Raw genomic sequence first — 101,761 nt, forward strand, 5'->3', positions numbered from 1 at the left:
CACTTCACACTATCGTCCGATGGACTGGAAAAAACGCCAAAAATCGGATCCATACGTCAAGCGCGCCCGTGAGGCGGGCTATCGGGCGCGGGCGGCGTTCAAGCTGGCTGAGCTCGACGACAAGGATCGTTTGCTCAAACCGGGGCAGTTCGTGGTCGATCTGGGCGCGGCGCCGGGGAGCTGGTGCCAGGTTGCTCTCGAGAAGGTCGGCCGCAAAGGGCGGGTCATTGCGCTCGATATTCTGCCCATGGAGCCGATCGATGGCGTGACCTTTATCCAGGGCGATTTTCGCGAGGATGAGCCGCTGGCCGAGCTCGAAGCCGCCATGCAAGGCCGCCGGGCCGACCTTGTGCTCTCGGATATGGCCCCCAATATCTCGGGTATCGGTCCGTCCGATCAGGCCCGCAGCATGCACCTGGCCGAACTGGCCGCCGCGTTTGCCGCTGATTGGCTGGCGGCTGACGGCGTGTTCGTGGTCAAGGTGTTTCAGGGCGAGGGCTTTGATGCCCTGTTGGCGCAGCTGCGCGGCACGTATACCACCGTGCATGTGCGCAAGCCGGCGGCGTCACGCGCCGAGAGTCGGGAGGTTTACCTGGTGGCGAGAAACCGTCGGCCCTGAACACGGCGACGATTGCGTTGTCGTAGAATCTGATCTGTAATCAAGGCACCCATAGCCGGAGTTGAACGTTTTGAGTGATTTTGCCAAGAACCTGGTGATGTGGATCATCATCGCCGTCGTGCTGATGAGCGTGTTCAGCCACTACTCGCAGCCTGATGCGCAGCCACGTGATATGAATTATTCGACGTTTCTGGAAAGCGTCGAGAGCGGTGCAGTAACCAGCGTGGTGATCCAGGAGGAGGGCTTCGGCGGCAAGACCATCACCGGCAAGACCCGCAATGGCGAGGAATTCCGGGTGACCGCACCGCGCGACGACGGGCTCATCAAGGATCTGCTCGACAACGACGTTGAGATTTTTAGCGAGCCGCCCGAAAAGCGCTCCATCATCGTCGACATTCTCATCAGCCTGCTGCCGGTGCTGGTGCTGGTCGGCTTGTGGGTTTATTTTATGCGCCAGATGCAGGGCGGCGCGGGCGGCCGCGGCGGCGCCATGAGCTTCGGCAAGTCGCGCGCCAAGCTGCAGGGCGAAGACCAGGTCAAGGTCAACTTCGGCGATGTCGCCGGCTGCGAGGAGGCCAAGGACGAAGTCGTCGAGGTGGTCGATTTTCTCCGCGATCCGGCCAAATTCCAGCGCCTGGGCGGCAACATTCCCAAGGGCATCCTGATGGTCGGCCCGCCGGGTACCGGCAAGACTTTGCTGGCGCGCGCCATTGCCGGCGAGGCCAAGGTGCCGTTCTTCTCCATTTCCGGCTCGGATTTTGTCGAGATGTTCGTCGGCGTGGGTGCCTCGCGCGTTCGCGACATGTTCGAAACCGCCAAGAAGCACTCGCCGTGCATCATCTTCATTGACGAGCTCGACGCCGTTGGCCGTCAGCGTGGCGCCGGCCTGGGCGGCGGTCACGACGAGCGCGAACAGACGCTCAACCAGCTGCTGGTGGAAATGGACGGCTTCGAGGGCAACGAAGGCATCATCATGATCGCGGCCACCAACCGTCCGGACGTGCTCGACCAGGCGTTGCTCAGGCCGGGCCGTTTCGACCGCCAGGTGGTTGTGCCCCTGCCCGATATCAAGGGGCGCGAGCAGATCCTGAAAGTGCACATGCGCAAGCTGCCGCTGGGCGACGATGTCGCCGCGCGCGTGATTGCGCGCGGCACGCCGGGCTTCTCCGGCGCCGATCTGGCCAATCTGGCCAATGAGGCGGCTCTGTTTGCCGCCCGCGAAGACAGCAAGTCGGTAGAGCAGCGGCATTTCGAGCTGGCCAAGGACAAGATCATGATGGGCGCCGAGCGCAAGTCGATGGTCATGTCCGAAGAAGACAAGCGCCTGACGGCCTACCACGAGGCCGGCCACGCGATTGTCGGCCGCATCGTGCCCGACCACGACCCGGTCTACAAGGTCAGCATCATTCCGCGCGGGCGAGCGCTGGGCGTGACCATGTTCCTGCCCGAAGAGGACAAATACAGCCAGAACAAGACCCAGCTCGAATCGCAGCTGGCCAGCCTGTTCGGCGGCCGCATCGCCGAGGAGCTGATCTACGGCAAGGACAAGGTCACCACCGGCGCGTCCAACGACATCGAGCGCGCAACCGCGATCGCACGCAACATGGTTTCCAAGTGGGGGCTATCCGACGAGCTCGGGCCGCTTTCATACGACGAGAGCGAGGATGAAGTCTTTCTCGGACGCTCGGTGACCCAGCACAAGAGCATCTCGGATGAAACCCACCGCAAGATCGACAAGGAAGTGCGCCGTATCGTCGACGTGGCTTACGAACAGGCCACCGGGATCCTGCGAGAGCACGACAAGCAGCTGCACTTGATGGCGGATGCCCTGATGCGCTACGAAACCATCGATTCGAAGCAGATCGACCAGATCATGGATGGCCACGAGCCCGATCCGCCTAAAGGCTGGAACGACAGCGAGCCGCCGTCGGGCGGCGATGGCGATGACAAGGGCGAGGAGCCGTCGGGCGAGCCGGCGCTTGGATGAGCCTGTTGGCTGGTTGGCTCGTTCGCGAGTTCGCTGGTTCGGCATCTGACGTTGTTGCGGGGCGGCTCCGCCGCGAATTGCGCTGCCAGCCGGAGCGCTTATCGCGGTCTGGAGGCCGCTCCAACAAATAATTGCCGGCAAGGTTTTGTGGGAGCGATCTCCAGATCGCGATCCAGCGCGTCGTCTCTGCACGCCCTTGCGTGGCTTGTCCGCCCCGCCAGCCCATCGGCTGCCGAACCGGCTAACCAGCCAACCAGGTAACGAGCCAACGCATCTACGCGTCACGCTGCTCCTGCGCCAACAACGCCCGCTTCCGCTCCATCCCCCACCGATACCCCCCAAGCCCGCCATCGGCGGCCACCACGCGATGGCAGGGCACGACCACCGACACCGGATTGGCGCCGCACGCCTGGGCCACGGCTCGGGCGCCGCCGGGCAGGCCGACGCGCTGCGCCAGTTCACCGTAGGTCGTCGTGCGCCCCGGCGGAATATCCTGCAGCGCATCCCAGACCCTTTTCTGAAAGACCGTGCCGTACAGATCCAGCGGCAGAGAAGGGGGCCGCTCTGCCGCCTGATCGATCAGGCTCACGACACGATCGAGCGTTGACTGGAAACGGCCGCTGCCTGCTCGCAGCTCGGCACGGGGAAAGCGTCGCCGCAGGTCCGCCAGCAGGTCGTCCTCGTGGTCTCCCAGCAGCACCGCGCACAGCCCGCGTTCAGTGGCTGCCACCAGCACCCGGCCCAGGCGGCAGTCGGCAATGCCGTGATGAATGAGCAGGCCCTGGCCGCCCCGGGCCAGGCGCGATGGCGACATGCCCAGGCCATCGCGTGCAGCCTGATGGGCACGGCTGGAGGATCCGAACCCGGCCTCGTGCGCCGCCTCGGTGACGCTTCGGCCGCTGCGCAGCAGCTCGGCGAAGCGGTCAATGCGTGCATGCCGCAGGAATCGGCCGGGGCTGATCCCAATGCAGCGACGGAACACGCGCTGGAAATGGCCCGCGCTGTAGCCGGCCAGCTCGGCCAGGCCGTTCACGTCGATGTCGAACTCGTTCTCGGCGGCGGCCTTCAGGGCCGCAGCGAGCCTTTCCATCTGGTGGTCAGTCTGGTTCATGGCAGAAAGCATATCGCCACCGCACCCCGAGCGCATTCCGATTTCTGACCTGAAATCACCGGGCGCGCGCGAGCTTCGACGCGATAGAATGCCGCCGGGAACCTTCCAATGCCTGCGAGGCCATGACCGATACGCTCGAACAACGCTTGCAACAAGCGCACGCGACCGGACAGACCCTGGTCATGGGCGTGGTCAACGTCACGCCGGACTCCTTTTCCGACGGCGGCCGCTATCTCGATTCCGGGCGCGCGGTTGAACATGCGCTGGCGCTGGCCGCCGCCGGAGCCGATCTGCTGGATGTGGGCGGAGAATCCACGCGGCCCGGATCTGATCCCGTCACCGAGTGCGCAGAGCTTGAACGCGTGCTGCCGGTCATCGAAGGCATTGTTGCGGCCACCAACGTGCCGGTTTCGATCGATACGGCCAAGCCCGCGGTGATGCGGCGTGCGGTTGCCGCGGGCGCCTCGATGGTCAACGATATCAACGGCTTGCGGGGTGAAGGTGTGGCCGAAGCCATCGCCGATCTGGGGGTGCCGGTGTGCATCATGCACATGCTCGGCAAGCCGCGCACGATGCAGGACAACCCGCGCTACGATGCGGTGGTCGACGATATCCGTGACTTTCTCCACGCGCGGGTACGGATTGCCAAAAGCGCCGGCATCGATCCGGCCCGGATCGTGCTCGATCCCGGGTTCGGGTTCGGCAAGACGCTGGATCACAACCTCGAGCTGCTGGCGCGGCTCGACGAGCTGGTCGCGATCGGCTTTCCGATTCTGGTCGGCATGTCGCGCAAGTCCATGCTCGGGACCTTGACCGGCCGCGAGTGCGCCGCCGATCGCGTGGCTGCCTCGGTGGCCGCCCATCTGCTGGCCGCCCAGAAGGGTGCAGCCATCATCCGGGCCCACGACGTTGCCGAGACGGTTGACGCACTGAAGGTATTGCAGGCGGTCAGGAATGCGCCGGTAACCATTGAAAACAAAGGGTTTTAATAATGGCAGCAATGAAGTACTTCGGAACCGACGGCATCCGCGGTCATGTCGGCGAGCCGCCGATCACGGCCGATTTCATGCTCAAGCTGGGCTGGGCAGCCGGTCGCGTGCTCATCGAGACCTTCGGCGAGGAAGCGACCGTGGTCATCGGCAAGGACACGCGCATCTCCGGCTATCTTTTCGAGTCCTCGCTGGAGGCCGGCCTGTCGGCCGCCGGGGTCGATATTCTGCTGCTGGGCCCGATGCCGACGCCGGCCATTGCGCATCTGACGCGCAGCATGCACGCGGCCGCTGGCATCGTGATTTCGGCTTCGCACAACCCGTTCGAAGACAACGGCATCAAGTTCTTCTCGCGCGATGGCCAGAAACTGGATGACGATTTGCAGCGCGCCATTGAAGCGCGCCTCGATGAGCCGTTCGTGCAGGTCAAGCCAGAAGACCTGGGCAAGGCCCGGCGCATTGACGACGCCGTGGGTCGCTACGTCGAATACTGCAAGGGCACCGTGACCTGGGGTACCCGCCTGGAAGCGCTCAAGATCGTTGTCGATTCGGCCAATGGCGCGACTTACCGCATCGCCCCGGCCGTGTTCCGTGAGCTGGGCGCGGAAGTCGTCAGTATTTTCGACCGCCCTGACGGGGTCAATATCAACCGCGAATGCGGCTCGACCTGGCCCGACAACCTCGCGCGCATGGTGACCGCCGAGCGCGCCGACCTGGGCGTGGCCTTTGACGGCGACGGTGACCGCGTGGTGATGGTCGATCATCGCGGCGAACTGGTCGATGGCGATCAGATTCTCTACGTTCTGGCCGAGGCGCGGCATGCCGACGGCGGGCTTCGGGGCGGGGTGGTTGGCACCGTGATGAGCAACTTCGGCCTTGAGCAGGCGCTTGTTGAGCGCGGCGTCAATTTTGTGCGCAGCGCCGTTGGTGACCGCCATGTCCACAAGGCGCTGATCGAGCGCGGCTGGGTGCTTGGCGGCGAGTCTTCCGGGCATATTCTCTGCCTTGATCGCGCCAGCACCGGCTGCGGCATCGTCAGCGCGCTGCAGGTGCTCGAGGTTGTCGCGCGCAGCGGTCGCAGCCTGGCTGATTTGACTGCCGGCATGGTCAAATGCCCTCAGGTCATGATCAACGTTCCCAGCGGCGGCAAGGGGCGCGCGGTGCTCAACGACAACGCGACCATTGATGCCGCCGTGCGCCGCGTTGAAGAAGCGCTTGGGGGGCAGGGCCGCGTGATCCTGCGTCCGTCCGGCACCGAGCCCGTGGTTCGAGTGACGGTCGAGGGCTTTGACTCAAAACAGGTGCAGCAGTTGGCCGAAGACCTGGCTGGCACCGTCGAGCAGGCGCTGGCAGCGTGAACTCCCGGGAAGTGCTGGCGTAGTGCGCTAAATTCGGGCCAGTCGAACCTGGCCCCGGGCGGCGTTGCGCATATGCTCGGCAAAGGCCTGGCGGCTGGCGGCCGGCACGCTCACGATCAGGGTGACGCCGTCGGCGGCGTAGTCTTCATCCAGCTTGTCGCCTTCGAATTCCGACAGCGCATGATGGGCGGCATCGACGAACTCGAAAGGCAGGCTCAGACGCAGCCGTACCCTGGGGATGATGGGCGCGCTCTCGGCGGTGCGCAGCGCCTCGCTGGCCGTGCCGCCGTAGGCGCGGGCAAGCCCGCCGGTACCGAGCTTGATGCCGCCGAAAAAGCGCGTCACGACCACCACCGTGCGGTCATAGCCCTGGCTTTCGATGGCCTGCAGAATGGGCCTTCCGGCGGTACCACCGGGTTCGCCGGCATCGTCGAAGCGGTAACTGTCGCCGATCAGCCAGGCCCAGCAGTTGTGGTTGGCGGCCGGGTCGCTGATGCGCTCGATGAAGCTCAGCGCAGCCGCTTCGTCGTCGACCGGTGCGGCCTGGGCGATAAAGCGGCTTTTCTTGATTTCGGCTTCGTGCGTTACCGGTTTGATCAGGCGATAGTTCATTTCAGGCGCGCGTCCCGGGGCGTTGACGCCACCTCGGCATCCACTTCAAATGAGCTCATCAAGAGGTTGATTTTCTTTCCCTTTTCAAACAGGCATCGTTCGGTTAGCGCCTGGCCCTGCGAATCCCGGACCACCGCGTAGCCGCGCTCGAGCACCGCCAGGGGGCTGACGTTGTTGAGCGACCGGACCACGGCTGCCAGCTGTTGTTCTCGCCGTTCGGTGGCGTGATCGGCAGCGCGCTTAAGACGAGTGTGAGCTGCGGCCAGCTGCTGCTCGAGTCGCTGTAGCTGGCGGTCGGGGTGGCGCGCGAAAAGACGGCTTTCCAGCCCCTGGAGCCACCGGCTGTGGCTATCGAGCTGGCGCTTGATGGCCAGAGTACTGCGCCGGGCCAGATCCGTTTGGCGCCGCGTCAGCTCGTCGAGGCGGCGCCTGGGATGCTGCTGGTGCAGGCGCTTGTCGGCGTGGTCCAGGCGTTGCATCTGGCGCTGCAGTGTCTGCTCGACCGCCCGCGTCAGGCGCAATCGACTGCGACCCAGCTGGACCAGCAGCTCCGGGCCATCCGGGGTGGCGGCCACGGCGGCAGCCGTTGGCGTCGCCGCGCGCTGGTCGGCGACAAAGTCGGCAATGGTGAAGTCGGTTTCATGACCGACGCCGCTGATGACGGGCGTGTGGCAGGCGGCAATCGCGCGCGCCAGGTTTTCGTCATTGAAGGCCCATAAATCCTCCAGCGAGCCGCCGCCGCGCGCCAGCAGGATGATCTGTCCAAAGGCGTGCCGGTCAGCGGCCTGCAGCGCGCGGATGAGTTCGGCGGGCGCGCTGTCGCCCTGAACCTGGCTGGGGTAGATCCGGAGCGCCGCGCTTGGCCAGCGGCGCGCCAGCGTTTGCACGATGTCGCGCACCGCCGCGCCCGAGGGCGAGGTGACCACGCTGATCCGCTCGGGCCAGCGCGGCAGGGGCTGCTTGCGCGCTGCCTCGAAAAGACCTTCGGCCTCGAGCTTTTTCTTCAGCGCCTCGAAGGCCCGGGCCAGCGCGCCGGCGCCGGCTTCGAGCATACCGTCGGCGATCAGCTGATAGTCGCCTCGGGGTTCGTACAGACTCAGCCGCCCGCGCACCAGTGCCTGCATGCCGTTTTCCGGGCGAAAGCCGACGCCGCCTGCGTTGCCTCTGAACAGCGCGCAGCGAATCTGGGCGCGCTGGTCCTTGAGCGTGAAATAGACGTGGCCGGAGGGCGGACGCGCCAGATTGGAGATCTCGCCCGACAGCCACAGCCGCGGAAAGCCGGCTTCGATATGAAACCGGACCTCGCGGTTGAGCTCGGCGGGCCGATAGACGCGGGTTTCGGGACCTGGGGCAGCAAGTGACATGGCATCCGATTATACCGCCCGCGCCGGGCTCTCTCGGCCTGCCCGCGGCGGATACGAATGCCGTTGACGCGCACTTGACGAAACGCTGGCGGAGTCGGAGACTTGCTGCAGTTTCCCTTGTCCCTACACGGTTGATCCTGCCATGCCACGTTTGTCATTGTTTGTTTTACTGCTGTTGCTGTCGCTGGCTGCGGCGGCAGCAGAGCCCGGCGCTGTCGTCAACGCCCGCATCCATACCTTGAGCGGAGAGACCGCCGCAGCCATGGCCTGGGACGACGAGGGCCGCATCGTCTTTCTGGGCGATGCCGAGGGGCTGCAAAGCCACCATCCCGAGCTGCCGGCGACGGATGTCGGCGGACGAACGATTCTTCCGGGCCTGATTGATGCCCACGGCCACGTCATGGGTCTGGGGCTGGCGCGTTTGCAGGCTGACCTGGTGGGCGCCGACAGCATCGAGGTGGTGCTCGATCGCCTGCGCGAGCACGCTCAGCGCCTGCCCGACGATGCCTGGTTGACCGGCCGCGGCTGGGATCAGACCCTGTGGCCCGGGCAGCGCTTCCCCACCGCAGCCGACCTGGATGCAGCCTTTCCGAAGCGCCCCGTGTGGCTGGTAAGGGTGGACGGCCACGCCGGTTGGGCCAACTCGGCGGCGCTGAATGCGGCAAAGCGCGATCTTTCGGGCGATTGGCAGCCGCAGGGCGGTGATATCCGTCGCGATGACGATGGCGCGCCCGAGGGCGTGCTCATTGATACGGCGATGCGTTTCATCAGCGAGGCGGTGCCGACACCAGGGCCGGAGGCGCGTGAACGCGCGCTCGACCTGGCGCTGGCCGAGATGAGCCGGCTTGGCCTGACCGGCGCCCACGACATGGGCGCCAGCCTGGAAGATTTTCGCCTGTTTCGCGAGCGCGACCGCGCCGGGACGTTGTCGGTTCGCATCACTGCCTTCGCCGACGGCGATGACGCCATGCTGGACCACTTGTGCCGAGAAGGTGCCCATTCCGGCGATCGGCTCAAGGCGCGCTCGGTCAAGCTCTACGCTGACGGTGCCCTGGGCAGCCGCGGCGCAGCGCTGCTGAGCGACTACAGCGACGATCCCGGCAACCGCGGCCTGCTGTTCGAATCCGACGCCGACCTCCAGGCGCTGGTCGACCGCGCCATGGGCTGCGGTCTGCAGCTCGGCATTCACGCCATTGGCGATGCCGCCAATCGTCAGGTCATCGACGCCCTGGCCGCCGGCCAGGAGGCTCATCCCGACAATCCCGGCCGGCAGCGCATCGAGCACGTTCAGATCATCCATCCCGACGATATTCCGCGCCTGGCCGAGCACGGCATCATCGCCAGCATGCAGCCGACCCACGCCACCTCGGACATGCGCTGGGCCGGCGAGCGTCTGGGAGAAAGCCGCTTGCAGGGGGCCTATGCCTGGGCATCGATGCTCGAGCACGGCATTCACCTGGCGCTGGGCTCCGACTTTCCGGTCGAGCCGGTCAATCCCTGGCTGGGAATCCATGCGGCCGTGACCCGCCAGCGCGACGGCCAGCCGCCGGGCGGCTGGCGTGCGCAGGAGGCGCTGAGTCTCGAGCAGGCCTTGCGCGGCTTTACTGTCGATGCGGCTCGTGCCGGCTTTGCCGAGCAGCGGGTCGGCAGCCTGGTGGTGGGCAAACAGGCTGATTTCATCGTCATCGACGCCGATCCCTTCGAGATCGAGCCTTCGGAACTGGCCGACATCAAGGTGCTGCGTACGGTGGTTGGCGGCGAGACCGTCTACCGGGCTCAAGCTGGAACGACCGAGTAAGAAGTCGAGTCTCGAATCAGAATGATGCCCGAGGTCCAGCGATGAACCCGTTCGACGGCAACACGGAATCCCACCGCCTTATCCTGCGTCCCTCGCGCAAGGAAGACTACGACGATATCGCCGAGATCATGGAGCGTGTCTACCCGGGCATGGACGGTGCCTGGGAGCGCGAGCAGTTCGAGTCGCAGGTCACGCGCTTCCCGGAAGGCCAGATCTGCATCGAGGACAACGGCAAGGTGGTGGCCGCCGCCATTTCGCTGATCGTCAAATACAGCCGCTGGGGTCAGGATCACCGCTACTGGGATATCGTCGGCAACGGCTACCTGACCACGCATGATGCGCGTGGTGACGTGCTCTACGGCGTGGATGTCTTCGTCCACCCCGACTACCGCGATCTCCGCCTGGGGCGTCGTCTCTACGATGCCCGCAAGGAATTGTGTGAAAACCTCAATCTGCGCGGCATCGTTGTTGGCGGTCGCATCCCCGGCTATCGCCACCACGCCGATCGGATGACGCCGCAGCAATATGTGGCCGGCGTGCGCGCCCGCGAACTGGCTGATCCGATTCTGACCTTTCAGCTGGCCAACGACTTTCAGGTGCGCCGCATCGTGCGCGACTATCTCCCGGATGATCGGGATTCCGCCGGCCACGCTGTCCTTCTCGAGTGGGTCAATGTGTACCACGAGGAGGGCGAGCAGAAGATGATCGGCGGCCGCCCCTCCGATGTTCGCGTCGGCGCCGTGCAGTGGCAGATGCGGCAAACCGATTCACTCGCGGATCTCTATAGCCAGATCGAGTACTTCGTCGATGCCGTATCCGGCTATCAGGCCGACGTCGTGCTGTTTCCCGAATTCTTCAACGGCCCGTTGATGGCAGCCTGGAATGATCAGGGCCCGGCCGGAGCGGTGCGTCAGCTTGCGGGCTACACCGAGGCCATCCGTGAGCGCATGCAGCAGTTGGCCGTCTCATACAACATCAACATCATCGCCGGCTCGATGCCCGAATATGATGGCCAGCGGCTGCGTAACGTCTGCTATCTGCTCCGGCGCGACGGCACCTGGGACCGCCAGTACAAGGTCCATGTCACCCCCGACGAGGTCAGCTACTGGGGCCTCAAGGGCGGCGACCGGGTTCGGGTTTTCGATACCGACTGCGGCCGGATCGGAATCCTGATCTGCTACGACGTGGAATTCCCGGAGCTGCCGCGCCTGCTGGCCGATGGCGGCATGAATATCCTGTTCGTGCCCTACTGGGTCGACACCCGCAACGCCTATCTGAGAGTGCGCCGTTGCGCCCAGGCGCGCGCTATCGAAAACGAATGCTACGTCGTCATCACCGGCTCGGTCGGCAACCTGCCGCGGGTGGAGAACATGGACATGCAGTATTCGCAGGCTGCGGTGTTCACGCCCTCGGATTTTGCCTTTCCGCACGATGCCATCGCTCATGAGGCCACGCCCAACACCGAGACCATGCTGATCGCGGATCTTGATCTGGACAACCTGCGCGAGATCCGCTCCCACGGATCGGTGCGCAATCTGGCCGACCGCCGCCATGATCTCTATGAGCTGCGCTGGAAGGACAGCAAAAGATGAAGGGCCGACCACCGGCCAGTTGTTACCATGGTGTCCAATTTCATTTCCAAAACTGCAGGAGTAGCTGAATGGACAGTATGACCTGGGGCATTATCGGTGCCATCGTGGGGCTCATCGTCGGATCCGGCGTTGTCTGGCTCGTCATGGCGCGAAGAACCCATACCCCCACGGTTGGCCAGCTCAAGGCCGAAAACGACCGTTTCAGGGAGGAGGTCAACGAGCACTTCGTCCAGACTGCCGGGCTCATCAACGAACTGACCGACAGCTACAAGAAGGTTTTCGATCACCTGAGCGACGGCGCTGATCGCCTGGTTGACAAGCAGGCCGTGCGCGACCGCATGCCCCAGGTCGGTCAGCAGGAAGTTCGCCTGCGCCACATCGGTGCCCCGAGCGCATCCACGCCCGACCCGGGCGGGCCCGAGCCGTTTGGCAGTGAGCCTGAAAAAAGCGCGGAGGCCCGAGCCGAAAGTGAGCCGGCCGCTGACCACGAACGGCACGATGCCCGAACGTCAGACAGCGAGCCGACCGACGCCGCCGGCGACTCCGAGAGTGCTGCCGCGGAAGATGACCGCAGCAGCCACAAATCGGCCTAGGCGATCAGAACCGCCGGCTGTAGACCAGCGACCAGCTGTTGATGCCTTCATTGGGGTCTTTCAGTCCGGCATTGGAGTAGTGAATCACCCGCAGCCTCAGGGCATCGCGCGGCGTCATCTGCAGGCCCAGCGCAAAACGGTCCTCGAAGTGAGCCCGCGAGCCCAGGTGCTGGTCGCCCACGCGCTTGTCGGTGAAATATGCCGCGCCGATGCCGGCCTCCACGAACGGCTGCCAGCCGGCGGAGTTGAAACGATAGGTCAATACCGGTGAAAACGACAGTGAATGCTCATTCTGTCGGAAGTATCCGGCCTCCCACCAGGTGTAGGCGACGTTCCAGTAGCCGCCGAAATAGCCGGTTTCGCTTTCGAACCAGCGCTGCGGCCAGTCGAATGCAAGGCTGGCGTTAACCGTTTTTTCGCCGCCGTTGGTTATCCCGGGCGCCACCATCACTTCGGCGGCCTGGAGCGGGAAAAGCGGCGTCAGCGCCAGGGCAGAGGCTAGAGCGAGGCGCGATATTGACCGGGTCATACTGGAAAGCAAGGTTCAACTCCATGAAGGTGGGGAAAGGATCCGGAACAAGGTTAACGCATCCTCAGCTCACGGTGCGGATTCGGATAGACTGGCGTTGATCGGTCCCGCTGGCGTTTCAATGGAAAATTCCGCTCTGCAATTCTTTGTCACCGCGCCGCGCGGGTTTTCGGATCTGCTGGCCTGGGAGCTCACATCGCTTGGTCTGAGCCAGGTCAGGCCGCAGCGCGGCGGCGTGCTGTTTCACGGTGTGCTCGGGGATGCCTACCGCAGCTGCTTGTGGTCGCGCGTCGGCAACCGCGTGTTGCTGCCCATCGGGCAGTTCGAAGCAGAAGATGATGCGGCCCTCTACCGCGGCGTCGGCCGGATCGACTGGTCGGCGCATCTGGGCGTGGACAGCACGCTGGCGGTGGACTTTACCGGCATCAAGCCCGCGATTTCACACAGCCGGTTTGCCGCCCAGCGCGTTAAGGACGCCGTCGTCGACCAGCTTCGTCAGCGCGACGGCGCGCGGCCGTCGGTCGACATCCGCCAGCCCGATGTTCGCATCAACGTGCACATGCAGCGCACCACCGTGAGCGTGGCCATCGATCTGTCGGGCGAGAGCCTGCACCGGCGCGGTTATCGCGAGACGGGCGTGGCCGCGCCGCTGAAGGAGAATCTCGCCGCGGCCATGCTTTATCGCGGCGACTGGCCGGCGATTGCCGCCGCCGGCGGCGGCTTTGTCGACCCGATGTGCGGCTCGGGCACGCTGGCCATCGAGGCCGCCTGGATGGCCGCTGATACCGCTCCCGGTCTGCTGCGCACACGCTTTGGCTTTCAGCGCTGGCGCGGCCATGACGATGCACTCTGGAAAGGGCTGGTCGACGAAGCACTCGAGCGACAGGAGGCCGGCGAGGGAAAGCTGCCGCCGATCGTGGCTTTCGATCACGACCGCTCGGCCGTGCGCCTGGCTTTGAGCAACGTCGAGCGCGCCGGCCTGAGTGGTCGCGTTCACGTCGAGCGGCGCGAGCTTTCAGCGGCCTCGGCGCCGGCCGGCGTCAATCGTGGCCTGATTGCCACCAATCCGCCCTATGGCGAGCGGATCGGCGATGAACACGAGCTGCTGCCGCTGTATCTGCGGCTGGGCGAGGTGCTGCGCAGCCAATTTCCCGGCTGGCACGCGCTCGTGCTCAACGGCGCCGGTTGCCAGATCGGGCTGCGGCCCGACAAGAGTTGGCAGATGTTCAATGGCCCGCTGGAATGCCGGCTCGAGCGCTTCGAGCTCGCAGCGGCAAGCGAAGGCGAAGGGCCGCGGGCAGCGCCGGCACAGGATCTGGTCAATCGCCTGCACAAGAACCGGCGGCAGCTGAAACGCTGGCTCGATCGCGAGGGCGTGACCTGCTACCGGCTCTACGATGCCGATATCCCCGAGTATGCGCTGGCAATCGACCTCTACGGCAGTGAGTCGGGCGACTGGCTGCATGTTCAGGAGTATCAGGCACCGGGCAGCGTTGATCCGGGCAAGGCTCTGTCTCGTCTGCGCGCGGCGCTGACGGCCATTCCGGCAGCCGTGGGGGTGCCGCCCGAACGCATGGTATTCAAGGTTCGTCGCCGCCAGCGCGGGGCTGAGCAGTACCAGCGCTTGAGCGAGCAGGCGCGCACGCTGGTGGTGCGCGAGGGTGCCTGCCGGCTGGAAGTCAACCTGACCGACTATCTGGATACCGGCCTGTTCCTAGATCACCGTCCGGTGCGGCACTGGCTGGGCCAGCGCGCCGCCAACAAGCGCGTGCTCAACTTGTTCTGCTACACCGGTGCGGCTACGGTTCATGCCGCGGTGGGAGGCGCCAGGGCCAGCGTCAGCGTGGATCTGTCAAAAACCTATCTGGCCTGGCTGCGCCGCAATCTCGCGCTCAACGGCTGCGACCACCCGCGCCACCGCACGCTGCACGCCGATGCGCGCCAGTGGCTGGCCGCCTGCAGCGAGAAATTCGATCTGATCTTTCTCGACCCGCCGAGCTTTTCCAACTCCAAGCGCATGGACGGCAACCTCGACATTCAGCGCGATCACGCCGGGCTGATCGATCAGGCCATGCGCTGTCTTGCGGGCGACGGGACGCTGGTGTTTTCCAACAACCTGGGGAACTTCAAGCTGGACAAGGCCTTGTGTGAGCGCTGGTCAGTGGAAGACCGCACCGGCTGGTCCATCCCGCGGGATTTCGAGCGCAATCGCCGCATTCATCGCTGCTGGTTCATCCGCCACGGTTGATGATTGATGGTGATGCGCCCGGCGGCTGCGCGCTCAGCGTCCGTCCGGCTCGGAGGCAGGCGACGCTTGCGGGGAAAAGTGGAGCAACAGGCCATTGTCGTCGGGGGTGGAACGGTGTTCGCGCGAGAACAGCCGGAAACGCCCCTCCGGCGATACGCTGCCAAGCAGCAGCCAGTCCTCACCGGGCTCGCCCATTCGCTTCTCGAACTGCTCGAGCGACATGTTCTTCCCCAGCCGCGTGGTCTGAATGCGCCAGCCCTCGGTCATCCGCTTGCTGAGCGTGTAGGCATCCATTGGTGGCTTGAACGCGAAGTAGCCGCGCTGCTGTAGCGTCAACCGACGCTTTTCGTTGTTGGATTCACGCGGCGGCGGCAGCTGGAAGGTGCGGTGGTGGCCGAAGCGCGCGCCCAGGGCTTTGCACACCAGCGCGTTGTAATAACCGTTGTCGGTTGCACACAGCAGATAGCTCAGGTGCTCGATTTCAAGCTCGTGTTCGGCGTGCTCCGACAGCAGCTCGCCGTAGTAGACGGGAATGCCATCCATGCGCGCGCGTTTGAGCCGATGCCACGACCCGTCGGCGATCATGACCTTGATATCGTGCGCCATCAGCGTGTTTGCCAGCGCCCGGCTCCAGTCGCTGGCGCCGGCAATCAGCAGGCCGTTGGCCGCCTGGGCGGCCAGATTCAGGCGCCGCCCGAGTACGCCCAGCGTGGCACCGTGGACCACGACGGTCACCAGAATCACCAGAAAGACCAGCGGCATGAGCTGCTCACCCTGTGGGTGGCCGGCGGCAACCAGCGCCGGGCCGAACAGGGCTGCGGTGGCGGCGGCCACGATGCCGCGCGGCGCGATCCAGGCCAGCAGCAGCTTGTCCTGCCAGCGCATCGGCGCGCCCAGGGTGGCCAGGGCCACGCTTGCCGGACGCACGATGAAAAGCATCACGGCCACGAACAGCAGCGAAGACAGCCCGATCGATTCAAGCTGAGAGACGTGGAGTTGAGCCGGAATGACGATGAACAGCACCGACAGCAGCACCACGGTGAGGTTTTCCTTGAAGTGGCGCAGCGGCTCGCGCTCGACCAGGCGCATGTTGCCCAGCACCAGCCCCATGAGCGTGACCGTCAGCAGGCCGGCTTCATGCTGCACCTGATTGCTCAGCCAGAAGGCGACGAGCACCAGCACCATCAGCATCGGCGGCTTGAGGTGAGCCGGAACCACGCCGCGACGATAGAACCAGCCGGTCAACCAGCCACCGGCGCCGCCGAGCACAAGGGCAACGCCGATGGCTTTGCCCAGGCCCCAGAAGATCTCGCTCAGGTCCGCCGGTGAAATGGTGAAGTACTGGACCGCCAGCACTGCCAGCAGCACGCCGACCGGATCATTGACGATGCCTTCCCACTTCAGCAGTGATGCGGTCTCCTTGTTCAGCCGCGCCTGGCGCAGCAGCGGCGAGACCACCGTCGGCCCGGTGACTACCAGGATAGCGCCGATGACCACGGCCACCGGCCAGTCCAGGCCGGCGACATGGAAAGCCGCCAGGGTTCCCAGGCCCCAGGCCAGCAGCGGCCCGAGCGTCGTCAGCCGGGCGATGCCGTGGCCGACTCGCTTGAGCTCGCCAAGCTTGAGATCCATGCCGCCTTCGAACAGGATGATGGCCACCCCGAAGCCGATCAGTTCGTTGACCTCGCCCGGCGCCAGGGCCAGATCGACCACGCCGCCGATCGGCCCCAGCAGCAGGCCGGCAGCGATCAGGATGACGATTGCCGGCACACGCAGTTGCCAGGCCAGCCATTGACTGGCCAGCCCGGCGGCGAGAATGATGAGCATCAGCGTGGCGATATGCATCGCGAGAGTCTACCGCGGAGAGTGGCGGTCGGGTAGCCTGTTCAGATACGCACGCGCAAGCCCGGCACCACGGTGCGATCGGCCGGGATCTGGTAGTACTCGGTCGGGTCCATGGCGTTGCGGGCCATGAAGGCAAACAGCCGCTCGCGCCAGGCGGCCTGGCCAGCGCGAAAGCGCGATCGCCGCCGGTTTGAAGCCCGAGTGTAGCGCCATCGCCGGTGCGCCCGACTTCGACAGGGTACACTGCGCTGACGGGCCAACGTGCGCATCGCTGCGCGGGCAGGGCGTCATGAGTTCTTCGGACTACCAAAGCAAGCGCGATTTCTCGGCCACGCCGGAGCCGAAGGGCGGCCAGCGCAAGGGCGGCAACGAGCCGATCTTCGTCATCCAGGAGCACGCTGCCAGCAGTCATCATTTCGATTTCCGCATCGAGGTCGACGGCGCCCTGAAATCATGGGCCGTACCCAAGGGGCCTTCGACCGATCCGCGCGCCAAGCGCCTGGCCATTCCCACCGAAGACCATCCGCTCGACTATGCCGATTTCGAGGGTGTGATCCCCGCAGGCCACTACGGCGCCGGGCGCGTGATCGTGTGGGATCGCGGTCGCTACGAGAACATTACCGAAAAGAACGGCAGCACAAAGTCGCTGGCCCGGGCGCTTGGCGACGGGCATGCCCTGATCCGGCTCCACGGTGAGAAGATCAGCGGCGGGTATGCGCTGCAGCGCTTTCGCGGCGCCGACAGCGACGACGGCGAGCAGTGGCTGCTGATCAAGATGGACGACGAGCACGCCGATGCGCGCCGCAACCCGGTCTCGAGCGAGCCGAAGTCGGTTCTGAGCGGGCGCACTATCGACGAGCTCGACGACGAGGCGTCCGACGATGACTGAGCTGTTCGCCCGCCTGAACGCCGCCGAGGCCGACCGGCTTGAAGACGAGGCGCTGCCGGATTCGCTCTCGCCCATGCTCGCGCGCCTGACCGACCGGCGTTTCTCCGATCCGGACTGGATTTTCGAGCGCAAGTTCGACGGCGAGCGCGCGCTGGCCTTCTTCGACGGCAGCCGGACGCAGTTGAAAACTCGCAACGGCAAGCACATCAGCCGCACCTATCCGGAACTGATCGAGGCGCTGAGCGAGGTGGCCGACAAACCCTTTGTTGTCGACGGCGAAATCGTCGCCTTCGACGGGGCGGTCACCAGCTTCTCTCGGCTGCAGGGGCGCATGCAGATCGACGACGAACAGGCGGCGCGAAATTCGGATATTCCGGTTTTCTATTACGTCTTCGACCTGCTGCATTTCGACGGCAAGAACACGCGCCGGCTGGACACTCGCGCCCGCAAGCGTTTGCTGCGCCATGCCCTTCGGTTCCGCTCGCCCGTCCGCTTCACGCCGCACCGCAATGAGTGCGGCCAGGCCCTGTTTCAGGAGGCTTGCCGCAAGGGCTGGGAGGGCATCATCGCCAAGGATGCGGGGGCGGTGTATGCCAGTTCCCGCTCGGGCAAGTGGCTCAAGTTCAAGTGCACCGCCGGCCAGGAGCTGGTCATCGGCGGCTATACCGAGCCCTCAGGGCAGCGCAGCGGCTTCGGCGCGCTGCTGGTCGGCCACTACCGCGACGGCAGGCTGCGCTATGCCGGCAGGGTCGGCACCGGCTTCGACGAAAAAACCCTGCAACAACTGACCAAAAAGCTCGAGGCGCGAGCGCGCAAGACCTGCCCCTTCGACGATGGCCAGGCCATCGACGAGCGCGGCGTGCACTGGGTCCGGCCCGATCTGGTCGGCGAATTCGCCTTTACCGAATGGACAGCCAGCGGCAAGCTGCGCCACCCCAGCTTTCTGGGCCTGCGCGACGACAAGGCGGCCGAAGAGGTGGTCAGAGAGCAGCCGGAGGGCAGCCAGTGAGCACGGACAAGACCATCTGCGTCGACCGCATCGAAATCGAGCTCTCGCGGCTCGACAAGCTGTTCTTCCCCGCGGACTCGATCACCAAGGGCGAGGTCATCGACTACTACCGCCGCATCGGCGAATACGCGCTGCCCCATGCCAAAGACCGACCGCTGTCGATCGAGCGTTTTCCCGACGGCATCGACGAGGACGGGTTTTATCAGAAGCAGGCGGCCGACTACTTTCCCGACTGGATCAAGACCGCCACCTTGAGCAAGAAAGACGGCGGCAGCGTCGATCATGTCGTGGTTGAAAACACCGCCACGCTTGTCTATCTGGCCGATCAGGGCATGATCACCCCGCACGTCGCCCTGTCGCGTATCGACCGTATCAGCCGACCCGATCACATCATCTTCGACCTCGACCCCTCCGATGAGGATTTCGGCAAGGTTCAGTTCGCCGCTCGCGCGGTGCGCGACCTGTGCCGGGCGCTGGAGCTGCAAAGCTTCGTAAAGACCAGCGGCTCGCGCGGCCTGCACGTCCATATTCCCTGCCGGCGCGACCTGGGCTTCGACCGGGCCCGCAATATCGCCCGCTCGATGGCCGAACATCTGGCCCGGCGCCATTGCGATGAGCTCACTGTCGAACAGCGCAAGAACAAGCGCGGCCGGCGCGTCTACCTCGACATCTACCGCAACGCCGAGGGCCAGACCACGGTCATGCCTTACGCCCTGCGCGCCCGCCCCGGCGCCCCGGTGGCCGCCCCGCTGGACTGGAATGAGGCCCTGGCTGCCGATTTCAGCCCGCAAGAATACAAGCTGAAAAACATCTTCCGTCGCCTGGCGCATAAAACCGACCCCTGGGGTACGTATCCGGAAATCAGGCAGTCACTCGAGTCCGTTCCCCGGCGCTTGAAGGGGCTGCGCAGCGACAGGCAGAGCGCAGAAGACTGAAAGAGGAGAAGGCCTGAGCGCCCGGACACAAAAAAGCCGGCGCGCGGGCCGGCTTTTCGTCGGGGGATCTTGGTGGAGGCGGCGGGAGTCGAACCCGCGTCCGCGAACCATCTGATCCTGGTTCTACATGCTTAGCCCGCTCGATTTTTTCTCGTCGTTACGCCGCCCGAGGGGCAGGGCATACGCAACGACCAGTCCCGGTTTGGTTTAACTTCAATGCCCCGAGACGCGACATGAAGCGATCCTGCTGAATGATCCCGAATCGAAAGCGCAGGCTCAAACGGTCGGGAGCAGGCTGGTTTTTAGGCAGCCAGTGCGTAGTTGTCGTCGTTGGCAACTAACTTTGGTTCAGCCGGTTTTACGAGGGTAGCTGAGACCTCGGCATGCCCCAGGGTACGTCCGATCCACGTCGAAGCCGGAACGCCCCCGAAGTTGTATACATAGACTAGCAGTTCGGGCAGAAGTTCCGCAAGCGGTTTCCCTTCAGGCGGCGCGGTGCTTGTCGCTGAGCGCCGGTGCCGACGCGCGGTCACGGGTTTCGACGCGATTGCGGCCCCTGCGCTTGGCGCGGTAGAGCGCGCGGTCGGCAGCGTCCATCCAGGTGTGCAGGTCGTGATCACCCGGGTCGGCTTCGGCCAGGCCGATGCTGACGGTGACGCGGTCGCTGTCTGCGGTGACGGGATCTGCGGCAGCGAGCTGGTGACGAATGCCGTCGGCCACGACAGCGGCGTGCTGGCGGCCGGCGGCAAGCACCAGGCCGAGTTCGTCGCCGCCGATGCGCCCGGCCAGATCGTCGGCGCCAGCGTGGGCGCTCAGGACTCGGCCGACGCGGCGCAGCGCCTCGTCACCTGCGGCGTGGCCGTGGCGGTCGTTGACCGCCTTGAAGTGGTCGATGTCAACCAGAAGCAGGCTGGCGGGCCGGCCTTCGGCGTGGTGGGCGGTGAGCAGGCGGCGGGCGTGCGCCAGCCAGTGGTCACGGCTGGCCAGCCCGGTCAGCGGGTCGCGCCGGTTGAGCGCGTCGAGCTGGCGATTCTGGCGCTGAACCTTGCGCACCAGGCGATAGGTGGTCAGGCTCACGGCAATGGTGTGGATGACCAGCAGCGGCATGCACGCGATGATCACGAATACGCTGGTCTCGGGCCGAAAGGCAAAGCCGGTGAGCGCGGCGCCGGTCAGTACGCCGGCGAGCAGGCCGGGCAGCGACCACAGCCACAGGCGTCGAATGCCCGTGCTGATCTTGTCGACGGTTGCCAGGGTGAGCAGCAGCACCGCCGGCAGCAGGTTGAAGTGCATCAGGCCCACCCACAAGCCGGCCTGGGCGGAGTCGAGTATCAGATTGCGCAGCTCGGCACGATACGGTGAGCGGCTTTTCCGGGCGACCAGCAGGGCGAGCTGTGGCCACAGCGCGCAGGTAAAAGCGAGCATGGCCCAGCTCGGCCATGCGGCGGCGTTTTCGTAAAGCACCGCGGCAATGGCCGGGGCGCCCAGGCCCATGCCCAGCATGCGCAGGCGATGGATGCGCTGCGGCATCAGGTCGAGGTCGCTCAGGCGGGCAATGGGTCGGTCCGACTCGTCGTCATTCATCAGCTCTCGCCTGTTCTTGTGCTGACCGATACCGCCGTCAGTTCTGCTTGAGAATCCGGCCTTTCCGACGCTGCCAGTCCTTTTCCTTTTCGGCGCGCCGCTTGTCGTGCTGCTTCTTGCCGGTGGCCACGGCGACCTCGACTTTCACTTTACCCTGTTTCCAGTACATGGCGGTAGGGACTACCGTCTGCCCCTTGCGATCGACCAGGCCGATCAGGCGGTCGATTTCGCGCCGGTGCAGCAGCAGGCGGCGGGTGCGCATCGGGTCGGGGTTGATATGGGTCGACACCGACGGCAGTGGCGTGATCAGGCACCCGAACAGGAAAGCCTCGCCGTTTTTGAGCAGCACGTAGCTGTCGCCGAACTGCAGCTTGCCTTCGCGCAGGGCCTTGACTTCCCAGCCTTCCAGGGCAATTCCGGCCTCCAGCCGCTCGTCGAGCTTGTATTCAAAGCGCGCGCGCTTGTTGAGGGCAATGGTGGAAGAAGGCTGTTTTTTGGCCACGGTATTTATATCGAGCTGTTTGGGCGAAGGCAGAATGATAACTTGGAGTCACCCGCTCCATTCGGCAACCTCCCAACCGTTAAACTTCGCACTCCGGACTCCACACTTCACACTTTACAAGTCTTCCCCGATGCCCGAGATCAACCGCTCCGCCCTGGTTTCATACACGCCTGCACAGATGTACGCCCTGGTCCGCGACGTCGAGCGGTATCCGGAGTTTCTTGACTGGGTGAGATCGGCCCAGGTGCATCGGGAAGACGAGCACAGCCAGCTGGCGACGCTGGAAGTGCAGCTGGCCGGGCTGGTGCGGCGTTTCACGACGCGCAACACGCTGGTGCCTGATCGGAAGCTGACCATGGTGCTCGACAGCGGGCCATTCGATAATCTCAGCGGCAGCTGGGAGTTCGCTCCGGCGGGGTCGGGCTGTCGTGTGAGCCTGGATTTGCGCTTCAAAGTGGTCGGCGGGCTGTTTCTGCGCCCGTTTCAGCGCAACTTTTCGCGCATGGCCGACCGCATGGTCAATGATTTCACGCGCCGCGCCGAGCAGATTCATGGCCGCTGATCGCATTGCTGTCGAGGTGGCGGCAGCCTTGCCCGAGCGGCAGCTGATTGTTGCCCTGGAAGTGCCCGCAGGCACGACCCTGGCCGAAGCAGTCGAGCAGGCGGATCTGCCGGCCCGTTTGCCCGGGCTGGTCGTGGATCGTCAGCGCCTGGGGATCTTTGGCAAGCGGCGCGATCCGGATACGGTTCTTGCACCCGGCGACCGCGTCGAGATCTATCGGCCGCTCACCGCCGACCCGAAGGAGATTCGCCGGCAGCTGGCTGAGCTGGCGCGTGGCGGGCGCAACATCTGACCACAACCCGAAGGGTTCGAGCGGGTTCAGCTGCCCGGCCCGCCGCGTTTTTCCTTGCGCACTGACTCGAGATCCTGAATCGGCGTTTCTTCCGGATCCTGCAGTTCATCGAGGGCTTCGCTGGCCAGGCGCTCTTCGTCCAGGTAGTTGCCTTCGATGGAGCTGAGCGTGTTGTCCTCGAAGTAGAGCGTGAGTACGCGCTTGTCGGGGCGGCTGCCGCGCTGGGAGTAGGTATTCATGTAGTCCCAGCGGTCGGCATGAAACGGGCTGTTGACCGAAGGCGTGCCCAGCAGCACCTGTACCTGGCGCTTGGTCATGCCGGTCTTCAGCTCGGAAACCTCTTCACGCTTGAGCACGTTGCCCTGTTGTATGTCCTGCTTGTAGATGCAAGCGCTCAGCAACAGGCAGGCCAGCACGATGAGCGTGCGGGTGATGATGGTTTTTCTGGTGTGGGTCGGCATGGCGGCAATGATACAATACTCGTTCTCATTACAGGGCTATTCTGACGGGTTTTACCGATGGCAGGACACAGCAAGGAACTCAGGGACGCCGGTCTCAAGGTCACCCAGCCGCGCCGCCAGATTCTGCGCTTGCTCGAGACGACCACGCAAAAACACATGACCGCCGACGATATCTATCGGGCGCTGGTCGACCAGGGCGAGGAGATCGGGCTGGCGACGGTCTATCGCGTGCTGGCCCAGTTCGAGACGGCCCATCTGGTGCGCAAGCATATATTCGAGGACGGCACCGGTCGTGCCCAACAAGCTTGCTACGAACTCGATGATGGCGACCATCATGACCACATGGTCTGTCTGGAAACCGGAGAAGTGATCGAGTTTTTCGACGAAACGATCGAACAGCGCCAGGAATCTCTCGCCGCGGACCACGGCTACGAAATTGTCGACCATTCGATGGTGCTTTACGTCAGGCCTAAGAAATGAAGCGTTGAGTGTGAAGTGTGAAGTGTGAAGTGTTGCGAAATTCAAGGGGAATGAATGCTTCGCCGCTGCTAACTGCTTGTTTTCACTTAACACTTCACACTTCACACTTTCTTCTTCTTGTTCTTTGTTTTCAGTAATTCTTGTGCGTGTGCCAGGCTGGTTTCCGAATCGGCGCTGCCGAGCATGCGCGCGATTTCGCGCTCGCGGGCCGCTCCGGCAAGCACGCTCACGTCGACCAGGGTGCTGTCGCTGCCCTTGTCTTTATGCACGCGTAGCTGGTGGTCGGCGCAGGCGGCCACCTGCGCCAGGTGGGTAACGCACATCGCCTGACCCACGGCGGCGGCCTGGCGAAGGAAGCGGCCCACCGCATGCGCGGTTTCGCCCCCGACGCCGGCATCCACCTCGTCGAAGATGCGTGTTTTTGCACCCTGCGGGCGATCATCTGCAATCATCAGGGCCAGGGCCACGCGCGAAAGCTCGCCACCCGAGGCCACGCGTGAGAGCGGCTGCAGGGGCTGGCCAGGGTTGGCGCTGAACTCGATGGCTATCCGATCCATGCCGTGGCTGACCGGTTCGGTCTGAGCGTTGGGCTCGACCACAAAATCGAGCCGGGCCGTGTCCATGCCCAGCTCGGCCAGCCGCGACTCCACCCGTGCTGACAGCGCTTTGGCGGCCTGCTGGCGTGCCTTGCTGAGCGCTTGAGCCGCGGCGCGCCATTCGGCGGCGTGCTCTTCCACCGACGCGGTCAGCTCCTGCAGCCGGTGCTGGTGGTTGTCCAGAGAAGCCAGCCGGTCGTTCAGCTGCGCGCTCAACGCCGGCAGTCGGTCAGGTTCAACGCGGTGTTTGCGCGCCAGGTCCAGCGTCTTTTCCAGGCGCTGGTTGATGTCGGTCAGGCGCTCGGGGTCTCCCTGGTCGCGGCTTCCCAGGCGCTCGAGGGTGGCGTGGGCCTCGTCGACGTTGATGCGCGCCTCCTCCAGCATGCCGGCCACCTCCGCGACCTCGGGCTCGAGCTCGCGCACGGCATCGAGGGCCTGCAGGGCATGATGCAGAAGACTGCGGGCGCCGAGTCCGTCATCGCTATCGAGCGCGTTGCCGGCCTGGCCCACGGCCAGGCGGATGTCGTCGCTTCGGGCGAGCCGCTCCTGCTCCTGTTCCAGTGCCTCGAATTCGCCGTCCTGCAGCGCCAGGTCGGACAGCTCGCGCGCCTGAAAGCGCAGCAGCTCGAGCTGATCGGCGTCGCCCAGATCGGCCTGCAGCGCCTCGAGTGCCTGGCGCGCCGTCTGCCACCGTTGTGTGGCCGTGACCACCTTTTCGAGCTGTTTGCTCTCCACCTGGCGGTCGAGCAGCTGGCGCTGCACCGGCGGTTTTCCCAGCTGCTGGTGTTCATGCTGACCGTGGATTTCGACCAGCAGGCTACCCAGCTCGGCGAGCTGGCCCACGGTGGCTGAGCGACCGTTGATCCAGGCCCGCGAGCCACTCGGCGCCGTCAGCACCCGCCGCAAAATCAGTTCATCGCCTTCTTCCAGAGCCTGATCGGCCAGCCAGGCTCGCGCCGGATCGTCGGGTTGCAGGCTGAATATCGCCTCGAGCTCGGCCTGGTCATGACCTTCGGCAATCAGGCCGGCATCGGCGCGGTCGCCGAGCAACAGGCCAAGGGCGTCTACCAGAATCGACTTGCCGGCACCGGTTTCGCCGGTGACGACGGTAAAGCCGGGTTCGATGTCGATCTCGACTTCGCGAACAATGGCAAATTGGCGAATCGCAAGGTGACGAAGCATGCGCTTTCCGGTTGGGCCAGGAGGCCCAACAAGCTAGCACCAAGAACCCGGCTGGGCAATGGCGGTTGTGTTGACAGTAGCCGGCCCCCATTATTGCGCGCAGATGTCAACTCGATTACCACCGAGGCGAAGCGATATGGGTGAAAACAACGATACCGAGCGGCCGGAAACCGAAACCGCCGAAGCGCAGGACACGGAAAAAGAGGCCGTGGTCGAGGAACTCGAGGACGGCGCGCAGGCTGATGGCGCCGGGGAACTCGAGGGCGAGATCACGAAGCTTCGCGATGCGCTGATGCGCACGCGCGCCGACATGGACAACATGCAAAAGCGCGCCGAGCGCGAGATGGACAAGGCGCGTCGCTATCAGCACGAGGCCATCATGCGTGATCTGCTCCCCGTGATCGACGGGCTTGATCAGGGGCTCGAAAGCGCGGAGCAGGGTGATGCCGCATACGAGGGGCTCGAGCTGACACGCAAGCTGCTGCTCAAGGCCCTGGCCGATCATGGTCTGGAGACGCTCAATCCCGAAGGCGAGCGCTTCGACCCGCAGTGGCATGAGGCCATGAGCATACAGCCCAGTGACGAGGCCGAGCCCGATACCGTCCTGATGGTGCTGCAGAAGGGCTATCGCCTCAATGATCGGGTGCTGCGGCCGGCGCGCGTGATCGTGGCCAGCGAAAGCTGAGGCGGTTGGACAGCCGCGGTGATTGAAATGACGAGCGCCGGGCCCCACTAAACGGCTAGAGCATTGACGAATCGATTTTTCGAGTCGATTGAACTTTCAAACGAATTGAACGGGAACAAGACACCATGAGCAAGATTATCGGCATTGACCTGGGAACGACCAATTCCTGCGTTGCCGTCATGGAAGGCGGCAAGGCGCGGGTGATCGAAAACGCCGAAGGCGATCGTACGACGCCCTCGGTTGTTGCCTTTACCAAGGACGACGAAGTACTGGTCGGCCAGCCGGCCAAGCGCCAGGCGGTAACCAACCCCGAGCGCACGCTTTATGCAGTCAAGCGCCTGATCGGCCGCAAGTTCAAGGAGGACGTGGTCCAGAAGGACATCAAGCTCGTCCCCTACAAGATTGTGGAAGCCGACAACGGCGACGCCTGGGTTCAGGTAGGTGACAAGCAGATGGCGCCGCCGGAGATTTCGGCGCGTACGCTGATGAAGATGAAGAAAACGGCCGAAGACTATCTCGGTGAAGAGGTCACCGAGGCGGTGATTACCGTACCGGCCTATTTCAATGACTCGCAGCGTCAGGCGACCAAGGACGCCGGCCAGATTGCCGGCCTCGAGGTCAAGCGCATCATCAACGAGCCGACCGCTGCATCGCTGGCCTATGGCCTGGACAAGGAAGGCAGCGACCGCAAGGTGGCTGTCTACGACCTCGGCGGCGGTACGTTCGATATTTCCATCATCGAGATTGCCGACGTCGACGGCGAAAAGCAGTTCGAGGTGCTGGCCACCAACGGTGACACCTTCCTCGGTGGCGAGGACTTCGACCTGCGTCTGATCGATTATCTGGCCGGCGAGTTCAAGAAAGAGCAGGGCATTGACCTGCACAACGACCCGCTGGCGCTGCAGCGTCTGCGTGAAGGTGCCGAGCGCGCCAAGATCGAGTTGTCCTCGACCGAACAGACCGAGGTCAATCTGCCGTATATCACCGCGGATCAATCCGGGCCGAAGCACCTCAATATCAAGGTCACGCGCTCGAAGCTCGAGTCGCTGGTCGAAGAGCTGGTCAAGCGCTCCATCGAGCCCTGCCGTACTGCGCTCAACGACGCCGGCCTGAAGGTCGATGAAGTCGACGAGGTGATTCTGGTCGGTGGCCAGACCCGCATGCCCGCGGTGCAGAAGGCGGTTGCAGACTTCTTCGGCAAGGAGTCGCGCAAGGACGTGAACCCCGACGAGGCCGTGGCCGTGGGCGCTGCCGTTCAGGGTGGCGTGCTTTCCGGCGACGTCAAGGACGTGCTGCTGCTCGACGTCACGCCGCTGTCTCTGGGCATCGAGACCCTGGGCGGTGTGTTCACCAAGCTGATCGAGAAAAACACCACCATTCCGACCCGGGCCTCGCAGGTGTTCTCCACCGCTGAGGACAACCAGTCGGCGGTCACCGTGCACGTTCTGCAGGGCGAGCGTGAGCAGGCCGCGGCCAACAAGTCGCTGGCGCGCTTTGACCTGGCCGGCATTCCGGCCGCCCCGCGCGGCATGCCGCAGATCGAGGTCACTTTCGACATCGACGCCAACGGCATCCTGCACGTCTCTGCCAAGGATCAGGCCACCGGCAAGGAGCAGCGCGTCGAAGTCAAGGCCGGCTCCGGTCTGTCCGACGACGAAATCGAGGCCATGGTGCGCGACGCCGAAGCCCATCGCGAAGAGGACAAGAAGTTCCAGGAGCTGGTGTCGGTGCGCAACAATGCCGATGCCGTCGCTCACTCGACGCGAAGCAGCCTGGAAGAGCACGGCGACAACATCGATGCGGCCACCAAAAAGCAGATCGAGGACGCTCTGTCCAAGGTCGACGAGGCTCTGAAGGGCGATGACAAGGACGCCATCGAGTCCGCCGTCAACGAACTGCAGCAGGCCGGCGCCGAGCTCTACAAGGCCGCAGCCGAAAAGGCCCAGGCCCAGGAAGGCGGCGGCGAGTCGGCCGGGGAACAGGGCGCTGACGCTTCCGCGGATGAAGAAGAAGTGGTCGACGCCGAGTTCACTGAAGTCGATGACGACGACAAGAAGTAGGTCTTGAAGTGTGAAGTGTGAAGTGTGAAGTGTGAAGTGTGAAGGGCTGGCTTCACCGCCATCCCGGTTTTGATTGGTTTTACTTCACACTTCACACTGAACACTTCACACTTAGCATTTAACACTGTGTTTTTTTATGTTTACGCTGAGTATCCATGTCCGCTGATTATTACGACATCCTCAACGTCTCGCGAGACGCCACCCCCGACGAGATCCGCAAGGCCTATCGGCGCAAGGCGCGCAAGTATCATCCGGACCGCAATCCGGATAATCCCGAAGCCGAAGACCGGTTCAAGGAGGTGCGTGAGGCGCATGATGTGCTCAAGGACGAGCAGAAGCGGGCGGCCTATGACCGTTTTGGCCACGCCGGCGTCAACGGCGGCATGGGTGGCGGCGGGCCGCAGGGCGGCTTCGGTGATATCAACGACATTTTCGGCGACATTTTCGGCGATATCTTCGGCGGTGGCCGCCGGCGTCAGAGCCAGTCGCGCCGCGGGCAGGATCTGCGCTACACCATGGAGCTGGATCTTGAAGAAGCCGTCGCCGGCGTCGAAAAGGAAGTCAGCCTGCCCACGCTGGGCGAGTGCGGCACCTGCAGTGGCAGCGGTTCGAAAGGCGGCCAGCTGCACGTGTGCTCGACCTGCGGTGGCCAGGGCCAGGTGCGCATGCAGCAGGGCTTTTTCTCGGTTCAGCAGGCCTGTCCGGCATGCAGCGGCAGCGGGCGCACCATCAAGGACCCCTGCGACGATTGCGACGGCAGCGGCCAGGTGCGCGAAACCCGGACGCTGCAGATTCGCATTCCCGCCGGCGTGGATACCGGCGACCGCATTCGCCTGAGTGGCGAAGGCGGTGCCGGCACTCAGGGCGGCGGCGCCGGCGATCTCTACGTCGACGTGCAGGTTCGACCGCACCCGCTGTTTCAACGCGATGGCGACGACCTGTTCTGCGAAGTGCCGATTACCATCACGACCGCCGCGCTGGGCGGGCAGATGAAGGTGCCGACGCTCGACGGCTCGGTCATGCTCAAGATTCCTTCCGAGACACAATCGGGCAAGGTCTTTCGTTTGCGCGGCAAGGGCGTGCAGTCGGTTCGTTCGCGCTCGACCGGCGACCTGCTGTGCCGCGTTGACGTGGAGACGCCCGTCAACCTCAGCCGGGCACAGAAGGATCTGCTCAAGCAACTGCAGGAAAGCCTGAGCGATCAGCCCGAGCAGAGCCCCCAGTCTTCGGGCTGGACTGATCGCGTCAAGAGCTTCTTCGATCGCATGGGCTTTTGATTGGCCGGCGTCTTCTGCACGCCGGCAGAATCGGGTAGGCTTGGCCCATGAGCCTGAAAATTCTTCTAAGTGGCGCCAGCGGGGCCGTGGGGCAAACCATTGCGGCAGTCATTGCTGACGACCAGCAAGGCGTTCTCGCCGGAGAAGCCACCCGCCAGGCCTTTTTCGAGCCAGACGTCGAGGCCGACGTCATCATCGACTTTTCACACCCGGAGCTGCTGGCGCAGGTCATCCCCTTTGCGCTGCAACACCGCATTCCGCTGGTCACCGGCACCACGGCGCTGGGGCCCGAGTTGCAGCATCGCCTCGAGCAGGCCGCGCAAACCATTCCCGTCTGCCAGGCCGCCAATTTCAGCCTGGGCGTGAATCTGCTCGTTGAGCTGGCGCAGCGGGCAGCGGCCGCGCTGGGCAATGATTTCGATATCGAGATTCTCGAAGCCCATCACCGACGCAAGATTGACGCCCCGTCCGGCACCGCGATCTGGCTCGGCGAGCAGGTGGCCGCCGCAAGAGGCCAGACCCTGGACGCCGACGTCGTCCACGATCGCAGCACGCGCCGTCAGGCACGCGCGCCCGGCGAGATCGGCATGCACGCCATCCGTGGCGGTGATGTCGCCGGCGAGCACACCGTCTACTACCTGGCCGAGGGCGAGCGCCTGGAGCTGAGCCATCGCGCCAGCGATCGCCGCGTATTTGCCCGCGGCGCCTTGCTCGCCGCGCGCCGAATCGTGGATCAATCGGCCGGCATGATCGCGTTTTCGGAGCTTGTGCTGTAATCGGCTCAAATTGGGTTTGACAGCCCCTGAATCCTGCACTAGAATGCTCGGCTTGTTGTGGGGCCATAGCTCAGCTGGGAGAGCGCTACAATGGCATTGTAGAGGTCGGCGGTTCGATCCCGCCTGGCTCCACCAAACAGGTTTCTGAAAGCTTCGCCAGCGACGTTTTCAGTCCCCATCGTCTAGAGGCCTAGGACACTGCCCTTTCACGGCAGCGACCGGGGTTCGAATCCCCGTGGGGACGCCAACATGAAAAAGGCCCGCCATCGAGCGGGCCTTTTTCTTTCCGGCTCTTACTCGTGGCGCAGCGCGTCGATCGGGTTGAGGTGGGCGGCCTTGCGGGCCGGGACGAAGCCGAAGACCACGCCGATGCTCATGGCAAAGGCGAAGCCCAGGATCATCACGCCCGGCGAGGCCACGAACGGCATGTTGAATTGACTGGTCATCAGCAGGGTGCCGGCCAGCCCCAGAAGCACGCCAATCAGGCCGCCAAAGGTGGCCAGCACGATCGATTCGACCAGAAACTGCGTGAGCACGTCGCGGGCGCGTGCGCCGATGGCCAGGCGAATGCCGATTTCACGGGTGCGTTCGGTGACTGACACCAGCATGATGTTCATGATGCCGATGCCGCCCACCAGCAGGCTGACCGCGGCAATGCCGCCGAGCAGCAGGATCATGATGCCGGCCGTCTGTTCGAGCGCGTCCATGATCTCCTGGGTGTCGCGGACGTGAAAATCGTCTTCCTTGCCGATGCCGACACGGCGGCGCTGACGCATGAGCGATTCAATGTCGCTGCGAACGCGGGCGCTGGTACCGTCTTCAAGCGCGGAGATGTAGATGACGGGAATGTCCAGGCTGCCCGCCAGGCGTCTCTGAACGGCCCGGATGGGCATCAGGATCAGGTTGTCGCGATCCTGTCCCATGGAGGCCCCCTTTTCCTCGAGAATGCCGATGACCCGGCAGGCGGTCCGACCGATTCTCAGCGTCGAGCCCAACGGCTCTTCGCTGGCGTACATGTCGTCGACGACGGTCTGACCGAGAATGCACACGGCTGCGCCCGCGGCCAGCTCCTCGGGTTTGAAAGTGCGCCCGCGCGTGACCGGGTGATTGCGCACGCTGAAGTATTCGTTGGTGGTGCCTTCGATATTGACGTTCTGATTGGCATTGCCGTAGATCACGGTCACGCTGCGCGAGACCGCCGGCGCGACGCGAATGCCGGGGATTTCACGCCGCATTGCCTCGACATCGGCCATCTCGAACGGCTCGGCCGTGCCGCGCACGCCGCCGGAGCCGCGCTGTGAGGTGCCGGGCATCACGAACAGCAGGTTGGAGCCGATGCTGGCTACCTGGGCGGTCACCGCACGCGTTGCCGACTGGCCCAGATGAACCATGGCGATGATGCTGGCCACGCCGATGATGATGCCCAGCATGGTCAGAAACGAGCGCATCTTGTTGCGCGCAATGGCCTGAACGGCCATCAGCAGAGTGTCGAGCGGATTCATTCCAGCACCTCGGCCGGTGGCCCGTCGTCGCGGATTCTGCCGTCAACGAAATACAGGACGCGGTCGGCATAGGCGGCAATGTCGGGCTCATGGGTGACCATGATGATGGTGACATCGCGCTCGGTTCGCAGCCGCACCAGCTGATCCATGATTTCACCGGCGGTGCGGGTGTCGAGGTTGCCGGTCGGCTCGTCGGCCAGCAGCACCGGCGGCCGGGTCACCAGCGCGCGGGCAATGGCCACGCGCTGCTGCTGGCCGCCGGAAAGCTGGTTTGGCGTGGCCGCTGCGCGATCTCCCAGGCCGACCACGCTCAACGCCTCGACGGCAAGCTGGCGGCGGCGGGCGCGCGCAACGCCCTCGTAGATGAGCGGCAGCTCGACGTTAGCCGCGGCGCCGGTTCGGGCCAGAAGATTGAAGCTCTGAAAGACAAACCCCATGAACTTTCGCCGCAGCAGCGCCAGCTCGTCGCGGCTGAGCTTGGCAATATCCACGCCGCGAAACAGGTACTGCCCGGCGGTCGGCACGTCCAGACAGCCGAGGATGTTGAGAAAAGTCGATTTGCCCGAGCCGCTGGGGCCCATGACGGCAACGAACTCACCGGCACGGATGTCAAGATCAACGCCGTCGAGCGCGCGCACCTCGGTCGGCCCCTGCCCATAGATCTTGTAGATGCGCCGCATCCGGAAGACCGCGGCGGCATCGCCTGGGGAGTGAGCGTTGCTGTGATTCACGGCCTGATTCACGCTCACTCGCGCGGCTGACGACTGCCAACCAGAACCTCGTCTCCGGGTGATACCGCCTGGTTGAGGATCTCGGTGTAACGACCGTCGGTGTAGCCGGTGGCGACCTTCACGCGTTCCGGTTGACCATTCTCCAGCACCCAGACCGAACTGCCCGCCTCGGTATCCGCGTCGGATCGCCCGCCAGGCCCGGAGAAGACCACACGCGGCCCGCCCGGCGGCTTGAAGCGCAGCGCCTTGTTGGGTACACGCACTACCTGTTCGCGCGTGTCGGTGGTGATGGTCGCGGTTGCGGTCATGCCCGGCAGCAGATCCTCGTCCGGGTTGTCCACGCCCAGCACGGTGGTGTAGGTGACAACATTGCTTTCGATGGTGGGGTAGAGATAGACGCGCAGCACCTCGGCGGCAAACTCCCGGCCGGGCCAGGCGTCAACGGTAAAGGTCGCCGGCTGCCCCGGCTCGACCAGGCCGACATCGGCTTCGTCCAGAGACACGTGCAGCTCCATTTCGCGCAGATCCTCGGCCAGAATGAACAGCTCGGGCGCCTGAAAACTGGCCGCCACGGTGTTGCCGGGTTCAACGCTGCGCTTGAGAACCACGCCGTTGATGGGCGAGGTGATGACCGCCTTGTCCAGGCGCGTACGGCTGGCTGATACCGCGGCCTGAGCTTCGCTGACCGACGCCTGCGCGTGGCTGACCCGGGCGGTTGCGCGCTTGACGGCGGCGCGGGCGGTATCGAGCTCGGCCTGCGAGGTCATGTTGCGCTCCATCAGGTTTTTCAGGCGGCGCTCGTCGATGGTGGTCTCCTCCAGCGTGGCTTCGGCCTCGGCCACCGAGGCCTGGGCCAGCGCCAGGCGGGCCTCGGCCTGGGCCAGATTGACCTCGAGCTCTTCGGTATCGAAGCGCGCGAGAACGTCGCCGACGGCGACGGGGTCGTTTTCGATGACCGTCACCTCGCTGATCAGGCCGGAAATCTCGGCGCCCACGGTGACCTCGCTGCGCGGCTCGAGGTTGCCGGTGGCCGTGGCGATAAGCACCATGTCGCCGCGGTCGACGGCGCGGGTTTCCCATTCGATGGTGGTGCTCTGTGGCCATAGCCACCAGACCACGAGCGCCAGCAGCACGGTGCCGCCGGCAATCCAGGCCAGGCGCCCGAAGCGACCGCGGCGGCGCTGCGAACGAATGGCGGTATGCACCTCGTCGGCCATCTCATCAAGGCTGGCGTTGTCGGGTTGATTCATTTGCGGCTGCTCCGGAGACTTGCGGGTTCGGATCGTGCGGTCACGGCGGTGTCGAGTATAGCGAGCAGACGGGTCATGATGCCGCCGAGGCTGACGGCGGCGCGCCCGGACGATGGGGCGGGGCCGGCGTCAACAGCGACACCACAACATACAGCAGCAGCGACGCCAGCGCGCCGATGACGATGATGGGAAATCCGCCGATGAGCGGCAGCCCGGAGAGCTTCAGCCAGCCGAGCTCGCCGGCCACGCCCACGCAGGAGCCGCCGACAATCGCGGCGATCGCGCCGGCGGCATTGCCACGCCGCCAGTACAGCCCCAGCACCACCGGAATGAACACGCCGGCTGCATAAAGGGTGTAGGACATCAACAGCAGGTCGATGATGGCCTCGAAAGCCAGCGCCATCCACAGCGCCAGCACCCCGATGACGACCGTGACCATGCGCGATAGCCGCAGCAGCTTGCGGCTGTCCATTTCGGCGTCGGGGTTGATCAGCTTGCTGTAGAAGTCGTTGGTGACGTGCGCGGTGCCGGCCACCAGCAGCGAGTCGGCGGTGGACATGATGGCGCCGATGATGGCGGCAATCACGATGGCCGCAGCGGCATCGGGCAGAACTTCGACGATCAGCTTCGGAATGGCCTGGGCCGGCTCGATTTCATTGCCGAACAGGGCATGGGCGGCCATGCCCGTAATGACCGGAAAGACGGCAAAAGCCACCAGCAGCACTCCGGCCAGAATGGCCGCGCGGCGGGCGGTGTTTTCGTTGCGGGCAGCGAACAGGCGCTGATAGAAATCCTGGCCGATGAGGGTATACATCATCGTGGGAATGATGGCGGTCAGCACCAGGCCCAGGCCTGCGCCCAGCGGGTTGAAGTACTCCGGGGTGGAGACGGCGAGCTCGAGCCCGTCGATGCCGTCGCGAATGCCGGCAAACCCGCCGGTCTCGCCCAGCGCCATGAAGGCAGCGATCGGCACACCGATGAAAATGATGGCCAGCTGCACGGCATCGGTCAGCGTTACGCCCCACAGGCCCGACAGAGCGGTGTAGACAATGAACAGGGCCGTGGCTGCAATGGCCGCCCGAGTGGGATCGAGGCCGATGATCGACAGCGCCCCCTGGGCCGCCCAGACCTGCGCGCCGATGATGCCGATGATGGCCACCAGCGACAGCAGCGCGCCCAGAAAGCGCACCAGCTTGCTGTCGTAGCGCAGGTCCAGGTAGTCGGGCACGGTGAACATGGCGAGTTCACGCATTCGCCGCGCGGCGACCAGCCCCAGCACCACCAGCGACAGACCGACGCCGGCAGCGTAGGCAATGCCGGTCAAGCCGTATTCGAAACCCCACTCGCCGGAACCCATGACGAAACCGCCGCCAAAGTGAGTGGCGCACAGGGTGGCGGTGGCCAGTACCAGGCCAAGCCGACGCCCGGCCAGAAGAAAGTCGGTGGTGTCGTCGATGAAACGGGTGGCGTAGAGGCCCACCCCGAAGATCACGATGAAATAAATCGCGAGAATGATCGCTTGCAGGGTCGGCATCAGTGTCGTTCCGAGGATATCGAGGGCGCAAGTTGCCCCGGCCGGGTGGCCGGGGCAACCGGTCAAATCGCTCGATACACTACCAAGAGCGCGCCCCGGAGTCACGCAGCAGACCGCTGGACCAGGCCAGCAGCAGCAACAGCATCACCAGCGCAATCGATGCCCACAAGCCCAGTGCCGGCACGGGCACGGGCGGCGGCGACGGCGGCCCGGTCAGGGTTTCGTCCTGTACCTGAACGCTCTGGCGCGACTGGGCGGTGCCGGAGCCGAAGCTCGGGCCGCCGGGCGAGGGGGCGACGACGGTCGCCACGTTGTCGACCGAAACGGGCGTGGCCGGCATCACCGCCTGGTAGCTGAACTCCAGAGCCGTATTGGGCCCCATGGTGCCAATCACGGCGTTCAGGCCCGAGGCGTTGCTGGTGATCGGCGGACACAGGGTCGTGCCCTGGGGGTTGGGAATGAAGCTTGAGCTCGAAATATCGGTGCAGCTTGCGTTGCTGTAGCCGCCCGGGTTGTCGGCCAGCAGCGCGGCGGGCAGTGGATCATCGAGCACGGCGCCATCGGCGGGAGCCGAGCCGATGTTGACCACGGTGACGGTCCAGGTGACCAGGTCACCGGGCTGGGCAATCTGCGGCGAAACTCGCTTTTGCAGACTCAAATCCGGGCTGTCCGGCGGGCAGATATAGGCCGAGTCTTCGGCTGGAACCCAGCCGTTGGGATCGCTGAAGCCGTTGAAGCTGGCGCGATTGTTGACGCAGCCGAAGTTGCCGGTCGGGTTGGCCAGCTGCGCGGTGATCTCGAAGGCGACCGAGCCGCCCGGCGGGAAGGTGTTGTTGCCGACCGAACCCCATTCGTGGTCGATATGGAGCGGGTCGGCCAGCGGCAAGCTCGGGCCCGAGGCCGGCGTTCGCGTGCCGGGGATGACGGGCGTGGGTGGACACTGCGCGCCGCCGGAGAGCACGGTGCAGTCGACCTGGGTGATGGTCGCATCGACGCCCCAGGCGAAGGTCTGGTCGATCAGCCGCGGAATATCCAGGGTCTCGGTTGCCGAGGCGTTGGTCAGCGTGATGCGCCAGCTGATTTCGCCGCTGGAGGGGATGCTGCTGGCGGTTGCCGGCGGCAGGATTTCCTTTTCGATCTCCAGCTCGCCGGGCACGCACGGCGGCATGCCGATGTACTGGTTGACCATCGACCAGGGCGTCGTCGCGTTGGCACCGGTCACGCTGAGGAAATTGGCCTGGGCCCGGTTTCTGGTCTGCTCGGGATCGTGACAGCGGTTGAGATGAGTCGGCATCGTGAACGGAATGATGTAGGTCAGCTCGCCGCCTGGCGCCAGCGCGACTTCGCTGTCGCCGCCGTGCGCGTTCGGGTCATAGCCGAGCCGGAGCCACCAGTTGTAGCCGGCGGTGGCCAGCGGCGTGCTGGCGAGCTCGTGACAGGTCTCGCTGGCCGGGCTGGCGGTGCAGGTAATACCCCAGTCCGCGAGCGTCGGGCCGGTGTAGGTAAAACCGCTGGGCGGTGTCGCCGCCAGGCCGGCCAGGTTGAAGTTCTGGTCGTTGATGTCGCCGACCATTACCGGGCTGAAGGTATCGGGATTGGTGACCACCAGCTTGTAGTACACGTCGGTGCCGTCGGCAATGTAACTGCCGGGCGTTTGCCCGATCAGCGGGGTGCCGGCCTGGGCATCAGCGGCGCTCGCAAATGGCCCGCTCTTGACGATTTCCAGTCGGGTCGATGGTCCGCCGCCCGGGCAGCTTGTCAGGCCACCGACCTCGGCGACGGTCTGCAGGCCGTTGTTGCCGAAAAACGGATTGCTTCCGGGGGTGAATGGCGGCGGCTCCGGCGGCGTCGTCGGGCTGTAGATCGGATCGTGAAGCGCCGGCGAGGGCGAGGCCTGGCCGCTGAGGTTGATCAGCGCGGTGGTATCGCCCCAGCAGGTGGTGCGCACGATGTCGACCGGCAGCGAGATCGTGATCGACGCGCCCGGCGGCAGCGAGTCGATGCTCGAGGCGAAGCGGAAATGGCTGCTGTTGCTCGAGACGACGCCGTTGGCCAGCTCGGCGGTGGTGGGGCACAAGCCGCTCGGCGATGAACTGCAGGCGAGCGGGCCCTGCGTTTCGGCAAAGGCGTGGCTGTGATGTTCGAACTCGACCGGAACGTTGGTGGCGGTACCGGCCGACGGGCCGGTGCTGAGGTTGCTGACGGTGATCTCATGCGTCCAGCTCGCTTCGCCGCTGGAATCCAGCGTGATGTTTGCCGGGTTGGCTGAGGTCGAGAACTCGATATCGGCGACCTCGCAGTTGCCGGCCACTTCGGTGGTTGCCGTGGCGGTGTTGTCGGCCGGCCCCGGCGGCACCAGGTCGGTGTTCTGCAGGCCGTTGACCTTCACCTCGAAAACCAGATCGCGCACGCCCGAGTCGGGAACGTCGACGCACACCGGCTCGCCGACCTTGACCCGAGCACGAAAGCGCATCACGCCGCCGCCCGGCGGGCCGTCGTCGGTTCCCGGCAGATTATCGAGAAAGGCACCGCCGGCAAAGCCGGTCACCGGGTTCTGGTTGGTGGGGCTGGTTGGAACCGGGATCGGAATCAGCCCGGTCGACGGGCAGGTCTGCCAGGGCGCCGAAGAGGGTGGGAAGAGTGCGCCGGGCGGCCAGGCGCCGAGCGCGGTCGACACGCAGTCGATCGCCAGCAGCTCGGTGCCCGGCAGCGTCGATCCCTGCGAGCCGTGCGGGTTGTTGCTGGCGGTCAGCGGCAGCATGGTGCCCGCCTGGCCGGTGATGATGGCCGCCAGGTCAAGCTGGTCGGAAGGCTGCAGGCCGAAGCTGTGAACCTCGAACTCGTACTCGACCACCGAGCCGGGGGTGGCCGTGGCGGGTGCGTCGGTGATCTCGATCCGGTACTGCACATCCGGCGGGTAGAGGAAGATATTGGTCGAGCTGGTGTTGGTTGCGTCGATCGTTTCGTTTTCAGCCGAGCTGACGTCGGCGTTGATCTGGAAATTGCCCGCAGGCACGCCGAAGCAGACCGGCTCACCGGCGTTGCGGGGTTTTGGGCAGCGCACCTGCGTGTCGAAGTCGATTCTCGCCTGGCTCTGGCTGGGTATCGACGGCAGGGTCACGCTGAAGGTGTCGCCGCTGCGAACAAAGGCCGGCGAAGGCGCCGTACCCGAACCGGGCGGGCACACCGCCGGTCCGTTCGGGTTGGGCCCCGGCAGGGCCTGACAGGTGGCGCTGAGCTCGAACGGCGCGTCGGCGATCGGATGCTCGACGACCAGCTCGACGGCAGTGGCCGGATCCGGGCCGTTGTTGGAGATCGTTACCGAAAACGACTGCAGCTCGAAGGCCATGTAAGCTGGTTGATGGGCGACGATGTTGACCACCAGGTCAACGTCCTGGGCGCGTACGGCCTGGACGGTCATGATTTGCAGTATCAGGGCGGCGAGCAGCGCGCCGGCCATACGGCACGGCATGGTCAAAGGCGTGGTTGAGCGCACGTTCTCTCCCTCGTGAGTTGTTATTTGCTGGCGCGGCCGTTGTGGCCACTGGCACGTTGCGGCCAGCCTACCGCAGCCCGGTGGCAATACCGCGCCGCCTGGATCGACGGCCGCAACTCGGCGATCAACGGCGCTTGATCAGGCGTGGCGAGCATCGCCGCACGGCTGCTGCTTGCCGGAGGCCAACAGCTGTAACAGCTCAGCACCTCAGGCGGTGCTGGCTGGTCTACAATACGCTGGCACTGATTGTGCGCCCGGCAAGACGAGGTTCCAGTTCATCTCGGCGCCATCAGCTCGATTTCATCTCCCTGACATGTGCACACGCCCGGCCACTGCGGCCCGGGCCGAGAAGGTATTGTTTGCATGAACGCGCTCTACACCCTCCGCCGTGACTGGCTCTCCAATATCCGTGGTGACGTGCTCGCCGGCCTGGTTGTGGCTCTGGCCCTGATTCCGGAAGCCATCGCCTTTTCGCTCATTGCCGGCGTCGATCCCCGCGTCGGTCTGTATGCCTCGTTCTGCATTGCCGTGGTCATATCGTTTACCGGTGGGCGTCCGGGCATGATCTCCGCTGCCACCGGAGCCATGGCGCTGTTGATGGTCACGCTGGTGCGCGAGCACGGGCTGGAGTACCTGCTTGCGGCGACGGTTCTCACCGGCCTGCTTCAGATCCTGGCCGGCTACCTCAAGCTGGCTAATCTGATGCGCTTCGTCTCGACCTCGGTCGTGACCGGCTTTGTCAACGCACTGGCCATCCTGATCTTTCTTGCCCAGCTCCCCGAGCTGATCGATGTGCCGGTTGCCGTGTATCCGATGGTGGCGATCGCGCTGTTGATCATCTATGGGCTGCCGCGACTGACGCGCGCCGTGCCCTCGCCCCTGGTCGCCATCGTGCTGCTGACCGCAGCCTCGATCGCGCTGGGCATTCAAGTGCCGACCGTCGGCGACAAGGGCGAGCTGCCCGACTCGCTGCCGACGTTTCTGCTGCCCGACGTGCCCTGGACGCTGGAGACCCTGCTGATCATTCTGCCGATTTCGACGACCATGATGGTTGTGGGGCTGCTCGAATCCTTTCTGACGGCGCAGATTGTCGACGACCTGACCGACACGCCAAGCGACAAGCATCGCGAAGCCCGGGGGCAGGGCATGGCCAATATCGTCTCCGGCTTTTTCGGCGGCATGGCCGGTTGCGCCATGATCGGGCAGTCGGTCATCAACGTGAAGTCCGGCGGGCGGGGGCGGCTTTCCGCTCTGGTGGCCGGGGTCGTTCTGTTGATCATGGTCGTCTTTCTGGACGACTATGTCGGCATGATTCCCATGGCGGCGCTGGTCGCGGTGATGATCATGGTGTCTTTCGGCACCTTCAGCTGGCAATCGATCAGCAACCTCAGGCACCATCCCAGAACATCGAGCCTGGTGATGATCGGAACCGTTGCCGTGACCGTGATCACGCACGATCTGGCCAAGGGCGTGTTGACCGGCGTGCTGCTTTCGGCTCTGGGCTTTGCCAGAAAAGTGTCGCAGGTGCTGGTCGTGGAGCGACACCTGGAAGACGAGGGCCGGACCCGCCGCTATACCGTCACCGGGCAGGTTTTCTTTGCCTCGTCGGACAAGTTTCTGGACGCCTTTGACTTTCGTGAGGTGGTGGAACACATTCGCATCGACGTCTCCGCCGCCCACTTCTGGGACCTGAGCGCCGTGGGCGCGCTCGATCGCGTCATACTCAAGTTCCGTCGCGAAGGCGTGGAGGTCGAAGTCGTCGGCATGGATGAGGCCAGTCGCACCCTGGTTGACCGCCTGGGCGTGCACGACAAACCGAATGCCGAGAAGCTGCTGGGCCACTGAGGAGACCGCTGATGAGCAAGATCACCTACACCATTCCCGCCGACGGCCGCGTCATGGCCTGCCTCGATCCCTCGATTTATGCTGATTCGGTTGTCGATCACGCGGCCTGGGCTTCCCGGCGCATGGACTCCGCGCTGACGTGCCTGCACGTGATCAATCGTGAGCCAAGCCACGCCGCTCAGGCCGACTACAGCGGCAACATCGGCATCGATACGCAATCGGCCCTGCTTGAAGAGTTGGCCGAGCTCGACGCCCGGCGCTCGCGTCTGGCCATGCAGCAGGGGCGCGTCCTGCTGGAGCGCATGACCGGGCGTGCCGCCGCGGCCGGCGCCGTCGACCCGCAAGCGCTTCAGCGTCACGGCACGCTGGCGGAAACGCTGGTCGAGCTCGAAGACGGCGTTCGCCTGTTCGTGATCGGCAAGCGCGGTGAGTCGGTGGATTTCCACAAGGGACACCTTGGCGCCAACCTCGAGCGCGCCGTTCGCGCGGTGCACCGCCCGCTGCTGGTCAGCTCACGCCAGTTCCGGCAGATCGAGTCTTTCGCGATTGCTTTCGACGGCAGCCCCACTACGCAAAAATGCGTTGCCATGGTTTGCCAGAGCCCGCTGCTGCGCGGCCTCGGCTGTTATCTGGTCGTGGCCGGCAGCGAAGAAGGCAAGCTCGGCAAAAGCCTGGACTGGGCCCGGCAGACGCTCGAGGAAGCGGGTTTCGAGCCGCAGACCGTGGTCCGAACGGGCCATGCCGAGGACGTGATCATCGAGCAGGCTGAGCAGCTGGATATTGATCTGCTGGTGATGGGGGCTTATGGCCACTCGCGTATCCGACGCTTGATTGTCGGCAGCACCACCACCAGCGTGCTGCGCCGCTGCACCATTCCCGTATTGCTTCTGCGCTAGCGCTGCATCGCCTTGACCGCGCCAGGTCTGCCCGGCTAGGCTGGTTGACGAGGGGCCGGGCAGCCGCGCCGGGGCGCTCCCGCCGGCTGCGATTGGAATGCAACCCAGCGTAAGAGAGGGAGCCCAGTCGTGTCAGCGAAACAAGAAGTGGCCGCACTGCTCGAGGCCGCTGACGTGAGCATCGACGGTGATCGTCCCCGGGATATTCAGGTGCATGACGATCGCCTGTACCAGCGCGTTCTGGCCGAAGGCTCGCTGGGAGCGGGCGAGGCCTACATGGACGGCTGGTGGGACGCCAATCAGCTTGACGATTTCTTCACCCGCATTCAGCGCGCCCGGCTCGATCGCAAGGTTCGCAGACCATCGACGCTCTTTCAGGCGCTGCTCAGCCGCCTGAGCAACCCGCAAAGCCGCCGTCGCTCCCGCCAGGTGGCCGAACAGCACTACGATTTGTCCAACCGGCTCTACGAGGCCATGCTGGGCCCGACCATGCAGTACACCTGCGCCTATTACGGCCAACGAGGTGAAATCGAAACCCTGGACGAGGCCCAGGCCGCCAAGCTGGCGCTGGTGGCCGCCAAGCTCCACCTTGAACCGGGCATGCGCATCCTCGAGCTCGGCGGCGGCTTCGGCGAGCTGGCCCGTTATCTGGCCGCCGAGCACGGCTGCGAGGTCGTCAGTTTCAACATCAGCCGCCAGCAGGTCGACTACGCGCGCGCCATCTGCGAAGGCCTGCCGGTCGATATCCGGCTCGAGGACTACCGCGAGGCGATCAACGAGTCCGAAGATTTCGACCGCGTAGTCAGCGTTGGCCTGCTCGAACACGTTGGCCCGAAGAACTATCACGGCTTCTTCGAGCTGATCCACGCGCGGCTCAAGGCCGGCGGACTGGCGCTGGTGCACTGCATCGGCGGCAATGAAAGCCGCACGGCTGCCGATCCGTGGATCAGCAAGTACATCTTCCCCGGCGGTGTTATCCCGTCAGAGGCACAACTCGCCCGGGCCAAAGAAGGCCTGCTGGTGCTCGAGGACTGGCACAACTTCGGCCCGGACTACGACCGCACGCTGATGGCCTGGGAGGCCAATTTTCTCGAGGCCTGGCCAGGACTGGCCGAGCACGACGGCCTCGACGAGCGCTTCTACCGCATGTGGCGCTACTACCTGAACATGTCGGCCAGCGCCTTTCGCGCCCGCGGTCTGAACCTGTGGCAGATGGTGTTCAGCCACGGAGACGTGCCGCGTTATGTGTCGGTGCGCCAGCCATGAGCGAAGCAGCCTGGCAGGCACATCGAAGTCGCGTGGGGGCGCTGTCGGCGTCATTGACCGACTCGCACGGCCCGGTACGACTGCGCAAGCGCACCAGCAACCTGTTTCGTCCGCGCGAGGAAGGCAATCGCACCGAGCTTGACGTGACATCGCTCGATCACGTCATTGCCATCGACGCTGAAGCCGGCGTTGCCGATGTCGAGGGCATGATCACCTACGCCGGCCTGGTCGATGCAACGCTGCCGCACGGCCTGGCGCCCGCCATCGTGCCGCAGCTCAAGAGCATTACCGTCGGCGGCGCGATGACCGGACTGGGCATCGAATCCATGGCCTTTCGCCATGGCCTGGTTCATCACACCGTCCGCGAGATGGACGTGCTCGTCGCCGACGGCCGCGTGCTGACCTGCTCGCCGGATGAGCGCCCCGAGCTGTTCTTCGGCTTTCCCAACTCCTTCGGCAGCCTGGGGTATGCCACCCGGCTGCGGGTGGAGCTGGTCCCGGTCAAGCAATACCTGCGCCTGGAGCACACTCGCTTCAGCGATTCGCAGGCGCTGTTTGCCGCCATCGGAGAAGAATGCGCGCAGCCGAGTTGCGACTACCTCGATGCGGTGTACTTCGCGCCCGACGAGTTCGTGCTCGTGCGCGCAAGCTTTGCCGAGTCGCCGCCGGCCGGTACCGCGCCGAGCGACTACACCTGGATGCAGCAGTACTGGAAGAGCCTGCGCCACAAGCGCGAAGATTACCTGAGCATCCACGACTATCTGTGGCGCTGGGATACCGACTGGTTCTGGTGCAGCAAGAACGTCGGCATGAACTTCAAGCCGCTGCGCTTCGTGCTGGGGCGCAGGCGCCTGTCGAGCATCACCTACCAGAAGATCATGCGCGCCAGCCGGCGCTGGCCGCTGAGCCTGCTGCAATACGTCCGTCCGCGCACCGAGTCGGTCATCCAGGATATCGACATCCCGATCGACAACGCCGCCGCCTTCCTCGAGGATTTCGAATCCGCCATCGGCATCCGCCCGGTCTGGATCTGCCCCTTCATCGTGCCCGACGGCCGCTTTTCCCTGTTCGAACTACGCACCGACACGCCCTACATCAACTTCGGCTTCTGGGACATGATTCCCTCGAACGAACCCGACGGCCACTACAACGCCCTGGTCGAAAAGCTGGTGGCGAAACACGGCGGCAAGAAGAGCCTGTATTCGCGCAGCACTTACGATGAAGCGACCTTCTGGCAGGAATACGACCGCGAGACCTACGAGGCCCTCAAGCGCGAGTGCGATCCGGACGGACGCTTTCCGGGGCTTTATGAGAAGACGGTCGAAGAACGGTAGGGCCGCTCAGGCGACCGTGTCATGTCGATCCGGATTTTTTCGTAGGAAAGGGCAGGTACACATATTTGGGAGCCCTCCATGTCCTTGTCACGAGCGTTTCACGTTGCGAGCTCCGGGCTGATTCCATGCCTTCTCTGCGTAACCGGCGCACTCTACGCTGCGCCGCCCGAGTTCGCTTTTGGTACCGAGGCCGCGCAGCGGATTACCGTGGATCCCCGCTACCAGCGTCTACGGCAGTCGGGCGAAGAACTGCAGGCTCCACCGATCTACGTTGGCAGTGGCGGGAGTTGCGACCTCAGCGACCTGCAGGCTGCGATCGATATCGCGCCCGACGGCGGCGAGATTCGCCTTCAGAAAGAGACATTCACGGGCAGTTTCGAGGTGTTTGACAAGAGTCTGACCCTGATCGGTGGTTTCGAGAACTGCACCGCCACCGAACCCACCGCCAAATCGACGCTCGATGGTACCGACAACGGCGGCAACGTCGTGCTGAATATCTACGAGAGTGGAAACACAAGCGGTTCCTGGCTGGTGGGTCTCGAACGGCTGAACATCACCAACGGCAATGAATCTAGCCCTTCCGAGCGCGGTGGCGGCATCCATGTCGAAGGCAACTTCTGGGTCTCGCTTACCGATCTGAACGTAAGCGGCAACACCGCGGAAACCGACGGAGGTGGAATTCAGATAACCGGTGATGCGGATACGACGCTCTTCGTCTTCGAAACCCTGATCCAGGGCAACAGCGCTGGCGACGGCGGCGGCATCGCTTGTGTGGCACCCCAGGATCAATTGGCGGTGATCATCGATTCCGCTCTGATTTTCGACAATTCCGCGTCTCGCGGCGGCGGAATCTTTGCCAGAAACTGTCTGGTTGTCACCCACGCCGGCGGCATTCTCCAGGGAATCGTGGCTAACCAGGCCTCGGTATCCGGTGGGGGGATTGCCGGATTGTACGGCAGTGAAATCGTGCTCAACGGCGCTTCCCCGGGGTTTCTGGTGGAAGGCAACCCCGGGGCTTCGGCCGTTGTCGCCAATAATTCTGCAGAAAGGGAAGGCGGGGGCGTGTGGGTCGTCCACGATTCGCCGTTCGAATCGCTCGATGGTCGGATTGTCGGCAACTCGGCTAATAGCGGTGGCGGTGTCGGCGTCAGCGCGAACAGCAGTTTCACCATGAAGCGCACCGATGGCAACACTTGCCGTGCGTTTCTCGCAGGAGATGCCCTGGCGCCGTGTTCCAGTCTGTCGAACAATTCCGCCGACCTGGTCGGGGGTGCCTTGCGGATCTGGGGCACCCCTACCGTGACGGCGACCGTCAATCAAACCTTCATGTCGGGAAATACCGCCGGGCTGAATGGCTCACTGGCCGAGATCACTCATGGGCAGTTGTTCATGGAAGGCAACGTGATCAGCTCGCATAACGGCGACACCCAGCTGATTCGTCAATTCGGCGGCACCCGCCTTGAGATTGCCTGGTCAAGTTTTGCCAACAACACGCCCTCGAGCGGCAGCCCGCCCGTGATCGAGGTCCTTGGGAGCTCAAGCAACGGGGCAATCACCGACCTGTTCGGTAATATCTTCTGGAACCCCGGTCGCGATGTCTACATGCTCGACACCTCGGTGGGGAGCATGGTCAACCTGAGCGCAGACTGCATGATCGTTAACGAAACCGAGAGCCTGCCCGCGGCCGCAGATATCATCAAGCAAAATCCTCGGTTTGTCGATTCTGCTGGCGGCGACCATCATCTGCAAGGACATTCCCCGGCCATCGATCTGTGCGACGGCACGCACGCACCGGCAAATCCCGACATGGACGGACAGCAACGTGGCGTGGAAGCAACGAGCGCGGCGACGCCCTTCGATGCGGGTGCTGACGAGTGGTTCCCACCGCAAATCTTTCAGGATCGTTTCGAAGTGAATTGACCAACGACCACGCCCGCGGTGCTGCCGTGGGTGTCTTCTGCCATTTGCTTCGCTATCGTACGAGCTCGTGATCAGTGTTCATGGACGCATCACTCGATCCACCGCGCGGTAGTGCGCCACGCTTGAATCGAGGGCAGGGCGGGTGCGAGCGGGTTGTGCTTCGATCATCGGGAGTCCTTCGGAATCGTGGTCATTTCGATACGCATAGACGACCGAAGCGCCTGAAACCTGACTGAGCCATCAAGTTCCCGCTGCAGCCGGCTGTTCAAGCAAGAGGTGGTTCAGGCCCCGCCGGCTGGCTCAGCTTCCTGCACGCGGGAGGTATCCAGCGGGTTGATGATCCTGATGCCTTCGATGATCTGCCCGGCATTGAGGTCCTCGGAATACAAGACGGAGGCACCACCGCTGCTGGCAGCGTGAATGATCAGCGCATCCCAGTAGGAAATCCGGTGTCGCTGGGCGATCTCCGATGCGATCAGCACGCTTTCGGGGCCGGGCGTGCATACCTGCCAGCTCAGATAAGGTTCGATCAGCGAGCGCGCCGTGGCCGGGTCGAGCGGCGTGGGGATCTTTCTCGTGACGTTGACGTAAAACTCGTTGAGCACCTGGGTGCTCAACATGCCCGATCCGGACTCCCAAAGATCGGCGATTAGCTTCCGGGCGCGCCAGTGGCGGTCGCCGGCATCGACATCGTGTGCGTAGATCAGGATATTGGTGTCGACGAAGCTAGCGTTCATGCAGCGCGTCCCGGTCGATGCCTTCTCCGCCAAGGTGGAATCCGCGTTCGAGCGCCGCCAGCGCTTGCTCGCGCGCGCGCCGCCGGCTCCGGTTGTCACGGACCAGTCGCTCCAGTTCCGCGGCCAGCAGCTTGCTGACCGACGTGCCCTGTTCGGCAGCCAGTACCCGAGCTCCGCGCAGCAGATCGGCATCCATCGAGAGCGTGATATTTTGTTTCATCAGGTTCATCGTTTCACGTGCATCACGTATTTTACGTGCGCTTCGTTCGCTCGGCAAGTGAAGGTGGTGGGCGAGAAAGAATCGCTCTGCGGATGATCTGCGGCACAGGAGGGGGTGACAGGGTCTCTCGGCTTTCAGCGCGGTGGGCCGCGTCCACGAAACTGTCGCCCGACGCTCCTGTCAGAATCAGTATCGGGCACTGAAGTGAGAGGCATTCGCTTCCGTGCCCGTAGAAGGGGAGCTCACCCGTCTCACGATGAGACAAAGGAGATGAATCATGTTAAGCAAGTCATTGAGATTGATGCTTTTCACGGCGATGGCTCTGGCCGCTGTCGCGGTGCAGGCCAAGACCATTGAAATCGAGGGCCTCGACTCGCTCAAGTTCGACACCGAGACGATCACCGTCAAGCCGGGCGAAGAGGTGACGATCAAGCTGGTCAACAATACCGAGCTGCCGGCCAACGCAATGTCGCACAACTGGGTGTTGCTGGTTGCCGCTGCCGACGCCGAGGCCTATGACCAGGCGGCCACCCAGGCCGGCGCCGACAATGACTACATGCCCGCCGACATGGATGATCAGGTGATCGCTGCCACCGGCATGGTGGCCGGCGGCGAGTCCGAGACGGTGACCTTCACAGCCCCCGAGGAGCCGGGTGATTATGAGTATATCTGCACCTTCCCCGGCCACTTTGCTGCGGGCATGAAGGGCGTGCTCAAGGTCGAGAAGAGCTGACCCGAGGACATGAAGCAGACTGCGGATGCAGCCACGAATGGCTGGCTATCTGGCTGAATTTGTCCAATACAGTCAGCAGGTTGGCTGCGTCTGCTATGCTAGGTGTTGAAGTGAAAGAGGAGTTTCAGAAGCCTCCGTCAGCCACCCGTGCATTCTCAAGGAGCGCAGCATGTCAAAGAACAGTTTCCAATCCCGCGACCAGCTTGTCGTCGACGACACCACCTACACCATCTACCGGCTCGATGCGGTCGAGGGAAGCGCACGCCTGCCTTTCAGCCTGAAGGTTCTGCTCGAGAATCTGCTGCGCAACGAAGACGGAGAGGGAATTACCGCCGACCAGATCAACGCGCTGGCCCAGTGGCAGCCCGAGGTCGAGTCGGATCAGGAGGTGCAGTTCACGCCGGCGCGGGTGCTGATGCAGGACTTCACCGGCGTGCCTTCGGTCGTCGATCTGGTTGCCATGCGCAACGCCATGGCCGACCTGGGCGGTGACCCCCGGCGCATCAACCCGCAGATTCCATCCGATCTGGTCATCGACCATTCGGTTATCGTCGATGCCTTCGGCCAGCCCGACGCGTTCTTCATCAACGCCAAGTTCGAGTTCGAACGCAACGCCGAGCGCTACCAGCTGCTGCGCTGGGCCGGGCAGGCCTTCAATGATTTCAAGGTGGTGCCGCCCGATACCGGCATCTGCCATCAGGTCAATCTGGAATACCTCGCGCGTACCGTTTTCACGCGTGAAACCGACGACGGCCTGCTGGCCTATCCCGACACTCTTGTGGGCACGGACTCGCATACCCCGATGATCAACGGCCTGGGTGTTCTGGGCTGGGGCGTGGGCGGCATCGAGGCCGAGGCCGCCATTCTGGGCCAGCCCATCAGCATGCTCACGCCGCAGGTGGTCGGCTTCAAGCTCACCGGCGAGCTTCCCGCCGGCGCCACCGCCACCGACCTGGTGCTGACCGTCGCCGAGCTGCTCAGGAAAACGGGCGTGGTCGGCAAATTCGTCGAATTCTTCGGCCCCGGCGTGGCCAACGTGCCGCTGGCCAACCGCGCCACCCTGGGCAACATGAGCCCGGAATACGGCTCGACCTGCGCCATCTTCCCGATCGACGATGAAACCCTGTCCTACCTGCGCCTGACCGGCCGGGACGAGCACAAGGTCAAGCTTGTCGAGGCCTATGCGAAGGAGCAGGGCCTGTGGCACGACCCCGATCACGAACCCGACTACTCGCAAGTCGTCGAACTCGATCTGAGCACGGTCGAGCCGTCGCTGGCCGGGCCCAAGCGCCCCCAGGACCGGGTGCCGCTGCGCATCGCGCCCAAGGCGGTCTCCGCCCTGCTGGCCGGCGAGTCACAGGAAAAGGCGGTCCGCGGCAGCCTGGATGCTTCTTCGGCCGCCTCGTTCCCGGCCAGCGACCCATTCACCGCCCACGAAAACCATCCCGGTGACGCGCCGCACACGCCGCCGGATGAAAATGCCGACTGGGAGTCGACGCCGGTGGAAGTCACGCTCGACGATGGCCGCAGTTTCGAGCTCGATCACGGCTCGGTCGTGATTGCCGCCATCACCTCATGCACCAACACCTCCAACCCCGCGGTGATGATCGGCGCAGCGCTGCTGGCAAGAAATGCCGTCGAGAAGGGTCTGGCAAGCAAGCCCTGGGTCAAGACTTCGCTGGCGCCCGGCTCGCGCGTGGTGTCCGATTACATCGAGCGCGCTGGCCTGACGCCGTATCTTGAAAAGCTCGGCTTCCATCTGGTCGGCTACGGCTGCACTACCTGCATCGGCAACTCCGGGCCGCTGGCGCCGGAAATCAGTCAGGCGATCAAGGACAAGGATCTGACGGTCTGCTCGGTGCTTTCGGGCAACCGCAACTTCGAAGGCCGCATTCATGCCGAAACGAAGATGAACTTCCTCGGCTCGCCGCCGCTGGTCGTGGCCTACGCGCTGGCCGGCAGCATGCACATCAATCTGACCCGCGACCCGCTGGGCACCGACGGCGACGGCAATCCGGTCTACCTGAAAGACATCTGGCCCTCGCCAAATGAGATCGAGGCCACCATCAGCGAAAACCTGCGCGCCGACATGTTCACCGAGGGCTACTCGGACCTGTACGCCGGCGACGAGCGCTGGCAGGGCATGGACATTTCCGAGGGCGATACCTTCGAGTGGCAGCCCGAATCGACCTACGTGCGCAAGCCGCCGTTTTTCGACGGCATGACGCGCGAGCCCGAGCCGCTGACCGACATTACCGGTGCGCGCGTGCTCGCCCTGCTGGGTGACTCGGTGACCACCGACCACATCAGCCCGGCCGGCGCCATCGCGGCCGACTCGCCGGCCGGCGAGTATCTGATGGATGAGGGCATCGAGCCCAAGGACTTCAACTCCTACGGCGCGCGCCGCGGCAACCACGAAGTGATGATTCGCGGCACCTTCGCCAACGTACGCCTGAAAAACCACCTGGCGCCGGGGACCGAAGGCGGCTTTACCCGCGACTTCACCCAGGACGGAGCACCGGTCACGACCATCTACGATGCCGCCGTCAACTACATCGCCAACGACACCCCGCTGGTACTGCTGGCCGGCAAGGAATACGGCTCGGGCTCCTCGCGCGACTGGGCCGCCAAGGGCACGGCGCTGCTGGGCGTGCGCGCGGTCATTGCCGAGTCCTACGAGCGCATCCACCGCTCCAACCTGATCGGCATGGGCGTGCTGCCGCTCGAGTTCGTCGATGGCGACAGCGCCGAGTCGCTGGGGCTGAGTGGCGAGGAGACTTTCGACATCACCGGCATCGAAGGCAGCGACAAGCTGCCCGAGCGCGTCAAGGTAGAGGCTCGCAATGGCGAGGGCGATACCCGGAGCTTCGAGGCGAAAATTCGCATCGATACACCAGCCGAAGTCGCCTATTACCGCCACGGCGGCATCCTGCCCTACATGCTGCGCGAGCTGCTGTAGGAGGTAAAGCCCGAGGAGAGCCAACATGGACCATCGCGTCGAAATCCTGATGACCGAGTTCGTCACCCACGACGTCAAGCGCTTTATCGTTACCCGGCCCGACGGGCTCGACTACGAGCCCGGGCAGGGCGTGGAACTGGCTGTCGACGAAGACGACTGGCGCGAAAAGGGGCGACCGTTCACGCCAACCAATCTGCATGATGCCGGCGCGCTCGAGTTCACCATCAAGGGGTATCCCGAGCATGAAGGCGTTACCCGGAAGCTGCACTCGCTTGGGGCCGGCGACAAGCTGATGATGTCGGATTCCTTCGGCGTGCTGACCTATCAGGGCCCGGGCTGGTTCATCGCCGGCGGCGCCGGCATCACGCCGATGATGGCCATGCTCAGGCAGCTGGCTGCCGACGATCAGCTCGACGGCCACGGCCTGATCTTTGCCAACCGCAGCCCTGATGACATCATCAACGAGAAGGAATTCCGCCACTACCTCGGCGACAGATGCATCTTTCTTTGCGATGACGCCAAAGGCATGCCGTATCCGGAAGGCCGGATCGATCGCGATTTTCTGGCCGAACATATCGACGACTTCGATCAGCGCTTCTACACCTGCGGCCCGCCGAAATTCGACCAGGCCGTCAAGGACGCGCTTGCCGAGCTCGGCGCCGAACCCGATCGGCTGGTATTCGAGAAATAATGCCGTCACCGCTGCAGGGCAGTTCGATCGGCGGTAGGGTGAGAATTGAACTCAAACCAATCCTTCAAGGAGGCGTGGCATGGGTATCTGTGCAAGCTGCGGCAATGAGTACGACGACACGTTCACCGTCGAGAAAGACGGCGAGCGCTTCGAATTCGATTCCTTCGAGTGCGCCATTCACACGCTGGCACCCGAGTGTGCCCATTGTGGTTGTCGGGTCATCGGGCACGGCGTACAGAAAAAGCAGACGGTCTACTGCTGCGCACACTGCGCCGACAAGGCCGGCGAGAGCGGACTGGTCGATCGCGCCTGACTGACTGCGCCGTCCGGCAAGCCGCCTTTTTCAGATCGATTCCCAAAGGGCTGGGCCGGCTCGGCTCGGCCCGACCCGAGGGCCTGCGCGCCCGAAGGGATGATCCGTGCTTCCGGTTGCAGTCTTGACGCCTGCGTGCACCGCTATCGGCTATATTCGAGCACGCCGGATCGGCAACAACTCGATGAGCTCGAAATCCGCCATCGCAAGGCAACCGGAGGATGAAACACCCATGCACGACACCAGAATACGGCTGATCGATACCGACTTTCCCGCGATCCGCCGCCGGCCGCTGCAAACGCTGCAGATGAATCTCGGCTATCTGTGCAACCTGGCCTGCACTCACTGCCACGTTGCCGCCGGCCCGAAGCGAACCGAGCTGATGGCGCGCGACACCATCGATACGGCGCTGGAGTTCATGCGCGCCCACGCCATCCAGACGCTCGATGTCACCGGGGGCTCGCCGGAAATGAACCCGCATTTTCGCGATCTGGTGCAAGCAACGCGGGACATGGGCATCCACGTCATCGATCGCTGCAATCCAACCATCCTCAACGAGCCCGGCTACGAATGGGTTGCCGGGTTTCTGGCATCGCAGCAGGTCGAGGTGATTGCGTCACTGCCCTGTTACACCGAGCAAACCGTTGACCGCCAGCGCGGCAAGACGGTGTTTCAAAGCAGCATCACCGCTTTGCAGGCGCTCAATGCGCTCGGCTACGGCCGCCACGGCAGCGGATTGACCCTCAACCTGGTCTACAACCCCGATGGCCCGCAGCTGCCCCCGCCGCAGGCGCCGCTGGAGGCCGATTACCGAGCGCACCTGCGCGCGGAGTTCGGCATCGAGTTCAATCATCTGTATACCATCACCAACATGCCGATCAAGCGCTTTGGCAGCATGCTGGTATCGAAAAACCAGTTCGATGACTACATGGCCCTGCTCAAGAATGCCTATCGACGCGATAATCTGGGCAGCGTCATGTGCCGCGATCTGATCAGCGTGGACTGGCGCGGCTACGTTTACGACTGCGACTTCAATCAGATGCTCGACATGCCGCTGGGCGCAACAGCCGATCACCACGTGCATCTGCGCGACCTTGTTGACGCAGAGCTCACAGGCAAGCCGATCCACGTGGCTGACCATTGCTATGGCTGCACCGCAGGGCAGGGCAGCAGCTGCGGGGGCGCCCTGACCGATGCTGCATGAGGCCATGGCCCGCTCGCTGCGCCGGCGATCGCTGCAGCGTCGAGTCGATTCCCGAGCCTTCAGGCATCGGTCATGAACAAGACAAGAATCGCGCTTCTGACGTGCATCATCGCGGCCATCATCCTGTTCTTCGCTTTCGATCTCGGGCAGTACCTGGAGCTGTCATGGCTCAAGGCACAGCAGGGTCGTCTGCAGGCCGCGGTAAACGCCAGCCCGTGGGTATCGGCCGGGATATTCTTTCTGGTCTATGTGGCCGTCACGGCGCTGTCGCTGCCGGGTGCTGCCGTGATGACCCTGATCACCGGCGCGGTATTCGGGCTGTTCCGGGGCACGCTGCTGGTCTCGTTTGCTTCATCCATTGGCGCCACGCTGGCTTTTCTCGTGGCCCGCTATCTTCTGCGCGACTGGGTGCAGAACAAGTATGGGCGGCGCCTGAAGGCAATCAATCGGGGGATTGAAAAAGACGGCGCTTTCTACCTGTTCACGCTGCGGCTGGTGCCGGCATTTCCGTTTTTCGTGGTCAACCTGGTCATGGGCCTGACGCCGATACGTACCGCAACCTTTTATGTCATCAGCCAGCTCGGAATGCTGCCGGGCACGCTGGTCTTTGTTTATGCCGGCACTCAGATCGCGACCATCGAGCGTACCTCCGACGTGCTCTCGCCCGGATTGATTGCTGCGTTCGTTCTGCTCGGCCTGTTTCCGTTGATTGCACGCAAGTTGATCGAGCGAGCAAAATCGCGCAGGGCGTTGAAGGGTTATCCCAGACCGCGGCATTTCGATCGCAATCTCGTCGTCATCGGCGCCGGCTCGGCCGGGCTGGTTACCGCCTACATAGCGGCGGCCGTGCGCGCCAAAGTCACGCTGGTAGAGAAAGACCGGATGGGCGGTGACTGCCTGAACTACGGCTGCGTGCCGTCCAAGGCCATGATCCGCTCGGCGCGCGTTGCCTCCCTGATGCGGCGCGGCGGCGAGTTTGGCGTCCACGCCGACAACATTCGCGTCGACTTTGCCCAGGTCATGGAGCGTATTCAACACGTCATCGCGGAAATTGCCCCGCACGATTCCATTGAGCGCTATCGCTCGCTGGGCGTGGACGCAATCGAAGGCGAAGCCCGCATCACATCGCCGTATACGGTCGAAGTCAACGGCCGCGAGCTGACAACCCGCAGCATCGTGGTGGCGACGGGAGCGCGGCCATTGGTGCCGCCAATTCCGGGCCTCGACAAGGTCGATTATCTGACCTCCGACACGGTGTGGAACCTGCGCGAGCTGCCGCAGCGCCTGCTCGTGCTCGGTGGCGGCAATATCGGCTGCGAGCTCAGCCAGGCCTTTGCGCGATTTGGCAGCCGGGTGACCCAGGTCGAAATGGCGCCCCGGCTGCTGACCCGCGAAGACCCCGATGTTTCGGCTTTCCTTGCCGAGCGCTTCGCCGCCGAAGGAATCGACGTGCGTACCGGACACAAGGCAAAAGCCGTGCAGCGGCGCGATGGCAGACAGGTTCTGATTTGCGAACATCAGGGCGGTGATGTGGAATTCGAGTTCGACCAGATTCTGGTGGCGGTTGGCCGTACCCCCAACACGGCCGGGTTTGGCCTCGAAGAACTGGGCGTCGAGATCTCGCCGACCCGCACGCTGGAGCTCAACGAGTTTCTGCAGACGCGCTACCCGAACATCTTCGCCTGCGGTGACGTTGCCGGGCCGTACCAGTTCACCCACACGGCGTCTCATCAGGCCTGGTATGCCGCGGTCAATGCGTTGCTGCTGGGCATTCGTCGTTTCAAGGCCGACTACTCGGTCATTCCCCGGGTCACCTTCACTGATCCGGAAATTGCCCATGTCGGGCGCAATGAAACCGGGGCGCGCGATGCCGGCATCGAATACGAAGTCACCCGCTACGACCTGGGCGAACTCGACCGTGCCATCACCGAAGGCGGGGCGCACGGCTTCGTCAAGGTGCTGACCGTACCCGGCAAGGACCGGATTCTGGGGGCAACCATCGTCGGCGAGAGCGCCGGCGAGCTGATCGGTGAATTCGTCACCGCCATGCGCCACGGGCTGGGCCTGAACAAGATCCTGGGCACCATCCACGCCTATCCCACCCTGATCGAGGCCAACAAGTTCGTCGCCGGCCAATGGAAGCGAGCGCATGCACCTGAACGGGCGCTTGCCTGGCTGGAGCGCTTTCACGCCTGGCGGCGCCGCTGAGCTCACCCAGCGAATTACCACCATCCTGACCATCAGACTCCGAGGTATGGCCGAGGGGTTGTCTTTGCTCGTTAATTAGTTTACGATAAGCGTAAATTATAAGACGAATAGCATAACATTCGTACTGAGGGTCCGGTCTATGGCCATTCGCATCAACCTGGATATTGAGCTGGCGAAAAGCAAGATGTCCCTGACCGAGCTGTCGCAAAAGGTCGGCGTGTCGATGACCAATCTTTCGCTGCTCAAGAACGGGCGGGTCAAGGCCATCCGTTTCAGCACTCTCGAGGCGATCTGCGAAGCACTTGCTTGTCAGCCGGGCGATCTGCTCGAGTTCGTCGAAGACCACCAAACGCAAGGGAGGAAATCCCATGACTCGTGAACACACCCTGCCTGGCTATGTCGCCATCGCACTCGCTGTCCTGTTTCCCGTCTACTGGTTCACCGCCCTCTGGCAAGGGTTTGCTGCCGCGTCGGTAGCGGAAAGCTTCAGCGCCGACATCACTCGCCTGGGGCCGATGGACGGACTGTTCGTGTTGATTGGAGGGATGGAAATCTATCTCTACCTGAGTCTTCGTCGCATTATCAAGAACCAGCTTCAAGGCGGTGTCTGTGCCGTCCTGCTGCTGATAATGGCCATTGCCGCCGCGCTGCTGACCGCTACCGTGCTGTTCGATCTGGGATTGAGCCTGAGCGGAGAGTTCACGAACCCGATCCGCGATGGCCTTGTGGTCGCGGCCTCGGCCTGGTTCATAATCACGGGTTTCATCCTCGGCCTGACTGGCCTGGCCCTGTCGATCGCCTTGCTGGTCACCGATGCCGGCAGTGCGACAACGCTGAAAGTGTTCGCCGTCATGCTGCTGATCAGCTCGCTGTTGGCGCTGTCGATCATTCTTTCCCCGCTGAGTTTCGTGACCTATCCGGTGGCTTTCCTGACGCTGGGCATATTCTTCCTGCGCGGCGGCTACGAGGCGGAAGTTGTATAGGGTCGCCGGCGCGGCGGCGCGCAGCATGGCCTTGTCCCAGCGGCTGGATTCGTGCTTTTCGCCAACCTGCTTGGCTTCGAACACGAAATGGCCGCGGCGGTAGAGGTCGATTTAGCCGCGGGTGGTGGAGCCGTCGGGGTGGTCGATGTCGACCCGGCGTTCGAAGACGTAGGCGTTTTTCTCCGGATCAGGCCCGGCCGGCTCGGGGCCGGGCAGATCCAGCAACTGGCACAGCTCGGTGAGAAAGAGCTGGTAGTTGGCGCGCTCCATGCCGTCGCGGTCGGTCCAGCGGCAGGGCTGGAAGGGGAAACGGGGGCTGATGCCGACTGAAAAGTAGCTCAGGCACCCTCATGGATCTGGTGATCAGCGCCGTCGATCGGGTTGATCAGGCGGGTGAAGCCGAAGGCTTCGAAGTCGGCGGTGTTGCGGGTGGCGAAGTCGGTGACGCCGTGATGACGAAGGGTCAGCGCGATGCGGGCGTCGAATACGGCTCGCCGGGCGATGCCGGGGCGTTGCGCAACGGTCCAGAGCTTGTCCATGACCGGCGCATTTTCTATCAGTGCCCAGCGAGGATTGTTGCGCCAGGCCATGCACACGGCCGCGGCATCGGGCGCGTCAAGCGGGCTGGCCAGTACGGCTGCATTGCGCAGTAGCTGGTAGAGCTCCAGCAAGACAAGTTCGCAGATCGCTACGTCGTCGCGCTCGGCGCATTGCTCGATGAACGCCCGCGCTGGCTGATGCTCGGGGCAGTCACGATTGTGCGCGTACAGCAGGATGTTGGTATCTATGGAGAGCACGTTGACCCCGACACGTCAGGCATTGCCCAGCTCGCGCCAGCGTTCTTCCGGCGCCTGGAATTCCCCGAGCGCGTCAGCCGCGGGCGGTTGCCACGGGCGGTCGCTGCGTCCGGGTGGGTAGATGCGCTGCATGTGCTCCAATCCGCGGCGTAGAACTTCAGCCAGGCTGATTTCCTGTTCGGCGGCAATCCGCTTCGCCTCTCGGTAGAGCTCGTCGGGGAGTTGGATCTGAGTGCGAACCATGATGTTAAAAATACACCGCTGTATAATGCATGTCAAATGCTTCGGTCTGCTGTTTGCATCGGCGGACAGGGCACGGTTCCGTAGCTGCAGAAGACACAGCAGTCGCCCTTTTTCGGCCGCAGCACGGCGCCGCAGCGCTTGCAGTCGTAGAGGTACTGGCAGGCGTCGGTGGGCATGGTTTCAGTTTCACGGTGGCCGCACGAGAGGCAGGTAATAGTGGATTCAGGAATCACGGCAGGCTCTGCTTGTGATGAAGTGCGCATGTTGTCTGTGCGGATTGTCGCAGTCTTCAAGCATCGTGCACGCCCAGTGGTGCCCAGGGGTTGATGATTCTAATGCCGGTGACGGATCTCGGAAAGTACGCAGGTGTCGAGCAGAACTCTCACAGTGAAACGTCGCGGTCGGGTGAGCGATCCCGCGTCAGGTCGACATCTTTCAGGCTCGGGCCGCCCCGAGCAGGTAATCACGAAAGCCGGGCTGCTGCCCGGTCAGGCGCTGATACTCGGCCTCCGAGACAATCACCACCGCGTCATCACGCCGCGTCACCCGCTGGGGACCTTCGGTAAGCGCGCGTTTGACGACTTCACTGAACTTGTTCTTGGCGTCGGCGAGTGTCCAGCTCATCGGAGCACCTGTTTGGCTAGACTGGCTAGATAGTATACGGGGTTGGGGCCGACTGAAAAGTAGTTCAAACATCCTCATGGGTTTGGTGGTCGGCGCCGTCGATCGGGTTGATCAGGTGGCTGAAGCCGTGCCCCTTCTCAAGCCTGGCGCGGAACGACCGGGCGCCGGCGGCGGGACTGGCTCAGGGCCACGCCGCCGAGGATCAGGGCGCCGGCGATCATCATTGCGGGGGTGATGGTCTCACCCAGCACCAATCGGGCCCAGGCGACGCCGAACAGCGGCACCAGGTAGGTGACGGTGGCGGTGCGCGCCGGGCCGATGGTCTCGATCAGGCGGAACAGCAAGGCATAGGCAATGCCGGTGCACAGTACGCCGAGCGTCACGGCGCTGGTCCAGACGGTGAATGACAGCGAGTGCTCCGGCCACTGCCAGACCGCGACCGGCAGCAGCACAACGGTGGCGCAAGACAGCGTGGCGCCACCCAGGGCAACGGGCGGCAACCCACCGAGGTAACGCCGTATCAGGTTGTTGCACAGGCCGTAGCAGGCGGCGGCTGTGGTTGCCGCCAGCGCGGCCTGGCCGACCGGCACGCCGGCCATCGGCATGCCGACCATGACGCCAACGCCGATGATGCCCGAGGCCAGGCCGATGCCGCGGCGGATGCCCATCTTCTCGCCGAAGAACAGCCCGGCGAAGACGACGGCAAACAGGGCCGTCATGCTGTTGGCGATGGCGCTGATGCCGGCCGGCGCGATGGAGGTGGCCCAGGCGAACAGGGTAAACGGTACCGCCGAGTTCAGAATGCCGATCACAAGCAGCACGTGCCAGCGCCCGGCCAGCTGTTTGCGCGCGCGGTAGACGAAGGGCAGCAGCACCAGCGCGCCGAAGAAAAGCCGGATCTCGACCAGGGCAAAGGGGCCGATTTCCGGTGCGGCCACGCGCATGAGCAGAAACGAGCCGCCCCAGATGGCGCCCAGCAGCGTCAATTCGATCATGGCCTTGAGTTCCTGGCCGGTGGTCAGCTCTGTTTCCTGCATGGCTTTGTCCTGCGCTGTTGCGATGCGATTGCCTGAGGCAAATTACAGTATGATCGACGGCCATGTCGGCCTATCTGGTCATTCTTTCGCTGGTGGCCGCCGGCCGCGCGCTGGCGCGTTTCTTTCCGCCCAGCGCGCCCGAGGTGCTCAACCGCGTGGTGATCATGCTGTGCCTGCCGGCGCTGATCCTGATCCACGTGCCCACGCTGGAGGCCAGCGTTGCGCTGCTGCCGCTGGTGGTCGTGCCCTGGCTCTTGCTGGGTGCCAGCATTGCCATTGTGCTGCCGCTGGCGCGCTGGCTTGAGCTGCGCCGCGAGGCGGTCGCCGTGCTGCTGTTGCTGGTGCCTCTGGGCAACACCTCGTTTCTTGGTTTTCCGCTGACCGAGGCGCTGCTGGGCGCGGATAGCGTGCGCTATGCCGTGGTCTACGACCAGCTCGGCTCGTTTCTGATTCTGTGTACTCACGCGCTGTTCGTGCTGGCCTGGTTCGGCAGCGGCCGGCGACCGCGGCTGGGTGAGATCGCGCGGCGCATGATCGGTTTTCCGCCCTTTGTGGCGCTGATCGTTGCGCTCCTTTTCGGCAACGCCTGGCTGCCGGCCTGGCTGATGGAGCTGGCCCACAGCTTTGCCGATATGCTGCTGCCGCTGGTTACCCTGGCAATCGGCATGAGCCTGCACCTGCGTTTGATTCAGGACTACAGAAGGCCGCTGTATATCGGGCTGGTGTGCAAGTTGCTGGTGCTGCCGGCCGTTGCCCTTGGCCTGATTGTGCTGCTCGATGCGCGGCCGGACGTCGCCCGCGCCACGCTGCTGGAGGCCTCGCTGCCGTCGATGGTCACCGCCGCGGCGCTGTTGAGCTCGGCCCGACTGGCGCCGCCGCTGGCCTCGGCCATGCTCGCCTGGAGCGTGCTGTTGTCGGCCGTGACCGTGCCGATGTGGTTCTATGTCGGGCAGGCATTGTTGTAAGCGGTTTGTGGTCCTCAGTCCGTAGTCGAGATCAGCCGGAACCATTCGTTGATCAGCTCGCTGCCGGTATTGACCAGAGAAAAGGCCTTGTGGTCCAGATGCCAGCCGTGGAACAGCCCGGCCAGCAGGTTGTGCATCATCAGGTTGGCGGTCTCCGCGCCCAGGCCGGTGCGCAGTTCGCCGGCGGCCTCGGCGGCGCGAAAACGCGCCAGGGTGGCGGCCTGGGCCTCGCGCGACATGTCGGCAAGTAGCGCCACCGGATCAACATCGTCAAAGACCTCACAGCGGTGCAGCAGGATGGCGTGAATGCGCCGGTAACGGGGCCGTTCGAGCCGGCGCAGACCCTGCAGGCAGGCCAGGCGGATTTCATCCAGGCCGTTTTCCGCCGCCAGTTCGTCGGGGATGTCGTCGACCAGCTCTTCATAGGGCATGCGAATGCGCTCGATGAGCTGGCGCAGCAGGTCGGCCTTGCCCTCGAAGTGCCAGTACAGCGCGCCGCGCGTCACTCCGGCATGGCGGGCAATGCTCTGGAGTGACGCGCGGGCGACCCCTTTTTCATGAAACATCTCCTCGGCGGCATCCAGCAGGGCCTCCCGAGTGGCTTCGGCAGCGGTGCTTTTCGGGCGGGCCAAGGCTGTCAGCCCTCGGACTGGGCCGGCTGCCGGCGGCGCTTGTACCAGTCGGAGAAGTCTTCGAACAGCTTGTAGAACAGCGGCACGAACAGCAGCGCCAGGGTCGAGGCGAACACCATGCCGCCTACCACGACCGTGCCGATTTCCTGACGGCTGTTGGCGCCGGCGCCGGTGGCGACCACCAGCGGCAGCGTGCCAACGATGAAGGTCAGGGCGGTCATGATGATGGCGCGGAAGCGCTGGCGTGCGGCGGTCAGCGCCGACTCCAGGGCGCTCATGCCGGCAGCGCGGTTCTGGGCGGCGAACTCGACGATCAGGATCGCGTTCTTGGCCGCCAGGCCAATGAGCACCAGCAGGCCGACCTGGAAGTAGATGTCGTTGGGGAAGCCGCGCAGCATGGAAGCCAGTGCGGCACCGAGCACGCCGAAGGGAATCGCGGTGGCCACGGCCAGCGGCAGGGTCAGGCGCTCGTACTGGGCGGCCAGAATCAGAAAGACCATGACCAGACCCAGCGCAAAAGCCAGGGTGCCCGCGCCGGCGGCGGCCTCGAGCTGGTAGGCCTCGCCGGTCCAGCCCGGCAGCACGTTGCTGTCGTTGACTTCCTTGGCCAACACCTCGGCCAGGGCGTCCTTGGCCTGTCCGGAGGTGTAGCCGGGCGCGGCGTCGGCCATGATCTTGGCGGCGCTGTTGACGTTGAAGCGATTGAGCACGTCGGCGCCGACCGTGCGCTCGAGCGTCACCAGCGAACTCAACGGCACCAGCTCGCCGCTGTCGGAGCGGGCAAAGACCTTGTCCAGGTCTTCGGGCCGGTTGCGGAACTCGCCTTCGGACTGCAGGTTGACCTGCCAGTTGCGGCCCGCCAGCGTGAAGTCGTTGATGTACATCGAGCCAAAGGTGGCCTGCATGGCCTGAAATACCTGGCCGACAGGCACGCCGGCAGCCAGCGCCTTGTCGCGGTCGACCTCGGCGTGATAGCGCGGAATGGATATATCCAGCGTGGTGCGGGCGTTGACCAGCTCCGGGCGCTGGTTGGCGGCGTTCATCACCCGGCTGGCAATGGCGTGAATTTCTTCCGTGTCGGCATCACCGCGCACTTCCAGATAGCCTTCGACACCACCGGTCAGCGACAGCCCCTGGATCGGCGGCGGGGCAAAGGCGATGACAAAGGCTTCGGGCATGCCCGCGCCCATGCCCATGATGCGATGTGTCAGCGACTGCACGTCCTGCCCGGGGCCGGTACGTTCGCTCCAGTCGGTAAAGTTGGCAAAGCCCACCCCGGTGTTGGTGCGCTGGGCCATGGCGATGATGTCGAAACCGGCAAAAGTGGTGAAGTCCTGGACTTCGTCCATCGCCATGATGGCTTCCGAGAGCTCATCGCGGAACTCGACGGTGCGATTGAGCGAGGACGCCGGCGGCAGCGAATAGGAGATCATGGCCACGCCCTGGTCTTCGCCCGGTACCAGGCCGGGCGCCAGGCGCTGCATGCCCAGCACCGCCAGTACCGTCACCAGCACAAACAGGCCGACGCCGATGACGGCATGGGCCAGCAGCCACTCGACCGAAGCGGTGAAGCCGCGCGTGAGCTTGTTGAAGCCCTGGTTGAACCACTGAAAGGGCTTGGCAACGCGCTGGCGCGTGCTGTCGAGCAGCAGCGCGCACATCGCCGGGGTCAAGGTCAGCGCAACCACGCCGGAGACCACCACCGACACGGCAATGGTGACGGCAAACTGGCGATAGAGCTCGCCGCTGAGCCCGCCCAGAAAGGCCACGGGCGCGAACACGGCCACCAGCACCAGCGTCGAGGAAACGACGGCGCCGGCGACCTGTTTCATGGTCTCGACCGAGGCCTCGTGTGCCTTCATGTTCTTCTCGCTCATCAGGCGTTCGACGTTTTCCATCACGATGATGGCGTTGTCGACGACGATGCCGATTGACAGCACCAGCCCGAAGAGCGTGAGCAGGTTGACCGAAAAGCCCAGCGCCAGCATGCCGGCAAAGGTGCCCACCAGCGAGACCGGAATGGCCATCACCGGAATCAGGGTGGCGCGGAAACGCTGCAGAAATATGAAGGTGATCAGCACCACCAGCACGGTGGCGATGATCAGGGTGATGAAGACTTCCCGAATCGAGATGTTGATGAACTCGGTGGTGTCGAAGGGCACCGCGTAGTCGAGATCCTCGGGGAAGCGCGACTTGGCCTCGTCAAGGGCCTCGTACACGCGCTCGGCCGTGGCCAGGGCGTTGGCGCCGGGCTGCAGATAGATCCCCAGCGGCACGTTGGACTGGCCGTTGAGAATGGCCGAGAAGTTGTAGTCCTGGGCGCCGAGCTCGACGCGGGCCACATCGCCCAGGCGCAGCACGCTGCCGTCGGCTTGCGAGCGCAGGATGATGTTTTCAAAGGCTTCGGCGTCATCGAGCTGGCCGTGCGTGGTCACCGCCATGGTGAAGGCGGTGTCATCGGGTGTGGGCTCGGCGCCGATGCGCCCGGCAGCATACTGCGAGTTCTGGTCGCGCACGGCGGCGGCCACATCGGCCGGCGTAAGGCTGAACTGGGCCAGCTTGTCCGGCTTGAGCCAGATGCGCATCGAATAGTCCTGCTGCCCGAACAGCGAGGCATCGCCGACGCCGGGCACGCGCACCAGTTCGTCAACCAGGTTGAGCAGGGCGTAGTTGGACATGAACAACGGGTCGTGCGTGCCTTCGGGCGAGTACAGCACGGGCACCATCAGCATGTTGGTCGAGCGCGACTCGACGCGCACGCCGAGCTCGCGCACCGTCTGCGGCACCTTTGGCAGCGCCGCCTGGACACGGTTGTTGACGTTGATGGCCGCCTGGTCGGGGTTGGTGCCGATCTCGAAGGAGACGCTGATCATCAGGCTGCCGGAGTCGGTGGTGGTCGACTCCATGTAGATCATGTTGTCGACGCCGTTGATCTCCTGCTCCAGCGGCGCGGCCACGGCGCTGGCCAGCACCTCGGCACTGGCGCCGGGGTAGGCGGCCTGGACCACCACCTGCGGCGGCACGACATCGGGATAGAGCTCGATGGGAAGGGCGCGCATCGCGGCCGCGCCCACAAGCACGATGATGATCGAGATGACCGAGGCAAAGATCGGCCGATCAATGAAGAATCTGAGCATCTTCAGGCTCCGTCGCGGTTGTCGCTATCAGTGGCCTTGTGGGCCTGGGGGTTGACGGGCATGCCGTCGCGCAGGTTGACCAGCCCGCTGACGACGATGCGGTCGTCCGGCTCAAGCCCCGACAGCACGACCCGATCCTGGCCCACGGTGGGGCCGAGCTTGACGGCGCGGCTGCTGACGTGGTTGTCGCTGCCGACCACGAAAACGCGTGCGCCTTCACTGCTCTGGACAACGGCCGCGCGCGGCACGCGATAGACGTTGTCGAGCTGCTGGGTCAGCATGCGGATACGCACGAACTGGCCCGGAACGAGTTCGCCGTCGGGGTTGGGGAAAACGGCGCGTGCCGAAACGCTGCCGGTGCGGGGGTCGATGGTGGCGTCGGTAAAGTCGATGCTGCCTTCCAGGTCGTAGTGGCTGCCGTCGGGCAGCGCCAGCCGTGCCTGCTGCTCGACGCTGTTGGCGTCGCCGGTCATGGCGCGGCGCGCGCGCCGCTGCATGGTGGCATCACGCTCGGGCAGGGCAAAGCGCACGTGCACCGGATCGGTCTGGGTAATGGTCGTCAGCAGGGAGCCGGTGTCGATCAGGCTGCCCTCCGAGAGGGTTTCGAGCCCGGTCATGCCCGAGATCGGCGCGCTGACCCGCGTCCAGTCGAGATTCAGCTCGGCCGAGGCCAGGCCGGCACGCGCCAGCGCCATGCCGGCTTCGGCCAGCTCGAGCTCGGAGCGTGCGCGGTCGCGTTCGCGCTCGCTGACCGCGCTGCGCTCGTACAGCCCCGAGATGCGCTTCCATTCACGCTCGGCCTGCTGAAAGCGTGCGCGGGCGTTGGCTAGCTCGGCCTCGGCCTGGCTGACGGCGATCCGGTAGGTGTCCGGGTCGATCAGGAACAGGTCGTCGTCGGCTTCGACTCGCTGGCCTTCGTTGTACAGGCGCTCGAGCAGGATGCCGCCCACGCGGGAGCGCACTTCCACCTCGCGCGAGCCGCGGATGCGCCCGGCGTATTCCTGTTCCACGGCGACATCCGTCGGCGCGACGGTGACAAAGCGCACCGGCGGGGGCGGCGGCTGTTGGGACTGCTGCGGTTCGGAGCATGCGGCCAGAACGAGCGCAATCGCGCCCAGCGTGACCGCAGCACCCAGGCTGCGGAAGGTGGGATGGGACAGGAACATGTTTTTGTCACTCCGTTGCGGACGGGAGAATCTTGAAAATAATGATTTATTGCACAGGCGCCGGTAGGCCGACGGAATTATACATACATGTATGTATGTTGCGTGGGCCGAATTTCAGCCGCCCGACGGCAAGAAATATCCGTCGGGCGAGTTTTCAGTTGATTTTTCAGCGGCTTGCCGCAGGCCTCAGAACGGCGCGTGGCCCGGCGTGCGCGGGTAGGGAATCACGTCGCGGATGTTGGTCAGGCCGGTAATGTAGTTGAGCAGGCGCTCGAAGCCCAGCCCGAAGCCCGAGTGCGGCACGGTGCCGTAGCGGCGCAGATCGATGTACCAGCGGTAGGTCTCGGCGTCCAGGCCCTGCTTGGCCATGCGCTGCTTGAGCAGGTCCAGGCGCTCCTCGCGCTGCGAGCCGCCGATGATCTCGCCGATGCCCGGAGCGAGCACGTCGAGGGCGGCGGCGGTCTTGCCGTCGTCGTTGAGGCGCATGTAGAACGCCTTGATCTCGTCGGGGTAGTTCATCACTACCACCGGCGCCTTGCAGTGCTGTTCGGTCAGATAGCGCTCGTGCTCGGTCTGCAGGTCCAGGCCCCAGCGGGCCGGGTATTCGAACTTCTTGCCGCTGGCGGCCAGAATGTCGATGGCCTCGGCATAGTCCATGCGCACGAAGTCGCTGTCGACCAGCTTTTCCAGCCGCTCGACGGCGTCGGCATCGATGCGCTCGGCAAAGAAGGCCATGTCGTCGCCGCAGCGTTCGAGTACGCGGGCAATGACGGATCTGAGGAAGCTCTCGGCCAGATCGGCGAGATCATCGAGGTCGGCAAAGGCGACTTCCGGCTCGACCATCCAGAATTCAGCCAGGTGGCGGGCGGTGTTGGAGTTTTCCGCACGGAATGTCGGGCCGAAGGTATAGACCTTGCTCATGGCCAGGCAGTAGGCTTCGAGGTTGAGCTGGCCCGAAACGGTCAGAAACGCCTCCTTGCCGAAAAAATCCTCGCCAAAGTCCACCGCGCCCTCGTCGGTGCGCGGCAGGTTGGCCAGATCCAGCGTCGAGATGCGAAACAGCTCGCCGGCACCTTCGGCATCCGACGAGGTGATGATCGGCGTGTTGATCCAGTAATAACCCTGCTCGTCGAAGAATTCGTGGATGGCGCGCGCGGCGGCGTGGCGCACGCGCGTCACGGCGCCAAAGGTGTTGGTGCGCGGGCGCAGGTGGGCAACCGAGCGCAGAAACTCGAAGCTGTGCTTCTTCGGCTGCACCGGATAGTGGTCGGGGTCGTCGACCCAGCCGAGCACGTCGATCCGCTCGGCCTGAATCTCGACGTTCTGGCCGCGGCCCTGCGATTCGACCACCTTTCCGCGGCACTGCAGGGCGCAGCCGGAGGTCAGATGACGAATGTCGTCGTAGTTGGGCAGGGCCTTGTCGGCCACCAGCTGCAGATTGCCCAGGCTCGAGCCGTCATTGAGGTGAATGAAGGAAAAACCGGCTTTCGAGTCGCGGCGGGTGCGTACCCACCCCTGAACGGTCACTTCCGAGCCGACGTCAATGTCGCCGGCGAGCACCTGTTGGATGCTGGCAGTCTGCATGGCGTTGAGAACCCTCTATGGATTGAAAGACAGGATGTGAAACGCAATAATATCCGACATGGCTACTGCAACCCAAGAAAACGTCAGCAACTCCGGTATTTCCCTCACTGATTCGGCCGTGGCGCGCATTCGCGAATTTCTGGCGCGTGACGGCGGCGAAGGCCTGCGCATCGATATCCGGCGAACCGGCTGCTCGGGTTACGCTTACGATGTGGGCCTGGCCCAGCAGATCGACGACTCCGACCATGTCTTCGAGCAGGACGAGCTCAAGATTGTCGTCTCCGACAAGGCCCTGGCCATGGTCGCCGGAACCACGGTCGACTTCGTCGAGGAGGGCCTGGTGCGTGAATTCCGCTTTCGCAACCCCAACGTCACCGGCGAATGCGGCTGCGGGGAGAGTTTTACCGTCGGCGGATGATCCGCGAATTGCCTATCGCAAGCCTCCCGCGTTAAAATGGCCGGCTTAACTAGCCCGGAGCCTGTCAATATGCGTCTGATCGAAGAAGCCCTCACTTTTGACGACGTTTCACTGGTTCCGGATTATTCGGAAGTCCTGCCGAGAGACGTCGATCTTTCCACGCGCATCACGCGCGATCTCAAGCTCAACATCCCGCTGGCCTCGGCTGCCATGGATACCGTCACCGAGGCGCGCCTGGCCATCGCCATGGCGCAGGCCGGCGGGTTGGGCATCATTCACAAGAACATGCCCGCAGAGCACCAGGCCGAACACGTCCGCGTGGTCAAGAAGTACGAGGCCGGGGTGATCAAGGACCCGTTCACCGTCGGGCCTTACACCACCATCCGCGAAGTGATCGACCTGACCCGCCAGCACAATATCTCCGGCGTGCCGGTGGTCGATGGCAACGAACTGGTCGGCATCGTCACCAGCCGCGACATGCGCTTCGAGAAGAAGCTGGATGACCCGGTGCGCAACATCATGACGCGCAAGGACAAACTGGTGACCGTCCATGAAGGCGCCAGTCAGGACGAGGTGCTCGAGCTGCTGCACCGCCACCGCATCGAGAAAGTGCTGGTAGTCAACGACAACTTCGAGCTCAAGGGCCTGATCACCGTCAAGGACATCCAGAAGTCGCGCGACTTTCCCAATGCCGCCAAGGACAGCTCCGAACAATTGCTGGTGGGTGCCGCCGTGGGCACCGGCGGCGATACCGAAGCGCGCATCGAGGCCCTGGTCGAAGCCGGGGTCGATATCGTGGTGGTCGATACCGCCCACGGTCATTCCAAGGGCGTGCTCGAGCGCATCAAGTGGGTCAAGAAGACCTGGCCCGACGTGCAGGTCATCGGCGGCAACGTCTCCACCTCCGACGGCGCCCGCGCGCTGGCCGAAGCCGGCGCCGACGGCGTCAAGATCGGGCAGGGTCCGGGTTCGATCTGCACCACGCGCGTGGTTGCCGGTATCGGCGTACCGCAGGTCAGCGCCGTGGCGGCGGCCGCCGAAGCGCTGGCCGAGCACGGCGTGCCGGTCATTGCCGACGGCGGCGTGCGCTACTCGGGCGACGTCGCCAAGGCTCTGGCCGCCGGCGCCTCGACGGTGATGATCGGCAGCCTGCTGGCCGGCACCGAGGAGTCGCCGGGCGAGGTTGAGCTCTACCAGGGCCGCTCCTACAAGACCTACCGTGGCATGGGCTCGCTGGGCGCAATGGAAATGGGCTCCAAGGATCGCTACTTTCAGGCCGAAGCCGATGTCGACAAGCTGGTGCCTGAAGGCATCGAGGGTCGCGTGCCCTACAAGGGCCCGATCGGCGGCGTGGTGCACCAGCTCATGGGCGGTTTGCGCGCGGCCATGGGCTACGTGGGCTGCGCCGATATCGAGACGCTGCGCACCAAGCCGCGCTTCGTGCGCATCTCGGCCAACGGCGTGCGCGAATCACACGCCCACGACGTGGCAATCACCAAGGAAGCGCCGAATTACAAGTTGGGATAAGTGTCAAGTGTGAAGTGTGAAGTGGAGGGCTGCGGTAGGCGTACGTGTAATGTTCTGATTTGTTGCCGCTGGTTCAACGTCACCGTAGTAAGCCCAGCGCTAAACTAAAAAGCCTTCACACTTCACACTTCACACTTAACAACAGCGACTGAATGAACATCCATAGCCACCGCATTCTGATCCTCGATTTCGGATCGCAATACACTCAACTGATCGCTCGCCGGGTGCGCGAGATCGGGGTGTATTCCGAAGTGCTGCCGTATGACGCCGGCGACGAGGTCATCCGGGCTTTTGGCGCGAGCGGCGTGATTCTCTCCGGCGGGCCCGAGTCGGTCAGCTTCGACGACAGCCCGCGCATTCCGCCGCCGGTCTTCGAGCTGGGCGTACCCGTGCTCGGCATCTGCTACGGCATGCAGGCGATGGCCAGCCACTTTGGTGGCGCGGTCAGCCCGTCTGACGAAAAGGAGTTCGGCTATGCCGAGGTGGCGCTGGCCGAGCCCGGACGATTGTTCGAAGGCATCGAGGACCGCGTGGCCGACGGCCAGGGTCTGCTCGAGGTCTGGATGAGCCACGGCGACAAGGTCACCGGCCTGCCCGAAGGTTTCGTGACCACCTGCACCACGCCCGCCGCACCGATCGCGGGCATGGCCGATGAGGACAGGCAACTCTACGGTCTGCAGTTCCATCCCGAGGTGACCCACACCAGCCAGGGCCGGCGCATTCTCGAGCGCTTTCTGCTCGATATCTGCGGCTGCGAGGCGAGCTGGACCACCGGCGCGATCATCGACGACCAGATCGAGCGCGTGCGCGAGCAGGTGGGCGACGACACCGTGTTGCTGGGCCTGTCGGGCGGCGTGGATTCCTCCGTGGTGGCTGCGCTGCTGCACCGGGCGATCGGCGATCGGCTGCTGTGCATTTTCGTCGATACCGGGCTTTTGCGCTATCGGGAGGGCGACGAGGTCATGGCCGTGTTTGCCGAGCATCTGGGCGTGCGCGTCGAGCGCGTTGACGCCCGCGAGCAGTTCATGGCGGCACTCGCCGGCGTGTCCGACCCGGAGGAAAAGCGCAAGATCATCGGCCGCGAGTTCATCAACGTCTTCGACGCCGCCGCCAGGGACCACCAGGAAGCCGGCTGGCTGGCGCAAGGCACGATCTATCCCGATGTGATCGAGTCGGCGGGTGCAAAGACCGGCAAGGCCAAGGTCATCAAGTCGCACCACAACGTCGGCGGTCTGCCCGAGGACATGAACCTCAAGCTCGTCGAGCCGCTGCGCGAGCTGTTCAAGGACGAAGTGCGCAGGATCGGCGTCGAACTCGGCCTGCCCAGGTCACTGGTCATGCGCCACCCGTTTCCGGGGCCGGGGCTGGGCGTGCGCATTCTCGGCGAGGTCAGGCCCGAATACGTCGAGCCGCTGCAGAAGGCCGACCATATCTTCATCAGCGAATTGCGACAGGCGGGTCTTTACGACAAGGTCAGCCAGGCTTTTGCCGTGTTCCTGCCGGTCAAATCGGTCGGTGTGGTCGGCGATGCGCGCCGTTATGAATACGTCATCGCGCTTCGCGCCGTCGAGACCGTCGACTTCATGACCGCCCGCTGGGCCTACCTCGACCACGACTTCCTCGACCACGTCTCGCGGCGCATCATCAACGAATGCGACGGCGTCTCGCGCGTGGTCTACGATATCTCCGGCAAGCCACCGGCCACCATCGAGTGGGAGTAGGGCAGGGCTGGCTGCCGGCTCAGAAAGGATAGTCCCTGCGCTCGCGCTGCACGCTGACCCATTGCACGGTGGAGAATTCCTCGATGGCCCAGTCGCCGTTGAAACGCCCCAGGCCGGAGTTCTTTTCGCCGCCGAAAGGCAGGTGGGCTTCGTCGTTGACGGGCATGTCGTTGACGTGAGCCATGCCGGTCTGCAGCTGGCGGGCAAAGCGCAGCCCGCGGGCCTGATCGCCGCTGAAAACCGCGCTGGAGAGCCCGAACTCGGTGGCGTTGGCCAGCGCCAGGGCATGCTCGTCATCGCGTGCCTTCTGGATGCCGACCAGCGGGCCGAAGATTTCATCCTTGCTGATGCTCATGTCGGCCGTGACGTCTCCAAAGACATGCGGCGGCAGCAGCTGACCTTCCACCTTGCCGTCCAGCAGCACGGTGGCGCCTTGCTCCCTGGCCCCGCTGATCATGTCCTGCAGGCTTTCCAGCTGTTTCTGATTGATGATCGGCCCGATGGCCGTGTCCATCGCTGCGGGGTCGCCGACCTTCAGGCCCTTGACGCGAGCCACGAATTTTTCGGCGAATTCGTCATAGCGGTCCTGATCGACGATGATGCGGTTGATTGCCATGCAGATCTGGCCCTGATGCAGGAATTTGCCGAACACTGCGGCCTTGACCGCCTGATCGATATCGGCATCGTCGAGTACCACGAACGGGCCGTTGCCGCCCAGCTCCAGAGCGACCTTCTTGATGTGCTGGCCACCGGTGGCGATCTTGCCGATGTTCTTGCCCACGGGCGTCGAGCCGGTAAACGAAATCATCGACGGCACGGGGTGGGCGACAAAGTCGTCGCCGATTTCAGCGCCAGAACCAATGATGACGCTGAGCACGCCATCGGGCAGGCCAGCCTCTTCGAATAATTTCGCGATCAGCAGCCCCCCGGTGACTGGCGTGTCGCTGGCCGGCTTGACCACCACCGCGTTGCCCAGGGCAAGGGCGGGTGCAACCGAGCGCTGCGACAGATGCAGGGGGAAATTCCACGGGCTGATCACGCCCACCACGCCCAGCGGCCGTCGATAAACCAGGTTTTCCTTGCCCGGAATATCGCTGTCGAAAGTGGCACCTTGAGCACGCGTGGGCATGCTGGCCGCTTCCCGGGTAATGGCACGCGCGCTGGCCCACTCGATGCCGGCCTTCAGCCGGGTACTGCCGGACTCGCGAATCAGCCAGTCGATGATCTCGTCCCTGCGCTGGTCGAACAGGGCGACCACTTTTTGCAGCAGCGCCGAGCGCTTTGCCGGTGAGCTTGCCGCCCACTCTGGCGCAACTTCGGCCGCTTTCCGGTAGGCGGCATCCAGGTCGTGCGAAGTAGCGAGGCGAATCGAGGCAAGAGATTTGCCGGAATAAGGGTCGGTAACCGGCCGGGATTCCTCGCCGCTGCCTTCGCGCCACTGGCCTGCCAGGGGCTGCAGATGAAAGTCCTGATAAGGCTGAGTCATGGGGCATGCCCTTGATGGATATCTGATTCATCACTATAACGCTGACGGAGAGGTGCCGTGCCGACAGCGCCGATCCTGCGCCGCGCGCGCTTGCGCTATTACGTATCGCCGGACCGGACCCGGCGTCCTCTTGCTATTGGCGCCTTCGTCGAGCAGATCCCGGCTCTGCGCTTCGCTTGGCCGGGAATTCGGGAGTGGCGAGGCTGGCCGGGAATTCGGGAGTGGCGGGGCTGGTCGGGATCTCGGGAGTGACGGGGTTGGCGGGGACTTCGGGGGTAGTGCCCGCGGCCCAGCCCCGTATCGCCGGACCTGATCCGGCGTCTTGTTGCTACTGGCGCCTTCGTCGAGCAGATCCCGGCTCTGCGCTTCGCTTGGCCGGGAATTCGGGAGTGACGGGGTTGGCCGGGATTTCGGGAGTGACGGGGTTGGCCGGGAGTTCTGGGTGGTGGCGTCTCGCTTGCCGGCCTCAGCGCATGCTGCCGCTGTCGATGAAGCGCTGATGCCACGACAGCGCCTCGTTGAGCAGGTGCGGGGTGTGTTTGCCGTAGCTCTTGTGGCAGGCGCGCTCGAAGTAGTCTTCCAGCATGGGCCGATAATCGGGGTGTGCGCAGTTGGCAATAACCTGCCTGGCGCGCTCTTTGGGCGCCAGGCCGCGCAGGTCGGCCAGGCCCTGCTCGGTGACCAGCACCATGGTGTCGTGCTCGGTGTGGTCGACATGGCTGACCATCGGCACGATGCCGGAAATATTGCCGCCCTTGGCGGTGCTGCCGGCCATGAAGATCGACAGGTAGGCGTTGCGCGCAAAATCGCCCGAGCCGCCGATGCCGTTCATGATGCGGCTGCCGGCGATATGGGTGGAGTTGACGTTGCCGTAGATGTCGGCCTCGATCATGCCGTTCATGGCGATGCAGCCCAGCCGGCGGATCAGCTCGGGATGGTTGGATATTTCCTGCGGGCGCAGAATGATGCGCTCGCGAAAGAAGTCAACCTGGCGGTTGAAGCTTTCGATGCCATCGGGGCTGAGCGAGAAAGAGGTTGCCGAGGCCATCGACAGCACGCCGTTCTCGAGCAGCTCGAGCATGCCGTCCTGGATGACCTCGGTGTAGGCCTGCAGCCCCTGATAGCCGCCCTTGCCCAGGCCGGCGAAGACGGCGTTGGCGATATTGCCCACGCCCGACTGCAGCGGCAGGAGCTGTTCGGTCAGCCGGCCGCGTCTGACCTCGTGGTCGAGAAACTCCAGCACGTGCCCGGCAATGCGCTCGGAGGTTTCATCCGGCGCGCTGAACGGCGTGTTGCGGTCGGGGGCGTCGGTTTCGACCACCGCAATGACCTTGTCGGGGTCGACGCGCAGGTAAGGCTCGCCGATGCGATCGTCGGCGCGTACCAGCGGAATGGGTTTGCGATCCGGCGGCCTGGCGGTGCCGTAGTAGATATCGTGCATGCCCTCCAGCGCGGCCGGTTGCCAGCGGTTGACCTCAAGAATCACCTTGTCGGCCTGGTCGAGCCAGGTCTTGTTGTTGCCCACCGATGAGGACGGGATCAGCCGGCCGTCTTCGTCAATGCCGGTGACCTCGAGGACGGCCACGTCGATGTCGCCGAAAAAGCCGAACCAGGTGTGTTGGGCGACGTGGCTCAAGTGGATATCGAGATAGTTCAGCCGGCCGTCGTTGATGCGCTCGCGCACCACCGGATCGGACTGATAAGGCAGGCGCAGCTCCATGCCCTCGACTCTGGCCAGCGCGCCGTCGAGCTCCGGCGCGGTCGATGCGCCGGTCAGAACGCGAATGCGGAAGTCTTCGCCACCGGCGTGTGCCTGCTCCATACGCGCCGCCAGCGCCTGGGGCACGGCCTTGGGGTAGCCGGCGCCGGTAAAGCCGCTCATGGCAACCGTGATGCCCGGCGCGATCAGCGCGGCGGCCTCGGCGGCCGATTTGCGACGTTTGCTGAAATCCGGATAGGCAATACGTTCTTTCAAGATAACCTCGATATTCAGTGTCTTCAGTTGAATGATTGTCAGGGCGTGTCGGCCTGTCCGCTCGCCGCCGTTCGATAGCCTCGGTCCCGAACGGCCTGCAGTATCTGCTCGATATCATCGGGCGCGACATTGAGCATTTCCAGCGCCGTCACGCCCAGCTGCAGGCTGGACTCCAGCGTTTCCGGATGTGCGTGCGCGGCGCCGGCACTCAGCAGGCGGGCGCGGGATCTGAGATCAGGCGCGCGCACAATCACTGGCACCTGCGGGCAGTTTCTGCGGATGTACTTCACGGTTGCCAGCGCGGTGTTTTTCAGATCGACGGCCAGGACGACCAGCGACGCTTTGTCCACCCGGGCCGCCGCCAGCAGCCCGGGGTCGGCGATATTGCCCAACCAGACTTCGTGGCCTTCGGCCCGCCCGAGCTCGACCCGTTTGGGGTCAGGGTCGAAGGCAATGAAGGGGATGCCGCAGGAATGCAACAGAATAGCGATGGTGCGGCCCACCCGGCCATAGCCGCCAATCACTACCGAATGTTCCGGGGTTCGCGGCAGATCGTCGTGGTTCGGTGCAGGTTTTTCAGCCGGTGCCCGGGCCAGCAGGGACGCGATCGGGCCGTTGAAGCGAATCAGCACGGCACCGCCCACCATCGACAGCAGCACCGAGGTGATCGCGATCTGGCCGAGCTGCGCATCGAGCACCTGCGAATCAAGCGCAATCGCGATCAGCGCCAGCCCGAACTCGCCGCCAACGCTGAGCATCAGCCCGGTGCGCCAAGTCATTCGGGCGCTGACCGCAACCCGGCGGACAATGGCAGCGACAAGCAGCGTCTTGCTGGTGATGATCAAAAGCGCGCCCAGCAACGACCAGTGCCAGATGGGCGGAATGGCCATCGGATCGAAGCGCATGCCGATGCCGATGAAAAACAGCCCCAGCAGCACGTCGCGAAACGGGCTGACGCTGGACTCGACCTGGTGGCGAAACTCGGTGCGGCCCAGAATCATGCCGGCCAGAAAGCCGCCGAAGGGCAGCGACAGGCCCAGGTTGTTGGTCACCCAGGCAGAAAGCAGGGCCACCAGCAAAACGGCCAGGGTGAACAGCTCGACCGAGCGGCGCCGGGACACCATGTGAAAAAACGGCCGCAGCAGCCAGCGCCCGACAAAAATGACCAGGGCAAAGGCCAGCGCGGCCTTGGCCAGCGCCAGGCCCAGCATGCCGGCCAGCGCACCGGCGGCAACCGACGCACCCAGCACCGGGATGACCACCAGAAACGGCACGGCGGTCACGTCCTGAAAAACCGACATGGCCAGCCCGATGCGACCGTGCCGGGTGGTGTCCTCGCCCTGTTCGGCAAGCACGCTGGCGATCACCGTTGTGGAAGACTGGGCGAAGGCGGCGCCGAAGACAAAGGCGGCAACCGCCGGAAGCCCGGCGATCCAGGTGATGACGCCCACCAGCAGCGTGGTCAACGCAACCTGCGCGGTGCCCAGGCCGAGCACCTGCTTGCGCAGCGCGCGCATCTGCGGCAGGGAAAAATCCAGGCCGATGGTAAACAGCAGAAAAACGACGCCGAACTGGGCCAGCGCCTCCAGCTCCGGCATGGAAACCACCGGCCCCATGGTGAACGGGCTAACGATCATGCCAACCAGCAGGTAGCCCAGGCTGGTCGGGATATGCAGACGCTGAAAAACCGCTACGACGCTGATTGCCACAGCCAGCAGCAGGATGATTTGAGCGAGATATTCCATCATTTTCGTGATTGCTGCAGGCCGCGTGTCGCGTCAGTGTCGCAACAGTCGACCGTCAAGTGGTGGGGCGTGGCCCTTTTCTATCAAGAGCAGATCAGCTGCCCGGTTCCACGCTTACGATACCGCTTATGTTAATGCCTTTCTCGTCGCCAAATGCGGAAACTGAAATCGACACTTCGGCACCTTGTGCGCTCAGCGGGTTGTCAATACGCGGCTTTCGAGTGCGAGAAACATGCGTTCGTCGTGATCGGCTGAGCTCGGGTCGGAGCGTTTGGTATCACCGACCCGATACGTGGCGCGAACCGTCCATCCGGTGCGTTCCGCCAGCCTGATCAGGCCCGGGGCGGAGAAGATCCAGTAATTGGTAGGGTCGTTATTGCACTCTTGGGGATCCAGCAAATAGGCCAGGGGCGCTTTCTCCAGATTCAGCCGGCGATCGGCCGTTGTGCGCGCAATGCGCGTGCTCAAAAAGCAGAATCGCGAGTGCCTGGCGAGCGTTTCGAGAATGTAGAACGGATTTTTCAGGTGGTAGAGAATGCCGAGAAACAAGACCAGATCATAACGCTCTGATGGCAGCTGAAACTGTGTGTCGAGATCGACTTCGTGGATGGCGACATCCCTGGAGTTCAACCGCTCTCCCAAAGCCCGCGCGCCGTCGAGACCGTTCCAGTTCGTGGCCGGCCAGTCAATCAGATCGACCGTCATGCCCTCGCTTTCGAGAAAATAGGACAAGTCGCCGTCCGCCGCGCCGATATCTGCAATGTGTCCGGACTGGAACAGCTCGATAGCGCTTTCAGGGAGCTGGTCCATCAGGTTTTCCAGATGCCACAGGTTGGAGAGTATGTCGTAGGCATACCAGGTTTTATCAGGGGCAGGAGCGCCGGTCTTGGCCGCCTCCAGCTGCTGTTTCCAGGCGCCGGCGCGCTCGAGTAGCTCCTGGTAGTTTGAAAAGGCGGTTTGTCTGGTGGGTGAATCCGTCATTCTTCGCGGTGCTCCCTCAATCCTGGAAATTGTTCATGTCAACGGTGCAGGGCGCCTGATGATCATTCATCATTGGTTGCCTCGGAAGTTTCCGTCAGGCGGAATCCGCCCAGCGCGATGGCTTGCAGGCGTCGATCCTGTCCGACGCCGATATCGGGCTGACGAACTGCGTCGGGGAACTGGAAGTGCAGCACCAACTCGTCGGTATCGGTCAACTCGGCGGGAATGCTGGCCTTCAGTTCGACGCTCTCTCTTTCGGTCAGCTCCCAGCGAGCGATTTCCTGGTCCTGCATGTCGAGGATGATTCGCTGGCGCGGCCAGCTATCGCCGTGAATGCTCGGTAGTAACCATAGCGATAGATCGAGTTCCTTGCCGCTCGGTTCGACAGGAATTATCAGTGCGGCTTCGTGGCCGTCGTTCCATACGAGCCTGGGAGACGGTGACGACCAGCCCTCGCCGAGATAGCCGGTTGCCTCGCCCTCCAGGCCCACATTGACTACGCTGCCGTAGTTATAAACCGGGCGATGCACGACCATGTTTTGGGGATCGAGGTACTCATAGCTCGCCGGCGATCCCAGTGGCCCGCTGATGCGAACCCTGCGCAGGGCGTCGTATGTGTCGCCGTAATACATGGTGTAGTAGCGCGTACGCTGTGCGTTCTCGGGAATGCTGAAGATCGAGTCACCCGGCCAGGCGATGTCAAGCCCTTCTTCATCGATAATTGTTGCTGCCACGTCCGTCACCGAGGTCTGGGCCCGCGACTGCGTTAACGCGCCGCGGCTGCCTCTTCGCTTGACGGCCAGCAGGGTAAGCATGCGCGTGGGCGTGAACTCGGGTTCAAAAGCACCGCCGTGGTCGCTTTGCAAAATTAGCAAAGTGTTGTCATACAGCCCTCTGTCCTTGAGCGCTTCAAGAATCGATATGGTTGCATGCAGCGTTGCCCTGGCTTCGTGGCGATAGTTTTCACGAGTATTCGGAAGTATCCGGCCGGCCGGCGCTCCATCGGCATTGGTGACGTAAGGCGGGTGAGGTGGCAAGACATGCATGTAGTGGTAGGCGGGTTGGTCGTCTGCCGCAACAATCCGGCTGGCGTAATCGCGCATGTATTTACGATGGACAAACGCTTTGGGTAGCGCTTCCGGGTCATCGAGAAGGCGGCGGATGCGCCAGTTGTTGTCGTTATAGAACCAAGCGCGGGCAAGGTGCGGTGCCAAGCGAAAAAACATGACATCGAGCAGCTTGAGCGCTTCCGATCGGGCCGCGCCGGCCGGTGATTCCCAGTCCGTGCTTGGAATGTTATAGGCGACATCGTGCTGAATGCCGGCCAGCGAGCGCATCAGGCTGAGGTTGACCCGGTAGCCGAGCCCGTGAAGGCGGCTCAGTATGCCTTTTTCGGCAGCCTCCTTTCGGAAGTCGCTATTGGAAACGCTGCCATCGAAGCTGCGCCCGAGCTGAATCGAGGGGATTGCCAGGCTGGTATACGGCGCTGCCGCAGCATTTTCAGTGAACTGCACGAAGCCGTCAAAGGCCGACTCCAGACCCTCCTCGGTCACCAGCTCGGCGAAAACATCGCTCTGGAAGTTGTCGAGTACGATATGGAGGATGTTTGGGCCGGTCGAATGCTGGAACAGGGCATCAGGTGGCTCTTCCTGAGCGTCAACCTCAGAGCGCCAGACTGGCTCATCGAGCGAGCTGGCTGACTCGATCGCGCCGACAAGCTGCACGACAATAATGGCGACTGCCGCCGGGACCAGCAAAGCTTGCAGCCGTGGGGCGAGTGCGACCAGGGCCAGCGGCACCCCGAGCCACAAGACGATATCGAGCCAGGCGAAACCGCCGGCGGCCGCCCAGTCCATGCCCCGGCCATCAAGCACGCCGTAGTCGTGCATCAGTAAGGCGCTCTGAATCCACATCAGCGCGCCGAGTGCAAGCACCAACCACAGATAGCGTTCGCGAATGCCCCCTCGGAGTGCCAGCCCGATCAGCGCCAGCACCAGCCAGCAAAGGCCGGCCGCCAGCAACAGGGTTGGCAGAAGATCCAGAAACCCGGCTTCAAATTCTTCACGATTACCGCCAAAGATGCCGAAGGGGCCCAGCAGGAGAGCGGTCATGACCGGAACGGCGGTTACCAGGAGGATGGTCAGCAGGCCACGAGCCGGATCAGTGGTCGACGCTTGTTTAATCGCCCGCTTCATCGATTCACAGAATTGTCAGTGTGCCCACGGTCATTGTCTCGCCCGATTCGGGATCGTGGAGCCTGAGTTTGTGCTTTCCGGTCGACAGTTTGGCGTAGTGCGGCACGCGCGCAGTGACAATGCCCGTCTGTACGGTGGTGGGCAACGGCGTGCCATCGAGTATCAATTCGGCCTTTTCAGGAGCGCATCCAATGCGCACCCAGAATGCAGCGTTACCGTCGGGTTGCTCATTGAAAGCCTGGCCCTGCGGCGCATGATCCGGGCCCCAGCGATCCACTTTGCAGAACACGCTGGACTGGCGGCCGTCATCAAGCGTTGCTTTCGGCGGCATCGGGCGGACGGTCAGGTGACCGACCCGCTGCGCGATATTGCGCGCCGTATCAACCATCAGCAGCTCATACATGCCGGGGGTGGCGATGATCTCGTCCATGTAGTCGGGCTCGAGACTGGCGGTCACCACCCCGGGCTGGAAATGCGTGGCCAGCTGAACGCCGTCCAGCACCAGCTTGGTTGAACCGGGTACCGATTTGTCGATGCGAATCCAGAAGCCGCCGCGGCCGTTGCCGATCGGGTTGAATATCTCGCCTTCGATGGTCTCCTGCGGCCCCCAACGGTCAATATCGGCAAAATCCTCGAAGCTCAGATCGGGTAGTTCGGCCCGGCGCGGTGTTCCCAAGCCCTGAACACGCGCGGCAACCGCCAGCAGCAGGCACTCCGTACGCGCCAGCTGCCAATCGCCGATCTCGAGGAGATCGCCGGCGCGGTAATCACCGGCTATTTTTTGCGCAAGGGCCTCGCCCAGGGTCTGTTCACCGGCATCGGGCAATTGCTTGATCAGGTGACTGGCGGTGTCTTGTTCCGGAAATTCTCGCCGGCAGACCGGGCCGACGAACACGAGGCCATCAATGCTGGCAGCCAGTTCGCGCAGAGCGTCTTCAGCGCCTGGTGAGCCGACTGCGGTAGATAGCGCCGATTCGGCCTGCTTTTCACATCCAGCGAGCAGGCCGAACTGAAGGCCAACAAAAGACAGCCCGCCAAGCTGCAGCAGAGTTCGTCGATCCATCAGCGCTCTCCCAGCTTCTGGTGCAGGTGGTCGGCCAAACGTGCGGCCAGGGCGACGAGAGTCAGCGTCGGGTTCGAGAAGCCGACTGCCGGATAAACCGAGCTGCCGGCAATGTAGAGATTGTCGCGATCCCACACGCGTCCGTCGGAGTCGACGACGCCGTAGTCCGGGCTTGCCGACATTCGAGTCGTTCCGACGTGGTGAAAGCCCACGCCCACGAAGTCGTCCTGGGTCGGCGGTTGGCGCCGGCTCCACTTCACGCGCGCCTGATTACGGGCACTGATCGAGTCTCTCCAGCGCTCGAACAGTGCAAGAGCCGGCTTGAAGTCGGCCGGAGGCAGGTGCCAGTTCAGGTTGGGACGGCGCATGCCCAGCGCATCGCGTTCTTCCTTGAGAGTGACGCGGCTTTCCGGATGCGGCGAGGGTGCGTTGATCATGCTCAGCGCGTACTGGCCTCCGGCAGCACCACCGGCCATCGGGTTGGACCAGTAGGCCGGCGGCAGAATATCGTCCGGCGCTGTCGCCGAGACCAGCAGGCAGGAATTGGGACCGTCCGTCCCCGGTTCCGGTGCGATCACCGTCATCAGATCTTCGCCCGGCATCTGGCCGCGCTCGTACTGTAGGCCTTCCGTGGCCAGCATTCTGCCGGGGGTGAAGCCGAAGTGATCCATGAAACAGCGCCCAACCAGGTCGGACTGATTACCCGGGATCTTCGACTGCTCGAGCAGAAAGCGGGCGTTTTCAATTGCCCCCATGGCAACCACGAAGTGGCGCGCACGGATGATGCAGGAGTCGCCATCAAGTGTGACTGCACGGGCGCTACGGATGCCGTCTTCGAATTGATCCAGCGCGACGACATTGAGGTTGACTCGACAATCGATGTTGTCGGTCTCCGACAGGGCGTTGCGGTAGCGCTCGCCGAAGCGCGTCGGCGGGCTGAAGCGGAATATGCGATGGCGGAAGCCGGTGTCGGTGAGGTCGAGCAGGCGGGCTCGTTTCTCGAGGCCGACTTGATCAGGCTCGTACTCGTTGCTGCCGACCTCGCACCACACGGCAGCCTTGCGGTACCAGTCCCTCAGGGCATCGGCGCCGATCGGCCAGCCGGGCAGCTCGCCGGTGGGTTGGTCGCTGAAATCGCGTTCGTCGAAAGGCCGCACCCAGCCACCCCAGTGGTTGCTGGTGCCGCCAAGCCAGCGCAGCCGCGAGCCGGTCAGCGGGTAGGCGCGACCGCTGACCGTATTCTTGTAAAGCGAAGCGCCGCCCTCGGGCGAGTCCAGGCCACCGCCTTCGATCAGCAGAACCTTGTGGCCATGCTCGGCCAGTTCCAGAGCGAGTACGATTCCGGCAGGCCCGGCGCCGGCGATGGCGACCTCGGCTTCCAGAACCGACGGGAGATTGTCTCGAGCGTCCTTGATCACGAGGCGTGTCAATCCGATGCGAAAGCAAGGCAGTATACCGAAGCGCCCGGCTGGCGAGGGTGGGGCGCTGGCAAACCTCGTGGGTTCGACGGTCACGTTATTGTTCTTTGCGGCTTTACCGAGAACGAAGTGCAGCAGCAACGCCGCTCGGGCGCTACCATCACTCAAAATAGTCTCAACGTCCCAAGGCAGGCATTCGGAATGCAAACTTCAGAAAAACTATCGCTGGATAGTTCGTTCCGCGACCCCGCCGGCTTCATGTTCGAGCGCGACGGCGTGCTTTACCGCCAGATCAATGCAGCCGGCCGGGCCGATTATGAGCAGCTGATGGCCTCGGGCCTGTACGAGCATCTGACCGAGCGTGGCTGGCTGGTGGGGCACGAGAAGGCCAATGTTGCGCCGCCGGAGCCTGATGGGGCGTTCTGCGTGATTGCGCCCGAACGGGTGGCTTTCGTCTCCTATCCTTATGAGTGGAGCTTCAGCCAGTACCTTGACGCGGCGCTGCTGACACTCGATGTCCAGCTCGCCGCGCTCGAGCACGACATGATTCTCAAGGACGCCTCGGCCTATAACGTGCAGTTTCACCATGGCCGGCCGCTGCTGATCGACACCCTGAGCTTCGCGCCTTATCAAGAAGGTCAGGTCTGGGAAGGCTATCAGCAGTTCTGTCAGCATTTTCTGGCGCCGCTGCTGCTGATGGCCCGAATCGATGTGCGCTTGAGCCAGTTGATGAAGGTGCATATCGACGGCGTGCCGCTGGATCTGGCCAGCCAACTGCTCAACCGCCGCAGCTGGCTGCGGCCCGGCATTCTGATGCACTTGCATCTGCACGCCCGCGCTCAGGCGCGCTATGCCTCATCCGATGAGTCATCGGGCAAGTCATCGGGCAAGCCCCGCAAGCTCAGCCGGACCGGGCTGCTGGGCATCGTCAGCGGGCTGCGCAGCCTGATTGCAAAGCTCGACTGGACGCCGGCGGGCACCGAGTGGGCCGACTACTATCAGGCAACCAACTATTCCGACGACGCCTTTGCGGCCAAGCGCCGTCAGATCGAGACCTTTCTGGACGATATTCAGCCACGAGCCGTCTGGGACCTGGGCGCCAACACCGGCGTGTTCAGCCGCATCGCGTCGGATCGGGGTATCGACACGGTGGCTTTCGACATCGACCCGGCAGCGGTCGAGCGCAACTACCGCCAGCTGCGGCAGTCGGGTGAAAAAGACCTGCTGCCGCTGGTGATGGATCTGACCAACCCCAGCCCCGCGCTGGGCTGGGCCGGGCGCGAGCGCGATGCGATGCACGAACGCGGCCCGGTCGACTGCGCCATGGCGCTGGCGCTGATTCATCATCTGGCCATCTCCAACAACGTGCCCATGGGCCGCATTGCCGAGTATTTCGCCCGCTTGTGTGAAAACCTGATCATCGAGTTCGTGCCCAAGAGCGACAGTCAGGTCAAGCGGCTGCTCAGCTCGCGCGTGGACATTTTCGACGATTATCATGAAGCGGGCTTCGAAACCGCTTTTTCCGAGCACTTCGAGATTGCCGCCAGCGAGCGGGTGGCCGGCTCGGAGCGCACCCTCTATAGGCTGCGCCGCCGCGCCGGGTGATGATCGGGGCGGCACGTGGCCGTAAAACCGTTACAATTTCAAAGCTCAAGCGCTGCTTGCGGCACCGTCACATCAGGAATTTTTGACAATGAAATACCTTTTTGCGTCAGTTGCGCTCACTGCGATGGTTCTCATCGCGCCCGATGCGCAGGCCTACCTTGATCCGGGCAGCGGCAGCGCCATTCTGCAGGGCGTTCTCGGCGCTCTGGCGGCCATTGCGCTCACGCTCAAGCTCTACTGGCACCGGCTGCTGCGCTTTTTCGGCCTGAGAAAGCCGACTGAAAGCGAGTCCGCCGCCGGCGCCAGGCAAAACCGGGCCGAAGCCGACCGCGACGAAGCCTGAACCTCGGGGCACACCATGCTGTTACCGCGCCTGTTCGGCCGCTCAGTCATGTCGGCCGTTGTCGTTGCGCTGTTGCTGTGCGCCAATGGCCCGGCGGCGGCCCAGCCGTCTGCGCTGGATACCGGCAGCGTCCGCGTTGCCCGGGATGCGCACGGCACGGTCACATCGTGGGACGTGGCCTTGCCGGAGTCGGCCGCGACGGCAGGGCAGTGGCGCTCGCTTGTTTCCACAGGCCCGACCGGCGAGCGGATCAGTCGCCACCTGGCGATTTCACTGCCCGGGGTTTCCGACTGGCAGCGGGCGGATACCGCGGGCGATGATGACGCGCTGACCGCGACCTGGCTCAGCGCCGACGGCAACTGGCGTCTGAAGGTTGCGCTGACACCCACTGAGCAGCGCTGGCGGCAGCAGCTGGATATTCACCTCGAGGCCGTCAAAGCGGCACCGGCACCGGCACCGGCTCGGGCGCTCGCGCTGCAGCTCGGGCCGGGCATCGGCGAGGTACCGATGGCCGGGCTGGGCATTGCCCGGTCGCTCTATTCCTACACTGATGCAGTGGCCTACAGCGACGGCGACCTCTTGCGCCTGGCCGGCGACGACGACAGCGAACCCGCCGAGTTGGGGCAGGGCGGCTGGTTGGGCCTGCACAGCCGCTATTTCGCCCTTCTGGCCGCGCCCATTCAGGGCTCGGGGCCGATCGGGGTCGCCGCCGGCCGCTCCGGAGAATTCGAATCGCCCGGGCCCGATTATCTGCCGTGGATTCGCCTGCAGCTGGCGTTTGATGAGCAATCGTCTGCTGCATCGCAGCACTGGCGCCTGGCGCTGTTCAGCGGCCCGAAAACGCGGGCCGCGCTGGTCGGTGAGGGCGATGCCGTTGACTACTCACCGCTGCTGTTCAACAGCCTGTGGAGCTGGATGCGCGGGCTATCGCTTGGCCTGCTGTGGGTACTGGCCTCGATTCACGCGCTGGTGCCAAGCTGGGGGCTGGCCATCTGCCTGCTGGCGGTTCTGGTGCGCGTATTGCTCTATCCGCTGGGTCGCTGGGCCTTGTCCAGCCAGCAGCGCTTTGCCGAGGTGCAGGCCGAAATCGCTCCGAAAGTGCGCGAGATCAAGCAGAACTATCGGGGTGGCGAGCAGAGCGAGCGCATTCTCCAGCTCTACGAAGCGCGCGGCGTCAGCCCGCTGGCGGGCCTCAAGCCGCTGCTGATCGTGGGTATCCAGATACCGGTCTTTGTGGCCCTGTTTCACGTGCTCGGCCAGGTGTTCGAGTTTCGCGACGCCTCGTTTCTGTGGATCGAGTCGCTGGCCGAGCCGGATCGCCTGTTTGCCTTCGGCTTCGACCTGCCGTTCTTCGGCGCGTGGTTCAACCTCTTGCCCGTGCTGATGGCCCTGACCACCCTAGTAACCATCAAACTCGCGCCGGCACCGGCCGCCAGCGCGGCCGAGCGCCGGCGGCAGAACCTCTTCCTGGGGCTGATGGCGGTGGCGTTCTTCCTGCTGTTCTATCCCTTTCCCAGCGGCATGGTGCTGTACTGGACACTTGCCAATCTGCTGCATGTAGCGCAGTCGCGGCTGGTGAAGGCGCCAGCAGGAAAGGAGGCCGCGTGAGCGCCTTGCCGCAACGCCCGGAAGACGAGCGCTGGATGCGCCACGGGCTGATGCTGGCCGAGCGCGCTCAGACCATGGGCGAGGTGCCGGTCGGCGCGGTGCTGATCGACGCCGAAGGTCGGATTCTTGGCGAGGGCTTCAACCGGGTCATCGCCGACGCCGACCCGACCGCACACGCTGAAATCGTCGCCCTGAGGCAGGCCGCGGCGCGCGTGGACAATTACCGCCTGCCCGGCACCACGCTCTATGTCACGCTCGAGCCGTGCAGCATGTGCGCCGGCGCGCTGATCAACGCCCGCGTCAGCCGCGTGGTCTACGCCGCTGACGACCTGCGCGCCGGAGCGCACCATTCCGTTTTCGAAGTCCTCACCAGCCCGGTTCTCAACCACCGCTGCGAAGTCACCGGCGGCGTGCTGGCTGCGGAGTCGGCCGAGATGCTGCGCCAGTTCTTCCGCAGCCGGCGGTAGCCGATTCGCGACCTGGAGGTCGCTCCTACAACTCCGGTGGCGAAGTGTTTTTGTGGGAGCGGTCTCCAGACCGCGATTGGGCTTCGTTCCGGCTCCGCATCGCGATCTGGAGATCGCTCCTGCAACTCCGGTGGCGAAGTGTTTTTGTGGGAGCGGTCTCCAGACCGCGATTGGGCTTCGTTCCGGCTCCGCATCGCGATCTGGAGATTGCTCCTGCAACTCCGGTGGCGAAATGCTTTTGTGGGAGCGGTCTCCAGACCGCGATTGGGCTTTCGCTCCGGCCCCGCATCGCGATCTGGAGATTGCTCCTGCAACTCCGGTGGCGAAGTGTTTTTGTGGGAGCGGTCTCCAGACCGCGATTGGGCCTTCGATCCGGCCCCGCATCGCGATCTGGAGATCGCTCCTGCAACTCCGGTGGCGAAGTGTTTTTGTGGGAGCGGTCTCCAGACCGCGATTGGGCCTTCGATCCGGCTCCGCATCGCGATCTGGAGGTCGCTCCTACAACTCCGGTGGCGAAGTGTTTTTGTGGGAGCGGTCTCCAGACCGCGATTGGGCTTCGCTCCGGCTCTGCATCGCGGCCTGGAGATCGCTCCCCCATCCTCTGGGCCGCGCGCCGCCGGGAAAAGAACGCGTCCGCCATTCAGTGCTACCATTTCTGATCTTGTCCAAAGCCTAAGGATCACGATAGTGGTGAGAAAGACGCTGAACCTTGTCACGCTGGCGGCTTCTGCCAGCCTGCTGGCGGCCTGCTCCGAGCAGGCACCGCCGCCCCCGGAGGCGCCCGACACGCCTCAGGCCCCGGCCGAGGCCGCCGCCCCGGCAGCCGCCGAGTCGCCTTCGGCCCCGGAATCCGAAGAGGCCATGGCCGATAACCCGCTGCTGGTTGAAAGCGAGCTGCCCTACGGCATGCCGGCGTTCGACAAGATCGAATCCGAGCACTTCCTGCCGGCCTTCGATGCCGCCATGAAGGAGCATCTGGAAGAGGTCGAGGCCATTGCCGGCAGCGATGAAGAGCCGACCTTCGACAACACGATTCTGGCCCTGGAGCGCTCCGGTCGGAAGCTGGGCTCCATTGCCCGCGTGTTTTCCAACCTGACGAGCACGGTCATCGACGACACGCTCAAGGACACCCAGCGCAAGATGGCGCCCAAGTTCTCGGCGCACAGCGACAGTATCCACCTCGATGCCGATCTGTTCGCCCGCATCAAGGCAATTCACGACAAGCGCGATGAGCTCGATCTGAGCGCCGAGGGCGTGCGTCTGGTCGAGGATTACTACAAGGACTTTGTTCGTGCCGGCGCAATGCTTGACGACGCCGACAAGGAAACCCTCAAGCAGATGAACTCCCGGCTGGCCGAGCTGACCACCCAATTCAGCCAGAACGTGCTGGAAGAGGTCAATGACTCGGCGGTGGTGTTCGACAGCCGCGAGGCGCTGGAAGGGCTCAGCGATGCGCGTATCGAGGCCGCAGCCGACGAGGCAGCCGATCGCGGCCTGGAAGACGGCAAGTACGTGATCGCGCTGGTCAACACGTCCATCCAGCCGCCGATCGCCAACATGACCAACCGCGAAGCCCGTGAAAAGGTCAAGAAAGCTTCCCTGGCCCGCGGCTCCAGAGGCAACGAGTACGACAACACCGGCGTGGTTGCCGACATCGTCAAGCTGCGCGCCGAGCGCGCCCGGCTGCTGGGCTACGACACCCACGCCGACTACGTGCTGGAAGACCGCACCGCCCAGACCGTCGAAGCGGTCAACGGCATGCTGGGCGAGCTGGCCCCGATTGCCGTGGCCAACGCCCGCCTGGAAGGCCAGGACATCCAGGAGCTGATCAACGAGACCGAAGAAGAACCGTTCGAGCTGCGATCCTGGGACTGGTCGCATTACGCGGAGAAGGTCCGTCAGGATCGCTACGCCTTCGACGAAGATCAGATCAAGCCGTACTTCGAGATGAACAACGTCCTGAAAAACGGCGTCTTCTTCTCCGCCAACAAGCTGTTTGGCGTCAAATTCGAAGAGCGACCGGACCTGCCGACGCAGCACGAAGACGCCACCGCCTGGGAAGTGACCGATCAGGACGGCTCGGCGCTGGGCATCGTCATTACCGACTTCTACGCCCGCGGCAACAAGCGCGGCGGCGCCTGGATGAACGCCTACCAGGTCGAGTCCGAGCTGCTGGGGGGTCACCCGGTCATCGGCATGCACCTGAACGTTCCCAAGCCGCCGGAAGGCGAGGCCACGCTGCTGACCTGGGACGAGGCGACCACCATGTTCCACGAGTTCGGGCACGTGGTGCACGGCCTGTTCTCCGACGTGGAATACCCCAGCTTTGCCGGCACCGCCGTGCCGCGTGATTTTGTTGAATACCCCTCGCAGGTTTACGAAATGTGGGCCTCCTGGCCGGAAGTGCTGGCCAACTATGCCCAGCATTACGAAACCGGCGAGCAGATCCCGCAGGAATTGCTCGACAAGGTGATCGAGGCGCAGAAGTTCAACGAAGGCTTCTCCACCACCGAGTACCTGGCCGCAGCCATCATCGACCAGGCGCTGCACCAGCTTGCCCCCGATGAAACCCCGGCGGCTGATGAAGTCATGGACTTCGAAGCCAAAGTACTGGCCGACCACGGCCTGGACTACGAGCCGGTGCCGCCGCGCTACCGCACGCCGTACTTCTCGCACTCCATGGGCGGCTATGACGCCGGCTACTACTCCTATATCTGGAGTGAAGTGCTCGACGCCGACAGCGTGCTGTGGATCAAGGAAAACGGTGGCCTGGACCGCGAAACCGGCCAGCACTACCGCGACACCATTCTGTCGAAGGGCGGCAGCAAGGAAGCCATGGATCTTTACCTGGACTTCGCCGGCCGCGAACCGTCGATCGAGCCCCTGCTCGAACGCCGCGGGCTGGTCATCGACGGCCAGGACTGAAGCCTGTAGCCATCGCGACCTGGAGGTCGCTCCCACACCCAAGGGTTACCGTGGGAGCGGTCTCCAGACCGCGATTGGGCTTTGATCGGGTTCTGCATCGCGATCTGGAGATCGCTCCTACGGCTCCGGTGGCGAAATGTTCTTGTGGGAGCGGTCTCCAGACCGCGAAGGGCTTCGATCCGGGGTCTGCATCGCGATCTGGAGATCGCTCCTACGAGGTTCTTTCCCGCCATCGTAAAATCCCTGAACCGTGATGCATCTCACGTCCGGCGCCACCCCTCGATTTGCCACAGCGGTTAAAATGCTCCCCCCATGCCGAGGTGGCGGAATTGGTAGACGCGCCTGGTTTAGGTCCAGGTGGGGCAACCCGTGGAGGTTCGAGTCCTCTCCTCGGTACCATTACAGAAGTTGCGCGGGGACGTAGCGGTTTTTCATGTCGGCTGTGTGGGCGCTGCCCGTTGTGGCTCGCCGGTCTTGCTGCTAAACTGTCGCCGTTCAATCTTGAACGCTTCTTGACAACGCAAAAACGAGGCCTTTGGGGTACCCCAAGGGCGGTAGCGTGCCTGAATCCCCCGTTGATATCGACACCCGCTTCCGGCTGCTGCGGGCGCTGGAGCGCGATCCCGCAATTTCGCAGCGCGATCTGGCGCGTCAGCTCGGCCTGAGCCTGGGAAAAACCAACTATTGCCTGCGCGCGCTCATCGATCGCGGCTGGGTCAAGGCGGGCAATTTTCGCCGCAGTAAACACAAGCAGCGCTACCTGTACAAGCTGACGCCCAGTGGCCTGGCCGAAAAAGCCAGCGTCGCCCAGCGCTTCCTGCAGCGCAAGATTGCCGAGCATCAAGCGCTGCACGATGAAATCGAAACATTGCGCGCAGAGATTGGTGCCGTAAAAGAATAGTTGGTCGATAGCCCGCCCCCTGCAGGAGCGGTCTCCAGACCGCGATTGGGCTTTGATCAGGCTCCGCATCGCGATCTGGAGATCGCTCCTACAACTCCGGTGGCAATATGTTTTTGTAGGAGCGGTCTCCAGACCGCGATTGGGCTTTGATCGGGTTCTGCATCGCGATCTGGAGATCGCTCCTACGGCTCCGGTGGCAAAATGTTTTTGTAGGAGCGGTCTCCAGACCGCGAAAAAGCTCTGATCCGACTCTCCAATCAAGGCAGACCACATTGCCCAGCAAAAACACAAAACAACCAATTCTGGTCACTGGCAGCGCCGGTTTCATCGGCAGCCACGTGACCCGCAGGCTGCTCGCTGACGGCCATCGGGTCGTCGGTCTGGACAACCTCAATGACTACTACGACCCGAAGCTCAAGATCGCGCGTCTGGAACGGTTCCGGAACGATACCGGCTACACCCACATCACCGGTGATCTCGCCGACCGGGATCTGATCGAAACCGTTTTCGATCAGCACAGGCCCGAGCGCGTGGTCCATCTGGCCGCGCAGGCAGGCGTGCGCTATGCGGCCGAGAATCCGCATGTCTACGTCAGTTCCAACGTGACCGGCACGCTGCACATCCTGGAAGGTTGCCGCCAGCACGGCAGCAAGCACCTGGTGTTCGCTTCCACCAGCTCGGTTTACGGCGCGAACACGCAAATGCCGTTTTCCGAGCATGCCGGCACCGAGCATCCGCTAACGCTTTACGCCGCCACCAAGAAGGCCAACGAGATGATGGCCCACTCGTATGCGCATCTGTACGGCATTCCGAGCACCGGGCTGCGGTTCTTTACCGTGTACGGCCCCTGGGGTCGGCCCGACATGGCGCTGTTTCTGTTCACCAAAGCCATTCTGGCCGGTGAGCCGATCAAGGTGTTCAACCACGGCCAGCACAAGCGCAGCTTCACCTACGTTGATGACATTGTCGAAGGCATTGTCCGCATCCTCGACAGACCGCCCGAAACCAGCCCGGATTGGCAAAGTGACCAGCCCGACCCTGCCACCAGCGGCGTCGCCCCGTACCGCATCTTCAACATCGGCAACGAGCAGACCGTTGAACTGCTGCGCTACATCAAGGTGCTCGAACAGGAACTGGGCAAGAAAGCCGAGATGGAAATGCTGCCGCTGCAGCCGGGCGACGTGCCCGATACCGAAGCCGACGTGGCGGAACTCAGCCAGGCCACCGGTCATCGGCCCGAAGTGAGCGTGGAAGAGGGCGTCAAGAACTTCGTCAGCTGGTACAAGAGCTACTACGGAGCTTGACTGCACACCATCGCGACCTGGAGGTCGCTCCCACAAGTCAAACAACCCACCACCAACAAACTGACTGCCAACCATGTTCAACGTCACCATCTTCGGCACCGGCTACGTCGGCCTTGTTACTGGCACCTGCCTGGCGGAGGTCGGCCACCACGTCACCTGCGTCGATATCGATCAGGAAAAAATCGACCGGCTCAATCAGGGAGAAATCCCGATCTACGAACCCGGCCTGGAGGAAATGGTTCAGGAAAACCACGAGGCCGGCCGTCTGCAGTTCACCACCGACGCGGGCGCGGCCGTTGCCGGCGCCGAGGTTATCTTCATTGCCGTCGGCACGCCGCCGGACGAAGACGGCAGCGCTGATTTGAAGCACGTGCTCGAGGTGGCCGCGACCATCGGTGATCATCTCGATGGCCCCGCCATCATCGCCGACAAGTCCACCGTGCCGGTGGGCACTGCCGATCGGGTGCGCAAAACCATTCAGTCCTGCCTGCAGGCCCGCGGCGAGACAATGGACTTCGAGGTGGTCTCCAACCCGGAGTTTCTGAAAGAGGGCGCCGCCATCGACGACTGCATGCGGCCCGACCGCATCATCATCGGTACGGATTCGGCGCACGCCGCCGAGCAGTTGCGCAAGCTGTACGCCCCGTTCAACCGCAACCACGACCGCCTCATCGTCATGGACGTGCGCTCGGCCGAGCTGACCAAGTACGCCGCCAACGCCATGCTGGCCACCAAGATCAGCTTCATGAACGAGATTGCCAACATCGCCGAGCGCGTCGGCGCCGACGTCGAAATGATCCGCCGCGGCATCGGTTCGGACCCGCGCATCGGCTGGCACTTCATCTATCCCGGCGCCGGTTTCGGCGGCTCCTGCTTTCCCAAGGACGTTCGCGCACTGGGCAGTACGGCCCGCGAATACGGCATCGAGCCCGAGCTGATTCACGCGGTCGAATCAGTTAATGACCGCCAGAAGCACCGCCTGTTCGAGCTGATCTGCCACCACTACGGCGGCGCCGAGCAGCTGGCCGGCAAGCGCTTCGCCCTGTGGGGCCTGGCCTTCAAGCCCGACACCGACGACATGCGCGAAGCCCCCAGCCAGATCCTGATGGCCCAGCTGTGGCAAGCCGGCGCGCACCTTCGAGCCTTCGATCCGGAAGCCATGGAAGAAACCCGCCGAATCTTTGGCGACCGCGACGACCTGGACTACTGCGAAAGCGCTGAAACCGCCCTGACCGGCGCCGACGCGCTGATCATCATCACCGAGTGGAAGCAGTTCCGCAGCCCGGACTTCGACAAGCTTAGAGAGCGACTCGGCGACCGCACCATCTTCGACGGCCGCAACCTCTACGAGCCTGAAGAAATGGAAAAAGCCGGCCTGGCCTACTACGGCATCGGGCGGGGCAGGAGCGTATCCCGAGGCCAGTAGGGCCGGCCTATAGACCGCAACCCACACCGAATTCCTGGAAGCCGCGCAGCAGCTATCCGGGACCTCGCAGAACCCCGGCACCTGCGGGATGAGCGGCGGCGTCGCTGCCAAGAAGATCCCGGCTCTTCGGCCGGGAATACGGGAGTAAATTAGCCTCGGCCGGGAATGCGGGGTCGGCGAGCCCTTTGACCTGTAGGAGCGGTCTCCAGACCGCGAACCCACACCGAATTCCCGGAAGCCGCGCAGCGGCTATCCGGGATCTCGCAGAACCCCGGCACTGACGGAATGAGCGGCGGAGTCGGAGCTAACAAGGTCCCGGCTCTTTAAGAATTGACAAAGATTGACAAAGATTGCCAAAATGCCGACAGGAGGTATTCTGATGTCAACAATGAACGTTTCGTTACCAGATGCAATGAAGGCCTGGGTTGAGGAGCAGTCCCGCACGGGCAGGTACAGCAACGCTAGTGACTACGTGCGTGATCTGATCCGCCGTGACCAGGATCGCGCTGAAAAGATTGCCAGGATGCAATCTTTAGTTGACGAAGCCGTGACAGGCGGTGAGGGTCAGCGCTCCATGGAGCAGATTGAAGAAGAGGCACAATCCAGGCTTTCCGCGGGGGAGTGAGCTCATTTGCGCTTAGTGCCGTCGCCGAAGAGGACTTGATCCAGATTTATATCAATGGCGCGACGTCGTTCGGGCTGGAGCAGGCGCATCGCTATCACCAGAAGCTATTTCGGATCTTCCGGTTTCTGGCAGAAAATCCGTTGGCCGCTCCCGTGCGGCCAGAACTGAAAGCGGAAATCCGGGTTCACCCGGTTGCATCACACATCGTGCTCTACATGGTGCGAAAGCGAGACATTCTCGTCCTGCGCGTTCGCCATGCCAACGAGGACTGGCTCAACCACTGATCACCGACCAAGCAACCCGATACCCGAAACCTGAACATTGAAACCTGGAAGAAGCGTGAAATGCTCTATCAACACCCCAACCCGCAACGACGGGTGGCGCATCGCGATCTGGAGATCGGCTCCTACAACCGAGCTCCTGGTGTAGGGGAGGTCTCCAGACCCGCGAACCCACACCGAATTCCCGGAAGCCGCGCAGCGGCTATCCGGGACCTCGGAGAACCCCGGCACTGACGGGATGAGCTGCGGAGTCGCTGCCAAGAAGATCCCGGCTCTTCGGCCGGGAATGCGGGGTAGGCGAGCCCTTTGACCTGTAGGAGCGGCCTCCAGGTCGCGAACCCACACCGAATTCCCGGAAGCCGCGCAGCGGCTATCCGGGACCTCGGAGAACCCCGGCACTGACGGGATGAGCTGCGGAGCCGCTGCCAAGAAGAACCCGGCTCTTCGGCCGGGAATGCGGGGTCGGCGAGCCCTTTGACCTGTAGGAGCGACCTCCAGGTCGCGAAAAGCCTCCGAACAAAGCCATCGCGACCTGGAGCTCGCTCCCACACCTGAAAACACTGCCACACCAAAACCCTGACGCTCCACCGGCCCCAGGCCGCAAAAGCGCCCGCAGATTTCAACGAAAACACACAAAACCGTTATGAACGAGACGCACGAACGCACTCACGACGACGAGATCGATCTGGTCGAACTCGCCGCTGCCCTCTGGCAAAAAAAATGGATCATCCTCGGCGTCACGGCACTGTGCCTTGCCATCGGCGTCGTCTACGCGCTGGCTCGAACACCAGTCTATGAATACTCCACCACCATCGAGATCGGCACTCGCCTGGTCAATGGCGACCCTGTCCCAATCGAGCGCCCGCAAAGCGTAGTCGCCAAGCTCGAGAAAAACTACATACCCGAGGCCATCCGCACTTTTGAAAGTGATCTGCACAGCAACGGCAATGAAGAGCCCAGCCTGAGCGTCAACACCAGCTCACCCAGCGACACCAATCTAGTGGTCCTGACCAGCCAGGGCGCAGAAGAGGCCGGCAAGTATTACATCCCGCTACACAACCGCGCGCTGCAGCGTCTCGCAAAAGACCATGAGCGCGAAGTGCAAATGGAGCGCCTCGGTATTGAGAACCAGCTTGAAGAGGCCCGCCGAAAGCTCGAAGAGCTTGAAGACGAACGCATACTCAAAGTAGAGCGAAACGAACTGGAAGCCCAGCGGTCGTCGGCGAAAAACAAGCTGGCCCAACTCAAGGATCAGGAAGAGCTTCTCAAGTCGGAAATCGAAAATCTGGACGTTCAGGAAGAAATCATCCGCAAACGGTTGGAGGAGCTGTCCAGTTTTATCGAGCAGGCCCGCAGCCGCCGGAGTGACGCTCGGGAGCAGGTTCAAAGCGGCACAGACAGCATGGCACTGATGCTCATCGACAACGAGCTTCAGCGCGACATTGACCGGCAGACCAATCTGGAAGAACGCCTGCTGGTCAAGCTGCCGGAAAACCGCGCATCACTGCGCAGCGAGCTGGAAGACAATCAGCGTCAACAAACCCTGCAGGAAGAAAAAATCGCCGCCCTCGAAGCCCGCTTTGAAAAGCTGCTTCTGGATCAGGAGCGCCGCATTCCACCGGCCGAAGCCCGCATAGCCGAGCTGGAAACCCAGCTCGAGAACCTGCGCAATACCCAGGCAGTTCTGCCGCCGCAGCGTTCTCTCAAACCGGTGGGCACAAGCGGCAAGGTCATCGTGGCCCTTTCAGCTATCCTGGGTGGCATGCTCGGCCTGTTCGCCGCACTGGGCCTGATGTTTTTCCAATCGGTGCGTGAAAAGCTCAACAGCGCGCGCTGATCCCGCTTGCCCCTTTATCTGGACAAGCTCCTGGCCCAGCTGGCTTATCCGCTGGCGCTGAGTATCAGCCTGATTGCAGCGGGCCTGTTGTTCTGGGCCTTCAACAAGAATCGAACCGCCGCCGGGCTGATCATGGCGGCTACCGCCTGGCTGACTCTCTGGTCGCTTCCAGTGGTCTCCGACGCCATCCGCGCCAGCCTCGAAAACCGTTACAAGCCCATGCCGGCTGAAGCACTGCCCGAAGCGGATGCCATCCTTCTGCTCGGTGGCGGCCTCGAGGCCCAGCCGCCCGAGTGGCCGTATCCCAACCTGGGCAAGGGCGCAGACCGCATTTGGCACGCCGCGCGTCTTTACCACGCCGGCAAGGCCCCGGTCGTCATCGTCTCCGGAGGAAACCATGGCTGGCAGAGCGAGAGGCGCTCCAATGCAGCAGAAACCGCCGAACTGCTGCGCCAGCTCGCGGTGCCCGAGCACGCCATCATTGAAGAAAGCAAAAGCCTCAACACGTATCAGAACGCCATTGAAACGGCAAAGATAGCCCGAAACCAGAGCCTCAAAGAACTGCTGCTGGTTACCTCAGCCCTGCATATGCGCCGAGCCGAAGCGACATTCAAGAAAGCCGGTATCCAATCCATCCCGGCGCCAACCGATTTCGAGGTTGTGCCCGAGCCTGCTTACCTCTTGCGCTGGCTCCCGGACGCCGAAGCGCTGCACGACAGCACCAGAGCCATCAAGGAATATCTTGGCTACTGGATCTACAGTTCAAGAAGCTGGGTCACGACGGAAAAGGTTCGCTCCGCTTCCGCTCACTGCAAACCGTTCGGAAGCGCCGTCGATCGGCATCCCCCATAAGCAGGATTGCACAAGCTGATAGTGGGGAGCATCGAATATGCAAAATCTGATATTTGAAGCCATCAAGTTCCTTCATGGTGAACATGGAGCCAAGCAGCGCAGAAGTGCTGCGGTAGCTCATCTTCGTGAGGCTGCGCTTCGTGAAATCAGCATGAATCTGGAAATCCTCGATGAAGTCAGATTGTTAGACAAGACGGAGCTCGAAAAGAGGGGGCAGCTGGTCACTCGAATGCAGAGCACTGCACTGGAAGCCGCCCAGACCATGGGAATTCCCTTGCAGGAGGTCTTCGGTGGCGCTGGATGGTCAAATGCAGACCCATGCTCCGAGATGCTCAAAGAAAAGTATCGCCGCTCAACGGATAGCATCAAAACGGTCGCAGACCTGATCGAGAGAACTTATCATCGCCTTCGCATTCATCAGCTGCGAGTTGAGCTGAATATTGAAAAACGTGCGCAGTCAGTTAGCTACCTTCATGCGCTTCACCTGGAATCCAAGGAGACGCTTAGAAGCCGAAACCATGGCCGCTGATTATCCCCACATTCTGAAGTCAGGGGATTTGCCTGGCATCGGCGCCTGGATAGCAGGCTCAAAGTTCTTCTGAGAGTTACAGTTACCGTTTACATTGAGGCTGCCTGCCTACAGCCGGCCTGATTCTATCTCCGTCTAACCGGTGCTTTTAACCTGATGTCACAGTTTTGATCATTGGTCTTATTCAGCGTTTGCGTGGATTGCTTCAGGGCGACGGACTGCGAGCCCAGCTGCTGCGCGGCGGGGGCGGCAGCTTTGCGCTAAAGCTAACGCACACGGGGCTTACAATGCTCGTCGCCATTGTATTGGCCCGCGCCCTCGGGCCGGAAGGCTATGGCGTCTACGCGTTCGTCTATGCGCTCTTCAACGTGCTGGCGCTTCCCGCGACCATGGGGCTTCCCCAGCTCATTGTTCGTGAAACCGCCAAGGCGCAGAGTCAGGGCCACTGGGGTCTGATACGCGGGCTCTGGCGCTGGAGCACCGTGGCGACGCTCGCCTTCGGGCTCGCCATCGCCGCCGCAACGCTGCTCGTGCTGGGCGTGTGGGGCGATAGCATGAGTAGTGCGCGGGTCAGCACGCTGTGGGCCGGCCTTGTCATGGTGCCGCTGATTGCGTTGGCGCGGCTACGGGACAGCGCCCTGCGCGGCCTCGGGCGTGTCGTGCTCGGCCAGCTGACGGAAAACGTCGTTCGCCCCGGGTTATTCATTTCGCTTATTCTCGCCGCTGTTTTCGGCGCCGGCTTGGCCGTCAACGCAGCGGGCGCGATGGCGCTGCACGCCGTCGCCGCAGGCGTTGCCTTCATTGTCGGTGCCGTGCTGCTGCAAGCTCAAAGCCCCGTAGAGGTCCGTGACCGACCCACACCGCAATACGAGACGCGCGCCTGGTTGCGTGCGGCGACCCCGTTGGCGCTCATCGCCGGAATGCAGCTGATTAACCACCACGCGGACATTTTGCTGCTCGGCCTGTTTCGTACCGATAGCGAGGTCGGTGTCTACCGTGTCGTCATGCAGGGCGCGATGCTCGTAGCCTTCGGACTGCAGGCTGTCAACGTGATCGTCCAGCCGCAATTTGCGCGGCTTTACGCGCAGGGTGAACACGTCAGGCTACAGCACCTGGTGACCCAGAGCGCTCGGGGTATTCTGGCGCTTGGCTTGCTGGTCGTGCTGCTGTATCTGTTTTTCGGGCACGAGCTTCTCAGCGTTGTATTCGGGCCGGAGTACGCGCAGGGCTATCCCGCGCTTGCCGTGCTTGCGATAGGCCAGCTCATCAATGCTGCTGCAGGATCTGTGGGCGGGCTGCTGAATATGACCGGGCACGAACGCGATACCATGCGCGGCATTTTGATCGGCGCCATTGCCAATGTGCTACTGAATATTGCCCTGATACCAACCTATGGAATAGTCGGTGCTGCTGCGGCCACTGCGATATCGCTGGCGGTATGGAATATTTTGCTCTGGCGCTTTGCCCACCAGCGGCTAGGCATCAAAACTACGGCATTTGGTTTATAGGGTGAACATATTGGAGATGAACAAAAGAACGGATTTCTTTATTCTGGGTGCTCCTAAATGTGGTACCACGGCGCTTGCGCAATGGCTCAGCGAACACCCGGCTATTTTCATGTCGCCGGTGAAAGAACCTCACTTCTACAGCACGGACCTAAAGAACCGTCAGGCTCGGACGCGCGCCGAATACGACCGGCTGTTTAGGGGCGTTCAAGCAGAGCACATGGCGGTCGGTGAAGCCTCCGTTTGGTATTTGTACTCTTTGGATGCTGTGCCCAACATCCTTGCCGACAACCCAGATGCCAAATTTATAGTTTGCCTGAGAAACCCGGTCGATATGGCATGGTCGCTGCACGGTCAACATTTAGTCTCTTCAAACGAAGATATCCACGAATTCGAACGCGCCTGGCAGGCTCAGACCGCGCGGGCAGAAGGGCGGGAAGTTCCTCCACTTTGTGTCGATGCCAAGCTGTTGCTCTACGGTCCGGCATGCAAGCTCGGGGAGCAGCTCCAGCGCCTTTACCAGAATTGTGGCACAGATCGAGTGCATCTCATTTTTCTTGATGAGTTGCAGGTAGATGCAGGTGTCGTGTATCGCGATACTCTGTCATTTCTTGGCCTCGAGGACGGTGGGCGCGAGAGCTTCCCCATTGTTAACGCGGCTAGCCAGCGCCGCTGGCCGTCCTTAGCTCGCGCGGTGAAAAGGGCGAACCGGATCAGGCGGCGTCTGGGAGTGCCGCGCTTGGGCACGGGTCTCATGCCGCTGTTCGACCGCATCAATCGCAAAAATAGTAGAAGAGCAGCCATGAATGGCGAGACGCGAATGATGCTGATCGAGTACTTCAGAGAGGATGTTGTCTTGTTGGAGACTTTAACCGGTCGCAATCTAAGGCACTGGACGGTCCTCAGCTAAACATGATTAGAAAAAGCTGGTCACCGAAGTCCGGGTTTTAATGTTGGTTCTATTTTAACTTTGTTCAGCGTTGAATATAGGCGCTACAGGAAGCTACAATAAGATAGGGTCATTCCTGTTCGAAGTGTTTCTAAAATGCAGTTATATAACTTGTGCTATCTCGACTGATTAGTTCGAATTGAGGGGTGGTAGCTACAAATATGACAGACAGCTAAACGTGTACAGGATAGATGATCATGAAAAATGTAAAGAAACCAACGTTTTTTATTGTAGGAGCCCCCAAGGCCGGGACCACATCACTTTGTCAGCTCCTCAACTGCCAATCGGGAGTGTTTATACCGGTAACTAAAGAGCCCGGATTTTTTTCCCGTAAACCGGGGCATGGTCATTTCGAGAAGGGCTGGTCGTTTTACGAGAAAAATTTTGTTGGCGCTCACGAAAGTCAGGTTATTGGAGAAGGGTCTACACTTTATTTCTATGATCCTGAAAGCGCCGAACTCATTAATAACAATATACCGAGCGCACGAATCATTATCATTCTTAGAAACCCGGTTGATCGCGTATATTCCAACTACTGGCAATATATAAAATCAGGCTTTGCGCTCCCACCGTTTGACGAATTGATTCGGCAGGAAGACGAGCAGTTGAAGCACATGGTTCGAATAAGTAACTACCCAGAGCACGTTGGTCGGTTCTTGCGGTTATTTGGGGATGACCGAGTAATGGTGCTTGATTACCAAGCTTTGCGCACCAGACCTGTCGAGATTCTCGCTGACATCCTGCAGTTTATTGGCGCGGAAAAACCATTGGATCACCACTCTATTGAACTACCACACGCCAATGTTGCCGGGGTGCCGCGCTCGCGTTGGCTCGCACGTTTGCTAAGGCAAAAAAGAGCGATCCAGACAATAAAAAGAATTCTACCTGCACAATGGATAGCGCCAGGTCGACGGTTGCTGGACCGCATGCGGTGGAAAAATACTCGCGTCCAACAGTATCCGCCCCTTACTCATGAGGGGCGCATTGATCTTTGGAAGCGACTATACAATGTACCAGAGAAGACAGAAGATCTTACAGGGTTGTGCTTCGCCTCGTGGAAGAAAGATCGTGATGCTGCGTTGGGGAACTCTTTGGGTTGATAGTGCCGCCTATGAGAATTGCATTATTCATGCCCGCCTTCAGTGCTGGCGGGTCTGCCCGTGTGATGATCAATCTAGCGACCAGCTTTGCTGCCGCTGGTTATAACGTTGATCTAGTAGTAACAAAGAGGCGAGGTGAATTTCAGGATTCAGTGCCGAGTTGTGTTCGTGTGCTGGATTTGGGGGCAAGGCGCATCATGACGAGCCTGCCGGCACTGGTCCGCTACTTGCAACGCGAAAAGCCCACGGTCATGCTATCTGCCTTGGCCTCCACCAACTGCTTGGCAATTTGGGCGCGCCAGATTAGCGGCGTGAACACGCGTCTGATCCTCTCGGAGCACAGTCATCTCTCGGTTGCTTCGAAAGAAAGCGGCTCGTGGCGCACTAAATTGCTACCCAGGCTGATGCGCGGCGCTTACCCAAAGGCCGATGGCATCGTCGCCGTCTCTGCCGGCGTCGCGGATGATCTGGCGACAACTCTTGGTCTGCCGCGTGAGTCAATCCGAGTGATCTACAACCCGGTGGTAACGCCACGGATGCTCGAAATGAGCCAAGAGCCGCTCGAGCATGAGTGGTTCGGCGCGGACCAACCGCCGGTGATTCTGAGCGTCGGCCGTTTAACGGCTGCAAAGGATTACGCTACATTACTGCGCGCCTTCGCGGTGCTGCGTGAAAGGAGATCGGCACGCCTGGTGATCCTCGGCGAGGGCGAAGAGCGCCAGGCGCTCGAGCAGTTGGCAGTGGAGTTGGGTATTCAAGACGATGTCGCGTTGCCGGGCTTCGTACGTAATCCTTACAGCTATATGCGAGCGGGGGCTGTCTTTGTACTTACCTCGCGCTGGGAAGGTTTTGGCAATGTGTTGGCCGAGGCCATGGCCTGCGGCACGCCAGTCGTTTCGACTGACTGCCCGAGCGGGCCAGCAGAGATCATAAAGTACGCGGGCGAAGGTTTACTTGCGGATGTCGGGAAGCCCCTCGAAATCAGCAGAAAGATAGAGATTGCGCTGGATAGCTGGGGCTCGATCTCAAATCCTAACGAACGCGTTTTACGCGGATTTTCCCAAGCTGCAGTTGCGGAACTATATTTGAGATTATTATTAGAGTGATAGCGTACACCGCTAAATTCATTGAAAATATAAGGTCGCAAACGTGAGATTTCATGTTTCAAAGTGCAAGCTGGTGCTATTCGTGTCCACGTTGGTAGGCTGCCTGATTCCGATTGTCGACCTTTCCTTGTCTGGACCGCTAACGTCAAGTTATGGTGCATCGGAGTCTTACGGAATATCTCTTTACGCTCTCGTTTTTAGCGTGTATCTCCTAGCATCAAGTCGTTACGCAGCAGACCAGTGGCTTGATTTTTATCCTTTGTTTATTTTAGCGACTGTGCTGTTCAACCTTTCTCTTCAAAGCCTGTATGCCTTGGGGCTTGTCTCTTTAGAATTTGATTTTCTGCCTCGCGGGGTGGATTACAAAATTTTTGAGCGCGCATCAGCTTATACAGTATTTCTAGCGGGCGTTTTTCATGCTGGCTCACTAATGTTCTTTTTTTCGGAAAAAAGTGGGTTAGGAAAGGGTGAGGTCTCACAGCCTTTGTACCTTGATCAGCGTAATCAGACAAAAGTGCTTTTGATGGCTGGATTGTGTTTCTTGGTTATTGCTGTTCCTGGGGCTGTTACGTATTTCTACAGTGCAATAAAGATCGTGGCAAGTGGCGGCTATAGTGCTTTCATGTCTCGCGAGGTATATGGACTAAGCTCTTGGAGTAGCATACTTGCAGGGTTTCTAGTGCCGGCCACATTTTTTTTTCTGTTGGCCGGAAAGAAGCGCCCAACCGCGCTCTTGCTTTCGGTGCTGTGTATGGCTGCCTTGTCGATAATCTATCTAGCAATTGGCCGGCGTGCGTTTCCGGTTATGATGTTGCTGTCATTTGCTGTAATCGTGGATTTATATATAAGAAGGATCCCGCGCATCTGGATCGGTATAGGCGTGTTTGTGGCAGTAGCAGCATTCCCGATTATTGCCTCACTCCGTAACTCAGGCGGGTTGTTTAACTTGTCCTTTGATGATTTGGCTAACGTTGAGTTATTCCAGCTTCCAGTCATTGCGATCGCGGAAATGGGACGTAGTTTTCGGGTAATGTATTGGAGTACCGAACTGTTAGAGGGGGGGCTCGGTTATCTTTCTGGTTCTACTTATTTATGGGCTTTTACGCAAATAATGCCAAGCCTTTTCTGGACGCATCATCCCTCGCTTGATACTGGCATTGGTGACCTATTAACAGCGCAGTTTATGCCTTCTAATGCTGCTAAAGGCGGTGCCTCGGGTTTAGGCTCCTCATTCCTCGCTGAGGCATACCTAAATTTTGGCTTGGTGTTTGGGGCTTTCTTCTGCTTTGTTTTCGGCGCCGGACTACAAATATTCATCCGCTGGGCTAAGAATGGTCCAATTCCGCGGGTTTTCTGGCTAGGGGTTTTTTTTTCCAGTGCATTTATTCTCGCACGGGGTGAGTCGCAAAGCATAATGCGTGACATCGTCTGGTACGCACTGTTTCCATATATGTTTTATGTATTTCTCTGGCAGTTCTTATCGCCAAAAAGCATGCGCTAGATTAGTATGATTCTAAGTAAATTGTGAGCGTATGAGTAATTCTAAGATTGGGTTATATACTACCTGCGAGAACCTGGTTTTTGCCAAAAGGCTTGGCTGAGTCTGCTTGATGGGTCGGGCCGTGGTAGCCGCAACGAGCTGACGTGTTGTTGTTCCGGGGGGTTGCTCGTTTGACATATTTGTTGATAACAATTTGTTTTAGAGAAAATTCTTCGACGATCTATTATGCGAAAGCCCGTGGAAGAGCAGCCGCCGGTGTGGATCTTGCGCATAAGCCTAGTTTTTGGAGTTACTGTCAAGTCTGGTGTATGACCACTGGCTCATCAAGCGGCGTCCCTGCTGATTTTGCGTTCATCTATTCCGTCGATGAACTTCACGCCGGCAACGACATCGGCCAGTTGCCGGAAGCCCCGCAGTCTGCGCCAG

86 protein-coding genes, 3 tRNA genes, 1 other RNA gene and 1 pseudogene are annotated in these 101,761 nt (G+C 63.0%); 56 read left to right on the top strand and 35 right to left on the bottom strand.

Annotation, left to right across the window (positions count from 1 at the left end):
• Positions 1 to 19 precede the first annotated feature (19 nt).
• Positions 20 to 619, top strand: a complete 600-nt coding sequence (locus ACEWQ0_RS00955) for an RlmE family RNA methyltransferase (RefSeq protein ID WP_476484268.1) — start codon at positions 20 to 22, stop codon at positions 617 to 619.
• A 70-nt stretch (positions 620 to 689) separates the two neighbouring features.
• A complete protein-coding gene (ftsH, locus tag ACEWQ0_RS00960; protein ID WP_476484213.1) occupies positions 690 to 2,606 on the top strand; it encodes an ATP-dependent zinc metalloprotease FtsH in 1,917 nt (638 codons plus the stop codon).
• Between the two features lie 274 nt (positions 2,607 to 2,880).
• Here the strand turns inward: ftsH and ACEWQ0_RS00965 are convergent, their stop codons facing one another.
• Entirely contained in the window at positions 2,881 to 3,717 is an 837-nt protein-coding gene (locus ACEWQ0_RS00965) for a methylated-DNA--[protein]-cysteine S-methyltransferase (RefSeq protein ID WP_476484214.1), read from the bottom strand.
• A 122-nt stretch (positions 3,718 to 3,839) separates the two neighbouring features.
• Here ACEWQ0_RS00965 and folP point away from each other — a divergent pair, with 122 nt between their 5' ends.
• Positions 3,840 to 4,706, top strand: coding sequence for a dihydropteroate synthase (gene folP, locus ACEWQ0_RS00970; protein WP_476484215.1), 867 nt, complete (start codon positions 3,840 to 3,842; stop codon positions 4,704 to 4,706).
• Positions 4,707 to 4,708: 2 nt separating this feature from the next.
• Positions 4,709 to 6,064, top strand: a complete 1,356-nt coding sequence (gene glmM, locus ACEWQ0_RS00975) for a phosphoglucosamine mutase (RefSeq protein WP_476481725.1) — start codon at positions 4,709 to 4,711, stop codon at positions 6,062 to 6,064.
• A gap of 27 nt (positions 6,065 to 6,091) precedes the next feature.
• On the opposite strand, the gene ACEWQ0_RS00980 is transcribed toward glmM, so the two are convergent.
• Positions 6,092 to 6,676, bottom strand: coding sequence for an IMPACT family protein (locus ACEWQ0_RS00980; RefSeq protein WP_476481726.1), 585 nt, complete (start codon positions 6,674 to 6,676; stop codon positions 6,092 to 6,094).
• Positions 6,673 to 8,040 (bottom strand): exodeoxyribonuclease VII large subunit, encoded by a 1,368-nt coding sequence (gene xseA, locus ACEWQ0_RS00985; protein ID WP_476484216.1) that lies wholly within the window; start codon positions 8,038 to 8,040, stop codon positions 6,673 to 6,675. Before xseA ends, ACEWQ0_RS00980 begins: the two co-directional genes overlap by 4 nt.
• A gap of 142 nt (positions 8,041 to 8,182) precedes the next feature.
• Between xseA and ACEWQ0_RS00990 the strand changes: the two genes are divergently transcribed.
• From ACEWQ0_RS00990 to ACEWQ0_RS01000, 3 genes are all read left to right on the top strand, one after another.
• Complete coding sequence (locus ACEWQ0_RS00990) at positions 8,183 to 9,838, top strand: amidohydrolase (RefSeq protein ID WP_476484217.1); 1,656 nt, start codon at positions 8,183 to 8,185, stop codon at positions 9,836 to 9,838.
• A 41-nt stretch (positions 9,839 to 9,879) separates the two neighbouring features.
• Positions 9,880 to 11,430, top strand: a complete 1,551-nt coding sequence (locus tag ACEWQ0_RS00995) for a GNAT family N-acetyltransferase (RefSeq protein WP_476481729.1) — start codon at positions 9,880 to 9,882, stop codon at positions 11,428 to 11,430.
• Positions 11,431 to 11,498: 68 nt separating this feature from the next.
• A complete protein-coding gene (locus tag ACEWQ0_RS01000) occupies positions 11,499 to 12,023 on the top strand; it encodes a Z-ring associated ZapG family protein (protein WP_476481730.1) in 525 nt (174 codons plus the stop codon).
• A 4-nt stretch (positions 12,024 to 12,027) separates the two neighbouring features.
• Here the strand turns inward: ACEWQ0_RS01000 and ACEWQ0_RS01005 are convergent, their stop codons facing one another.
• Entirely contained in the window at positions 12,028 to 12,564 is a 537-nt protein-coding gene (locus ACEWQ0_RS01005; protein ID WP_476481731.1) for an acyloxyacyl hydrolase, read from the bottom strand.
• Between the two features lie 109 nt (positions 12,565 to 12,673).
• On the opposite strand from ACEWQ0_RS01005, the gene rlmKL reads away from it, so the two are divergent.
• On the top strand, positions 12,674 to 14,800 hold the full coding sequence (rlmKL, locus tag ACEWQ0_RS01010; protein ID WP_476484218.1) for a bifunctional 23S rRNA (guanine(2069)-N(7))-methyltransferase RlmK/23S rRNA (guanine(2445)-N(2))-methyltransferase RlmL: 2,127 nt from the start codon (positions 12,674 to 12,676) through the stop codon (positions 14,798 to 14,800).
• A 33-nt stretch (positions 14,801 to 14,833) separates the two neighbouring features.
• Here the strand turns inward: rlmKL and ACEWQ0_RS01015 are convergent, their stop codons facing one another.
• The gene (locus ACEWQ0_RS01015) at positions 14,834 to 16,645 is read right to left on the bottom strand and encodes a cation:proton antiporter (RefSeq protein WP_476484219.1); all 1,812 of its coding nucleotides are present in this window, start codon (positions 16,643 to 16,645) and stop codon (positions 14,834 to 14,836) included.
• A 41-nt stretch (positions 16,646 to 16,686) separates the two neighbouring features.
• Entirely contained in the window at positions 16,687 to 16,914 is a 228-nt protein-coding gene (locus tag ACEWQ0_RS01020; protein WP_476481734.1) for a KUP/HAK/KT family potassium transporter, read from the bottom strand.
• 20 nt (positions 16,915 to 16,934) lie between these two features.
• Here ACEWQ0_RS01020 and ACEWQ0_RS01025 point away from each other — a divergent pair, with 20 nt between their 5' ends.
• From ACEWQ0_RS01025 to ligD (ACEWQ0_RS01035), 3 genes are read left to right on the top strand one after another with little or no spacing between them, the layout of a single operon-like run.
• Positions 16,935 to 17,534, top strand: a complete 600-nt coding sequence (locus ACEWQ0_RS01025) for a DNA polymerase ligase N-terminal domain-containing protein (protein ID WP_476481735.1) — start codon at positions 16,935 to 16,937, stop codon at positions 17,532 to 17,534.
• Positions 17,527 to 18,543, top strand: a complete 1,017-nt coding sequence (ligD, locus tag ACEWQ0_RS01030; protein ID WP_476484220.1) for a non-homologous end-joining DNA ligase — start codon at positions 17,527 to 17,529, stop codon at positions 18,541 to 18,543. The genes ACEWQ0_RS01025 and ligD (ACEWQ0_RS01030) overlap by 8 nt, the downstream gene beginning before the upstream one ends.
• Complete coding sequence (gene ligD, locus ACEWQ0_RS01035; protein WP_476481737.1) at positions 18,540 to 19,478, top strand: non-homologous end-joining DNA ligase; 939 nt, start codon at positions 18,540 to 18,542, stop codon at positions 19,476 to 19,478. Before ligD (ACEWQ0_RS01030) ends, ligD (ACEWQ0_RS01035) begins: the two co-directional genes overlap by 4 nt.
• Positions 19,479 to 19,548: 70 nt before the next feature.
• Here ligD (ACEWQ0_RS01035) and ssrA read toward each other — a convergent pair.
• From ssrA to smpB, 3 genes are all read right to left on the bottom strand, one after another.
• Positions 19,549 to 19,906: a transfer-messenger RNA gene (ssrA, locus tag ACEWQ0_RS01040) on the bottom strand.
• A 55-nt stretch (positions 19,907 to 19,961) separates the two neighbouring features.
• The gene (locus tag ACEWQ0_RS01045; RefSeq protein ID WP_476484221.1) at positions 19,962 to 21,062 is read right to left on the bottom strand and encodes a diguanylate cyclase; all 1,101 of its coding nucleotides are present in this window, start codon (positions 21,060 to 21,062) and stop codon (positions 19,962 to 19,964) included.
• Positions 21,063 to 21,099: 37 nt separating this feature from the next.
• Positions 21,100 to 21,564 carry an SsrA-binding protein SmpB gene (gene smpB, locus ACEWQ0_RS01050; protein ID WP_476481739.1) on the bottom strand — a complete coding sequence of 155 codons (465 nt, stop codon included), beginning with the start codon at positions 21,562 to 21,564 and terminating at the stop codon, positions 21,100 to 21,102.
• A gap of 130 nt (positions 21,565 to 21,694) precedes the next feature.
• Between smpB and ACEWQ0_RS01055 the strand changes: the two genes are divergently transcribed.
• Together ACEWQ0_RS01055 and ACEWQ0_RS01060 are read left to right on the top strand one after the other, a co-directional pair.
• Positions 21,695 to 22,126, top strand: a complete 432-nt coding sequence (locus tag ACEWQ0_RS01055; protein ID WP_476481740.1) for a type II toxin-antitoxin system RatA family toxin — start codon at positions 21,695 to 21,697, stop codon at positions 22,124 to 22,126.
• The gene (locus ACEWQ0_RS01060) at positions 22,116 to 22,418 is read left to right on the top strand and encodes an RnfH family protein (RefSeq protein ID WP_476481741.1); all 303 of its coding nucleotides are present in this window, start codon (positions 22,116 to 22,118) and stop codon (positions 22,416 to 22,418) included. The genes ACEWQ0_RS01055 and ACEWQ0_RS01060 overlap by 11 nt, the downstream gene beginning before the upstream one ends.
• Positions 22,419 to 22,444: 26 nt before the next feature.
• Here ACEWQ0_RS01060 and ACEWQ0_RS01065 read toward each other — a convergent pair whose 3' ends face one another.
• Positions 22,445 to 22,879: an outer membrane protein assembly factor BamE gene (locus tag ACEWQ0_RS01065; protein WP_476484222.1), complete on the bottom strand. Its 435-nt coding sequence runs from the start codon at positions 22,877 to 22,879 to the stop codon at positions 22,445 to 22,447.
• Between the two features lie 57 nt (positions 22,880 to 22,936).
• Here ACEWQ0_RS01065 and fur point away from each other — a divergent pair, with 57 nt between their 5' ends.
• Positions 22,937 to 23,359: a ferric iron uptake transcriptional regulator gene (fur, locus tag ACEWQ0_RS01070; protein ID WP_476481743.1), complete on the top strand. Its 423-nt coding sequence runs from the start codon at positions 22,937 to 22,939 to the stop codon at positions 23,357 to 23,359.
• 101 nt (positions 23,360 to 23,460) lie between these two features.
• Here the strand turns inward: fur and recN are convergent, their stop codons facing one another.
• Complete coding sequence (gene recN / locus ACEWQ0_RS01075) at positions 23,461 to 25,137, bottom strand: DNA repair protein RecN (protein WP_476484223.1); 1,677 nt, start codon at positions 25,135 to 25,137, stop codon at positions 23,461 to 23,463.
• Between the two features lie 136 nt (positions 25,138 to 25,273).
• Here recN and grpE point away from each other — a divergent pair, with 136 nt between their 5' ends.
• The 6 genes from grpE to ACEWQ0_RS01105 all read left to right on the top strand — a co-directional run bounded on the left by grpE (position 25,274) and on the right by ACEWQ0_RS01105 (position 30,182).
• On the top strand, positions 25,274 to 25,822 hold the full coding sequence (gene grpE / locus ACEWQ0_RS01080) for a nucleotide exchange factor GrpE (protein ID WP_476481745.1): 549 nt from the start codon (positions 25,274 to 25,276) through the stop codon (positions 25,820 to 25,822).
• A gap of 125 nt (positions 25,823 to 25,947) precedes the next feature.
• Complete coding sequence (gene dnaK / locus ACEWQ0_RS01085) at positions 25,948 to 27,882, top strand: molecular chaperone DnaK (protein WP_476481746.1); 1,935 nt, start codon at positions 25,948 to 25,950, stop codon at positions 27,880 to 27,882.
• A gap of 155 nt (positions 27,883 to 28,037) precedes the next feature.
• Positions 28,038 to 29,159: a molecular chaperone DnaJ gene (gene dnaJ, locus ACEWQ0_RS01090; protein WP_476484224.1), complete on the top strand. Its 1,122-nt coding sequence runs from the start codon at positions 28,038 to 28,040 to the stop codon at positions 29,157 to 29,159.
• A gap of 47 nt (positions 29,160 to 29,206) precedes the next feature.
• Positions 29,207 to 29,935 (top strand): 4-hydroxy-tetrahydrodipicolinate reductase, encoded by a 729-nt coding sequence (gene dapB, locus ACEWQ0_RS01095; protein ID WP_476481748.1) that lies wholly within the window; start codon positions 29,207 to 29,209, stop codon positions 29,933 to 29,935.
• A gap of 59 nt (positions 29,936 to 29,994) precedes the next feature.
• Positions 29,995 to 30,070 (top strand) — tRNA-Ala (locus ACEWQ0_RS01100).
• A 36-nt stretch (positions 30,071 to 30,106) separates the two neighbouring features.
• Positions 30,107 to 30,182, top strand: a tRNA-Glu gene (locus ACEWQ0_RS01105).
• Between the two features lie 46 nt (positions 30,183 to 30,228).
• On the opposite strand, the gene ACEWQ0_RS01110 is transcribed toward ACEWQ0_RS01105, so the two are convergent.
• From ACEWQ0_RS01110 to ACEWQ0_RS01130, 5 genes are all read right to left on the bottom strand, one after another.
• Positions 30,229 to 31,437 (bottom strand): ABC transporter permease, encoded by a 1,209-nt coding sequence (locus ACEWQ0_RS01110; protein ID WP_476481749.1) that lies wholly within the window; start codon positions 31,435 to 31,437, stop codon positions 30,229 to 30,231.
• Positions 31,434 to 32,117, bottom strand: coding sequence for an ABC transporter ATP-binding protein (locus tag ACEWQ0_RS01115; protein WP_476481808.1), 684 nt, complete (start codon positions 32,115 to 32,117; stop codon positions 31,434 to 31,436). Before ACEWQ0_RS01115 ends, ACEWQ0_RS01110 begins: the two co-directional genes overlap by 4 nt.
• Positions 32,118 to 32,182: 65 nt before the next feature.
• Positions 32,183 to 33,418: an efflux RND transporter periplasmic adaptor subunit gene (locus ACEWQ0_RS01120; RefSeq protein ID WP_476481750.1), complete on the bottom strand. Its 1,236-nt coding sequence runs from the start codon at positions 33,416 to 33,418 to the stop codon at positions 32,183 to 32,185.
• 73 nt (positions 33,419 to 33,491) lie between these two features.
• Positions 33,492 to 34,952, bottom strand: a complete 1,461-nt coding sequence (locus ACEWQ0_RS01125) for a sodium:solute symporter family protein (protein WP_476484225.1) — start codon at positions 34,950 to 34,952, stop codon at positions 33,492 to 33,494.
• 79 nt (positions 34,953 to 35,031) lie between these two features.
• The gene (locus ACEWQ0_RS01130) at positions 35,032 to 38,448 is read right to left on the bottom strand and encodes a hypothetical protein (protein ID WP_476484226.1); all 3,417 of its coding nucleotides are present in this window, start codon (positions 38,446 to 38,448) and stop codon (positions 35,032 to 35,034) included.
• Positions 38,449 to 38,811: 363 nt separating this feature from the next.
• Here ACEWQ0_RS01130 and ACEWQ0_RS01135 point away from each other — a divergent pair, with 363 nt between their 5' ends.
• From ACEWQ0_RS01135 to ACEWQ0_RS01155, 5 genes are all read left to right on the top strand, one after another.
• Positions 38,812 to 40,293 (top strand): SulP family inorganic anion transporter, encoded by a 1,482-nt coding sequence (locus ACEWQ0_RS01135; protein ID WP_476484227.1) that lies wholly within the window; start codon positions 38,812 to 38,814, stop codon positions 40,291 to 40,293.
• 11 nt (positions 40,294 to 40,304) lie between these two features.
• Positions 40,305 to 41,189 carry a universal stress protein gene (locus ACEWQ0_RS01140; RefSeq protein ID WP_476484228.1) on the top strand — a complete coding sequence of 295 codons (885 nt, stop codon included), beginning with the start codon at positions 40,305 to 40,307 and terminating at the stop codon, positions 41,187 to 41,189.
• A gap of 129 nt (positions 41,190 to 41,318) precedes the next feature.
• Positions 41,319 to 42,455, top strand: coding sequence for a cyclopropane fatty acyl phospholipid synthase (gene cfa / locus ACEWQ0_RS01145; RefSeq protein WP_476484229.1), 1,137 nt, complete (start codon positions 41,319 to 41,321; stop codon positions 42,453 to 42,455).
• The gene (locus ACEWQ0_RS01150; RefSeq protein ID WP_476484230.1) at positions 42,452 to 43,789 is read left to right on the top strand and encodes an FAD-binding oxidoreductase; all 1,338 of its coding nucleotides are present in this window, start codon (positions 42,452 to 42,454) and stop codon (positions 43,787 to 43,789) included. Before cfa ends, ACEWQ0_RS01150 begins: the two co-directional genes overlap by 4 nt.
• 78 nt (positions 43,790 to 43,867) lie before the next feature.
• Positions 43,868 to 45,709, top strand: coding sequence for a right-handed parallel beta-helix repeat-containing protein (locus ACEWQ0_RS01155; RefSeq protein ID WP_476484231.1), 1,842 nt, complete (start codon positions 43,868 to 43,870; stop codon positions 45,707 to 45,709).
• A 281-nt stretch (positions 45,710 to 45,990) separates the two neighbouring features.
• Here the strand turns inward: ACEWQ0_RS01155 and ACEWQ0_RS01160 are convergent, their stop codons facing one another.
• Positions 45,991 to 46,446, bottom strand: coding sequence for a PIN domain-containing protein (locus ACEWQ0_RS01160; RefSeq protein ID WP_476484232.1), 456 nt, complete (start codon positions 46,444 to 46,446; stop codon positions 45,991 to 45,993).
• Positions 46,436 to 46,666 carry a hypothetical protein gene (locus ACEWQ0_RS01165; RefSeq protein WP_476484233.1) on the bottom strand — a complete coding sequence of 77 codons (231 nt, stop codon included), beginning with the start codon at positions 46,664 to 46,666 and terminating at the stop codon, positions 46,436 to 46,438. The genes ACEWQ0_RS01160 and ACEWQ0_RS01165 overlap by 11 nt, the downstream gene beginning before the upstream one ends.
• A 277-nt stretch (positions 46,667 to 46,943) precedes the next feature.
• Here ACEWQ0_RS01165 and ACEWQ0_RS01170 point away from each other — a divergent pair, with 277 nt between their 5' ends.
• The 8 genes from ACEWQ0_RS01170 (at position 46,944) to ACEWQ0_RS01205 (ending at position 55,757) form a co-directional block, all read left to right on the top strand.
• Positions 46,944 to 47,399 (top strand): plastocyanin/azurin family copper-binding protein, encoded by a 456-nt coding sequence (locus tag ACEWQ0_RS01170; RefSeq protein WP_476484234.1) that lies wholly within the window; start codon positions 46,944 to 46,946, stop codon positions 47,397 to 47,399.
• Between the two features lie 169 nt (positions 47,400 to 47,568).
• Positions 47,569 to 50,358 (top strand): aconitate hydratase AcnA, encoded by a 2,790-nt coding sequence (gene acnA, locus ACEWQ0_RS01175; RefSeq protein ID WP_476484235.1) that lies wholly within the window; start codon positions 47,569 to 47,571, stop codon positions 50,356 to 50,358.
• A gap of 25 nt (positions 50,359 to 50,383) precedes the next feature.
• Positions 50,384 to 51,049: a flavodoxin reductase gene (locus ACEWQ0_RS01180; protein WP_476481764.1), complete on the top strand. Its 666-nt coding sequence runs from the start codon at positions 50,384 to 50,386 to the stop codon at positions 51,047 to 51,049.
• Between the two features lie 79 nt (positions 51,050 to 51,128).
• A complete protein-coding gene (locus ACEWQ0_RS01185; protein WP_476481765.1) occupies positions 51,129 to 51,362 on the top strand; it encodes a hypothetical protein in 234 nt (77 codons plus the stop codon).
• Between the two features lie 232 nt (positions 51,363 to 51,594).
• Positions 51,595 to 52,566, top strand: a complete 972-nt coding sequence (arsS, locus tag ACEWQ0_RS01190) for an arsenosugar biosynthesis radical SAM (seleno)protein ArsS (RefSeq protein ID WP_476481766.1) — start codon at positions 51,595 to 51,597, stop codon at positions 52,564 to 52,566.
• Positions 52,567 to 52,638: 72 nt separating this feature from the next.
• Positions 52,639 to 54,774: an FAD-dependent oxidoreductase gene (locus ACEWQ0_RS01195; protein WP_476484236.1), complete on the top strand. Its 2,136-nt coding sequence runs from the start codon at positions 52,639 to 52,641 to the stop codon at positions 54,772 to 54,774.
• 139 nt (positions 54,775 to 54,913) lie between these two features.
• Complete coding sequence (locus ACEWQ0_RS01200; RefSeq protein ID WP_476484237.1) at positions 54,914 to 55,153, top strand: helix-turn-helix domain-containing protein; 240 nt, start codon at positions 54,914 to 54,916, stop codon at positions 55,151 to 55,153.
• Positions 55,143 to 55,757, top strand: a complete 615-nt coding sequence (locus ACEWQ0_RS01205; RefSeq protein ID WP_476484238.1) for a hypothetical protein — start codon at positions 55,143 to 55,145, stop codon at positions 55,755 to 55,757. Before ACEWQ0_RS01200 ends, ACEWQ0_RS01205 begins: the two co-directional genes overlap by 11 nt.
• Here the strand turns inward: ACEWQ0_RS01205 and ACEWQ0_RS01210 are convergent.
• From ACEWQ0_RS01210 to ACEWQ0_RS01235, 6 genes and pseudogenes are all read right to left on the bottom strand, one after another.
• Positions 55,752 to 56,048, bottom strand: a pseudogene (locus ACEWQ0_RS01210) (type IIL restriction-modification enzyme MmeI); the annotation flags it as partial. The gene ACEWQ0_RS01205 and the pseudogene ACEWQ0_RS01210 sit on opposite strands and share 6 nt — an antisense overlap.
• A 47-nt stretch (positions 56,049 to 56,095) precedes the next feature.
• Positions 56,096 to 56,554 (bottom strand): TA system VapC family ribonuclease toxin, encoded by a 459-nt coding sequence (locus ACEWQ0_RS01215; RefSeq protein WP_476481770.1) that lies wholly within the window; start codon positions 56,552 to 56,554, stop codon positions 56,096 to 56,098.
• A gap of 15 nt (positions 56,555 to 56,569) precedes the next feature.
• Positions 56,570 to 56,797, bottom strand: coding sequence for an antitoxin (locus ACEWQ0_RS01220; protein ID WP_476481771.1), 228 nt, complete (start codon positions 56,795 to 56,797; stop codon positions 56,570 to 56,572).
• Between the two features lie 32 nt (positions 56,798 to 56,829).
• Entirely contained in the window at positions 56,830 to 57,060 is a 231-nt protein-coding gene (locus ACEWQ0_RS01225; protein WP_476484269.1) for a GDCCVxC domain-containing (seleno)protein, read from the bottom strand.
• 172 nt (positions 57,061 to 57,232) lie between these two features.
• Positions 57,233 to 57,421, bottom strand: a complete 189-nt coding sequence (locus tag ACEWQ0_RS01230) for a type II toxin-antitoxin system prevent-host-death family antitoxin (RefSeq protein ID WP_476484239.1) — start codon at positions 57,419 to 57,421, stop codon at positions 57,233 to 57,235.
• Positions 57,422 to 57,558: 137 nt separating this feature from the next.
• Positions 57,559 to 58,458 (bottom strand): DMT family transporter, encoded by a 900-nt coding sequence (locus ACEWQ0_RS01235; protein ID WP_476484240.1) that lies wholly within the window; start codon positions 58,456 to 58,458, stop codon positions 57,559 to 57,561.
• Between the two features lie 62 nt (positions 58,459 to 58,520).
• On the opposite strand from ACEWQ0_RS01235, the gene ACEWQ0_RS01240 reads away from it, so the two are divergent.
• Positions 58,521 to 59,423, top strand: coding sequence for an AEC family transporter (locus tag ACEWQ0_RS01240; RefSeq protein WP_476481775.1), 903 nt, complete (start codon positions 58,521 to 58,523; stop codon positions 59,421 to 59,423).
• A gap of 14 nt (positions 59,424 to 59,437) precedes the next feature.
• Here the strand turns inward: ACEWQ0_RS01240 and ACEWQ0_RS01245 are convergent, their stop codons facing one another.
• The 4 genes from ACEWQ0_RS01245 to asnS all read right to left on the bottom strand — a co-directional run bounded on the left by ACEWQ0_RS01245 (position 59,438) and on the right by asnS (position 65,942).
• Positions 59,438 to 60,055 carry a TetR family transcriptional regulator gene (locus tag ACEWQ0_RS01245; protein WP_476484241.1) on the bottom strand — a complete coding sequence of 206 codons (618 nt, stop codon included), beginning with the start codon at positions 60,053 to 60,055 and terminating at the stop codon, positions 59,438 to 59,440.
• A 5-nt stretch (positions 60,056 to 60,060) separates the two neighbouring features.
• The gene (locus tag ACEWQ0_RS01250; protein ID WP_476484242.1) at positions 60,061 to 63,192 is read right to left on the bottom strand and encodes an efflux RND transporter permease subunit; all 3,132 of its coding nucleotides are present in this window, start codon (positions 63,190 to 63,192) and stop codon (positions 60,061 to 60,063) included.
• A 2-nt stretch (positions 63,193 to 63,194) separates the two neighbouring features.
• Positions 63,195 to 64,358 carry an efflux RND transporter periplasmic adaptor subunit gene (locus ACEWQ0_RS01255; protein ID WP_476481778.1) on the bottom strand — a complete coding sequence of 388 codons (1,164 nt, stop codon included), beginning with the start codon at positions 64,356 to 64,358 and terminating at the stop codon, positions 63,195 to 63,197.
• A 186-nt stretch (positions 64,359 to 64,544) separates the two neighbouring features.
• The gene (gene asnS, locus ACEWQ0_RS01260; RefSeq protein WP_476481779.1) at positions 64,545 to 65,942 is read right to left on the bottom strand and encodes an asparagine--tRNA ligase; all 1,398 of its coding nucleotides are present in this window, start codon (positions 65,940 to 65,942) and stop codon (positions 64,545 to 64,547) included.
• 58 nt (positions 65,943 to 66,000) lie between these two features.
• Between asnS and ACEWQ0_RS01265 the strand changes: the two genes are divergently transcribed.
• The 3 genes from ACEWQ0_RS01265 to guaA all read left to right on the top strand — a co-directional run bounded on the left by ACEWQ0_RS01265 (position 66,001) and on the right by guaA (position 69,608).
• On the top strand, positions 66,001 to 66,360 hold the full coding sequence (locus tag ACEWQ0_RS01265) for a HesB/IscA family protein (RefSeq protein WP_476481780.1): 360 nt from the start codon (positions 66,001 to 66,003) through the stop codon (positions 66,358 to 66,360).
• A 69-nt stretch (positions 66,361 to 66,429) separates the two neighbouring features.
• Entirely contained in the window at positions 66,430 to 67,887 is a 1,458-nt protein-coding gene (gene guaB, locus ACEWQ0_RS01270) for an IMP dehydrogenase (protein ID WP_476484243.1), read from the top strand.
• A 152-nt stretch (positions 67,888 to 68,039) separates the two neighbouring features.
• Positions 68,040 to 69,608 (top strand): glutamine-hydrolyzing GMP synthase, encoded by a 1,569-nt coding sequence (gene guaA, locus ACEWQ0_RS01275; RefSeq protein WP_476484244.1) that lies wholly within the window; start codon positions 68,040 to 68,042, stop codon positions 69,606 to 69,608.
• Between the two features lie 19 nt (positions 69,609 to 69,627).
• Here the strand turns inward: guaA and ACEWQ0_RS01280 are convergent, their stop codons facing one another.
• From ACEWQ0_RS01280 to ACEWQ0_RS01310, 7 genes are all read right to left on the bottom strand, one after another.
• Positions 69,628 to 71,094, bottom strand: a complete 1,467-nt coding sequence (locus tag ACEWQ0_RS01280; RefSeq protein ID WP_476484245.1) for an aldehyde dehydrogenase family protein — start codon at positions 71,092 to 71,094, stop codon at positions 69,628 to 69,630.
• Positions 71,095 to 71,560: 466 nt separating this feature from the next.
• Positions 71,561 to 73,069, bottom strand: a complete 1,509-nt coding sequence (locus ACEWQ0_RS01285) for an acetyl-CoA hydrolase/transferase family protein (RefSeq protein ID WP_476484246.1) — start codon at positions 73,067 to 73,069, stop codon at positions 71,561 to 71,563.
• Between the two features lie 38 nt (positions 73,070 to 73,107).
• Positions 73,108 to 74,817 (bottom strand): cation:proton antiporter domain-containing protein, encoded by a 1,710-nt coding sequence (locus tag ACEWQ0_RS01290; RefSeq protein WP_476484247.1) that lies wholly within the window; start codon positions 74,815 to 74,817, stop codon positions 73,108 to 73,110.
• Between the two features lie 189 nt (positions 74,818 to 75,006).
• Positions 75,007 to 75,795, bottom strand: a complete 789-nt coding sequence (locus ACEWQ0_RS01295) for a class I SAM-dependent methyltransferase (RefSeq protein WP_476484248.1) — start codon at positions 75,793 to 75,795, stop codon at positions 75,007 to 75,009.
• A gap of 62 nt (positions 75,796 to 75,857) precedes the next feature.
• The gene (locus tag ACEWQ0_RS01300; protein WP_476484249.1) at positions 75,858 to 77,990 is read right to left on the bottom strand and encodes a sulfatase-like hydrolase/transferase; all 2,133 of its coding nucleotides are present in this window, start codon (positions 77,988 to 77,990) and stop codon (positions 75,858 to 75,860) included.
• Positions 77,991 to 77,994: 4 nt separating this feature from the next.
• Entirely contained in the window at positions 77,995 to 79,053 is a 1,059-nt protein-coding gene (locus ACEWQ0_RS01305) for a hypothetical protein (protein ID WP_476484250.1), read from the bottom strand.
• Entirely contained in the window at positions 79,053 to 80,471 is a 1,419-nt protein-coding gene (locus ACEWQ0_RS01310; protein WP_476484251.1) for a GMC oxidoreductase, read from the bottom strand. Before ACEWQ0_RS01310 ends, ACEWQ0_RS01305 begins: the two co-directional genes overlap by 1 nt.
• A 201-nt stretch (positions 80,472 to 80,672) precedes the next feature.
• On the opposite strand from ACEWQ0_RS01310, the gene ACEWQ0_RS01315 reads away from it, so the two are divergent.
• The 19 genes from ACEWQ0_RS01315 (at position 80,673) to wzy (ending at position 101,335) form a co-directional block, all read left to right on the top strand.
• Complete coding sequence (locus ACEWQ0_RS01315) at positions 80,673 to 82,076, top strand: class I SAM-dependent methyltransferase (protein WP_476484252.1); 1,404 nt, start codon at positions 80,673 to 80,675, stop codon at positions 82,074 to 82,076.
• A gap of 88 nt (positions 82,077 to 82,164) precedes the next feature.
• The gene (locus tag ACEWQ0_RS01320; protein WP_476484253.1) at positions 82,165 to 82,419 is read left to right on the top strand and encodes a hypothetical protein; all 255 of its coding nucleotides are present in this window, start codon (positions 82,165 to 82,167) and stop codon (positions 82,417 to 82,419) included.
• 15 nt (positions 82,420 to 82,434) lie between these two features.
• Positions 82,435 to 84,027, top strand: a complete 1,593-nt coding sequence (gene yidC, locus ACEWQ0_RS01325; protein ID WP_476484254.1) for a membrane protein insertase YidC — start codon at positions 82,435 to 82,437, stop codon at positions 84,025 to 84,027.
• Positions 84,024 to 84,494 carry a tRNA adenosine(34) deaminase TadA gene (gene tadA, locus ACEWQ0_RS01330; RefSeq protein WP_476484255.1) on the top strand — a complete coding sequence of 157 codons (471 nt, stop codon included), beginning with the start codon at positions 84,024 to 84,026 and terminating at the stop codon, positions 84,492 to 84,494. The genes yidC and tadA overlap by 4 nt, the downstream gene beginning before the upstream one ends.
• 690 nt (positions 84,495 to 85,184) lie before the next feature.
• On the top strand, positions 85,185 to 87,419 hold the full coding sequence (locus ACEWQ0_RS01335) for a M3 family metallopeptidase (RefSeq protein WP_476484256.1): 2,235 nt from the start codon (positions 85,185 to 85,187) through the stop codon (positions 87,417 to 87,419).
• Between the two features lie 314 nt (positions 87,420 to 87,733).
• Positions 87,734 to 87,818, top strand: a tRNA-Leu gene (locus ACEWQ0_RS01340).
• 160 nt (positions 87,819 to 87,978) lie between these two features.
• Complete coding sequence (locus ACEWQ0_RS01345; protein ID WP_476484257.1) at positions 87,979 to 88,320, top strand: MarR family EPS-associated transcriptional regulator; 342 nt, start codon at positions 87,979 to 87,981, stop codon at positions 88,318 to 88,320.
• Positions 88,321 to 88,592: 272 nt separating this feature from the next.
• Positions 88,593 to 89,624 carry an NAD-dependent epimerase gene (locus ACEWQ0_RS01350; RefSeq protein WP_476484258.1) on the top strand — a complete coding sequence of 344 codons (1,032 nt, stop codon included), beginning with the start codon at positions 88,593 to 88,595 and terminating at the stop codon, positions 89,622 to 89,624.
• A gap of 73 nt (positions 89,625 to 89,697) precedes the next feature.
• Positions 89,698 to 91,050: a UDP-glucose dehydrogenase family protein gene (locus ACEWQ0_RS01355; RefSeq protein ID WP_476484259.1), complete on the top strand. Its 1,353-nt coding sequence runs from the start codon at positions 89,698 to 89,700 to the stop codon at positions 91,048 to 91,050.
• Positions 91,051 to 91,429: 379 nt separating this feature from the next.
• Positions 91,430 to 91,675 (top strand): type II toxin-antitoxin system ParD family antitoxin, encoded by a 246-nt coding sequence (locus ACEWQ0_RS01360; protein WP_476484270.1) that lies wholly within the window; start codon positions 91,430 to 91,432, stop codon positions 91,673 to 91,675.
• Complete coding sequence (locus ACEWQ0_RS01365) at positions 91,672 to 91,959, top strand: type II toxin-antitoxin system RelE/ParE family toxin (RefSeq protein WP_476484260.1); 288 nt, start codon at positions 91,672 to 91,674, stop codon at positions 91,957 to 91,959. The genes ACEWQ0_RS01360 and ACEWQ0_RS01365 overlap by 4 nt, the downstream gene beginning before the upstream one ends.
• 640 nt (positions 91,960 to 92,599) lie before the next feature.
• Positions 92,600 to 93,793 (top strand): Wzz/FepE/Etk N-terminal domain-containing protein, encoded by a 1,194-nt coding sequence (locus ACEWQ0_RS01370; RefSeq protein ID WP_476484261.1) that lies wholly within the window; start codon positions 92,600 to 92,602, stop codon positions 93,791 to 93,793.
• 6 nt (positions 93,794 to 93,799) lie between these two features.
• On the top strand, positions 93,800 to 94,645 hold the full coding sequence (locus tag ACEWQ0_RS01375) for a YdcF family protein (RefSeq protein ID WP_476484262.1): 846 nt from the start codon (positions 93,800 to 93,802) through the stop codon (positions 94,643 to 94,645).
• A 37-nt stretch (positions 94,646 to 94,682) separates the two neighbouring features.
• Positions 94,683 to 95,174 (top strand): hypothetical protein, encoded by a 492-nt coding sequence (locus tag ACEWQ0_RS01380; RefSeq protein WP_476484263.1) that lies wholly within the window; start codon positions 94,683 to 94,685, stop codon positions 95,172 to 95,174.
• A gap of 200 nt (positions 95,175 to 95,374) precedes the next feature.
• Complete coding sequence (locus ACEWQ0_RS01385; RefSeq protein WP_476484271.1) at positions 95,375 to 96,682, top strand: flippase; 1,308 nt, start codon at positions 95,375 to 95,377, stop codon at positions 96,680 to 96,682.
• A 16-nt stretch (positions 96,683 to 96,698) separates the two neighbouring features.
• On the top strand, positions 96,699 to 97,589 hold the full coding sequence (locus tag ACEWQ0_RS01390; protein ID WP_476484264.1) for a sulfotransferase: 891 nt from the start codon (positions 96,699 to 96,701) through the stop codon (positions 97,587 to 97,589).
• Between the two features lie 236 nt (positions 97,590 to 97,825).
• Complete coding sequence (locus ACEWQ0_RS01395; RefSeq protein WP_476484265.1) at positions 97,826 to 98,728, top strand: sulfotransferase family protein; 903 nt, start codon at positions 97,826 to 97,828, stop codon at positions 98,726 to 98,728.
• A gap of 29 nt (positions 98,729 to 98,757) precedes the next feature.
• Positions 98,758 to 99,834: a glycosyltransferase gene (locus tag ACEWQ0_RS01400; protein ID WP_476484266.1), complete on the top strand. Its 1,077-nt coding sequence runs from the start codon at positions 98,758 to 98,760 to the stop codon at positions 99,832 to 99,834.
• Positions 99,835 to 99,916: 82 nt separating this feature from the next.
• The gene (gene wzy, locus ACEWQ0_RS01405; protein ID WP_476484267.1) at positions 99,917 to 101,335 is read left to right on the top strand and encodes an O-antigen polysaccharide polymerase Wzy; all 1,419 of its coding nucleotides are present in this window, start codon (positions 99,917 to 99,919) and stop codon (positions 101,333 to 101,335) included.
• Positions 101,336 to 101,761: the final 426 nt, after the last annotated feature.

It is taken from the genome of Wenzhouxiangella sp. YN9 (genome assembly GCF_056324165.1).

Excerpts from the sequence above, each read along its gene's own strand:
- ACEWQ0_RS01370 (WP_476484261.1), top strand. The coding sequence starts at position 92,600 with ATGAACGAGACGCACGAACGCACTCACGACGACGAGATCGATCTGGTC.
- ACEWQ0_RS01125 (WP_476484225.1), bottom strand. The coding sequence starts at position 34,952 with ATGCCGACCCTGCAAGCGATCATTCTCGCGATTTATTTCATCGTGATC.
- ACEWQ0_RS00955 (WP_476484268.1), top strand. The coding sequence starts at position 20 with ATGGACTGGAAAAAACGCCAAAAATCGGATCCATACGTCAAGCGCGCC.
- ACEWQ0_RS01400 (WP_476484266.1), top strand. The coding sequence starts at position 98,758 with ATGCCCGCCTTCAGTGCTGGCGGGTCTGCCCGTGTGATGATCAATCTA.
- ACEWQ0_RS01280 (WP_476484245.1), bottom strand. The coding sequence starts at position 71,094 with ATGACTCAGCCTTATCAGGACTTTCATCTGCAGCCCCTGGCAGGCCAG.
- ACEWQ0_RS01255 (WP_476481778.1), bottom strand. The coding sequence starts at position 64,358 with ATGTTCCTGTCCCATCCCACCTTCCGCAGCCTGGGTGCTGCGGTCACG.
- ACEWQ0_RS01055 (WP_476481740.1), top strand. The coding sequence starts at position 21,695 with ATGCCCGAGATCAACCGCTCCGCCCTGGTTTCATACACGCCTGCACAG.
- ACEWQ0_RS00995 (WP_476481729.1), top strand. The coding sequence starts at position 9,880 with ATGAACCCGTTCGACGGCAACACGGAATCCCACCGCCTTATCCTGCGT.
- ACEWQ0_RS01165 (WP_476484233.1), bottom strand. The coding sequence starts at position 46,666 with ATGAAACAAAATATCACGCTCTCGATGGATGCCGATCTGCTGCGCGGA.
- ACEWQ0_RS01295 (WP_476484248.1), bottom strand. The coding sequence starts at position 75,795 with ATGACGGATTCACCCACCAGACAAACCGCCTTTTCAAACTACCAGGAG.
- ACEWQ0_RS01395 (WP_476484265.1), top strand. The coding sequence starts at position 97,826 with ATGAAAAATGTAAAGAAACCAACGTTTTTTATTGTAGGAGCCCCCAAG.
- dnaK (WP_476481746.1), top strand. The coding sequence starts at position 25,948 with ATGAGCAAGATTATCGGCATTGACCTGGGAACGACCAATTCCTGCGTT.
- ACEWQ0_RS01205 (WP_476484238.1), top strand. The coding sequence starts at position 55,143 with ATGACTCGTGAACACACCCTGCCTGGCTATGTCGCCATCGCACTCGCT.
- xseA (WP_476484216.1), bottom strand. The coding sequence starts at position 8,040 with ATGTCACTTGCTGCCCCAGGTCCCGAAACCCGCGTCTATCGGCCCGCC.
- asnS (WP_476481779.1), bottom strand. The coding sequence starts at position 65,942 with ATGCAGACTGCCAGCATCCAACAGGTGCTCGCCGGCGACATTGACGTC.
- ACEWQ0_RS01230 (WP_476484239.1), bottom strand. The coding sequence starts at position 57,421 with ATGAGCTGGACACTCGCCGACGCCAAGAACAAGTTCAGTGAAGTCGTC.
- ACEWQ0_RS01045 (WP_476484221.1), bottom strand. The coding sequence starts at position 21,062 with ATGAATGACGACGAGTCGGACCGACCCATTGCCCGCCTGAGCGACCTC.
- ACEWQ0_RS01305 (WP_476484250.1), bottom strand. The coding sequence starts at position 79,053 with ATGGATCGACGAACTCTGCTGCAGCTTGGCGGGCTGTCTTTTGTTGGC.
- guaB (WP_476484243.1), top strand. The coding sequence starts at position 66,430 with ATGCGTCTGATCGAAGAAGCCCTCACTTTTGACGACGTTTCACTGGTT.
- ACEWQ0_RS01120 (WP_476481750.1), bottom strand. The coding sequence starts at position 33,418 with ATGAATCAACCCGACAACGCCAGCCTTGATGAGATGGCCGACGAGGTG.
- ACEWQ0_RS01060 (WP_476481741.1), top strand. The coding sequence starts at position 22,116 with ATGGCCGCTGATCGCATTGCTGTCGAGGTGGCGGCAGCCTTGCCCGAG.
- recN (WP_476484223.1), bottom strand. The coding sequence starts at position 25,137 with ATGCTTCGTCACCTTGCGATTCGCCAATTTGCCATTGTTCGCGAAGTC.
- ACEWQ0_RS01170 (WP_476484234.1), top strand. The coding sequence starts at position 46,944 with ATGTTAAGCAAGTCATTGAGATTGATGCTTTTCACGGCGATGGCTCTG.
- ACEWQ0_RS01235 (WP_476484240.1), bottom strand. The coding sequence starts at position 58,458 with ATGCAGGAAACAGAGCTGACCACCGGCCAGGAACTCAAGGCCATGATC.
- ACEWQ0_RS00990 (WP_476484217.1), top strand. The coding sequence starts at position 8,183 with ATGCCACGTTTGTCATTGTTTGTTTTACTGCTGTTGCTGTCGCTGGCT.
- ACEWQ0_RS01390 (WP_476484264.1), top strand. The coding sequence starts at position 96,699 with ATGAACAAAAGAACGGATTTCTTTATTCTGGGTGCTCCTAAATGTGGT.
- ACEWQ0_RS01265 (WP_476481780.1), top strand. The coding sequence starts at position 66,001 with ATGGCTACTGCAACCCAAGAAAACGTCAGCAACTCCGGTATTTCCCTC.
- ACEWQ0_RS01290 (WP_476484247.1), bottom strand. The coding sequence starts at position 74,817 with ATGATGGAATATCTCGCTCAAATCATCCTGCTGCTGGCTGTGGCAATC.
- folP (WP_476484215.1), top strand. The coding sequence starts at position 3,840 with ATGACCGATACGCTCGAACAACGCTTGCAACAAGCGCACGCGACCGGA.
- ACEWQ0_RS01380 (WP_476484263.1), top strand. The coding sequence starts at position 94,683 with ATGCAAAATCTGATATTTGAAGCCATCAAGTTCCTTCATGGTGAACAT.
- ACEWQ0_RS01185 (WP_476481765.1), top strand. The coding sequence starts at position 51,129 with ATGGGTATCTGTGCAAGCTGCGGCAATGAGTACGACGACACGTTCACC.
- ACEWQ0_RS01360 (WP_476484270.1), top strand. The coding sequence starts at position 91,430 with ATGTCAACAATGAACGTTTCGTTACCAGATGCAATGAAGGCCTGGGTT.
- ACEWQ0_RS01220 (WP_476481771.1), bottom strand. The coding sequence starts at position 56,797 with ATGGTTCGCACTCAGATCCAACTCCCCGACGAGCTCTACCGAGAGGCG.
- yidC (WP_476484254.1), top strand. The coding sequence starts at position 82,435 with ATGCTGTTACCGCGCCTGTTCGGCCGCTCAGTCATGTCGGCCGTTGTC.
- grpE (WP_476481745.1), top strand. The coding sequence starts at position 25,274 with ATGGGTGAAAACAACGATACCGAGCGGCCGGAAACCGAAACCGCCGAA.
- ACEWQ0_RS00965 (WP_476484214.1), bottom strand. The coding sequence starts at position 3,717 with ATGAACCAGACTGACCACCAGATGGAAAGGCTCGCTGCGGCCCTGAAG.
- glmM (WP_476481725.1), top strand. The coding sequence starts at position 4,709 with ATGGCAGCAATGAAGTACTTCGGAACCGACGGCATCCGCGGTCATGTC.
- ACEWQ0_RS01015 (WP_476484219.1), bottom strand. The coding sequence starts at position 16,645 with ATGCATATCGCCACGCTGATGCTCATCATTCTCGCCGCCGGGCTGGCC.
- ACEWQ0_RS01195 (WP_476484236.1), top strand. The coding sequence starts at position 52,639 with ATGAACAAGACAAGAATCGCGCTTCTGACGTGCATCATCGCGGCCATC.
- acnA (WP_476484235.1), top strand. The coding sequence starts at position 47,569 with ATGTCAAAGAACAGTTTCCAATCCCGCGACCAGCTTGTCGTCGACGAC.
- ACEWQ0_RS01240 (WP_476481775.1), top strand. The coding sequence starts at position 58,521 with ATGTCGGCCTATCTGGTCATTCTTTCGCTGGTGGCCGCCGGCCGCGCG.
- ACEWQ0_RS01315 (WP_476484252.1), top strand. The coding sequence starts at position 80,673 with ATGCAAACTTCAGAAAAACTATCGCTGGATAGTTCGTTCCGCGACCCC.
- dapB (WP_476481748.1), top strand. The coding sequence starts at position 29,207 with ATGAGCCTGAAAATTCTTCTAAGTGGCGCCAGCGGGGCCGTGGGGCAA.
- ACEWQ0_RS01300 (WP_476484249.1), bottom strand. The coding sequence starts at position 77,990 with ATGAAGCGGGCGATTAAACAAGCGTCGACCACTGATCCGGCTCGTGGC.
- ACEWQ0_RS01355 (WP_476484259.1), top strand. The coding sequence starts at position 89,698 with ATGTTCAACGTCACCATCTTCGGCACCGGCTACGTCGGCCTTGTTACT.
- ACEWQ0_RS01020 (WP_476481734.1), bottom strand. The coding sequence starts at position 16,914 with ATGCGCACGTTGGCCCGTCAGCGCAGTGTACCCTGTCGAAGTCGGGCG.
- ACEWQ0_RS01150 (WP_476484230.1), top strand. The coding sequence starts at position 42,452 with ATGAGCGAAGCAGCCTGGCAGGCACATCGAAGTCGCGTGGGGGCGCTG.
- ACEWQ0_RS01180 (WP_476481764.1), top strand. The coding sequence starts at position 50,384 with ATGGACCATCGCGTCGAAATCCTGATGACCGAGTTCGTCACCCACGAC.
- guaA (WP_476484244.1), top strand. The coding sequence starts at position 68,040 with ATGAACATCCATAGCCACCGCATTCTGATCCTCGATTTCGGATCGCAA.
- ACEWQ0_RS01160 (WP_476484232.1), bottom strand. The coding sequence starts at position 46,446 with ATGAACGCTAGCTTCGTCGACACCAATATCCTGATCTACGCACACGAT.
- dnaJ (WP_476484224.1), top strand. The coding sequence starts at position 28,038 with ATGTCCGCTGATTATTACGACATCCTCAACGTCTCGCGAGACGCCACC.
- ACEWQ0_RS01115 (WP_476481808.1), bottom strand. The coding sequence starts at position 32,117 with ATGCGGCGCATCTACAAGATCTATGGGCAGGGGCCGACCGAGGTGCGC.
- ACEWQ0_RS01155 (WP_476484231.1), top strand. The coding sequence starts at position 43,868 with ATGTCCTTGTCACGAGCGTTTCACGTTGCGAGCTCCGGGCTGATTCCA.
- ACEWQ0_RS01025 (WP_476481735.1), top strand. The coding sequence starts at position 16,935 with ATGAGTTCTTCGGACTACCAAAGCAAGCGCGATTTCTCGGCCACGCCG.
- ACEWQ0_RS00980 (WP_476481726.1), bottom strand. The coding sequence starts at position 6,676 with ATGAACTATCGCCTGATCAAACCGGTAACGCACGAAGCCGAAATCAAG.
- ACEWQ0_RS01110 (WP_476481749.1), bottom strand. The coding sequence starts at position 31,437 with ATGAATCCGCTCGACACTCTGCTGATGGCCGTTCAGGCCATTGCGCGC.
- ACEWQ0_RS01200 (WP_476484237.1), top strand. The coding sequence starts at position 54,914 with ATGGCCATTCGCATCAACCTGGATATTGAGCTGGCGAAAAGCAAGATG.
- ligD (WP_476484220.1), top strand. The coding sequence starts at position 17,527 with ATGACTGAGCTGTTCGCCCGCCTGAACGCCGCCGAGGCCGACCGGCTT.
- ACEWQ0_RS01135 (WP_476484227.1), top strand. The coding sequence starts at position 38,812 with ATGAACGCGCTCTACACCCTCCGCCGTGACTGGCTCTCCAATATCCGT.
- ACEWQ0_RS01065 (WP_476484222.1), bottom strand. The coding sequence starts at position 22,879 with ATGCCGACCCACACCAGAAAAACCATCATCACCCGCACGCTCATCGTG.
- ACEWQ0_RS01225 (WP_476484269.1), bottom strand. The coding sequence starts at position 57,060 with ATGCGCACTTCATCACAAGCAGAGCCTGCCGTGATTCCTGAATCCACT.
- ACEWQ0_RS01140 (WP_476484228.1), top strand. The coding sequence starts at position 40,305 with ATGAGCAAGATCACCTACACCATTCCCGCCGACGGCCGCGTCATGGCC.
- rlmKL (WP_476484218.1), top strand. The coding sequence starts at position 12,674 with ATGGAAAATTCCGCTCTGCAATTCTTTGTCACCGCGCCGCGCGGGTTT.
- ACEWQ0_RS01320 (WP_476484253.1), top strand. The coding sequence starts at position 82,165 with ATGAAATACCTTTTTGCGTCAGTTGCGCTCACTGCGATGGTTCTCATC.
- arsS (WP_476481766.1), top strand. The coding sequence starts at position 51,595 with ATGCACGACACCAGAATACGGCTGATCGATACCGACTTTCCCGCGATC.
- fur (WP_476481743.1), top strand. The coding sequence starts at position 22,937 with ATGGCAGGACACAGCAAGGAACTCAGGGACGCCGGTCTCAAGGTCACC.
- ACEWQ0_RS01250 (WP_476484242.1), bottom strand. The coding sequence starts at position 63,192 with ATGCTCAGATTCTTCATTGATCGGCCGATCTTTGCCTCGGTCATCTCG.
- ACEWQ0_RS01000 (WP_476481730.1), top strand. The coding sequence starts at position 11,499 with ATGGACAGTATGACCTGGGGCATTATCGGTGCCATCGTGGGGCTCATC.